111 protein-coding genes, 1 tRNA gene and 1 pseudogene are annotated in these 115,343 nt (G+C 41.8%); 74 read left to right on the top strand and 39 right to left on the bottom strand.

Going from position 1 to position 115,343, the window contains the following annotated elements; genetic code table 11:
* Positions 1-526 precede the first annotated feature (526 nt).
* A complete protein-coding gene (locus MSG36_RS16375) occupies positions 527-1,897 on the top strand; it encodes an NCS2 family permease (protein ID WP_017629496.1) in 1,371 nt (456 codons plus the stop codon).
* A 209-nt stretch (positions 1,898-2,106) separates the two neighbouring features.
* Here the strand turns inward: MSG36_RS16375 and MSG36_RS16370 are convergent, their stop codons facing one another.
* Positions 2,107-2,676 carry a porin family protein gene (locus MSG36_RS16370; protein ID WP_146491988.1) on the bottom strand — a complete coding sequence of 190 codons (570 nt, stop codon included), beginning with the start codon at positions 2,674-2,676 and terminating at the stop codon, positions 2,107-2,109.
* Positions 2,677-3,009: 333 nt separating this feature from the next.
* Between MSG36_RS16370 and MSG36_RS16365 the strand changes: the two genes are divergently transcribed.
* The 4 genes from MSG36_RS16365 (at position 3,010) to MSG36_RS16350 (ending at position 5,597) form a co-directional block, all read left to right on the top strand.
* Positions 3,010-3,810 carry a winged helix-turn-helix domain-containing protein gene (locus MSG36_RS16365; protein WP_248368833.1) on the top strand — a complete coding sequence of 267 codons (801 nt, stop codon included), beginning with the start codon at positions 3,010-3,012 and terminating at the stop codon, positions 3,808-3,810.
* The gene (locus MSG36_RS16360; protein ID WP_248368832.1) at positions 3,801-4,295 is read left to right on the top strand and encodes a hypothetical protein; all 495 of its coding nucleotides are present in this window, start codon (positions 3,801-3,803) and stop codon (positions 4,293-4,295) included. The genes MSG36_RS16365 and MSG36_RS16360 overlap by 10 nt, the downstream gene beginning before the upstream one ends.
* A 352-nt stretch (positions 4,296-4,647) precedes the next feature.
* Positions 4,648-5,073, top strand: coding sequence for a phosphate-starvation-inducible PsiE family protein (locus tag MSG36_RS16355; protein ID WP_050652097.1), 426 nt, complete (start codon positions 4,648-4,650; stop codon positions 5,071-5,073).
* A 311-nt stretch (positions 5,074-5,384) separates the two neighbouring features.
* Positions 5,385-5,597, top strand: a complete 213-nt coding sequence (locus MSG36_RS16350; protein WP_017071067.1) for a cold-shock protein — start codon at positions 5,385-5,387, stop codon at positions 5,595-5,597.
* 335 nt (positions 5,598-5,932) lie between these two features.
* Here MSG36_RS16350 and MSG36_RS16345 read toward each other — a convergent pair whose 3' ends face one another.
* A complete protein-coding gene (locus MSG36_RS16345; RefSeq protein WP_048607657.1) occupies positions 5,933-6,799 on the bottom strand; it encodes a YicC/YloC family endoribonuclease in 867 nt (288 codons plus the stop codon).
* 248 nt (positions 6,800-7,047) lie between these two features.
* On the opposite strand from MSG36_RS16345, the gene rph reads away from it, so the two are divergent.
* Together rph and pyrE are read left to right on the top strand one after the other, a co-directional pair.
* The gene (gene rph, locus MSG36_RS16340) at positions 7,048-7,764 is read left to right on the top strand and encodes a ribonuclease PH (RefSeq protein WP_019826449.1); all 717 of its coding nucleotides are present in this window, start codon (positions 7,048-7,050) and stop codon (positions 7,762-7,764) included.
* Positions 7,765-7,869: 105 nt separating this feature from the next.
* The gene (gene pyrE, locus MSG36_RS16335; protein ID WP_017059267.1) at positions 7,870-8,511 is read left to right on the top strand and encodes an orotate phosphoribosyltransferase; all 642 of its coding nucleotides are present in this window, start codon (positions 7,870-7,872) and stop codon (positions 8,509-8,511) included.
* Between the two features lie 76 nt (positions 8,512-8,587).
* Here pyrE and lpxL read toward each other — a convergent pair whose 3' ends face one another.
* The 3 genes from lpxL to coaBC form a co-directional block, all read right to left on the bottom strand.
* Positions 8,588-9,568: an LpxL/LpxP family Kdo(2)-lipid IV(A) lauroyl/palmitoleoyl acyltransferase gene (gene lpxL / locus MSG36_RS16330; RefSeq protein WP_248368831.1), complete on the bottom strand. Its 981-nt coding sequence runs from the start codon at positions 9,566-9,568 to the stop codon at positions 8,588-8,590.
* Positions 9,569-9,607: 39 nt separating this feature from the next.
* Positions 9,608-10,198 carry a nucleoid occlusion factor SlmA gene (gene slmA, locus MSG36_RS16325; protein WP_004741428.1) on the bottom strand — a complete coding sequence of 197 codons (591 nt, stop codon included), beginning with the start codon at positions 10,196-10,198 and terminating at the stop codon, positions 9,608-9,610.
* Between the two features lie 139 nt (positions 10,199-10,337).
* The gene (coaBC, locus tag MSG36_RS16320) at positions 10,338-11,579 is read right to left on the bottom strand and encodes a bifunctional phosphopantothenoylcysteine decarboxylase/phosphopantothenate--cysteine ligase CoaBC (RefSeq protein ID WP_248368830.1); all 1,242 of its coding nucleotides are present in this window, start codon (positions 11,577-11,579) and stop codon (positions 10,338-10,340) included.
* A 224-nt stretch (positions 11,580-11,803) separates the two neighbouring features.
* On the opposite strand from coaBC, the gene radC reads away from it, so the two are divergent.
* The 6 genes from radC (at position 11,804) to MSG36_RS16290 (ending at position 15,860) form a co-directional block, all read left to right on the top strand.
* Entirely contained in the window at positions 11,804-12,478 is a 675-nt protein-coding gene (radC, locus tag MSG36_RS16315; RefSeq protein ID WP_248368828.1) for a DNA repair protein RadC, read from the top strand.
* 291 nt (positions 12,479-12,769) lie between these two features.
* Positions 12,770-13,006: a 50S ribosomal protein L28 gene (rpmB, locus tag MSG36_RS16310; protein WP_004728407.1), complete on the top strand. Its 237-nt coding sequence runs from the start codon at positions 12,770-12,772 to the stop codon at positions 13,004-13,006.
* Between the two features lie 13 nt (positions 13,007-13,019).
* Positions 13,020-13,187, top strand: a complete 168-nt coding sequence (gene rpmG, locus MSG36_RS16305) for a 50S ribosomal protein L33 (protein WP_002535344.1) — start codon at positions 13,020-13,022, stop codon at positions 13,185-13,187.
* A 204-nt stretch (positions 13,188-13,391) separates the two neighbouring features.
* Positions 13,392-13,952 carry a hypothetical protein gene (locus MSG36_RS16300; RefSeq protein WP_248368826.1) on the top strand — a complete coding sequence of 187 codons (561 nt, stop codon included), beginning with the start codon at positions 13,392-13,394 and terminating at the stop codon, positions 13,950-13,952.
* Positions 13,953-13,954: 2 nt separating this feature from the next.
* Positions 13,955-14,764 (top strand): bifunctional DNA-formamidopyrimidine glycosylase/DNA-(apurinic or apyrimidinic site) lyase, encoded by an 810-nt coding sequence (mutM, locus tag MSG36_RS16295; RefSeq protein WP_248368824.1) that lies wholly within the window; start codon positions 13,955-13,957, stop codon positions 14,762-14,764.
* 91 nt (positions 14,765-14,855) lie between these two features.
* Positions 14,856-15,860, top strand: a complete 1,005-nt coding sequence (locus tag MSG36_RS16290; protein ID WP_248368822.1) for an NAD-dependent epimerase — start codon at positions 14,856-14,858, stop codon at positions 15,858-15,860.
* A 77-nt stretch (positions 15,861-15,937) separates the two neighbouring features.
* Here MSG36_RS16290 and MSG36_RS16285 read toward each other — a convergent pair whose 3' ends face one another.
* From MSG36_RS16285 to MSG36_RS16275, 3 genes are all read right to left on the bottom strand, one after another.
* Complete coding sequence (locus MSG36_RS16285) at positions 15,938-16,690, bottom strand: glycosyltransferase family 25 protein (protein WP_248368821.1); 753 nt, start codon at positions 16,688-16,690, stop codon at positions 15,938-15,940.
* 214 nt (positions 16,691-16,904) lie between these two features.
* Positions 16,905-17,387: a pantetheine-phosphate adenylyltransferase gene (gene coaD, locus MSG36_RS16280; RefSeq protein WP_248368820.1), complete on the bottom strand. Its 483-nt coding sequence runs from the start codon at positions 17,385-17,387 to the stop codon at positions 16,905-16,907.
* 1 nt (position 17,388) lies between these two features.
* A complete protein-coding gene (locus MSG36_RS16275; RefSeq protein WP_248368819.1) occupies positions 17,389-18,453 on the bottom strand; it encodes a glycosyltransferase family 9 protein in 1,065 nt (354 codons plus the stop codon).
* Positions 18,454-18,549: 96 nt separating this feature from the next.
* Between MSG36_RS16275 and MSG36_RS16270 the strand changes: the two genes are divergently transcribed.
* Positions 18,550-19,263, top strand: coding sequence for a 3-deoxy-D-manno-octulosonic acid kinase (locus tag MSG36_RS16270; RefSeq protein WP_248368818.1), 714 nt, complete (start codon positions 18,550-18,552; stop codon positions 19,261-19,263).
* A 40-nt stretch (positions 19,264-19,303) separates the two neighbouring features.
* Here the strand turns inward: MSG36_RS16270 and waaA are convergent, their stop codons facing one another.
* Positions 19,304-20,566 (bottom strand): lipid IV(A) 3-deoxy-D-manno-octulosonic acid transferase, encoded by a 1,263-nt coding sequence (gene waaA / locus MSG36_RS16265; protein WP_248368817.1) that lies wholly within the window; start codon positions 20,564-20,566, stop codon positions 19,304-19,306.
* 132 nt (positions 20,567-20,698) lie between these two features.
* On the opposite strand from waaA, the gene MSG36_RS16260 reads away from it, so the two are divergent.
* Genes MSG36_RS16260 through MSG36_RS16250 form a run of 3 tightly spaced genes read left to right on the top strand, consistent with a single transcriptional unit; the run spans position 20,699 to position 23,443 of the window.
* Positions 20,699-21,730 (top strand): UDP-N-acetylglucosamine 2-epimerase, encoded by a 1,032-nt coding sequence (locus tag MSG36_RS16260; protein ID WP_116870588.1) that lies wholly within the window; start codon positions 20,699-20,701, stop codon positions 21,728-21,730.
* Between the two features lie 9 nt (positions 21,731-21,739).
* Entirely contained in the window at positions 21,740-22,507 is a 768-nt protein-coding gene (locus MSG36_RS16255; RefSeq protein ID WP_248368816.1) for a glycosyltransferase family 2 protein, read from the top strand.
* Positions 22,508-22,510: 3 nt separating this feature from the next.
* Positions 22,511-23,443, top strand: coding sequence for a polysaccharide pyruvyl transferase family protein (locus MSG36_RS16250; RefSeq protein WP_248368815.1), 933 nt, complete (start codon positions 22,511-22,513; stop codon positions 23,441-23,443).
* A gap of 46 nt (positions 23,444-23,489) precedes the next feature.
* On the opposite strand, the gene MSG36_RS16245 is transcribed toward MSG36_RS16250, so the two are convergent.
* The 4 genes from MSG36_RS16245 to rfaD all read right to left on the bottom strand — a co-directional run bounded on the left by MSG36_RS16245 (position 23,490) and on the right by rfaD (position 27,471).
* Positions 23,490-24,569: a glycosyltransferase family 4 protein gene (locus MSG36_RS16245; protein ID WP_248368814.1), complete on the bottom strand. Its 1,080-nt coding sequence runs from the start codon at positions 24,567-24,569 to the stop codon at positions 23,490-23,492.
* Positions 24,570-24,573: 4 nt separating this feature from the next.
* On the bottom strand, positions 24,574-25,320 hold the full coding sequence (locus MSG36_RS16240; RefSeq protein WP_248368813.1) for a glycosyltransferase family 25 protein: 747 nt from the start codon (positions 25,318-25,320) through the stop codon (positions 24,574-24,576).
* A gap of 113 nt (positions 25,321-25,433) precedes the next feature.
* Positions 25,434-26,390, bottom strand: coding sequence for a lauroyl-Kdo(2)-lipid IV(A) myristoyltransferase (gene lpxM, locus MSG36_RS16235; RefSeq protein ID WP_248368812.1), 957 nt, complete (start codon positions 26,388-26,390; stop codon positions 25,434-25,436).
* 139 nt (positions 26,391-26,529) lie between these two features.
* Positions 26,530-27,471: an ADP-glyceromanno-heptose 6-epimerase gene (gene rfaD / locus MSG36_RS16230; RefSeq protein WP_248368811.1), complete on the bottom strand. Its 942-nt coding sequence runs from the start codon at positions 27,469-27,471 to the stop codon at positions 26,530-26,532.
* 152 nt (positions 27,472-27,623) lie between these two features.
* On the opposite strand from rfaD, the gene MSG36_RS16225 reads away from it, so the two are divergent.
* Both MSG36_RS16225 and MSG36_RS16220 read left to right on the top strand, forming a co-directional pair.
* Positions 27,624-28,787, top strand: a complete 1,164-nt coding sequence (locus MSG36_RS16225; RefSeq protein ID WP_248368810.1) for a nucleotide sugar dehydrogenase — start codon at positions 27,624-27,626, stop codon at positions 28,785-28,787.
* A gap of 108 nt (positions 28,788-28,895) precedes the next feature.
* Positions 28,896-29,534, top strand: coding sequence for a TetR/AcrR family transcriptional regulator (locus tag MSG36_RS16220; protein WP_248368809.1), 639 nt, complete (start codon positions 28,896-28,898; stop codon positions 29,532-29,534).
* A 316-nt stretch (positions 29,535-29,850) separates the two neighbouring features.
* On the opposite strand, the gene MSG36_RS16215 is transcribed toward MSG36_RS16220, so the two are convergent.
* From MSG36_RS16215 to MSG36_RS16195, 5 genes are all read right to left on the bottom strand, one after another.
* Positions 29,851-31,002: a peptidoglycan DD-metalloendopeptidase family protein gene (locus tag MSG36_RS16215; protein WP_248368808.1), complete on the bottom strand. Its 1,152-nt coding sequence runs from the start codon at positions 31,000-31,002 to the stop codon at positions 29,851-29,853.
* 233 nt (positions 31,003-31,235) lie between these two features.
* On the bottom strand, positions 31,236-32,057 hold the full coding sequence (gene cysE, locus MSG36_RS16210) for a serine O-acetyltransferase (RefSeq protein ID WP_009847961.1): 822 nt from the start codon (positions 32,055-32,057) through the stop codon (positions 31,236-31,238).
* Between the two features lie 374 nt (positions 32,058-32,431).
* Complete coding sequence (gene gpsA, locus MSG36_RS16205) at positions 32,432-33,496, bottom strand: NAD(P)H-dependent glycerol-3-phosphate dehydrogenase (protein WP_248368807.1); 1,065 nt, start codon at positions 33,494-33,496, stop codon at positions 32,432-32,434.
* Positions 33,497-33,677: 181 nt separating this feature from the next.
* Entirely contained in the window at positions 33,678-34,145 is a 468-nt protein-coding gene (gene secB / locus MSG36_RS16200) for a protein-export chaperone SecB (protein ID WP_009847959.1), read from the bottom strand.
* A 123-nt stretch (positions 34,146-34,268) separates the two neighbouring features.
* The gene (locus tag MSG36_RS16195) at positions 34,269-34,703 is read right to left on the bottom strand and encodes a rhodanese-like domain-containing protein (protein ID WP_048612491.1); all 435 of its coding nucleotides are present in this window, start codon (positions 34,701-34,703) and stop codon (positions 34,269-34,271) included.
* Positions 34,704-35,207: 504 nt separating this feature from the next.
* On the opposite strand from MSG36_RS16195, the gene tviB reads away from it, so the two are divergent.
* From tviB to MSG36_RS16135, 12 genes are all read left to right on the top strand, one after another.
* A complete protein-coding gene (gene tviB, locus MSG36_RS16190; RefSeq protein WP_017063109.1) occupies positions 35,208-36,488 on the top strand; it encodes a Vi polysaccharide biosynthesis UDP-N-acetylglucosamine C-6 dehydrogenase TviB in 1,281 nt (426 codons plus the stop codon).
* Between the two features lie 106 nt (positions 36,489-36,594).
* Entirely contained in the window at positions 36,595-37,635 is a 1,041-nt protein-coding gene (locus MSG36_RS16185) for an NAD-dependent epimerase/dehydratase family protein (RefSeq protein WP_017063110.1), read from the top strand.
* A gap of 438 nt (positions 37,636-38,073) precedes the next feature.
* Complete coding sequence (locus tag MSG36_RS16180) at positions 38,074-39,357, top strand: O-antigen polymerase (protein WP_248368805.1); 1,284 nt, start codon at positions 38,074-38,076, stop codon at positions 39,355-39,357.
* A complete protein-coding gene (locus tag MSG36_RS16175) occupies positions 39,332-40,537 on the top strand; it encodes a hypothetical protein (RefSeq protein ID WP_248368803.1) in 1,206 nt (401 codons plus the stop codon). Before MSG36_RS16180 ends, MSG36_RS16175 begins: the two co-directional genes overlap by 26 nt.
* Positions 40,512-41,600 (top strand): glycosyltransferase family 4 protein, encoded by a 1,089-nt coding sequence (locus MSG36_RS16170; RefSeq protein WP_017063113.1) that lies wholly within the window; start codon positions 40,512-40,514, stop codon positions 41,598-41,600. Before MSG36_RS16175 ends, MSG36_RS16170 begins: the two co-directional genes overlap by 26 nt.
* On the top strand, positions 41,593-42,756 hold the full coding sequence (locus MSG36_RS16165) for a glycosyltransferase family 4 protein (RefSeq protein ID WP_248368801.1): 1,164 nt from the start codon (positions 41,593-41,595) through the stop codon (positions 42,754-42,756). The genes MSG36_RS16170 and MSG36_RS16165 overlap by 8 nt, the downstream gene beginning before the upstream one ends.
* A gap of 7 nt (positions 42,757-42,763) precedes the next feature.
* Entirely contained in the window at positions 42,764-43,861 is a 1,098-nt protein-coding gene (gene rfbB, locus MSG36_RS16160) for a dTDP-glucose 4,6-dehydratase (protein WP_248368800.1), read from the top strand.
* Positions 43,861-44,748, top strand: coding sequence for a glucose-1-phosphate thymidylyltransferase RfbA (gene rfbA, locus MSG36_RS16155; RefSeq protein ID WP_248368798.1), 888 nt, complete (start codon positions 43,861-43,863; stop codon positions 44,746-44,748). Before rfbB (MSG36_RS16160) ends, rfbA (MSG36_RS16155) begins: the two co-directional genes overlap by 1 nt.
* On the top strand, positions 44,748-45,629 hold the full coding sequence (rfbD, locus tag MSG36_RS16150; protein WP_248368892.1) for a dTDP-4-dehydrorhamnose reductase: 882 nt from the start codon (positions 44,748-44,750) through the stop codon (positions 45,627-45,629). Before rfbA (MSG36_RS16155) ends, rfbD (MSG36_RS16150) begins: the two co-directional genes overlap by 1 nt.
* A gap of 4 nt (positions 45,630-45,633) precedes the next feature.
* Positions 45,634-46,191 (top strand): dTDP-4-dehydrorhamnose 3,5-epimerase, encoded by a 558-nt coding sequence (gene rfbC, locus MSG36_RS16145; protein ID WP_248368794.1) that lies wholly within the window; start codon positions 45,634-45,636, stop codon positions 46,189-46,191.
* A complete protein-coding gene (locus tag MSG36_RS16140; protein ID WP_248368791.1) occupies positions 46,188-47,249 on the top strand; it encodes a DUF1972 domain-containing protein in 1,062 nt (353 codons plus the stop codon). The genes rfbC (MSG36_RS16145) and MSG36_RS16140 overlap by 4 nt, the downstream gene beginning before the upstream one ends.
* Positions 47,250-47,557: 308 nt before the next feature.
* Positions 47,558-48,724 (top strand): O-antigen ligase family protein, encoded by a 1,167-nt coding sequence (locus MSG36_RS16135; protein WP_248368789.1) that lies wholly within the window; start codon positions 47,558-47,560, stop codon positions 48,722-48,724.
* A 389-nt stretch (positions 48,725-49,113) separates the two neighbouring features.
* On the opposite strand, the gene wecA is transcribed toward MSG36_RS16135, so the two are convergent.
* Both wecA and MSG36_RS16125 read right to left on the bottom strand, forming a co-directional pair.
* Entirely contained in the window at positions 49,114-50,175 is a 1,062-nt protein-coding gene (gene wecA / locus MSG36_RS16130) for a UDP-N-acetylglucosamine--undecaprenyl-phosphate N-acetylglucosaminephosphotransferase (protein ID WP_248368788.1), read from the bottom strand.
* Between the two features lie 227 nt (positions 50,176-50,402).
* Positions 50,403-51,002: pseudogene (locus tag MSG36_RS16125) on the bottom strand (MATE family efflux transporter); the annotation flags it as partial.
* Between the two features lie 145 nt (positions 51,003-51,147).
* On the opposite strand from MSG36_RS16125, the gene MSG36_RS16120 reads away from it, so the two are divergent.
* The 7 genes from MSG36_RS16120 (at position 51,148) to MSG36_RS16090 (ending at position 61,384) form a co-directional block, all read left to right on the top strand.
* Positions 51,148-52,257: a Wzz/FepE/Etk N-terminal domain-containing protein gene (locus MSG36_RS16120; RefSeq protein ID WP_248368787.1), complete on the top strand. Its 1,110-nt coding sequence runs from the start codon at positions 51,148-51,150 to the stop codon at positions 52,255-52,257.
* 775 nt (positions 52,258-53,032) lie between these two features.
* Positions 53,033-53,575: an outer membrane beta-barrel protein gene (locus tag MSG36_RS16115; protein ID WP_050652060.1), complete on the top strand. Its 543-nt coding sequence runs from the start codon at positions 53,033-53,035 to the stop codon at positions 53,573-53,575.
* A 19-nt stretch (positions 53,576-53,594) separates the two neighbouring features.
* The gene (locus MSG36_RS16110; RefSeq protein ID WP_248368786.1) at positions 53,595-54,500 is read left to right on the top strand and encodes a serine/threonine protein kinase; all 906 of its coding nucleotides are present in this window, start codon (positions 53,595-53,597) and stop codon (positions 54,498-54,500) included.
* A 181-nt stretch (positions 54,501-54,681) separates the two neighbouring features.
* Positions 54,682-56,799, top strand: coding sequence for a YjbH domain-containing protein (locus MSG36_RS16105; protein ID WP_248368785.1), 2,118 nt, complete (start codon positions 54,682-54,684; stop codon positions 56,797-56,799).
* Between the two features lie 584 nt (positions 56,800-57,383).
* Positions 57,384-58,517: a polysaccharide export protein gene (locus MSG36_RS16100; RefSeq protein ID WP_248368783.1), complete on the top strand. Its 1,134-nt coding sequence runs from the start codon at positions 57,384-57,386 to the stop codon at positions 58,515-58,517.
* Positions 58,518-58,600: 83 nt separating this feature from the next.
* Complete coding sequence (locus tag MSG36_RS16095; RefSeq protein WP_102449500.1) at positions 58,601-59,041, top strand: low molecular weight protein-tyrosine-phosphatase; 441 nt, start codon at positions 58,601-58,603, stop codon at positions 59,039-59,041.
* A 171-nt stretch (positions 59,042-59,212) separates the two neighbouring features.
* Positions 59,213-61,384, top strand: coding sequence for a polysaccharide biosynthesis tyrosine autokinase (locus MSG36_RS16090; protein ID WP_248368781.1), 2,172 nt, complete (start codon positions 59,213-59,215; stop codon positions 61,382-61,384).
* 456 nt (positions 61,385-61,840) lie between these two features.
* On the opposite strand, the gene MSG36_RS16085 is transcribed toward MSG36_RS16090, so the two are convergent.
* From MSG36_RS16085 to MSG36_RS16075, 3 genes are all read right to left on the bottom strand, one after another.
* A complete protein-coding gene (locus MSG36_RS16085; RefSeq protein WP_004733275.1) occupies positions 61,841-62,176 on the bottom strand; it encodes a hypothetical protein in 336 nt (111 codons plus the stop codon).
* Positions 62,177-62,676: 500 nt separating this feature from the next.
* A complete protein-coding gene (locus MSG36_RS16080; protein ID WP_248368779.1) occupies positions 62,677-63,282 on the bottom strand; it encodes an N-acetylmuramoyl-L-alanine amidase in 606 nt (201 codons plus the stop codon).
* On the bottom strand, positions 63,234-63,707 hold the full coding sequence (locus tag MSG36_RS16075; protein ID WP_248368777.1) for a hypothetical protein: 474 nt from the start codon (positions 63,705-63,707) through the stop codon (positions 63,234-63,236). The genes MSG36_RS16080 and MSG36_RS16075 overlap by 49 nt, the downstream gene beginning before the upstream one ends.
* A 286-nt stretch (positions 63,708-63,993) precedes the next feature.
* Between MSG36_RS16075 and MSG36_RS16070 the strand changes: the two genes are divergently transcribed.
* From MSG36_RS16070 to gpmM, 27 genes are all read left to right on the top strand, one after another.
* The gene (locus MSG36_RS16070) at positions 63,994-65,064 is read left to right on the top strand and encodes a helix-turn-helix domain-containing protein (protein ID WP_248368774.1); all 1,071 of its coding nucleotides are present in this window, start codon (positions 63,994-63,996) and stop codon (positions 65,062-65,064) included.
* A gap of 164 nt (positions 65,065-65,228) precedes the next feature.
* Entirely contained in the window at positions 65,229-65,549 is a 321-nt protein-coding gene (locus MSG36_RS16065) for a hypothetical protein (protein WP_248368772.1), read from the top strand.
* Between the two features lie 418 nt (positions 65,550-65,967).
* Positions 65,968-67,065 (top strand): dTDP-glucose 4,6-dehydratase, encoded by a 1,098-nt coding sequence (rfbB, locus tag MSG36_RS16060; RefSeq protein WP_248368769.1) that lies wholly within the window; start codon positions 65,968-65,970, stop codon positions 67,063-67,065.
* Entirely contained in the window at positions 67,065-67,952 is an 888-nt protein-coding gene (gene rfbA / locus MSG36_RS16055; protein WP_248368766.1) for a glucose-1-phosphate thymidylyltransferase RfbA, read from the top strand. Before rfbB (MSG36_RS16060) ends, rfbA (MSG36_RS16055) begins: the two co-directional genes overlap by 1 nt.
* Positions 67,952-68,833 (top strand): dTDP-4-dehydrorhamnose reductase, encoded by an 882-nt coding sequence (gene rfbD, locus MSG36_RS16050; protein ID WP_248368763.1) that lies wholly within the window; start codon positions 67,952-67,954, stop codon positions 68,831-68,833. Before rfbA (MSG36_RS16055) ends, rfbD (MSG36_RS16050) begins: the two co-directional genes overlap by 1 nt.
* A gap of 4 nt (positions 68,834-68,837) precedes the next feature.
* Entirely contained in the window at positions 68,838-69,377 is a 540-nt protein-coding gene (gene rfbC / locus MSG36_RS16045) for a dTDP-4-dehydrorhamnose 3,5-epimerase (RefSeq protein WP_248368760.1), read from the top strand.
* A 21-nt stretch (positions 69,378-69,398) separates the two neighbouring features.
* A complete protein-coding gene (locus tag MSG36_RS16040; protein WP_248368757.1) occupies positions 69,399-70,028 on the top strand; it encodes an acylneuraminate cytidylyltransferase family protein in 630 nt (209 codons plus the stop codon).
* Positions 70,028-71,047: a glycosyltransferase gene (locus tag MSG36_RS16035; RefSeq protein WP_248368756.1), complete on the top strand. Its 1,020-nt coding sequence runs from the start codon at positions 70,028-70,030 to the stop codon at positions 71,045-71,047. Before MSG36_RS16040 ends, MSG36_RS16035 begins: the two co-directional genes overlap by 1 nt.
* Complete coding sequence (locus MSG36_RS16030; RefSeq protein WP_248368754.1) at positions 71,031-71,786, top strand: 6-hydroxymethylpterin diphosphokinase MptE-like protein; 756 nt, start codon at positions 71,031-71,033, stop codon at positions 71,784-71,786. Before MSG36_RS16035 ends, MSG36_RS16030 begins: the two co-directional genes overlap by 17 nt.
* Positions 71,767-72,696, top strand: a complete 930-nt coding sequence (locus MSG36_RS16025) for a hypothetical protein (RefSeq protein WP_248368752.1) — start codon at positions 71,767-71,769, stop codon at positions 72,694-72,696. The genes MSG36_RS16030 and MSG36_RS16025 overlap by 20 nt, the downstream gene beginning before the upstream one ends.
* A gap of 31 nt (positions 72,697-72,727) precedes the next feature.
* Complete coding sequence (locus MSG36_RS16020) at positions 72,728-73,846, top strand: O-antigen ligase family protein (RefSeq protein WP_248368751.1); 1,119 nt, start codon at positions 72,728-72,730, stop codon at positions 73,844-73,846.
* On the top strand, positions 73,833-74,858 hold the full coding sequence (locus tag MSG36_RS16015; RefSeq protein ID WP_248368750.1) for an acyltransferase family protein: 1,026 nt from the start codon (positions 73,833-73,835) through the stop codon (positions 74,856-74,858). The genes MSG36_RS16020 and MSG36_RS16015 overlap by 14 nt, the downstream gene beginning before the upstream one ends.
* The gene (locus MSG36_RS16010) at positions 74,842-75,783 is read left to right on the top strand and encodes a KpsF/GutQ family sugar-phosphate isomerase (protein ID WP_248368749.1); all 942 of its coding nucleotides are present in this window, start codon (positions 74,842-74,844) and stop codon (positions 75,781-75,783) included. The genes MSG36_RS16015 and MSG36_RS16010 overlap by 17 nt, the downstream gene beginning before the upstream one ends.
* 21 nt (positions 75,784-75,804) lie before the next feature.
* A complete protein-coding gene (locus MSG36_RS16005) occupies positions 75,805-76,947 on the top strand; it encodes a polysaccharide biosynthesis C-terminal domain-containing protein (RefSeq protein WP_248368748.1) in 1,143 nt (380 codons plus the stop codon).
* Positions 76,944-78,044 carry a hypothetical protein gene (locus tag MSG36_RS16000; RefSeq protein ID WP_248368746.1) on the top strand — a complete coding sequence of 367 codons (1,101 nt, stop codon included), beginning with the start codon at positions 76,944-76,946 and terminating at the stop codon, positions 78,042-78,044. Before MSG36_RS16005 ends, MSG36_RS16000 begins: the two co-directional genes overlap by 4 nt.
* A gap of 20 nt (positions 78,045-78,064) precedes the next feature.
* Entirely contained in the window at positions 78,065-78,859 is a 795-nt protein-coding gene (gene kdsA, locus MSG36_RS15995; protein ID WP_248368744.1) for a 3-deoxy-8-phosphooctulonate synthase, read from the top strand.
* A gap of 52 nt (positions 78,860-78,911) precedes the next feature.
* On the top strand, positions 78,912-79,532 hold the full coding sequence (locus MSG36_RS15990) for a sugar transferase (protein ID WP_348983456.1): 621 nt from the start codon (positions 78,912-78,914) through the stop codon (positions 79,530-79,532).
* Positions 79,525-79,764 carry a phosphopantetheine-binding protein gene (locus MSG36_RS15985; RefSeq protein WP_248368742.1) on the top strand — a complete coding sequence of 80 codons (240 nt, stop codon included), beginning with the start codon at positions 79,525-79,527 and terminating at the stop codon, positions 79,762-79,764. Before MSG36_RS15990 ends, MSG36_RS15985 begins: the two co-directional genes overlap by 8 nt.
* Before the next feature lie 56 nt (positions 79,765-79,820).
* Positions 79,821-80,873 (top strand): acyl-protein synthetase, encoded by a 1,053-nt coding sequence (locus MSG36_RS15980; RefSeq protein WP_248368740.1) that lies wholly within the window; start codon positions 79,821-79,823, stop codon positions 80,871-80,873.
* A complete protein-coding gene (locus MSG36_RS15975; RefSeq protein ID WP_248368738.1) occupies positions 80,863-82,110 on the top strand; it encodes an acyl-CoA reductase in 1,248 nt (415 codons plus the stop codon). Before MSG36_RS15980 ends, MSG36_RS15975 begins: the two co-directional genes overlap by 11 nt.
* A gap of 12 nt (positions 82,111-82,122) precedes the next feature.
* Positions 82,123-82,770 carry an acetyltransferase gene (locus MSG36_RS15970; RefSeq protein ID WP_248368737.1) on the top strand — a complete coding sequence of 216 codons (648 nt, stop codon included), beginning with the start codon at positions 82,123-82,125 and terminating at the stop codon, positions 82,768-82,770.
* Positions 82,771-82,773: 3 nt separating this feature from the next.
* The gene (locus MSG36_RS15965; RefSeq protein ID WP_248368736.1) at positions 82,774-83,514 is read left to right on the top strand and encodes an SDR family NAD(P)-dependent oxidoreductase; all 741 of its coding nucleotides are present in this window, start codon (positions 82,774-82,776) and stop codon (positions 83,512-83,514) included.
* A gap of 16 nt (positions 83,515-83,530) precedes the next feature.
* Positions 83,531-84,907, top strand: coding sequence for an AMP-binding protein (locus tag MSG36_RS15960; protein WP_248368734.1), 1,377 nt, complete (start codon positions 83,531-83,533; stop codon positions 84,905-84,907).
* Position 84,908: 1 nt separating this feature from the next.
* Entirely contained in the window at positions 84,909-86,084 is a 1,176-nt protein-coding gene (locus MSG36_RS15955; RefSeq protein ID WP_248368732.1) for a DegT/DnrJ/EryC1/StrS aminotransferase family protein, read from the top strand.
* A 358-nt stretch (positions 86,085-86,442) separates the two neighbouring features.
* Positions 86,443-88,380 carry a nucleoside-diphosphate sugar epimerase/dehydratase gene (locus MSG36_RS15950; protein WP_248368730.1) on the top strand — a complete coding sequence of 646 codons (1,938 nt, stop codon included), beginning with the start codon at positions 86,443-86,445 and terminating at the stop codon, positions 88,378-88,380.
* Positions 88,381-88,545: 165 nt separating this feature from the next.
* The gene (locus tag MSG36_RS15945; protein WP_017063154.1) at positions 88,546-88,728 is read left to right on the top strand and encodes a hypothetical protein; all 183 of its coding nucleotides are present in this window, start codon (positions 88,546-88,548) and stop codon (positions 88,726-88,728) included.
* A 226-nt stretch (positions 88,729-88,954) separates the two neighbouring features.
* Positions 88,955-90,487 carry a 2,3-bisphosphoglycerate-independent phosphoglycerate mutase gene (gene gpmM, locus MSG36_RS15940; RefSeq protein ID WP_248368729.1) on the top strand — a complete coding sequence of 511 codons (1,533 nt, stop codon included), beginning with the start codon at positions 88,955-88,957 and terminating at the stop codon, positions 90,485-90,487.
* A gap of 143 nt (positions 90,488-90,630) precedes the next feature.
* On the opposite strand, the gene MSG36_RS15935 is transcribed toward gpmM, so the two are convergent.
* From MSG36_RS15935 to MSG36_RS15920, 4 genes are all read right to left on the bottom strand, one after another.
* Positions 90,631-90,978 carry a type II toxin-antitoxin system RelE/ParE family toxin gene (locus MSG36_RS15935; protein ID WP_123962210.1) on the bottom strand — a complete coding sequence of 116 codons (348 nt, stop codon included), beginning with the start codon at positions 90,976-90,978 and terminating at the stop codon, positions 90,631-90,633.
* Between the two features lies 1 nt (position 90,979).
* Positions 90,980-91,231: a type II toxin-antitoxin system Phd/YefM family antitoxin gene (locus MSG36_RS15930; RefSeq protein ID WP_248368728.1), complete on the bottom strand. Its 252-nt coding sequence runs from the start codon at positions 91,229-91,231 to the stop codon at positions 90,980-90,982.
* A 93-nt stretch (positions 91,232-91,324) separates the two neighbouring features.
* Positions 91,325-91,822 carry a methylated-DNA--[protein]-cysteine S-methyltransferase gene (locus MSG36_RS15925; RefSeq protein ID WP_248368727.1) on the bottom strand — a complete coding sequence of 166 codons (498 nt, stop codon included), beginning with the start codon at positions 91,820-91,822 and terminating at the stop codon, positions 91,325-91,327.
* A gap of 186 nt (positions 91,823-92,008) precedes the next feature.
* Positions 92,009-93,352, bottom strand: a complete 1,344-nt coding sequence (locus MSG36_RS15920) for an MATE family efflux transporter (protein ID WP_248368725.1) — start codon at positions 93,350-93,352, stop codon at positions 92,009-92,011.
* Positions 93,353-93,784: 432 nt separating this feature from the next.
* Between MSG36_RS15920 and MSG36_RS15915 the strand changes: the two genes are divergently transcribed.
* From MSG36_RS15915 to MSG36_RS15895, 5 genes are all read left to right on the top strand, one after another.
* Entirely contained in the window at positions 93,785-94,075 is a 291-nt protein-coding gene (locus MSG36_RS15915) for a co-chaperone GroES (RefSeq protein ID WP_004741353.1), read from the top strand.
* 51 nt (positions 94,076-94,126) lie between these two features.
* Complete coding sequence (groL, locus tag MSG36_RS15910) at positions 94,127-95,773, top strand: chaperonin GroEL (RefSeq protein ID WP_081230126.1); 1,647 nt, start codon at positions 94,127-94,129, stop codon at positions 95,771-95,773.
* A 367-nt stretch (positions 95,774-96,140) separates the two neighbouring features.
* Complete coding sequence (locus MSG36_RS15905; protein ID WP_050619811.1) at positions 96,141-96,482, top strand: four helix bundle protein; 342 nt, start codon at positions 96,141-96,143, stop codon at positions 96,480-96,482.
* 267 nt (positions 96,483-96,749) lie between these two features.
* Positions 96,750-97,307, top strand: coding sequence for a hypothetical protein (locus tag MSG36_RS15900; RefSeq protein ID WP_017068001.1), 558 nt, complete (start codon positions 96,750-96,752; stop codon positions 97,305-97,307).
* Positions 97,308-97,483: 176 nt separating this feature from the next.
* Positions 97,484-98,962, top strand: coding sequence for a sensor domain-containing diguanylate cyclase (locus tag MSG36_RS15895; protein WP_248368724.1), 1,479 nt, complete (start codon positions 97,484-97,486; stop codon positions 98,960-98,962).
* Between the two features lie 95 nt (positions 98,963-99,057).
* Here MSG36_RS15895 and MSG36_RS15890 read toward each other — a convergent pair whose 3' ends face one another.
* The 3 genes from MSG36_RS15890 to epmB form a co-directional block, all read right to left on the bottom strand.
* Positions 99,058-99,546, bottom strand: coding sequence for an MgtC/SapB family protein (locus tag MSG36_RS15890; protein WP_048607785.1), 489 nt, complete (start codon positions 99,544-99,546; stop codon positions 99,058-99,060).
* 104 nt (positions 99,547-99,650) lie between these two features.
* Positions 99,651-100,196 (bottom strand): prepilin-type N-terminal cleavage/methylation domain-containing protein, encoded by a 546-nt coding sequence (locus MSG36_RS15885; RefSeq protein ID WP_248368723.1) that lies wholly within the window; start codon positions 100,194-100,196, stop codon positions 99,651-99,653.
* Positions 100,197-100,209: 13 nt separating this feature from the next.
* Positions 100,210-101,232: an EF-P beta-lysylation protein EpmB gene (gene epmB, locus MSG36_RS15880; protein WP_248368722.1), complete on the bottom strand. Its 1,023-nt coding sequence runs from the start codon at positions 101,230-101,232 to the stop codon at positions 100,210-100,212.
* A 33-nt stretch (positions 101,233-101,265) separates the two neighbouring features.
* Between epmB and efp the strand changes: the two genes are divergently transcribed.
* The gene (efp, locus tag MSG36_RS15875) at positions 101,266-101,832 is read left to right on the top strand and encodes an elongation factor P (RefSeq protein WP_019822013.1); all 567 of its coding nucleotides are present in this window, start codon (positions 101,266-101,268) and stop codon (positions 101,830-101,832) included.
* Positions 101,833-102,207: 375 nt separating this feature from the next.
* Here efp and frdD read toward each other — a convergent pair whose 3' ends face one another.
* Genes frdD through frdA form a run of 4 tightly spaced genes read right to left on the bottom strand, consistent with a single transcriptional unit; the run spans position 102,208 to position 105,579 of the window.
* Positions 102,208-102,594: a fumarate reductase subunit FrdD gene (gene frdD / locus MSG36_RS15870; RefSeq protein ID WP_017067166.1), complete on the bottom strand. Its 387-nt coding sequence runs from the start codon at positions 102,592-102,594 to the stop codon at positions 102,208-102,210.
* 12 nt (positions 102,595-102,606) lie between these two features.
* Complete coding sequence (gene frdC / locus MSG36_RS15865) at positions 102,607-102,990, bottom strand: fumarate reductase subunit FrdC (RefSeq protein ID WP_248368721.1); 384 nt, start codon at positions 102,988-102,990, stop codon at positions 102,607-102,609.
* Position 102,991: 1 nt separating this feature from the next.
* Complete coding sequence (locus tag MSG36_RS15860; RefSeq protein ID WP_009847917.1) at positions 102,992-103,756, bottom strand: succinate dehydrogenase/fumarate reductase iron-sulfur subunit; 765 nt, start codon at positions 103,754-103,756, stop codon at positions 102,992-102,994.
* On the bottom strand, positions 103,756-105,579 hold the full coding sequence (gene frdA / locus MSG36_RS15855; RefSeq protein WP_086972014.1) for a fumarate reductase (quinol) flavoprotein subunit: 1,824 nt from the start codon (positions 105,577-105,579) through the stop codon (positions 103,756-103,758). Before frdA ends, MSG36_RS15860 begins: the two co-directional genes overlap by 1 nt.
* Positions 105,580-106,029: 450 nt before the next feature.
* Here frdA and epmA point away from each other — a divergent pair, with 450 nt between their 5' ends.
* Positions 106,030-107,001: an elongation factor P--(R)-beta-lysine ligase gene (gene epmA, locus MSG36_RS15850; protein ID WP_248368719.1), complete on the top strand. Its 972-nt coding sequence runs from the start codon at positions 106,030-106,032 to the stop codon at positions 106,999-107,001.
* Positions 107,002-107,077: 76 nt separating this feature from the next.
* Here epmA and MSG36_RS15845 read toward each other — a convergent pair whose 3' ends face one another.
* From MSG36_RS15845 to rsgA, 5 genes are all read right to left on the bottom strand, one after another.
* Positions 107,078-107,965 (bottom strand): DMT family transporter, encoded by an 888-nt coding sequence (locus MSG36_RS15845; RefSeq protein ID WP_136974795.1) that lies wholly within the window; start codon positions 107,963-107,965, stop codon positions 107,078-107,080.
* Between the two features lie 162 nt (positions 107,966-108,127).
* On the bottom strand, positions 108,128-110,008 hold the full coding sequence (locus tag MSG36_RS15840) for a methyl-accepting chemotaxis protein (RefSeq protein WP_248368717.1): 1,881 nt from the start codon (positions 110,006-110,008) through the stop codon (positions 108,128-108,130).
* A 558-nt stretch (positions 110,009-110,566) separates the two neighbouring features.
* Positions 110,567-111,982 (bottom strand): SLC13 family permease, encoded by a 1,416-nt coding sequence (locus MSG36_RS15835; RefSeq protein ID WP_017061303.1) that lies wholly within the window; start codon positions 111,980-111,982, stop codon positions 110,567-110,569.
* Between the two features lie 307 nt (positions 111,983-112,289).
* The gene (gene asd, locus MSG36_RS15830; RefSeq protein ID WP_050633683.1) at positions 112,290-113,210 is read right to left on the bottom strand and encodes an archaetidylserine decarboxylase; all 921 of its coding nucleotides are present in this window, start codon (positions 113,208-113,210) and stop codon (positions 112,290-112,292) included.
* 125 nt (positions 113,211-113,335) lie between these two features.
* Positions 113,336-114,391 carry a small ribosomal subunit biogenesis GTPase RsgA gene (rsgA, locus tag MSG36_RS15825; RefSeq protein ID WP_017061306.1) on the bottom strand — a complete coding sequence of 352 codons (1,056 nt, stop codon included), beginning with the start codon at positions 114,389-114,391 and terminating at the stop codon, positions 113,336-113,338.
* Positions 114,392-114,541: 150 nt separating this feature from the next.
* Between rsgA and orn the strand changes: the two genes are divergently transcribed.
* Both orn and MSG36_RS15815 read left to right on the top strand, forming a co-directional pair.
* Positions 114,542-115,087: an oligoribonuclease gene (gene orn / locus MSG36_RS15820; RefSeq protein ID WP_010434065.1), complete on the top strand. Its 546-nt coding sequence runs from the start codon at positions 114,542-114,544 to the stop codon at positions 115,085-115,087.
* 180 nt (positions 115,088-115,267) lie between these two features.
* A tRNA-Gly gene (locus MSG36_RS15815) sits at positions 115,268-115,343 on the top strand.

The raw sequence follows: 115,343 nt of genomic DNA, 5'->3' as shown, positions 1-115,343 counted from the left end.
GCAAATGATCTTCTCAAGGATCTTTGTATAAATGTAATGACTCATCATCGGTACTTTTTTATGTGATCTGGACAAAATTTGTTGAAGTTTTAATCTCAATCCTTACAATCCGCGCAAACGATTAAATGCTGTATATATCTAGGGTCTGTTGACCTTTCGCGATGGAGTTTTGTTCGAGAAAAAATCGTTTTAGGCGCGGCAAGGAGTTTGTAACCTAGCATTCTAAGTAAAGACTCCTTAACAAAGCATAAAACGATTTTAGCCGAACCCTTCGGGCAGCGTTTGTTGGTGATTTCTACTGCGTTATCGACTTCTTATGTAGGCTAGCTACACATCAAAGTCTCTGCCTTGTAGAAAACCCCAACAACTCGCTGCAAAAATCATCTCGAAGGGCCAGCAGACCCTACTAGACTAGATGTTTCTACTACCGAGCCTACCTTGGTGACTACAGTTTTTAGTGTAGAGACCTCTCTATTCTCACAGCATTTGAATCACCAAATTCTTAATTTATTGCATAGGTTTTGTTGTGAGTACCGATTCCACCCTGAAAGCCCAGAACACCTCTGGCTCGCTTGATTCGATGTTTAAAATCACTGAAAGAAAAACCACGATTGGCACTGAGCTGTACGCGGGTTTCATTACTTTCTTGGCGATGAGTTACATTCTGGCGGTTAACCCAGCAATTTTGGGTGATATTCCAGGCATGGACAAAGGTGCCGTGTTTACTGCAACGGCTCTGTCTGCGGCTATCGCAACCCTAATCATGGGCATTTGGGGCAACTACCCAGTGATGCTTGCGCCGGGCATGAGCATGAACGGCTTCTTCAAAGGCTTACTATTAAGTGGTTCAGTCGCAGTACTTTGGAATGAGGCGCTGTTCGGCATCTTCCTGTCAGGTATCCTGTACCTCGCGTTCTCGTTAACCAATATTCGTAAATCGATGATTGAGTCGATTCCTGAAGATTTGAAGTTGGCGATTACCGTTTCTCTCGGACTGTTCATTGCTTTCTTAGGTCTTAAGAATGCGGGCATCATCGTTTCTAATCCATTCGTACTGGTTGGTTTAGGTGATATTTCCGATCCAAAAGTGATCATCGCTTACGTGAGTATTTTCATCGCACTGGGTTGTATGGTTCGTGATATCAAACTAGCGACGTTTATCTCGTTCGTTTCGGCTATCGTGTTGACCATTCTTGCTGACGTGTTTATGGGGACATCAAACGCGCCAATCCCTGAACAGTTAGTTGCGATGCCACCAAGCATGGCTGGTAGCTTCGGCGCTATCTTTGATTTCTCAGCTTTCACGCCTGAGAAAATGTTCGACCTATTGTTCATCGTGCTTATCTTCTTGATTGTCGATTTCTTTGATGGTTTGAGTACGATTGTTGGTGTTGGACGCGATGCGGGCATCATCGATAAAGACGGTAAGGTGCCAAACGCGAAATCGGCTCTAGTGGCAGATGCGGGCGGTACTGTGATTGGCTCTATTCTTGGTACCACATCGATTACCGCGTTCTCTGAGTCTGGCATTGCTTCTTCTCAAGGTGCGAAAACGGGCTTGGCAGCAGTCATGGTGGCTGGTCTGTTCTTAATCTCGCTGTTCCTATACCCAATCTTCTCTATCTTCTCGGCTGCTATGGTTGCACCGGCGATGGTAGTAGTGGGCATCTACATGGTAGGCCGCCTTGGTCAGATTAACTGGGAAAAGAAAGAGTCACGCATTGCAGCCTTCTTTACCATCATGTTCACAGTGCTAAGCTTCTCTCCAGCGAACGGTATGGCGATGGGCTTCATTAGCTACGCATTCACAATGGTTGTGGCAGGTAAGCGCAAAGAAGTACACCCGCTTATCTACGGACTGTGTGTGGTGTTCTTAACTTACCTGATTCTGCTTTAAGGCTAATTAGCCACTAAAGGTCGCTAAGTAAAAGGCAAGCTGATGGCTCCGCAGTGAATGTGGGGCCATTTTTGTATCTGTTGTATCTTAAATTTATGCTCGTTTTTGCTGAACGTTGAGTTCAACTTACCGCTATTCTGCTGATGTTCATCTAAAAAGGGCGACGGTGGTCGCCTCTTTACGTTTACTAGCCAACGAAGTGTTCGTTATTAGAATTTGTACGTTGCGCCAGCGTAGAAGCTACCAAGTTGGACGGTCACATCATTGTATAACCAGTGGCCAGTATCAACGCTGAAGGTATCAACTTCGTAAGCCACACGGAAGTTTAGGTTCTCAAGGCTTGCTGGTGTGTATTCTACACCTGCTCCCAGACGCAATGCTGTTTCATCTTTGCTACCATAGTCATCAACATCAAATGAAAGCTGCGTTAGACCTATGGTACCAAATGGACGCCAACCGCTATCAAAGGTGTAGCCAAGGTTTGCAGCAATAGATATGCCTGCTGTCTCGATAGCATAACCTGACAAGCCTGGTGCTGTTATATTACTGTATTTGGTGAATTGTGTTTCAACGCCAACAATGCGGTTAAATTGATAGCCACCAATCAACTTAAGCGTTGAGTATTTTGTTTCTAGTGTAGAAAACGCGGCATCGTCATCGTAAGTTGTGGTACCAAAACCACCACCTAGGTAAAAGCCAGATACGTCTTTCTCAACTGCTTGCTCTTGGGCACCGGCAAAGGCAGAAAATGCCGCCAGAAGGATCACTGCTTTTTTCATTAGATTCATCTCATCGGGGATAAAAAGTGGTGTGCATTATGTGTTCAATGGCAATATAAAACTAAAGATGGAATTCATATAAACTTCATGAGTTGTCGGTTTATTGATGATTTTACTTTTATATGTTTTTATCTTTATTGCATAATTCATTGATATAGTTGATGTTGTGTTTTTTCTGTAGGAACTTTTGCTTTAGGTAGATGGATTGTACTCAATGCTTACGCAGTTGACTTGGTAATGGTAGGATCCAGTTCTTCACGCGTGTGTTTTTTTGGTTACGTGAGCCCTAATTTCGGTAATAGTGAGTGTATGCATAGAGTCTGTTTTTCCAATTTGATTCTCGATCCAACGACTCTAACTTTATCGAATGCCGATGGTGAATGTATTCAATTACGCCCGCTTCCATATGCAGTGTTGAGTTTGTTACTTGAAAACCAGGGTGCTCACGTTACTCGTGAGCGACTATTTGAAACGTGTTGGGGGGGCACATTAGTCACTGACCAAGCGATCACTAATGTCATTTCAGGTTTAAGGAAAAACTTCGAGCTGTTGCGCGCGCGCGATGTCACCTTGAAAACAGTCAGCAAAATTGGCTACGTTCTGAACATTCACAGTGGCAAAGAGCCGATTAAGAAAATAGGAAACCGAGCAATTCGGGTTAGCCAAGAGCAAGAAATCGTTTTAGAAGAGGTGAGCCTTAAGCCTGCCCCTACCTTGAAAATGAACATGTATTCTTGGCATGGGTTTGTGACGGTATTGCTGCTAGCCTGTTTGGTGTTCGTTTTTTTTACTAAGCCTTTTATTCGAAAGCCACAGTTTCTCCAGCCTAATGAGTATCAACATTTTCAGATTGGCGTGACCGATTTTTATCTTTATGACAGTGCTTATTTAATAAGTGACGGTCGACTGCTCGCATATGAGTTAGCGACTCAATCGCTTCCAACCTGTCATGCGGATATGTATCTGCGAATCGCAGAGTCTGCTTATGACGACGACGTTTATATGATTAAAACTTTTGCTTTTGCGAAACACGGCAGTAAGAACGCAAGCTACGTGAATCATTCGGTGAGTATTGATGATTTATCAGAGACGGTGGTGAAAGCAATTAGGAGGGCTCGATCAATATGCGGATAAAATCGGTCATCGTTTTCAATATTGCGCTTGCTACCTGTGTCATCGGTGTGGCGTTGTATCAGTGGAAGTTTGAGCAACAACAGTTAGCGGGTAGTCGTTGGGCATGTGTTCAGCTTGATGAGGGGTTTGTTTCGCAAGGGTATCGTCACTATCAAGAGATCGCTGATCGCTCTATTTTAGAGTTTACCTCAAATGACAGTTTGCTGATTTTTCAGAAAGGTTATGTTCAGACACTTGTCGGAGAAACCAAGCCCTACGAAGTCTATTATGAAGCAAACTACATTGCTGAGAATGGTCTCCTATCGGTTGCCTATCAACATATCGACTGGAATCTAAAGCCAACTGGCAATGAGATTTTTGTTCGTGATATGGACGCTCTGGTAAGAGCTAAAATTGAACTGATGTATAAAGTGAAAGGTGACCAGTTGTTTTTGTTCAGTAAAGGGCATGCAGAAGAGAGGAATCTTATCTGCTATTCCAAATGACGATTTTGAACCATAGTAACTCCGATATCAGCGTGTACTATTATGACACTTTCAAACCTAGGTACTTAATTTAATTGAGTTTATTTTTAGTGGTTTTGGTTTGTATAAAGAAGTGCATCCACTTATCTACGGCCTGTGTGGTGTTCTTAACTTACCTGATTCTGCTTTAAGGCTAATTAGCTACTATTAAGTAAAAGATCAATAGATGGCTCTACAGTGAATGTGGGGCCATTTTTGTATTTGCCGTCTCTAGACGTGTAACTGGTGGCGTTATCTTAAACTTGACAGTACGCGACTTATATTGATGCATGCTATTGTAGAGACTGGATTAATTATTTTTTGAAGAGTGACTATGCCTTCTAACTTACCTAGATCTTTTAGTAAGCCGTTTTTAAAAGTATTCCACATTATGGAAGCGGTATTGCTGGTGGCGATCACGCTCGCGACCTTATTTGCGATGGTCGAAGAGTTCATGCATGTCTTCGCTGAGCGTCGAGTGCAATTGACCGACATTCTGCTGATGTTTATCTATTTAGAAGTGTTGGCGATGGTTCAGCAGTTTGTGATGAACGGTAAGATCCCAGTGCGATACCCAATCTATATCGCGATGATGGCGATTGCTCGTTACATCACTTTGGGCATGAAAGAACTCGATGCGGTATTGATCGTTTGGTTATCTTTAGCAGCATTTATCTTGGCCGCGGCGACATTGTTGATTCGTGTTGGACATCATTATTGGCCGTATGTAGACCTTAGAACCAAGCAGCCAGATGAGTAACACTTTGAAGGTTAAAGTTTTATAAATGAAGCCCAACGATATCGTTGGGCTTTTAATTTAAGTCGGTTGAACAAAAAAACATCAAATTGTCCAAATAACGCTTTACAAGCAGGCTCAGATCACCAAGAATGGCGTCGCTCTGTTCTCAGGGTTATTAAATGAAACATCCAGTTGTAAAGTAGAACCCTTAGTATTGCTTCATTGTTATTCTCAGTGTTTCCCTTAGCTTCATAGATACATTAAATAATTCAAGCTTTCAGCGCATCGCACTTTTGGCGATTAATTTTTTATTTTTATATAAGGGACACATCATGTCTAACAAAGTAAACGGCGTAGTAAAATGGTTTAACGAAGAGAAAGGCTTCGGTTTCCTAACTCAAGACAACGGCGGCGCTGACGTATTCGTACACTTCCGTGCAATCGCTTCTGAAGGTTTCAAGACTCTTAAAGAAGGCCAACAAGTGTCTTTCGAAGTAGAGCAAGGCCAAAAAGGTCTTCAAGCTGCAAACGTTGTAGCTCTATAAGATTCTAAGTCGGCGCAGGTTGCAACAGCAACTTGCGTCACTTTCTCTCTCAAATCTGTTTCCCTCTCAGTTTTACCGTAACACTCTTCTCCACTTGCAATACCTCCTCTAAATATTCAAACATCCTGTTTTACGTCCGTCATCTCGTTCTAGCTATCGCTGTATCTATCTTTTGCTCTAAGTAAATCTTCCGCGTAACTACCAACTTACTGACTAGCTTTGCTTGTCATTACTGTATCCATAAAAAAAGCCCCTAAAAATAGGAGCTTATCTTTAAGTTAATCAACACTGATTAAGCTAATAATGGCTATTCACAGTGTGTTACTGACAAACTGTTATTCAATGTTCTGGATTTGCTCACGCATCTGTTCGATAAGAACCTTAAGCTCTACGCCTGATGCTGTGATGTCTGTGCTGATAGACTTAGACGCTAGCGTGTTTGACTCACGGTTGAACTCTTGCATCATGAAGTCTAGCTTACGGCCACAAGCGCCACCTTTCTTCAGTACTGCATTCGCTTCTTTCACGTGAGAGTCTAGACGGTCTAGCTCTTCTGCTACGTCTGATTTCTGTGCCAGTAGGATAAGCTCTTGCTCAACACGAGAACCTTCAAGTTCGATTTTCGCATCTTCAAATTTGGTAAGAAGACGCTCACGTTGCCACTCTAGGATTTCTGGCATGCGTGCACGAACTTTCACGACTTCTTCAGTGATTGCATCTAAGCGCTGTACGATGAGTGCCTTCATGTTCTCACCTTCACGAGCACGAGCATCAATGAACTCTGCGATAGCATCGTTGAATGCGTCTAGCAGGTCTTTGTTGATGGCATCCATGTCTTGCTCTGGCGTTTCCATCACGCCAGGCCAGTTCATGACTTGGAATGGGTTCAAACGGCTCTCTTCGCCAGTCATCGTCATTACTTGGTTCGCCGCATTGATTACTTGCTGAGCCAAACCTTCGTTAATGCTTAGCTCGCCCTTTGCAGCAGGGTTTGCTTCAAAGCGTAGGTTACATTCAACCTTACCGCGCGCTAGACGCTTACGGAAACGCTCACGCAAGATTGGCTCTAAACCACGGAACTGTTCAGGCATACGGAAGTAAGTTTCTAGGTAGCGTTGGTTTACACTACGGATTTCCCATACTGCTGTGCCCCAATCGCCTTTTACTTCTTTGCGTGCGTACGCGGTCATACTATAAATCATCGAATTTTCCTGTCTTTTATCATTCTGAAAATAACGCGCACGCATAGTATCACGATATGGTGTGCTCTCGAAGCCTGTCGCTTTTCACTATAAATAGCCTTTCGTGATAAATAGCTTTGAACGGTAAATAGATTTGCACGATAAACTGCTATATAATCTTGCCCCAATCAAAACTGTCTCACCCCTTTCTTAGGTGATGCACTCTTTCGATAGTAAATCACTTCAGACTGTTAATAAGGTAGATACCAATGCGTCCAAATGACCGCGCTGTAGATCAAATTCGTCCAATTAAAATTACTCGTAACTACACAGCTTATGCTGAAGGTTCTGTATTAGTTGAGTTCGGCAACACTAAAGTTCTATGTAATGCGACGGTAGAAGAAAACGTACCGCGTTGGTTAAAAGGCCAAGGAAAGGGTTGGGTAACGGCTGAATACGGCATGCTGCCACGTGCAACGCACACTCGTAACCGTCGTGAAGCGGCGAGCGGCAAGCAAGGTGGTCGTACGATGGAAATCCAACGTCTGATCGCTCGTAGCCTACGTGCTGTTGTTGACCTGAAAGTAATGGGTGAAATTATGATCACTGTCGATTGTGATGTTATCCAAGCAGACGGCGGTACTCGTACTGCTTCTATCTCAGGTGCAAGCGTTGCAATGGCTGATGCTATCAACAGCCTACTAGCAAGCGGCAAACTGAAAAAGAACCCAATGAAAGGCCACGTAGCGGCAGTTTCAGTGGGCATCGTTGGTGCACAAGCACTGTGTGACCTTGAGTACGTTGAAGACTCAGCAGCCGATACCGACATGAACGTTGTAATGACGGAAGACGGTAAGATGATTGAGATTCAAGGCACAGCAGAAGGCGAACCGTTCAGCCACGAAGAGTTGATGCAGCTTTTAGCCCTGGCGAATAAGGGTATTGCTGATATTGTTGAAGCGCAGAAGTCGGCGTTAGCAGAATAATTATTAGATAGCTCCTTTTAAAGGGGCTATTTTTTTGTCTGTAAAACTCGAAAGAGTAGTGCAGAGCGTAAGTTAAGTTTTATTGAATAAACGTAGAGGAAAAACATGAAAGCATATCAACGTGAATTTATTGAATTTGCACTAGAGAAAGAAGTACTTAAGTTTGGTGAGTTTACTTTAAAGTCTGGCCGTAAGAGCCCTTACTTCTTCAATGCTGGATTGTTTAATACAGGTCGTGACCTAGCGCGTTTAGGTCGCTTCTACGCAGCAGCATTGGCTGATTCTGGCATTGAGTTCGATGTACTATTTGGCCCTGCATACAAGGGTATCCCAATTGCAACGACGACAGCGGTTGCACTGGCAGATCACCACGATGTAGATACGCCTTACTGTTTTAACCGTAAAGAAGCGAAAAACCACGGTGAAGGTGGCAACCTTGTCGGTAGCGCGCTTGAAGGTCGCATCATGTTAGTGGACGACGTGATCACTGCAGGTACTGCGATTCGTGAGTCGATGGAAATCATCCAAGCAAATGGCGCTGATTTAGCGGGTGTGCTTGTTGCTATCGACCGTCAAGAGAAGGGCAAAGGCGAACTGTCTGCGATTCAAGAAGTTGAGCGTGACTTCGGTTGTGCAATCATCTCAATCGTTAGCCTGACTGACTTGGTTACTTTCCTTGAAGAGAAAGGCACCGACGCAGCACATCTTGAGTCAGTAAAAGCGTACCGCGCTCAATACGGCATCTAATACAATTTGTTATAGCATATAGAATGCACAAGGGGCTGATGAATCATCAGCCCCTTTTCTTTTGGTTCAGTATTAATTATTTATAACGAATGCCGCGCTCCACTTCTGGGTCTTCCATGGTCTTAAAGCGCTTGTGTAGCCACATCCACTGTTCTGGTGCTCTTAAGATAATCTTCTCAAGATAGCTGTTCATGTAGGCAGCGGCCGCTTTCTCATCTTTCTGTGGATAGTTATCTTCGATCGATTCATCGGCCATGATCTCATATTTGCCATCGGCATTTCTAAAACCAGAACCCGGAACAAGTGCGCATCGGCTGGTGTAAGCCAGAATACTGGTGCCTGTTGTGGTACACGCATCTTCTACAGCGAAGAAAGGCACAAACACAGACTTGTTACGACCGTAATCATGATCCGGTAGGTAGAAAAGGATCTCACCCTGACGCAGGATTCGAATCATACGTTTCACGTCTTTACGGTGAATCAGGCGATTGCCGTTCTGAGTGCGACCACGGTATTGAATGAACTCATAAGCTGGATTGTTGTGCGGTCGGTAAACACCTAAACCAGAAATTCCGAGTACTGCCATTGCTCGCGCAGTGATCTCTAGATTTAAGGCATGCACACAGCATAGAAGAACACCTTTACCGTTGCCTTTGTGCGTACGCAGTGCTTGGGTATCTTTATCTACTAGGATTCGCTTGAAACGCCACGTCGGCCAAAACCAGGTAATGCCCGTTTCGATGAGTGCCATACCGGTGTTCTTGAAGTTCTCACTGACCATTGCCGCGACTTCATCTGCTGGCTTGTCTGGGAAGGCGAGCTCCAAATTACGTGTTGTTACCGCGACGCGCTTTTTACCATAGCGAGCCCCCAAAGAGCCTAACGATCGGCCTAACAGCAGTAAGAGGCGATAAGGGAGAACGTTAACGATAAGCGCCAATAACCCAAAACCGAACCATACTCCCCAGTATTTAGGGTGGAGTAACGCCAGAGTAAAGGGTGGCTTAGTAATAACGTGTTGTGCAGTGCTGTTTGTCGGAGAAGTTTTCGTCGTCATAACCATCACTTAAGATTTGATTGCTACTTAATTTGATTGCTACTTAATCTGAGCGCTTAGCAGAGCCCAATAAGCATCAAAGTTTTCTGTTGGTTGATATTTGAAGTCTGAGCGAACAAATCGATTCAAGCTGCCTTCAACCTGACCGAGCAGCTGAGCGGCTAAGATTTTCTCATCAACCGGGAATGATTTCCCCTCACGAAGCTTTCTTTCACGCAGGATCTGGCGAAGTTGCGTCTCAATGCGTTCGAAAAGTTGGTTGATGCGATCACGCAGGCGTTCATTTTCAAACATTAGAGCATGACCAGACAAAATTCGAGTCAGGCCTGGGTTACGTTCTGAGAAAACTAAGATAAGTTGTAGCACTAGGCGTATGCGCTCTAGCGTGTCTTTCTCTTCATCCAGAATGCGGTTGATTCGAGACATCAACGCTTCTTCAATGAACTCGATCAGGCCTTCAAACATGCGGGCTTTGCTTGGGAAGTGGCGGTATAACGCAGCTTCAGAAACACCAACTTGCTTGGCCAACTTTACCGTTGTGATACGAGAAGCACCTTCGGTCGATTCCAACATTTGTGCGAGAGCTTGTAGGATTTCTTCACGACGGTTTGATTTTCGAGTACCAGCCATCTATTTACTTCCTTTCCTAAAGATGAGGATTGAGTGAAGAAGGATTATAAACACCATTCAATTCTGTTTCCTAGTTTTGTGAGCCCTAGGTCAACAGAATCGAGAGGTGTCAGCAGATTGTCAGAGCAAATTTGTGCGTTTATGCATCAATAAGCTGTTGGATCTGAGCGAGGATCTGGAAACCAAGTGTGTCTTTGCTTTCCAGTGGCAGAGATTTATCGCCGCCTTTCCAATAAAGGTGCAGCTCATTGCTACTGCTATTGAAGCCTTGACCTTCGACAGAGACGTCGTTGGCGCAGATCATATCGAGGTTCTTTCTTTCCAGTTTACCGCGTGCGTACTTCTCAACATCTTGAGTTTCTGCTGCGAAGCCGACAGTAAATGGGCGACCTTCGGTCATTGAAGCGACAGAAGCGACGATATCTGGGTTTTTAACCATTTGAATGGTCATGTCGTCTTTACCGTCGACCTTTTTAAGCTTTTGGTCTGCAATGGTCTCAGGGCGGTAATCGGCAACCGCGGCGCAGCTGATGAAAATATCGTGTTGAGAAGCGTTAGCAGTAACGGCATCAAACATCTGTTGTGCGCTGTCGACATCAATACGATTAACTTTGTTTGGTGTAGCAAGAGACACAGGACCGCTGACTAGAGTTACTGTTGCGCCTTGTTTCGCAGCCGCTTCAGCCAGTGCATAGCCCATCTTGCCTGAGCTGTGGTTGGTAATGTAACGTACAGGGTCAATCGCTTCACGAGTCGGGCCTGCAGTAATAAGCACAGAACGGCCAGTAAGTGGCTTAGGTTGGAAGAAGTCTTCACAGCGATGCACGAGCTGCATTGGTTCTAGCATACGACCCATGCCGACATCACCACACGCTTGTTCGCCTGCGGCAGGGCCCCAGATTTCACAGCCACGACGTTTTAGCGTCGCGATGTTCTCTTGAGTCGCCGGGTGGCTGTACATCTGTTGGTTCATTGCCGGAGATACCGCAACTGGCGCATCGGTTGCTAAAAGCAGCGTGGTCAGCAGGTCGTTACCCATACCAGCCGTCATGCGAGCAATAAGATCTGCGGTTGCTGGCGCTAATAACACGAGGTCAGCCCATTTTGCGAGCTCAATGTGCCCCATGGAAGCTTCAGCCGCAGGATCAAGCAAACTATCAGACACTGGCCTTCCAGAGACGGCTTGCATGGTGAGAGGAGTGATGAACTCCTTGGCTGCATTCGTCATCACGACTTGTACTTGTGCTCCACGTTCAATTAAGCGTCGAGTCAGTTCGGCACATTTATACGCAGCGATACCACCACTAATGCCAAGTAGGATTTTTTTCCCAGCTAGGCCTTGTAGGTCAGCGTTATCCAGTTGATTAACCAATGTTTGCATGATTCTGTTCCTTAATTTCTCTGGGACTTACGATATCAGAACAAAGGATTAGTGCCTAGAAGCAGAATTAGAACAGATTTGACGCTCATCAAGTTGGTGTTATCAAACTTATCAATTACACGGTTTTGCTAGTGACTCGTTTCCTTTTATCTCTATCGAAGGATCTCCGATTACGATCTCATTAAGGTGGTGGGTCGTGTTCATGACTAGTGATTAGCTTTTATATGCCAATAGATAAAATGCCTGCTGAATCGATGCCGAGAGAAAAGTTATTGAGTCGAGGGCCTGATTCTTTGAGTGATGCGGAATTGCTCGCGATATTTCTGCGAACAGGGACACAAGGAATGAACGTGTTGGAACTTGCTGACAAGTTGATTAAAGACTTTGGCTCGCTCCGTCATCTTTTTTCAGCAACGCAGGAAGAGTTTTGTGCCCATAAAGGGATGGGGCAGGCCAAGTATGTTCAATTACAGGCTGTGTTAGAGATGACACAGCGCTATCTAGCAGAGACGTTATCTCGTGGAGATGCGCTCACTAGTCCTACTCATACTAAGCTTTATCTTTCGAGCATGTTGCGTGATCGCCAGCGAGAAGCCTTCTATATATTGTTCCTCGATAACCAAAATAGGGTAATAAAGGACGAGGTGATGTTTGAAGGTACCATCGATGCCGCATCGGTTTACCCGCGGGAAGTGGTTAAACGGTCACTTCATCACAATGCGGCGGCATTAATCTTGGCTCATAACCATCCCTCGGGTGTTGCTGAGCCCAGCCAAGCGGATAGGCGGATTACACGCCGATTAACCGACGCATTAGCGCTGGTGGACATCCGAGTTCTCGACCATTTTGTCGTTGGAGATGGCGAAGTTGTCTCTTTTGCAGAGCGTGGATGGATTTGAATCACATTTTAGGTTGTTAGTTGCGTTAAATCTGCTATTATTCCGCCCACATTTTTAGACCTAAAATCAGCTCTGATTACTCAAGCAAGCTGCGCTGCACAAAAAAAGATCACGAAATCCGTAAAAAGGATCTGTTCGGGTCTTGAGCAATGCGTGTCAAGTTAGTATAATGCGCGACCTTTGATAGCCTTGTATGGATTTTCCATAACGGTTTTTACCTTCTATTTTAATTGATAGAGAGGTTCGGCCACCAAGGTTGATATCGAGCTGAAACGATTGGAGAAGACATTCATGTCCCGAGTATGCCAAGTAACTGGTAAGCGTCCAGTAACGGGTAACAACCGTTCACACGCACGCAATGCTACTAAGCGCCGTTTTCTGCCGAACCTACAAACTCATCGTTTCTGGGTAGAGAGCGAAAAACGTTTTGTTAAACTACGTCTAACTGCTAAAGGCATGCGTATCATTGATAAGAAAGGCATCGATGCTGTTCTTGTTGATATCCGTGCACGTGGCGAAAACGTTTAAGAGGAATTAAGCAATGGCTAAAGGCATTCGTGAGAAAATTCGTCTAGTATCTTCTGCAGGTACTGGTCACTTCTACACAACTGATAAGAACAAGCGTAACATGCCAGGCAAATTTGAGATCAAAAAGTTTGATCCAGTAGTTCGCCAACACGTTATGTACAAAGAAGCTAAAATCAAGTAATTGATGCTTTTTTTGCTCTTCTTCAGTAGAAGAAAGAATTGAAAAACCCAGTTTAATCGCTGGGTTTTTTTATATCTAAAATTTGAGTAACTCTATTATTCTTACTTAATATAGCGCCTGATAGATAGAAAACCGCGTAACATAGAAAGTACTGCCACTTTCACGATATACTGATTACTCAATAGGTTAGATGAGCAGAATCAGATGAGATATCGTGGACGCCGGTGGAACAACATACTCATGTTCAGTGTGATCGCTTTTATTGGCGTGTTAAACCTTCCAACATTGATCAAAGCGTACCTTATCGAACCTGAGCCTCAGGTTGATAGCCCTTATCCTTATCTCCTGAATCCAAAAGCAGAGCTTCAAGCGTTGCACTTTGCTAAGTGGTCTGTCATTCAACAAGATAATCAATGGGTTTACCAGTTCAAAGGTACAGACTTCCCTCAAGCTACCAATGCACAAGAGCTGTCACAACGTTGGAAAGAGCTTGTGGGTACGGAAGTCGACTCACAGACCTACACAGACCTTACGCCTCGGTTAAATACACCACACACCATCGAAGTATGGTATGAAGACCAAGAAGAGCCCCAGCGTATTACCTATTATCAATTGCCTGAGTTCTGGTTGTTAAAAAACTGGAATGATCAGTGGTTGGCGGTGTCTATCGAAGAGAGCTACCTGTTTCCAAGTTTTAGCTCGAAACCTTCATTTAAATCAGACAAGCTATCTATATCAGACAAACCACCTAAATCGGACGACTGACTATGCCTGAATTACCCGAAGTCGAAGTAAGCCGCATGGGGATCTCGCCTCATTTAGTCGGTGAGACCATTAAAACGCTTACCTTTCGCACGCCGAAGCTGCGTTGGGATATCCCACAAGAGCTAAAAGCATTAGAAGGGCAGGTGATTCGCTCTATCTCGCGTCGCGCTAAATACTTATTAATAGAAACGGATACTGGCACTGCCATTGTTCACCTTGGTATGTCGGGCTCACTGCGCGTATTAGACGCTGACTTCCCTGCTGCCAAACACGATCACGTGGATCTTAAGCTCACCAACGGCAAAGTACTGCGTTATAACGATCCGCGTCGCTTTGGAGCATGGTTATGGTCTGCACCTGATGAAACTCATCCTGTGTTGCTTGGTTCTGGCCCTGAGCCGCTAACTGACGATTTCAACGCCGATTACATAGCCGAGAAGGCAGAGAAACGTAAAGTCGCCGTCAAGCAGTTCATCATGGACAACAAAGTGGTGGTCGGGGTAGGGAACATCTACGCCAATGAAGCACTATTTTCTTCACGAATTCATCCTTTGCGGCCAGCAAGCAAAGTGACAAAAGAAGAGTGGGTTTTGTTAACCCAAGAGATCAAACAAGTACTCGCCACCGCCATTAAACAAGGCGGTACTACCTTAAAAGATTTCGCCCAAGCAGATGGCAAGCCGGGGTATTTCGCTCAAGAGCTACAAGTGTATGGCAAAGCAGGCGAAAAGTGCCCTACTTGTGAAGCTCTTATTCAAGAGTTAAAAATAGGGCAGAGGAACACGTTTTATTGCGAAGAGTGCCAAGTATAAAAAAACTGAACTCGTGTTCACTTTTTTACGCTAGTAGATAGGCAGGCTAATAGCTACAATTACACTAATGATATGAATTGAGAATAGTAGAATGAAATATTTAGTAACTGGCGTTGCCGGGTTTATTGGCTCTGCAGTGTCAGAGCGACTATGTGCAGCAGGACATGAGGTTGTCGGTATTGATAACTTGAATGACTACTACCAAGTCTCATTAAAACATGATCGCCTAAAGCGCATTGAGCATGAAAAGCTGACCTTTATCGAGCTGGATCTTGCAGACAGAGAGGGTATGGCAACGCTGTTTTCTGAGCAAAAGTTTGACCGTGTCATTCACTTAGCGGCGCAAGCTGGCGTTCGTTACTCAATAGATAACCCGATGGCGTATGCTGATAGCAACCTGGTTGGTCACCTAGCTATTCTTGAAGGCTGCCGCCACAACAAGGTTGAACACCTAGTGTACGCATCATCAAGCTCGGTGTATGGCTTGAACCAAAAAATGCCATTCCACACAGCAGACAGTGTTGATCACCCGATTTCACTATACGCCGCAACTAAGAAATCGAATGAGTTGATGGCGCATACCTATTCTCATCTATACGATGTGCCTACGACAGGTTTACGTTTCTTTACCGTTTACGGCCCTTGGAGCCGCCCTGATATGGCGATGTTCAAGTTTGCGAACTTAATTGTAGCGGGCAAAGAGATCGATATTTACAACAATGGCGACATGATGCGCGACTTCACTTATATCGATGATATTGTTGAAGGCATTCTTCGAGTGCAAGACCGTATTCCAGCTAAACAGCCAGATTGGACGGTTGAGCAAGGATCACCTGCAACTAGTTCTGCACCATATCGCGTATTTAACATCGGTCATGGTAGCCCGGTTAAATTAATGGACTACATCGAAGCATTAGAAGGTGCTTTAGGTGTTGAAGCGAAAAAGAACTTCATGCCAATGCAACCGGGTGATGTGTACGCGACTTATGCGGATACGGAAGATCTGTTTGAAGCGGTTGGCTACAAACCTCAAGTTAAAATCCAAGAAGGCGCGAAAGCTTTCGCGGATTGGTATAAAGCCTATTACTCGCTGTAATAATTGATGGTTTTGAATTAAAAATAGCGCTCAACGAGCGCTATTTTTCTTATTTGAAGAGCGTTAGTGCTTAGCTTCTATAGTTTTGGTCTATACCCTTTACCTAAAACTAAGAGGTGATAAAAATTAGTTGCTAAGTTGAGCGTCATGCTCTTTATTTTGTTAATAACTTTCATTAAAGCAACTGAATAGTGTTTCTTGCCTTTGCCTTTGCCTTCACGAATAATTGACGGCTGCTTACTACGCTGTAATCCCGCAGATGAAACACCAAACATGGGTTGTTTATGAACCCAAGTATTCCGTAAGAATACATCGACAGGATAATTGAAAGTGGAACTATGTTCGATGAAAGCTTGTGCAGCTTTGGGAGATATCGCGTAGCAAGCGGTTCCTTGAGGAACTTTCAAGTACTTTACAAGCTTTTGGTTTTTATATTCATCAACAGAGTAATGTAGTTTGTTTTTACTGTCTTGTAAGCGAATGAAACCACATTTATCAATATGCTGCTCTGCGATGGCTAGCGTATTGCGAAATATATTTTCGTCAATATTGACATGATCTTCGAAGACTAAAATAGGTTCATTGAGCTCAATACACTTTTGCCATATAAGGTAATGACTTGCATAGCATCCAACTTCACCGATAATATGAGGCCTACCCATATTGTACAAAAATTTTCTTTCTTTAATTCTTGTGAGTAAAGGATGTTCATCAACTCTTGCATCTACACCAATAAAAAACTCAAAATCAATTTGAATATTTTTCAGTACATTCGATGTTAACTCTTGTCTGTTATTACTACCATTTAAAGTGATACAGTATGATTTCATAAACTATATTGATGTATTTGTATGTAGGTAATTATGTTACCACTCGCATGACATTTTGTAATGGATGTTCATTTTGGATGTGATGGACGTCAAAATGTTGAGCTAGCATTACTACTGCAATACTAGCTTGGTTATATCTGTTAATAAACAGCTCTGAAATATGATTACTTAAGGTGCGTTGAAAGTACGAATTTTTCACTCTAGATAAAGATAATTACTTAGTTGTCTTCAGCTTTATCTCGGCTGCCACTTTTTGTGGTACAAACTGACTAATGTCCCCACCATGAATAGCCACTTCTCGAACTATTGTCGAAGAAAGGAAGGCATATTCTTCCGAAGGGGTTAAAAACACACTTTCAAGCCCCGGCAATAACTTCCGATACATGCTGGTGAGACCAAACTCGTACTCGAAATCCATTGTTGTTCTCAGGCCTCGCACCAACACATTGGCTTGCTGCTGTTTAGCAAAGTCGACCAGTAACCCCGAAAAGCCTTCAACAGATACGTTAGGCAAGTGAGACACCGCATCACGCAGTAACTCAACTCGTTCATCTAACTCAAACATGGTCTTTTTACTTGGGCTCGCGGCCACCCCAACGGTGATATGATCAAACATGCTTGAGGCACGGACGATAATATCGAGGTGACCATTGGTTACCGGATCGAAAGTGCCTGGGTAGATAACGTGTGTGGTCATATTAGCTGTCCTTGCTTGGTGTTTTAATAGAGTTTAAAGCTTTGTCGAGTTGCTGCTTTACCATATCGAGCGTGATGTCTTTCATTAAATCATCGCCTTTTGCTCGAGTTCCCCATGGAAGGTCTTGAACCGGTTTCCCTTGTTGCGCCTCTACGTGCTGCTGATAAACGCTGACCACAATATCAAGGTCGTTATAGGGCCCAGTTCTTCGTGGGTCACTGTGTGCGTATAACCCGATGACAGGCGTGGATTGTGTGGTTGCCAAGTGGGCTGGGCCAGTATCAGGTGCCAATACAACCGTTGCATGTTTCAGTACGGCAGTCAGTTGCTTCAAGTTCGTTTTGCCAATCAAGTTGATGACAGGAGACTGGCATAGCGCCTCGATATCTTTACCAAGGTTCACTTCTCGTGGAGCTGGAGAACCACACAGTACCACTTGCATACCTTTTTTTACTGCATAATCGGCAATAGCGGCATATCGATCAGTCAACCAGTTACGTGAATCTTTGCTTGCTGCAGGGGAGATAACTAAGGTCGGCTTGTCTGCCATGGTGCTAATTGCTAGTTGTTCATCTTCAGGTGTTAAATGGATATCCCATTGAGGCTTATCGAAGGGCACACCGATGTAGCGAGCAAATTCGGCAAAGTTATCCAACACATGAAACTTATCTGAAATCGGTAGATGGTGGTTGGTAAAGAGTGACTGCATTTCACGAGTACGGTTTTTGCCAAATCCCACTTTGCACTTCGCCTTTATCCCCCAAGATAGCACGCTGGCTCTGAGTGCGGCTTGCATATGCAGAAGTGCATCAAATTTACGATCAGATAGCTGACGCCATAATTCACGCATTCCTTTGAAGCCTTGTTTCTTATCGAAAACAATCACCTCAATACCGGGCAGATCGCCGATCAGCATGGCTTCTATTTTGCCCGTTATCCAGGTGATTTTCGTTTCAGGCCACTGCTTCTGGATGGCTTGAACCACAGAAATAGCATGACAAACATCGCCAATCGCGGAGAGGCGAAGTATGCAAAGAGATTGAGGTGCAGTTGAGAACAGTGACATAAAGTGCCCGAAAAAAGTGAATAACATCAGAATTATGCAGATACTCGCATTAGTTGTAAAATAGCAATGACGAAAAGCGACCCAAAGGCCTCATAGATGGAAACGATTAGCACCAAGAACCAAACAATTTGGTATGACCCTGTACTTCTGACTCAGGTACCAGAGGACGATATCACTCAAATCTTTGAGGCTGAATACTGGCAGCAACATGAGGCTATTTCAGGGAGTGCTCAAGGGCGCGGCACCACATGGTTTATTCAACTTGATGGAATGCAAGCTGCGTTGCGTCACTATCGCCGTGGTGGGCTATTTGGCAAACTCGTTGAAGACCAATATCGTTTCTCTGATTGGGAAAGTACGCGCTGCGCGATGGAGCTTAATGTTCTTAATGTATTAGCTAATGCAGGTGTGAATGTACCTAAGCCTATTGCCGCTCGGGCGACGAAAAGCGGACTACTTTATCGAGCGGACTTAATGTCTGAACGAATCCCCAATGCCAAAGATCTGGTTGATGTCTTGGTTTCTGATCCAATAGAGGCTGATATTTATCAAAAAATTGGCCAGGAGATACGCAAAATGCACAATGCTGGGGTCAATCACACTGATCTCAACATCCATAATATCCTGCTTGATGATACACAAAAGGTGTGGATTATTGATTTTGATAAGTGTGGCCAGCAAGCGGGTGATGACTGGAAAGAAGGTAACTTGAATCGCTTAAAGCGCTCGTTCTTAAAAGAAGTGAACAAGCGCCAGATTCAATGGCAGGAGTCGGATTGGGAACCGTTGTTAAAAGGCTATCAAGGTTAATAGCCATTAGTTAATAATAGTAATTAACTAAGAATCGTCATTAATTAAGAATGTATTCCAAGGTTTTATTCAACGCCCCTCGGTTCTGTTCCACCACTTGATAAGCTGCTAATCCTTTAGTTTTACGCAGTTCTGATTGTTTGAACAGTTGTTGGAGTTGGCCTGCGATATCTTGGCTATCTTGACAAATAACCACGGCATTGGCTTCCAGTAGCTTGTCAGTGATCTCGCCGAAGTTAAAATAGCTAGGGCCATTCAGTAAAGGTAACTGAAGGGCCGCCGGCTCTAGCAGGTTGTGGCCACCTACCTTATCGCCCACAAGACTTCCGCCCATAAAGCAGACATCAGCGCCGCCGAGTAGTACTAACATTTCTCCCATTGTATCAGCTATATAGACTTCAGCATCAGACGTTATTGGCTGCTGACTCGTTCGAGTGATCGTGTTGAAGTCGTGCTGTTGAGCTAGCTCAGACACTTGGTTAAATCGCTCTGGGTGGCGAGGCACGATCATCAGTAGCGCACTAGGGTTGTCTTTAAGAAGTTGCCTATGGGCATCTAAAACAATTTCATCTTCACCTTGGTGAGTGCTCGCAGCAATCCAGACATCACGATGAAAGCCGACTTGCTCCCTCAAAGCTTTACCTTTTTCTACTTGTTCAGAAGAGATTTCAATATCAAACTTGATTGAGCCCGTCACATGCACTGATGCTTTATCTAATCCTAGCCTTACGAAGCGTTTTGCATCACTAGGGTATTGGCAGAGTACTTGATAAAGGTTTTTCGCTAGAAGGTTAAAAACGGATTGGAATTTAGCATAGCGCTGGCACGAGCGCTCAGATAGGCGAGCGTTGAGTACTGAAATAGGAATCCCAGCTTTCGCGACGCAGTGCAGTGTGTTTGGCCATAATTCTGTTTCCATGATTAGCATCTGTTTAGGCTGAACAGTTTTCAAGAAGCCTCGTACACACCAAGAAAAATCAATCGGCATGTAGCGATGCTCGACCAAATCACCAAGCTTTTCTATTTGCTCAGCACCTGTGCTGGTCGTTGTGGTAACAATGATTGCTTGATTTGGATCTCGCTGCTTCAATTGTTTAATGACAGGCATCGCAGCAATAGATTCACCCACCGACACGGCATGAATCCAGATAGGGCTTTTACCTTGAGTTTGTGGTGTGATACCGAAATGTTCTTTCCAGCGCTTACCAAAATCTGGCTTTCCGGGTTTGCTCTTATAAAGCCCATAGAGGAGTAGTGGAGAGGCAAATGACAATATAAGAGTGTATATAAGTCGTATAAGCATAAGAACAGTGACACCAGAGGGTAAAATCAGTAATCAGAAGAGTATTTTCTTCAATCTCGAAAGTAAAGAGCGTTATAATTAAATGCTTAGTGACACTTTCAAATGGAAATGGTGAACTCTATCTCATCGCTTATTCAAACCGATCAATCCTATCGTTTCTTGCTCTATGTCGAGCAAAACTACTCATTTGCTATTCTTCGCCCATTTTATAACTACGCGAAGCAACTTGGTCATGACGTTAAATGGTTGCTGGTTGGGGAAGATGCTTCTGAACATCTTTTATTAGAGCATGAGCAGCGTGTGTCTTTGACAGAAGCTGTCGCCTATAATCCTTCGGCTGTTTTAGTGCCAGGAGATCGCGTTCCTGCTTTTATCTCGGGGTTGAAGGTGCAAGTATTTCACGGTTTGAATGAGAGTAAACGAGGGAACTTATATCCTGAGCGTGGTCTATTTGACTTGTATTGCACAGAAGGCCATGAAAGAACCAACTCATTGGAACCATTAGCTAAACAGCGCGGCTATTTTCAAGTCAAAGAGACCGGCTGGTTGAAGCTAGATAGCTTGTTTAATTACCAAACCAGTGACAAGCATTTTGAAAGACCGCAAATTCTATTCGCTTCTACCTTTTCGCCAAGCTTATCCTGTGCCGAATTGGTTTATGAAGAGCTTAAGCGCCTAAGCAAACTGAGCCAGTGGCAATGGTTAGTCACGCTGCATCCTAAAATTAAGCAAGAGACACGAGAAAAATACCAAGCGTTAGAAGGCGATAATCTTCTGTTCTTCGATAATGATCGAGTGATTGAGATGCAGCATCGTGCTGATGTAATGGTATGTGACAACTCATCGATCTTTCAGGAGTTTTTGTTGCTCAATAAGCCTGTTGTTACGGTAAACAACCGAGATCCTCAAGCGAGCTTCATCAATGTTACCCAAGCAGAGCAGTTAGAATCAGCAATTCAACAAGCTATGCGACCGGATGAAGAAAGAGACAAAGCTATTGCTAATTATGGTCCCTCAATAACGCCATATCTAGACGGTCAATCCTCAGCGAGAGTTCTGAGTGCTATTACTGATGTGCTAGAAAGCGGTTGGCAGGATAAAAAGCCAAAAAATTGGATTCGTAACTTTAAAATCCGTAAATCATTAAACTATTGGAAATTCTAGGGCTGAATAATGAGAAAACATACCCTGTCTGTCATTGTTATTACCAAGAATGAAGAAGACCGAATTGAAACTTGCCTTAAATCTGTGGTTGATATTGCCGATGAGCTAATTGTGTTAGACAGCGGATCAACGGACGCAACCGTTGAGATATGCCAAAAATACACAGACAACGTGACCATCACAGATTGGCCGGGCTTTGGTAAGCAAAAGCAACGAGCGCTAGATAAAGCGACATGTGATTGGGTGTTATCAATCGATGCGGATGAAGCTTTAGACCCAGAAATGAGCAAGGCTCTTGTTGAATTATTAAAACAAGATCAAATCAAACATACTGCGTACAAACTGCCTTGGGGAGTGACTCTTTATGGCACGACTCTAAAACATGGCCGCAGTGCTCGCGCAGTATTAAGACTGTTTAAGAGAGAAGGTTCTCGATATACGTTAGACGAGGTTCACGAGACAGTCGCTCCTGAGCAAGGCTCTACAGGAGTACTGAAGGGATTTCTTCTTCATTACACCCATCGCGATTATGGTCATGGTTTAGACAAAGCAGCGCAGTACGCTTGGCTTGGATCGCAAAAGTACCATCGCAAAGGTAAGAAATCACACGGCTTATTTTTAGCTTTATTACGTGCAATATGGACGTTCTTCCTTGTGTATATCATTCGCCGTGGCTTTATGGATGGCAGTGTCGGTTTCATTATGGCGATGACCTACGCTCAAGTAAATTTCAATAAATATGTTGGCTTGTGGCTTATCGAAAAAGAAAGGAGCTAACCAGTGGCTTTTAAATTAGAGTACTGTCTGTCAGATACTTACAATGTAGGGGATGATCTTAACCCTTGGCTGTGGCCACAACTGTTTGGTGACTTGATTGTAGAAGATAGCTCTCGTTATTTTTTAGGCATAGGGACGATTTTGACGGAGAAGCGATTAAATAAAACTCTTTCAGGTGCGGACGAAGTTATTATTTTCTCATCAGGTGCATGGGAGTGGAACGTCCCCAAGTTATCTGACAAGTGCACTGTTTATGGTGTAAGAGGGCCTAGGACGGCAAAAAAATTAGGGTTAAACCCCGAACTGGTGGTTGGAGATGGTGCTTATCTCCTTCGTGAAGTTGACTTCCCTAAAGCGGAAATACAAAAAGGGAAGATTGGATTTATACCTCATCATCGTAGTGAAGATTTTATCGATTGGGATAAAGTTTGCCAGAAGATAGGTTTAACATACATTACAGCAAAACAACCGGTCGAGACTTTTTTGTTGGCTCTTCAAGAGTGTGAGTCCGTTGTGACTGAGGCCATGCACGGTGCAATTATTGCGGACGCACTTCGCATCCCTTGGAAAGGAGTTCGTTTCTCCCCGGCATTTGACGATGAAAAGTGGTATGACTTTGCTGAATCTATGGATGTAGAGCTAATATTACACGACTTACCTTTTATGAGTGTTCATAAGATGCCCGTTGGTAAATTGTTAGAAAATACGTTTAAGAGAAATGTAGCTAAATTATTTAAATCTTCATCGAGAAAGTGGCTGTCACTCGTGACTGTGTACAAACTGGCCTCTAATGACGATATGAAAAATTTACAATTGAAGCTTAAAGTCTTAGCCAATGACAAGATCAATTACCAATTAAGCTCTTTGGAACAGCTCAATGCGATAGTCGAGATTCAAAAAGAAGTGATAAGTAAAATTATCAAAGATCAAAACTAAATCGTTAGGGCAGGTTAAATCATTTTCCTGCCCTGTTAGTATTAAATTATTTCTTAGTTAGTTTTTCAAAAAAATTAATATGCTGTTTTACTGTTTCTGATGACGAAAAGTAGCGTTGAAGTCTGATCTTTGCTTTACGTCCCATCTCCGTGCAATGTTCTTTATTCTTCGCCATATTGTTTATAGAATCACCTAATAACTGGGCGTTTTTTACGGGAACAATGTAGCCAGTTTCGTTTTCTTCAATAAGTTCTGGGGAGCCACCAGTTGTCGTTACGATGGATGGTGTCCCATTAGCCATGGCTTCAACTATCGTTCTTGGAAGGCCTTCTCCACTGATTGATGGCTGGATTTGAAAGTCAGCCATTGCCATTATAGATGGCACATCTTTTCTGTGACCAATGAAGTGTATTCTTTCCGACATAGGGCTTTCTTTGGCCATTTCGAAATAAGGTTCGTAGCCACTACCAACCAAAAGAAGATGGAAGTCGGGATTATCTACAAAGTGTGTAGCTCTGATTAGAACATCAATTCCTTTACTGGGTCTTACATGAGCAGCGCACACAGCAACGACTTTATTGGAATCTAAGCCAAATTCTTCCGGTTTATTTGCTTGAACAGTGTACCAGTCTAGTTCATGACCTTTGTAGATGGTGACTACATTGTCTTTATTGCACCAAACTCTCTTCTTGACGTCGTTAGCAACAGCTTTTGATACACAAACAACGCCGCTGACTTTTGGGTGCAGGTGAGTAAGATAGGCTGAAGGATCATGACGATACAGACCACCTGTAGTCCCGCGATATGTGATTAATTTTGTTTTTGTGCCAATACACGCAAACGCCGCGTTTGGGATTGTTTTGGAGTTAAATGCATAAAAGATGTCATAGCTTTTATTATTAAGTTCTTTTTTATAAGCTTTGATAGTCTTTAAGCAAATCTTTTTATTTGGGTAGGCATCAACCACTCTTACGCCATTTTCTTGAAACCGTTGAGCGTATTCTGCGTCGCCTTGGGTAAGAACTGTGACCTCATGACCTTGCTTTACCATTTCTATAAACATTTCGGCTTCAGGACGTACACTATTTCGAGCATGATAGTAGGAACTAGCAATAAGAATTTTCATTGGATTACCGCTTCGAGTATTTGAATTTTATATTGTGTAGGTGACGTTGGATAGTTTCGTTTAAATTGAACCATTCACGCTTACATTTCTTGAATAAACTTCTGGTGCTTGTGCGTTTTTCATACCCGATATCAGAATCAAACTTTGGGTCATTCGTTAAACAGGGTACTGCAGTGCCGTAGCACTCGACTTCGTTTTGCCAGAATCGATCCATATAAATATCGACAGCCATATACCACTCTTTTGAATGTTCGAGGAACTTTTTAGCTCCTGAAGGTCTTAAGAAATAGGCTGTTGCACTCATATGCCCTTTAGTAAACTTATGAATACTAGTAGATTTAGCGTCGAACACTTCGTAAGAATTATATTTACGGCGCTTATTTTTGAATAATCTCACACACTCTACATTCTCTGGTATGTCACAAATATCTCGAATGAAGTTAAGGAACTCATTTTTATATAGAAGAGCATCATCTTCAATTACGATTATTGGTTGGTTGAGTTCGACACACTTCTGCCATAATAAATAATGGCTTGCATAACACCCTAATTGACCAGCGCTTAGTGTTTTTGCCCTGTATGTTTGGCTCAAATCATCGTTATAACGTTTTAGTAGCGGATGAGGAGGACTAATTCGACCATCTATCGCAGAAAAGAACTCAAAAGGAAGAGATAGTTCATCTAGCTGTCGACTAATGTTGTCTTTTCTCTCAGTGGAAGATTCTAAATTTATGACAAAGATTTTAGTCATGGTAATTCTCTTACATCTTAAGCGATCGGGTAATAATAAGCATGATAGGATCTTTGTGGAGCATGAATGCTCTAGTTGTATAATTGCTTATCTATAATTTCTCAGATTTATATTTATCTATGATACGGGTTATCATCACTTTCAGGACGAGTCTTAAGCAGTCTTAAGATCCACATATATTGCTCAGGTTTTTTACTCACGTAATCTTCAATGCATTGATTCATCATTCGAGCATCCTGTTCCTCGCTTCCTGTTGGAAAGGGCTGCGCAGGGTAGAAGTCCAGAGTGTACTGCCCAGTCTTGCTGTTGTATTGAGCGAACAGTGGGACAATCTTAGCCTTGCTCAGTTTAGACAGTCGACCAAGGCCAGAAATGGTTGCTTTTTGAGTAGCAAAGAAGTCAACGAAGACACTGTGCTCACGGCCAAGATCTTCATCAGGGAGGTAGTAACCAAGGTACCCATCACGTACTGACTTGATGAAAGGTTTGATACCACCACTGCGATCATAAACACGACCGCCGTATTGCACGCGCTGTCGGTGCATTAGCCAGTCACTGAGTTTGTTTTTTTGTGCTTTCGCCATCGCAGACACAGGTAAATTGCGTGATGCTAATAATACCGCTGGGATATCGATAGCCCATGTATGTGGTACCAACAAGATCACATTCTCGCCACTGTCTGTAATATCGGTTAGGTTGCTCAGGCCGTTTATCGAAGTGTTATTTTCTAGCCAAGTTTTACTCTTTAGTGTTAAAGAAGCAAATCCCATCAAAAATGAGATGGAAGTAACGTATGACTGATAGAGAGTTTCTTCGCGCTGTTCTACAGATTGCTCAGGGAAACACATTTCAAGATTCACACGAGCTCGACGGTTAGCCTTATTCTTGATTTTTACAGCTTGCTTAGCCATAAACTTAGCGAGTGCTAAACGAATGCTATTAGGTAAGAAGCAGACTAAAGACGATAACAGAACAGCAATCCAAGTGCCCCAGTATTTAGGTGCAAGAAACCCCCATTCAAACTTAGGATTATAAGCTTTTGGATCAAAATCATTGCGTTGTGTGGTCATTCGTTCACTACATTATTTAAATCAGAGAGTTAACTTTATATCGGTCACTCAGGGAATGATTATGTTTACTAGATTGCCCAACAATGCTCCCCAAAAGAAGGGGCACTATTAGTCTTAATCTGAAATATAAAGCTTACAGCTATGCGTTTACGAGCTTCATGTACTCAGCGACGCCATCTGCCACTGTTTTAAACTCGACGTCGCAACCTGTATTGCGAAGCTTAGTTAAGTCAGCTTGTGTGAATTCTTGGTAAGCACCTTTCAGATGCTCAGGGAAAGGAATCGTTTCGATTTCGCCTTTACCATGGTGCTTGATTACAGCTTTTGCGACTTCTTCAAAAGACTCTGCGTTGCCTGTACCTAGGTTGAAAATACCTGAAACACCGTTTTCTAAGAACCACAGGTTTACCGCTGCGACATCACCCACATAGACAAAATCACGCTTGAAGGTTTCGCTACCTGCGAACAACTTCGGGTTTTCACCAGCATTCATTTGGTTGTTTAGGTGGAAGGCAACAGAGGCCATGCTGCCTTTGTGTTGCTCGCGTGGACCATAAACATTGAAATAACGGAAGCCAACGATTTGTGGAAGCGTTTCGTTATGCGCTGCTGCATCCGCGGTTAGGCGGCGAACGTAGTTATCAAATTGTTGTTTTGAATAGCCGTAGACATTCAAGGCACCTTCGTATTCTCGCTCTTCAATGAAAGTATCAGTTTCACCGTATGTTGCAGCGGAAGAGGCATATAGGAAGGGAATTTCACGCTCGACACAGTAATGAAGTAGCTCTTTTGAGTATTCATAGTTGTTGAGCATCATGTATTTGCCATCCCACTCAGTGGTAGCAGAGCATGCACCTTCATGGAAAACAGCTTCAATATGACCAAAATCATCACCAGCCATTACTTGAGTTAGAAAATCATCACGATCCATGTAATCAGTGATGTCTAGGTCTACAAGGTTCTTAAATTTCTTACCATCTTTTAAGTTGTCGACGACTAGAATATCGTTGTGGCCCGCTTCATTAAGCGCCTTAACAATATTGCTGCCAATCATGCCAGCACCACCAGTTACGATAATCATAATTTTCTAACTCTTTTGAATACAAAACTATCACGAGTATAGCAAGGAATGGATAAGGCGGGCTAGTGGAATAATTCCCCAACCAGAGTATGATACGGCAAGCTAAGTTATAAATTATGTTGAGTTAATTACTCAAAACTATAGGTATTATCATGAAGATTGCAGTAGCCGGTACTGGGTATGTGGGTCTATCAAACGCAATGCTTTTAGCACAACATCATGAAGTAGTCGCGGTAGATATCATCGATGAAAAAGTGACAATGCTGAATAATAAGCAGTCGCCGATTGTAGATAATGAGATTGAGCACTTTCTATCAAATAAGGCGCTGAATTTCAGGGCGACAACAGATAAAGCGGCTTACAAAGATGCTGAGTTTGTCATCATTGCTACTCCAACCGATTATGATCCAAAAAATAATTATTTTGATACCAGCTCTGTAGAATCGGTCATTAAAGACGTCATGGGCATCAATCCCAATGCCGTCATGGTGATCAAATCAACGGTACCAGTTGGTTACACTGAGCGCGTTAAGCAAGAGCTTAACTGCGAAAACGTTATGTTCTCACCAGAGTTTTTACGCGAAGGCAAAGCCCTGTACGATAACCTTCACCCATCACGTATTATCGTTGGTGAGTGCTCTGAACGCGCTAAAGTGTTTGCTAATCTTCTTGTGGAAGGTGCGGAAAAAGAGAATATCGACGTATTATTTACTAACTCAACAGAAGCAGAAGCGGTAAAGCTATTCTCAAATACCTACCTAGCGATGCGTGTTTCTTATTTTAATGAGTTAGATTCTTACGCAGAAGCTCACGGTTTGGATTCTCGTCAGATTATCGAAGGTGTGGGTTTAGATCCTCGCATTGGTAATCACTATAACAACCCTTCATTTGGTTACGGTGGTTACTGTTTACCTAAAGACACCAAACAGCTGTTAGCTAACTATCAAGATGTACCAAACAACATTGTCGGTGCCATTGTTGATGCTAACCGTACCCGCAAAGATTTTATTGCGGATTCAATCATCAAGCGCTCTCCTAAAGTGGTGGGGATCTATCGCTTGATCATGAAGTCTGGTTCAGACAACTTCCGCGCTTCTTCAATTCAAGGCATTATGAAGCGCTTAAAAGCCAAAGGTATTGAAGTGGTCGTATTCGAACCTGTGTTAGAGGAAGAGCATTTCTTTAACTCAAAGGTTTATTCTGACCTAGAAGAGTTCAAAGCTGTATCGGATGTGATTGTATCTAACAGAATGGTAGAAGAGATCGCAGACGTTGCAGATAAGGTTTACACACGAGACCTCTTTGGCAGTGATTGATTAGGCTCTATTTTAGCTAATGCTAATTAGACCAGATGTTAACAGCTCGATCTATCCGTTTAGTGGCGATATACTGACCCCCTAAACGGATAGGGATACTAATAACTAATGAAAACACGTGACAAGATTGTTTACGCTGCTCTAGAGCTTTTTAATGAGCACGGCGAGCGTAGTATTACGACCAATCATATTGCTGAACATATTGAGATTAGCCCTGGCAACCTCTACTACCACTTCCGCAACAAACAAGAAATTGTCCGTGACATCTTTACTCTCTATTCAACAGAGTTACTTGAAAGATTCACACCTATTCAAGGGCAGCAAGAAAGCCTGACGCTACTAAAGATCTACTTAGATTCTATCTTCACTCTGATGTGGAAGTACCGATTCTTCTATGCAAATCTACCTGAAATATTGTCACGTGATGAAAAACTCCACCTTGATTACATGGCTGTACAAGAAAAGCTGCAAGCCAACCTTGTGGATATCATGAGAGCCTTTGTTGAGTTGGATTTGCTCAAAGCAACGGACACGGAAATGAAATCGATGGTCACTTCTCTTCACTTGATCGCATCGGGTTGGTTAGCGTATCAGTCTGCTATGTCTCCAAAAGCCCAAATTACCGAGCAAGTGGTCCATCAAGGAATGTTGCAGATGATCGCGACCGTTAAACCGATTGCGACAGCTCAAGGCTTTGAACAGCTGACATTGTTGGAAGATGGTGTAAGGGCGTTGAACTCTAAGTAGAAAGAGACGAGTAAACGAGATACGGGATTCGAAGAGCTACAAGAGCAGATGCGAGTAACCGAGATTCGAGATACGAAGAACGGGGAAGAGCAGATTTGAGTGGTGGGATATGAGCCGCAACGTCATTCCCTACAGCGAGGTACGAGCGCGATAGGGAATCTCTCTTTATCCTCGATGCTAACAATGTAGTAGCGTGATTCCAGATATTTCGTACCTCAATTCTGGAATGACGAAGCCTGATAAATACAAGTTCAGAGATTTTCCGCTCTTTGTGCTTGCTCTTCGCATCTCGTTTACCCGCATCCCGTATCTACTCTTACTTAACTAACCAACTCTTCGGGTTCTGAGCTTGGCTGTTTCTACGAATTTCAAAGTACAGCGATGGCCGTGTTTGACCACCAGTGTCACCTGCAAGCGCGATTGCTTCACCCGCTTTAACTTTGTCACCTTCTTTCTTTAAAAGCGCTTGGTTAAAGCCATAGAGCGTCATGTCGCCTTTACCATGGTCAAGCAGTACTACTAAGCCATAACCACGTAGATACTCGGCGAATACAACCGTTCCAGAATAAACTGATTTTACTTGCTGACCGTACTTGGCGTTGATCACCATGCCTTTCCAGTTAATTTGACCCGTTTGGCGTGAACCATAGTTATGTAGAACTTTATCTTTGATCGGCCAAGGTAGCTTACCTTTACGTTTTGCTAGACCATCCATCGGGACTGCATTACGTCTTTCTCGAGCCGCTTTTTCTGCTTTCGCAATTTCAGCTTTAAGGCGGGTTTCATTTCGCTGAAGCTCTGCCAGATAATTTTTGTCACCTGAGATGTTTTTCTTGATGCTGCCAACTGTTTTCTTACGTTGTGTTTGGGTTTTGGCTAGCGTATCGCGCTTGGTAGTTTGTTGTTTTAACAGTGTTGCTATCTGTTCTTGCTCTAGTTGACGTTGCTTGTGGCTTTCTTCTAATTCAAGTTGCGTCTGTTCAATCGTGTTGATTGTTGCAGAGCGAGCTTTAGCAAGGTGCTGGTAATAATGACTGATACGGTCTTCTTCAACGCCGGTATTGAGAATGTGAGAAGAAGCCTTAGCTCGACTAGTCATGTAGTAAGTCTGAATGAGCTGCTCTAATTTGTCGGTATGGATTTTTTTCTGAGCAGTAAGCGCTTTAATCTTGGTGTCTAAGTTGGCAATATTTGCATTGGCCGTATTGAGCTGCTTTTTACTGTCTAGAATCGCTCTTTCAAGCGAAGCGATGGATAGCTCTTGTTTCTTGAGGCTTGCTTGTAGGCTATCGAGTTTTTTCTGCTGTGAGGATAGGTTTTTTTGTTGGCGAGATATTTCACTCGACACGCCTTTAAGCTCACCTTGAGATGCTGCAAATGACGATATAGATAACAGAGCAGCGCAAAGGCTGGCAGATATCAGAAGAGTCCGGCTAATAGCTCGAATTTGTTTCATCATTATCGTCATTTAGTTGTATTCATCTGCTCTTAATTTTTAGAATTTTGCTGAATCGAATTCCGAACCTGCTTTTAAGCTTTTCGTATCTCGGTTACTCGTATCCCGAACCTGCTCTTAGTCTTTTCGTATTAGGTTACTCGAACCCCGAACCTGCTTTTAGTCTTTTCGTATCTCGGTTACTCGAATCCCGCATCTGCTTTTAAGCTCTTCGCATCTCGGTTACTCGCATCCCGAATCTGCTCTTAAATCCCATCACCATGGATGAAGTTCTGAGAGCGACCATTAAACCCTTGATCCATATCTAAAGATGGCTTGTCTGTTTTCGGTTTTCCGACAATTTTTGCAGGAACGCCAGCGACTGTTGTATGAGGCGGTACGGCTTGTAGAACTACAGAACAAGAACCAATCTTCGCGCCTTCACCCACCTCAATGTTACCTAGTATTTTAGCGCCGGCGCCAATCATCACGCCTTCACGGATTTTAGGGTGACGATCGCCACCTTCTTTACCCGTACCACCCAAGGTCACGTCTTGAAGAATCGATACATCATTTTCAACGACGGCTGTTTCACCAATCACGATACCGGTGGCGTGGTCGAGCATGATCGCTTTACCGATACGTGCTGCTGGGTGAATATCCACTTGGCAAGCAACCGAAATCTGATTCTGTAGGTAAGTGGCAAGCGCAATACGACCTTGTTTCCACAACCAGTTAGCCACTCGGTAACCTTGCAGAGCGTGGTAGCCTTTTAGATAAAGCAGAGGCATCGAGTACATCTCGACAGCAGGATCTCGATTTACTGTCGCGCAAATATCACAAGCGGCAGCATCAATAATCGATTGGTCCTGCTTGAATGCTTGTTCAACCACTTCACGCACAGCCATTGCTGGCATTGAAGCTGTCTTTAGCTTGTTTGCAAGAATGTAGCTAAGAGCTGCGCCTAAACTTTCATGGTTGATGATCGTGGCATGATAAAAACTCGCAAGCATAGGTTCTTGCTCCGACTGCTGTCGAGCTTCCTTCACAATGCATTGCCAAACTTTTTGTTGTTCACAGTGTTTCATTTTACCATCCATTATTTTTAAGGGGCAGATGCTAGATTCGAAGAGCTCTAAGAGCAGATGCGAGAAACCGAGATTCGAGGTACGAAGAACTACGAGATTCCAGACACTTCGTTCCTCAGTTCTGGAATGACGGAATTAAAATTCACGTCATCTTTAAGAGTGAAGAACGAGATGTAAAGAACAGATTAGAGTAGCGAGATGCGAGTAACGAAAAGCAGCCTTCTTTAAGCGCTCAATCTGCTTTTACTCTCTTCGCATCTCGATTACCCGAATCTCGTATCCGCTTTTACTCTTTTCGCATCTCGTTTACCCGAATCTCGTATCTGCTTTTACTCTTTTCGCATCTCGTTTACTCGAATCCCGTATCTGCTCTTCTATCTTTCTGACTTCTTGTCTCGTGCAAGTAGATCTTGTGCTGCTAGGTGTGCATCTTTCCCTTGATACAGCACTTGATAAATTTGTTCAACAATTGGCATCTCAACGCCCATGCGTTCTGATAATAACCAAACTTCTTTGGTGTTGCGATAACCTTCAACTACTTGGCCGATTTCTTCTTGTGCAGTGTCGACGTCTTTACCTGAGCCTAAAGCTAATCCAAAGCGACGGTTACGTGATTGGTTATCAGTACACGTTAGTACTAGGTCGCCTAATCCAGCCATACCCATGAAGGTTTCTGGTTGCGCGCCAAGAGCAGCACCTAATCGGCTCATTTCAGCCAAGCCGCGAGTGATGAGTGCGGTACGTGCATTAGCGCCAAAGCCAATACCATCCGACATGCCTGCGCCAATTGCGATAACATTCTTCACTGCGCCGCCAAGCTGCATACCAATGAAATCTGAGTTTGCGTACACGCGGAATGTTTTACCGCAGTGAATCTTCTCTTGTAGCTCTTCTAGGAAGTTTTCGTCTGGTGAAGCCACCGAAATTGCAGTCGGCATGCCCATCGCTAACTCTTTAGCAAAAGTAGGACCAGATAAAACAGCCAGTGAGTAGCCCTCACCAAGCACATCATGCGCGACATCTTTAAGTAAACGACCGGTTTCGGGCTCTAAGCCTTTGGTTGCCCAGCAGATACGAGAGTTTGTCGTTAAGAGTGGTTTCAGGCTATTTAGAACGATACCAAACACGTGGCTAGGAACAACAACGAGAAGATCGCGACTTGCAGTTACTGCTTTCTCAAGGTCTGATTCGATAATCAGACTTTCTGGAAAGTCGATATTTGGCAGAAATTCATTATTCGCACGCTCAGATTCAAGGCGATTCATATGAACAGGATCATGTCCCCAAAGCACAACATTGGCACCGTTACGCGCTAGAGATATCGCTAAAGAGGTTCCGTAAGAACCTGCACCAATGACAGTCATGGCGATCTCTTTGCCGTAAGCGCTGTCTTTACCGTAAGCGTCTGTCGTGTTAGTCGGGCGAGTTGTTTCTGTCATGCTTCCACCTAAAAATAATGAGGGAAATCGAAGAGTTCTGGAAAAGCTATCTACTAAAAGAAGAAGAAGAGCTTTCAATCTTAGTACAGTGTAAAGAAAAAATGCACATCGCAGAAGTTGCGATGTGCATTTAAAAGCTAATTAGCGCTTGAATCGTTAGAGTTAAGTTCTACTGTGAGACTTAAGCCTGTTCGCCTTCAGCTTGCTGAGCTTGGTTCTGTAGGTAGTTCATGAACAAAGCATCGAAGTTTACTGGAGCTAGGTTCAGTTGTGGGAATGTACCTTTAACCACTAGGCTAGAAATTGTTTCACGAGCGTATGGGAATAGGATGTTCGGGCAGAATGCACCTAGGCAATGAGCTAGTTGACCAGCTTCCATTTCGCTTGCAGAGAAGATGCCGCCTTGTTGAACTTCACAAAGGAATGCAGTGTCTTCTGCGTTCTTAACTGTAACAGTTAGACGTAGGATTACTTCGTAAACGCCTTCGCCAAGTTCACGGCTTTGAGTGTCTAGGTCCAGTTTCACATCTGGGTTCCACTCTTTCTGAAACATGTCTGGAGAGTTTGGCGCTTCGAAAGATACGTCTTTTAGGAAGATACGTTGGATTGCGAAGTTTTGTTGTGCGTCTTGTTGTGCTGCTTCAGCCATTTTCTTGTCCTTAAAAATTTATAATTAGGTTTTGTTCGTCATATCAGCCAAACAAAACCTTAAAGTCATATTCGTGTAATCAGGTCAGTCTGCTTCTTGTCGTTAACGGTTTATTGCCTTTAACTACTTCTTACCTTTAACCAAAGGTAGGTTAGCTTCACTCCAAGCCACTAAGCCACTTTTCAGTACGCTTACGTTTTCGAAACCTGCTTTAACCAGTAGGTTCGCGCTTTCTTGAGCGGTTTGACCTGTCTTGCATACTACGATGATTGGGTCTGCTTTGCGGCTTTCAAGGCTACCAAAGCTATTTGCTTTGATGTCTGACGGCAAAATGTGAACTGCGTCCGTAATATGGCCCTTTTTGAACTCATCCTTAGTACGAATATCAACCACAACACCATTTTCACGGTTAATCATGTGTGTGGTTTGCGCTGCCGTGATCTCTTTGTAGGCTGCGTTTGATGTCTTGATAACGTTCGCAATGATGGCAACAACCAAGCCGATCCATACGATGGCTAAAATCATATTCTCTTGAACAAATGGAACTAACTCTTGCATGTCTTGAACTCTTATTCGTTATTGGGCGAAAAACTATAGGCAAAGAGTATAGCGAGAAAGGATAGGAGAATACAGAGGAAGGGTGTTGTTGGGCAAATACTATTGAGGTGAACCTGCTAATGTTAGTCGTTGATATTCTGGGTGTCTGCTTGTGTCTCGTTATGCTGTTATTTTTGTTTCGAATCTCATATTTTTTAAGATACAAAGTTTTGCGGTATATAAAATGTTCTTTTAGGTCATCTGCAATGGCGACGTTTAGTAAGGGATATCAATATAAACGTAGAGTATGCACATGCTATTTGCTACAATCCTGCCTATTTAAAATGACTGTGCTTACCTCGGTAAGCCTTTATCTACTGACCGCCTTTGGGAGCTAAACCTAAGGGCGGTAGCGTTCCCAAATGTAAGTCTATGCAACAAGGTGTTAACAAGTGAGTTCGCAGAGTTAGTAGGGAAGGAATGACTGAGGTGGATAAATTTTTTATATCTATCAGGTGAAATTATATGAACTTTTCGTTAGAGAAAGCGAACATTGGTATTATTGGATTAGGTTATGTTGGGCTACCTCTAGCCGTTGAATTCGGTAAAAAGCAAGCAACCATCGGTTTTGATATTAACCAAAGTCGTATTGATGAATTAGCTAAAGGTATTGATAGTACCTTAGAATGTGGGAGTGATGAGTTAGCAGAAGCTATTCATCTTACTTATACAGCTTCGCTTGAAGAGCTAAAAGAGTGTAACGTTTATATTGTTACCGTTCCTACCCCTATTGATGAGTATAAACAACCGGACTTGACACCGTTGATTAAAGCGTCGGAAGCACTAGGTTCTGTTATTTCTAAAGGTGATGTTATCATCTATGAGTCAACAGTTTACCCTGGCGCGACTGAAGAGGTATGTATTCCTGTTGTTGAGAATGTAGCGAGTTTAACATTTAATAAAGATTTTTTTGCTGGATACTCACCTGAGCGTATAAACCCTGGCGATAAAGAGCACCGTGTAACTAATATTTTGAAAGTGACTAGTGGTTCTACTGATGAAGTGGCTGAATTTGTAGACCAATTGTATAAAACGATAATAACCGCAGGTACACACAAAGCATCAAGCATTAAGGTAGCAGAAGCGGCAAAAGTCATTGAAAATACTCAGCGAGATGTGAATATTGCATTAATCAATGAGCTTTCAATTATATTTAATAAGTTGAATATTGATACTCTTGAAGTATTAGAAGCGGCAGGTACTAAATGGAACTTCTTACCATTTCGTCCTGGTCTTGTTGGCGGTCACTGTATTGGTGTGGACCCATACTACTTAACACATAAAGCTCAAACAGTAGGGTATCACCCGGAGATGATTCTAGCCGGTCGTCGTTTGAATGATGGTATGGGGGGGTATGTAGTTTCTACGTTGGTTAAAAGTATGCTTAAAAAGCGTATTCATGTTGAAGGCGCTAATGTACTTGTTATGGGCTTAACGTTTAAAGAAAACTGCCCAGATCTTAGGAATACTAAAGTGATCGATATTGTTTCTGAACTTAAAGAATACAACATTAACGTTGATGTTCTTGACCCTTGGTGTTCAAACGAGGAAGCACAGCACGAGTATGGTTTATCGGTCATCAAAGAAGCACAGTTGAATCATTATGATGGTATTGTTTTAGCGGTATCACATGATGAATTCAAGCAGTTAGGTGCAGAAAAAATTAGAGAGTTCGGTAAAGAAACACATGTCTTGTATGACTTAAAATATGTCTTAGAAAAAAGCGATGTAGACATGCGTCTCTAATGCTAATGCTCTCAAACCTAAAATAACGTGCTGCGAAAATTAGCACGTTATCTCAAAATAGTACTTTTATTTCCCCTTAATCATTAAGCTTAAACAAGTGGCCGATATGACTCAATATGATCAAATAAAAAAGCAATTAACGGAATCTCCCCAAAAGTGGTTAATTACAGGAGTAGCAGGTTTTATCGGTTCCAACCTACTCGAGACGCTATTGAAATTAAATCAAAAAGTGGTTGGACTAGATAACTTTGCTACAGGGCATCAGCACAATTTGGATGAAGTGCGTTCGCTTGTAACTGAGGAGCAATGGAAGCGTTTTTCTTTTATTGAAGGTGATATTCGAAATTACGCCGATTGTGAGAAAGCTATTGGTCTAGGTGAAGTTGCGGTCGACTATGTGCTCCATCAAGCAGCTCTGGGCAGTGTGCCAAGGTCAATTGCAGATCCTGTCACAACCAATGCTGCAAACATTACTGGTTTCGTAAATATGTTGACGGCAGCAAAAGAAGCTCAAGTGAGTAGTTTTACTTACGCTGCGAGCAGCTCAACCTATGGTGACCATCCAGCGTTACCAAAAGTAGAAGAAAATATTGGCAGTCCACTATCGCCTTACGCTGTTACTAAATATGTAAATGAGCTTTATGCTGGAGTCTATGCACGTACTTACGGCTTTAAAACTATTGGCCTACGTTATTTCAATGTGTTTGGGCCTAGACAGGATCCCAATGGTGCTTATGCGGCTGTTATACCAAAGTGGACAGCATCAATGATTAAGAAAGAAGAAGTGTTTATTAATGGTGATGGTGAAACGAGTAGAGATTTTTGCTTTATTGATAATACAATACAGATGAACATTCTAGCTGCTTTAGCTCCTGATGAAGCTAAAGATGAAGTATACAATGTTGCTCTTGGCGATAGGACTAGTTTAAATGAGCTTTATAGCTCGATACAGAATTCACTAAATGAATTGAACTTCAATTTGTCTACATTACCATCCTATAGAGACTTCCGTGTGGGTGATGTTAGACACTCCCAAGCTAGTATACAAAAAGCTAAATTGAAATTAGGTTATGAGCCAACCCATAGAATAGACAAAGCCATTAAGCATGCCGTATCCTGGTATGTGAAGAAATATGATTCTAAATAGTGCGATGGATATTTTCTTTGAAGTATAAGCTACCAGTATAAAGAATAAGTGAATATTTTTCATAGAAAAGCTAATTGAAATTTTCACTTGAAGAGTTGTCGATATTTTCTAGAGTAGCAGGTAATATTTTAACCCATAATAAGGTTAGGTTATTTATTAATGGATATTATCTTGCTAGCAAGACTCTGTGTAACTCTTCACTTTCTCGAATAGAGTTTTTTAGCTGGAGTAGTTTGATATTGGAGTTAATCAGAGTTATGAACCTCTATAATTTATATTATTTTAAGATAGCTTGTCGGAATTCTGATTAAGTGACTTATGTGATCTTTGATAGAGATATGTTCATTTCTACATTGAGATTAAATGTTATAAAAGCTTAGTGACCATATAGTTTTTAAATGATGTTACTCTGATTATTTAGGTTGAAATGATTATTTTATGTTTATAATGTTTTTGTTCTTAATGATTTTTGCGGTCATTGCTTTAAAAGCTAGGTTAAATAATGGGGGGCTTAGTCTTTATCTTGTTTTTAATATGACTTGGCTGTTTGCAATTTTTCTAGCTCAACTCGATCTATCTTCCTTTGGAGAGCTTAGTGTTGAGGTTCGGCTATATTTGCTATGTTATTTGTTAGCTTTTAATTTATCGTATGTTATTTTTTACTTATCTTTTGAAGGTGACTCCAGTCTAGATTATCATGAGAACTATGATTTTGAAAACTTAAAAAATATAGCAGCACTAACAAAGTTATCCTGGCTAATATGGTTTTCTCTTTTTTTAGTTTTTATAGTAACTATTGAAAAAGAAATTGGTCTTTTAAACTTTCTGTTTAGTGGTCAAGCAAGAGCAAATATTAATAAAATTAATAACGATACGGGAGTTCTGATTTATTATTATATATTTGGTTCTTTAAGTTGTTGCCTTGCTGTCTATAAGTCATGTTTTACCAAATTGTATAAGGTCGAATATATTGGAATTGCTTTGGTATTACTTAGCCTGCTTTTTACTGGGGCTAAAATTAACTTCATCACATGTATAATAATGATGTTCGGTGTGAAGTATCGACGGACAAACACTAATGATATAAGATTGATTTATTTTAGTATTATCGCAGTTGTATTATTTTACTTGTTCATTATCTTATTTTCTGTTTTTACCGGGAAAGCTATAGACAATGATGTGGGAAGTTTGAATAGTTTGAATGATCTATCTAGTTTGACTACAAATGTTCTTCTTTACCCCTACGACTATGCAATAGGCGCACTTTATGCTTTAGACGGAAAATTATTTACATACAACAATGTAATATTTGAACCTTATCTACCAACAATACTGAATAAGTTTTATTTAATTGTTAATAAGGTCTTAGGCTTTGAGTATATTTCAGTTAATTCCTCTGTGCTAGATTTTATCGAGGTAGGAGGGGTTGTTACAAATGTCTATACTATGCATCTTGCTATTATAAATGAGTTATCTCTATGGGGTGCTTTTCTATCATCTATTGTTTTAGGTTTTGTATTGTCAGCTGTAGACTATTTTTCTAAAATAAAGAGAAACTTCACAATAACCTTTTTGTATGCATCATTTTTACCTGTTTGTGTTTTGTCATTAGTTGCTTATAAGTTTAATGACACTATCCTTTACTTATCTTTTTTGCTGTTAGTATGCGCATTATTTAAGAGGGTTGCTTTGCTCTATGTTAAACAAATCAATATGGAATAGCGTAGGAAGATTCTCTTTTCGAGCTGCTAACTCAGGCCTATACATAGGCTTGATGTTTATCTCTAGTATTGTGATGGATGAATATAATTACTCAAAGGTTGTTATTTTAATTCCTATTTGTGTAATATTTTTGACTCTAGTCGATATATTCCCACTAAAGTACATGTTATCGAAGCTATCTTCTAAAAGTGATAGCTTTACTGGGGGGGTAACCAAAATTTTATACTATAAAATTTTGGTGGCCATTCCTTTTTCTACGCTCATTTCAGCTATATTATATTTTTTCTTTGATATGGAAATAAATATAATATTATCGATGCAATTTATTTGTTTGCTTTCTTCGATTAATGTTTCATATAGTTCATTTTACTTTGTTAATAAAGAGTATAGTTATATACTTTCTTTCCCTGTGTTTTTGTTTTCTATTTTTCCTATACTAATATTTTTCCCTTATTATAGTTGGGTTCTATATTTAGTTCTTGCATATAGGCTTATTGAATGCGTTGTTTATTATTCAAGTTGGCGAGTTAATGTCTCCCGTAAAGACAATGCTTCACATGGTTTTTCGTGTGATCTAAATATACTCGACGGTAAATATTTCTACATGCAAAATTGTCTATCAATATTGGGAGGAAGAGTTTACGCACTATTGATGCCAATACTACTCTTAGATAAAGATATAGTGATAATAGGTAACTATATGTTGATGGTTTCTATTTTTATTTTTGTCACAACGTATATTTCAAGCAGTTACTATGTTGATAAAATAGCTAAATCATCAATCAATAATGCAGTATCATTCTTTCATGTGATGAAGGAATATTTGTTTTATAGTTCTCGATTTGTTTATTTATCTGTTGTATTTGTTTGTATGCTTGCTTATTATTTGTATGATATGAAGCCAATATTCTTTATGTTCTTTTTTATATCAGCTACACTTTCAATGTTCACTTCAATTCAGTCTTTTTTGCTATTTAAGTTTAACCTTGTTTCCCATGTTTTTAAAATTAGCCTTATATCATTATGTGTTAATTTCATTTTAATAATAACATTGGCCGGGATTTTTAATGAATACTCGATCTTAATTGCAAGTGTTATTATGGAAATTGTTTCTATCATGTATTGTTTCTATCATATTCGAGAGAAAATTAACAATGAAAAAGATATTTTATCTAACTAAGCATCAAAGTTTAGGTGCTAGCAGTAGATATCGCAGTCTACAATATTTTCCTTTTCTTATTGGGAAAGGATATAAGGTTGTTCACGCCCCCCTTTTTTGTGATGATTATTTGATTCTTAAATATTCAGGTAATAAGTTGTATTACTTTCTTGCAATATGGGCAATATTAAAAAGACTGGCGGTTTCTTTATATTTGTTATTGGACAATAAATCTATTTTAATAATTGAAAAAGAGGTGGTTCCGTACTTTCCTCCGATCTTTGAATGGATGTTCAAAGTGACTGGGCGTAATTATATTTTAGATTATGACGATGCTGTTTGGCATAATTATGATAAGTTTAAAGAAAGTTACTTCTTTTCTTTTCTGTATAACAAGCATCGTCGAATTATCCAATGGGCAAGCGGAGTTAATGCTGGAAGTGAATATATACTAAGATTTGCTAAGTCAGTGGGAGCTCGAAGAGTGGTAAAAATACCAACTGTGATTGACTACCAAAGGTATAATAAGGAAAAATGTAAACGCTCCAGAAGTGACAATAAAATTGTTATTGGTTGGATTGGTTCCCCAACTTCATCCCAATATCTGCTAAGTGTGGAGAGCGCGATTAGTCGCTTGCAGGAGAACTTAGACGTCGAAGTTCACTTGATTGGTGCAGATAAAGAGTTTTGTGAAAATTTGCGTTTTAGAAATAAAGTAATTCAATGGTCGGAAGAGCATGAAATATTGGAACTAAGTTATATTGATATAGGTATTATGCCTTTGAATGATTCTCGATTTGAAAAAGGTAAGTGTGCTTTTAAATTGATTCAATATATGGCAATGTCTAAACCCGTGGTTTGCAGTCCTGTGGGCGAGAATAGTGTTTTAGTTAAGAATGGTGAGTCGGGGTTATACGCTCACGATGATGATGAATGGTATGAAATGCTTTTTAAACTTATCAATGATGAAAAACTCAGATTGAAAATAGGACTTGAAGGTAATCGTGTGGTAAGAGAAGGGTATACCCTTGAGTCACAATGCGATAAATACTTAGATTTTATTGAAGGTGATTTTAATGGCTAAATGTCTATTAATCTGCAACTCTGATGGCGCTTTATACAAATTTCGTTATCCAATTATCAAGGCCTTAATTGAGCAAGGACATGAAGTGCATAGTATTTCTACTGCATCTAGTCCGGAAGGAAGCTTTATTGGTGACTTGAAACGTATGGGTGTTGTAACGCATACTGCAGACTTTTCTGGAAGGTCTATTGGGTTAGTATCGATTATAAAGTTGTTTGTTTTTATATTAAATAAAATATTAGAAGTTAAACCAGATATTATTCATTGTTTTACACATAAAGCTAATGTTGTTGGTGGGCTTGCTAGTTTACTCTCTAATAATAAAAATAGATTATACCTATCAGTAACGGGGATGGGACTCCTCTATTCCTATGATAAAGTTAGTTATTGGTTTGGCCGATTATTAGTTAATTGGATTTATCGTATTTTGGGTAAGAGATCTAATAATATATTCTTTCAGAACCATGATGATGCAAACTACTTTCTATCTAAGGGACTACTGAAGTCAGATAAGGTTTTAGTAACTAATGGTTCAGGATTTGATCCAAGCATGATTCCAAGCAATAAGGTTAAACCTATAAATAAGGTGGAATTTTTAAAGCAGCATGGATTTTTGGGACATGAGTTACTCGTTTTATATCCTAGCAGAGCATTGTTTGAAAAAGGTATCAACGAGTATATAGAGGCCATTGAGCGCATCAATCTGGTAAGAGATGATTTCGTTTTTCTACATATAGGTTCTCCATCATTAGATGAAGCGTCAGGTATGACAAAAACAAAAATTTCCAACACGAAATTAAGAAATGCGATTTTTTTTGAACACAAACCTAATATCTTTCAATATATCCAATTGAGTGATGTAGTAGTACTCCCTTCTTATAGAGAAGGGACTCCCCGCGCGATAATCGAGGCTCTATATTACGACAAATATATCGTGACTACAGATGCTCCTGGTTGTAATGAAACTGTTGTTGACCGTTGGAATGGCGATCTTATTAAGCCTAAATCGTCTATTTCATTAGCCTCAGCTATTATTAATATAAACAGCGCTCTGATTGATAGAAATAAAGGGCGTTCGAAGCTTATTTTTGATAGAAAGTATCATTCTAAACATATTGTAAAGCAAACATTGGGTTGCTATTTTGACTGTGAGTAATTGATTAATGAAAATATTAGTAACAGGCGGTGCTGGATTTATAGGAAGTGCTGTTATTAGACATATAATAGAGAACACTCATGATGAAGTTGTTAATGTTGATTGCCTAACCTACGCTGGTAACTTAGAGTCTCTTGTTGAAGTCGATTCGAACGAACGTTATGGATTCGAGAAAGTGGACATCTGTAATCGTTCAGAGCTTGCCCGTGTTTTTGAGCAATATAAACCTGATGCGGTAATGCACCTTGCAGCTGAATCGCATGTTGATCGCTCTATCACTGGCCCTGCTGCGTTTATTGAAACGAATGTCGTTGGCACATACACCTTGTTAGAAGCTACTCGAGAGTACTGGAATACGCTGTCAGACAAAGCAAAAACAGAGTTCCGTTTTCATCATATCTCGACGGATGAAGTATATGGTGACCTTCCACATCCTGATGAGGTTCCAGAAGGTACAGACCTGCCGATGTTCTTAGAGACGACACCTTATGAACCATCTAGCCCCTACTCTGCTTCAAAAGCATCAAGTGATCATTTAGTTCGTGCATGGTTACGTACTTACGGCCTGCCAACTATCGTTACTAACTGCTCAAATAACTACGGCCCATATCACTTTCCTGAAAAACTGATCCCACTTGTCATCTTAAATGCTCTGGAAGGAAAAGATCTTCCTATCTACGGAAAAGGCGATCAAATTCGTGATTGGCTGTTTGTGGAAGACCATGCTCGTGCACTATACAAAGTAGTGACTGAAGGTAAAGTAGGCGAGACTTACAACATCGGTGGTCACAACGAGAAGAAAAACCTTGAGGTCGTGAATACGATTTGCAACATCCTAGATACGCTAGTACCGAAAGAGTCAGCGTATGCAGAGCAGATCACGTACGTTCAAGATCGTCCTGGTCATGACCGCCGTTACGCCATTGACTCATCTAAAATGCAACGTGAACTAGATTGGATGCCAGAAGAGACGTTTGAAACAGGTCTTCGTAAAACAGTGCAATGGTACCTAGACAACTCAACATGGTGTCAAAACGTGCAAGATGGTAGCTACCAACGTGAGCGTTTGGGTGTAGAAACCGTTGAATCAAAGGAAGGTAACTAATGAAAGGTATTGTATTAGCGGGTGGTTCCGGCACACGTTTATACCCATTGACTCGCGGCGTATCAAAGCAGCTATTGCCTATCTACGATAAGCCGATGGTATTTTACCCAGTTTCGACTTTAATGCTCGCTGGTATTAAAGATATTTTAATAATCACGACACCAGAAGATAATGCCGGTTTTAAGCGCCTGTTGGGTGATGGCTCTGATTTTGGTATCAACCTTGAGTACGCTATTCAACCAAGCCCAGATGGCTTAGCACAAGCGTTTATTATTGGTGAAGAGTTCATTGGTGATGACAGCGTTTGTTTAGTACTTGGCGATAACATCTTCTATGGTCAATCTTTTTCTAAAATGCTACAAAGTGCCGCTTCAAGAGAATCGGGTGCAACCGTGTTTGGTTACCAAGTGAAAGATCCTGAGCGTTTCGGTGTGGTCGAATTTGATGAAGAGATGAAGGCTGTTTCAATTGAAGAAAAGCCGGAAACACCAAAGTCCAACTATGCCGTAACAGGTTTGTATTTCTACGATAATCGTGTGGTGGAAATGGCCAAGCAGGTTAAGCCATCACACCGTGGCGAGTTAGAAATTACGACACTCAATGAAATGTATTTAAATGACGGATCATTAAACGTAGAACTACTTGGTCGTGGCTTTGCGTGGTTAGATACAGGCACGCATGAAAGCCTTCATGAAGCCTCGTCTTTCGTGCAGACGATAGAGAATGTTCAAGGTTTAAAAGTCGCGTGTCTAGAAGAAATCTCATGGCGTAACGGTTGGCTGAGTGATGAGCAAGTATTGATGCTGGCTAAGCCGATGATGAAAAATGAATATGGCCAATATTTAACGCGACTAGTGAGCGAAACTCAGAACAAGGCGGTAAAATGATGCGAGTACTCATTACTGGTTGCTTTGGTCAAGTGGGCTCTTGCTTAACTCAGCAGTTGGCCAATAACGAAAATATCACAGTATGCGGTTTAGATAGAGAGCATCTTGATATTACTGATCAAGAAGCGGTCTATTCTGCTGTTACCGAATTTCAACCAACCATTATTATCAATGCGGCTGCACATACAGCGGTTGACAAGGCTGAAGAGGAAGTCGACCTTTCTTACGCGATAAACCGTGATGGTCCAAAATACCTCGCACAAGCAGCGCAGAGCATTGGTGCTGCGATACTGCATATCTCGACCGATTATGTGTTTGAAGGCAATAAAGTGGGCGAGTATGTGGAAACGGATGCTACAAATCCTCAAGGCGTTTACGGTAAAAGTAAGCTCGCTGGTGAAATTGCCGTGGCACAAGCGTGTAATAAACATATTATCCTTCGTACTGCATGGGTATTTGGTGAGAACGGTAATAATTTCGTGAAAACTATGCTTCGCTTAGGAGCAAGTCGAGACGCATTAAGTATTGTGGGTGATCAGTTTGGTGGACCTACTTATGCGGGCGATATAGCGGGTACATTGATTCAAATCGCGAAGTGCATTACTCAGGGGGACACTGTGGATTACGGTGTTTACCATTACTCGGGTTTGCCACATGTGAGTTGGTTTGACTTTGCCGATGCCATTTTTGATGTTGCGGTTGAGCAAGGGGTGCTTGTGAAAAAGCCGAACTTAACGAGTATTGCCACCGACCAATACCCGACACCAGCAAAGCGTCCAAGTAACTCTCGCTTAAGTACCGAGAAAATCACTTTAGGTTTCTCTGTTGAAGCGAGTGATTGGAAGACTGCGTTAAACAATATTCAAGCGTATACGGAATAACAAAATGAAAGTAATCGATACTCGTATTCCTGATGTAAAAATCATAGAACCAAGTGTGTTTGGTGATGAGCGTGGTTTCTTTATGGAAACCTGGAATCAAAAGAAATTTGAAGAACTAGTAACGGGAAAGCCGACGCACTTTGTACAAGATAACCATTCCAAATCTAAACAAGGGATTTTGCGTGGTTTGCATTACCAGACCGAAAACACACAAGGTAAGCTTGTTCGTGTAGTGTCAGGTGAGGTATTTGATGTAGCAGTCGATATTCGAAAGGGTTCTCCAACGTTTGGTCAATGGGTTGGTGAGTATTTATCTGCAGAGAACAAGCGCCAACTTTGGGTTCCGGAAGGTTTTGCACATGGCTTTTACGTGACGAGTGACGAGGCTGAGTTTGTCTATAAATGTACCGACTTTTATAACCCTAGCGCTGAGCAATCATTAGCATGGGACGATCAACGAGTTAATATATCGTGGCCTTTAATACCGTCTAATAGCACGCCACTACTTTCTAATAAGGACATGAATGGACTCTCATTGAGTGAGGTTACCAAACTAAAATGAAGCGAGTAATAGTTGTTGGCACTGTTGGAATCCCTGCATGTTATGGCGGCTTTGAGTCGCTTGTTGAGAACTTGACTTTAAATAAAGACAGTGGAACTCAGTATATTGTTTTTTGTTCGTCAAAAAGCTATCAGACACGTATGCAAGAGTATAACCAGGCCCAATTGCATTATTTACCATTAAGGGCTAACGGTGCTCAAAGCATCTTCTATGATATATTATCGCTGATAAAATCTTGGAAAATAGAACCCGATGTAGTTCTTATTTTGGGCGTTTCTGGTTGCATTTTCCTTCCAATTTTTAAGTTATTCTCCAAAGCGAAAATAGTGACAAATATTGATGGCTTAGAGTGGAAGCGAGAGAAATGGGGAGGGCTCGCGAAACGTTTCTTGAAGTTCTCTGAATCAATGGCTGTCAGGTATTCTGATGTTGTTGTTACTGATAACCAGGCTATTACGGATTACGTCTATAAAGAATATGGATTAAATTCGGAAACAATAGCTTACGGTGGTGATCACGCAAAACCAGAAACCCCAACTCAGTCTATTAATTCTCAAAGTTATGCTTTAGGGTTGTGTCGTATAGAGCCAGAAAATAACGTTGAGATGATCCTTGAGGCCTATTCAAAAACTTCATTTCCAATAAAATTTGTGGGTAATTGGGATGCAAGCGAATACGGACGTAAAATTAGGCTTGAGTACGCCAAATTTCCCAATATTGAACTACTGGATCCTATTTATGATATTGATGAACTATACAAGCTTCGTCAAGGTTGTTCTTTGTATCTTCATGGTCACTCAGCCGGTGGCACTAATCCTTCGTTAGTTGAGATGATGCATTTTGGTGTTCCTGTTTTCGCATTTGACTGTAGCTTTAATCGTTACAGCACGGAAGATAGTGCATTGTATTTCAGTAGTAGTGATAGTCTACTTAACCTTATTTTGAACACTAACGGATTGGGTGGCTTAGAGGGGAATGGTAAAGCAATGAAGGACATAGCGCTTAAGCGTTATACTTGGGATAAAGTCTCACGGCAATATGAAAGTACTTTCATTTAGTCGGCCGAGGGCTTAGAAGTAATATATAGCCAAATAAAGCCTTTCGTCTTATGTATCACTTACGATAAGTTTGATGAGAGGTTTGTATTAAATAGCCAGAAGAGTTGCCTGTTTTCTCTTCGATACGTCACTCATACTAGCCATTTTGAGATGAAAATAATGATTACAACAATTTTTAGAAGTGACCAGGAAGTGAAAGTAAATTATCCGTACCCTGTGTGTATTTTTTTTGGTTAACAATAACGATTGGTTGTTGGTATCGAATATCAAATTGGTACAGTCCTAGGTTTTTCTTTCAAGGTTTAGTTATGCTTAAGAAGCAGGTTTTAAATATATTCATTTATCTACCCTTTATTTGGATTTTTAGTGGCTTATTTATATTTGAGAATGGTGATAAAGTTCTTTCAGTAATTATACTTGTCGCTATAGTTGCTTCTTTTTTTGTTTATCGAACTACTATAATTCGATCTAACTTGAGTAATAATTGGTGGTTATATTTAATTGTACTATATTTGTTGTTTATTGGTGTAAGTTATATATATAAGGGAGACTTTAGTGGGCGAGAGTCTCGTGCTGCGATTGGGGCTTTTTTTATCATGCTTTTTTTGCCTTATGATAAATTAAAGGTTCTACACTTGCAGGTTTTAGTGATTTTAGGTTCTGTTTGTATACTGGGTGTTTCAGTTTACTATCAAGTTTACTTGGGTAAATCTCGAATGTCACTGCCTGTTAACCCTATACCTTATGCGACACTCGGAGCCTCACTTGCTATAACAGCTTTTATATTAGCTATATATGAGCAGAGTAAAAATCAAGCACTACTCCTTTTTAGTGGATTTGCCCTTGCAACTTCAAGTGTTTTGTTGACTGAGAGTCGTGGTGTATGGCTTGCTCTGGCCTTTGCTGTAATGGTAGTTTCTACAAAGAATATAAAGAGAATAAAGCTCAGTAAAACTATTGTATTAATGGTTGTTGTTGTTGTTTCTGTTATAGCATTGTTTAGTAAGAATTTTGTATATGAACGATATCAAAGAACCATGTCAGAATTCTCTGCAATCGAACAAGGTAATCTCAGTACGTCTATTGGTGTTCGGCTACAATTATGGAAAACAGCTATAACGATAGCAGATGGTAGCCCTATCTTAGGTGTTAAAGATTATAAGTCTGAATTAAAAGAGTTATACGATAAAGGTGAGTTGACAAAAAATGTAATTACGGCTCCTCATCCACACAATGAAATATTAAACAAGCTTGTTCAGCACGGGGTAGGAGGAGTTTTGATATATCTGAGTTTTATGCTGTTCCCTGTGTTTTTTTTCAAAGATGTATCTTTGTTAGGTAAAGACTTACTGATTGGTATACCGATTATATATATTGTGTCAGGATTGACAGATATCCCAATGTATCATGGTCAAACTCTTATTCTATATTTGGTTGTAATTGGTTTACTTTACCGATGTAGATGTTTCAAATAGTTCAAGTTGGCCTATTTTTAAAATAATTTCTTCTAGGTTAATATTTAATTTCTATTCTTCTAGAAAGTAAATTGGTTAAAGTACGATTTTTATTTAATTGCTTGTTGGAGCAATGTAGACGAGACTTGTTTTATTTGTATTTTTCAGTTCTTTGTTCGATTTAGATGTTTATTGCGTTGGTATCTAAATCTTGTTGTTCGTTAAAAATTTAATTACTTGCTTAGTTATGAATCATCTTGGTTGAAGTGAATCTTTTTATAATATACTTTTGTCCAAGAGGGAGCTATATACATACTAATTTAGTATTAATATTAATATTAATATTAATATTAATATGTATATGGCATATGCCCAACTTGTTGTCTTAGGTGAGTGTCTAGGATTAATAGTTATTTGGGATATTTCTTTCTAAAATAGGCTAGAATCTTCCATATATTGCTTAGAAGCGCAAGATAGATTGTAAAGCAAATTACAAAAGCGTAGAGCATGATATATTCTGGTATACTGAGCATTTCAGCTGATATCCCCACGGTTGCATATAGGATTGCAGTGCTACAAATAATGATAAGTGTTTGTGTTGAGCTAAACCCCAAACGCTGAAATATGTGATGTAAATGTTCACGGTCAGGTTTAAAAGGAGAGTCCCCTCTTCGTATTCGGCGAATCATAATCGCAGCCATATCCATCAAAGGCACAGCAATTAACCACAGCGCAGTCACAGGACGTAACGGTGGCTTACTCCCATTTTGGCTTGAGAGTAGTAAAAGCCAGATTACTGTAAAGCCAATCAACATGCTTCCAGCATCCCCCATGAATACTTTCCTTTTTCGGCCAAATGCACCTAGGTTTAATAGGATATACGGAATAATCACAACGACCAATACTAAACAAATATAAGCTAAATTCGATTGCCCGTCATGGTTAAGCATGATACCGAGCCCACCAAAGGTTACTATAGATAACCCGCCTAGTAGGCCATCAATTCCGTCGACCATGTTGAATGCATTTATAGCCCCAACAACAGCTAATATTGTAACAAAGTAACCAAACCAACCTAATGTAATTACATCTCCACTACCAAAGACATCTCCTATCGTATTGAGTTCAATACCACCAACCACCATCATCATGATGGATAGCCCGGCTTGAACAGCAAACCTTAGTTTAAAGCTTATGTCGTATTTGTCATCCAAAACTCCAACGCTAACAAGTATGAAGATACACGCGGCGTATAGCTCGGTATACGGTAGAATAGTTGGATTATTGAATAAGAAATAAAGTATAGATATACAAATGGATAGCCCACCAACTAAGGGGACAGCACCATTGTGCAACTTACGAGCATTTGGCTTGTCAACTAACCCTATTTTTTTTGCAAATTTACGCATTGTAAAAGTTGTTGCAAGGGAAAAGAAAAACAGGAAAGAGAGGTCAATAAATGATATGAGCACGATTCAGCCTAATAATGTATTTGGAACTATTTTAGTGTATTTGGCTGTTAGATAAAAGAAGGGGTAATGATCTACGTGATCTTTCTCTATCGTAATTAAGCTCTAAAGGGAACTCCCCGTAACTGGTAAGTTTTCTAGTGAAGTGAATGTAAACCACATTTTTTACACTAGTCCTGTCGATCGAATCTTGTTTACTCTCATCCCGCATCTGATCTCGTTCTAACACGAAGCGCAGCACCTTGAATCTCCAATTCCGGGAAAGGGCCATAACCAAAGATGAGAAGCGGGTCGAGAATGCCGTTAATTAGGCCTGCCAGCATTATAATCTTGGCGGATGCTTTGGTATTGCCACTCGCTCGAATTGCACTGCTACTTGCCATAGACATAACAAGCAGCGGTATCGCTAAATACCAGACAGACATGTACTCCGATATTAGCGGCAGTAACTCAGGTTCTTCCTCCCCCACAAGGTAAACATAGACTCAAGCGTTACAAGCACTAGTGTTGATGCAAAACCAACAAGCATCACTGCAAGCAGTGGCAACTAAAGCGAGCGGCATTTTGTGCTCAGATCTAGCCGAGTAACCGCCCAATAAATGTGGAAAGCTCCACACCAATGCTCATGCTCATGGTGATGCTGTTGACGGTGAAGGTGACCGGGAAAGTAAAGCTGACACCCGTAAGCGCTTGCGTGCCGAGCAGTGAAATAAAGAAGGTATCGACCAAGTTAAATATCAAGATTGCGACCATACGAAGATAGTCGGGATGGTCATAGTGCGCAATGTAATTGCAACTGGGGTGGTTAATAGCCCGTGCTTATCTTGCATGTAAAATGCCAATTGAACTAGAATACACTGAATTGTGAGTATCCTGAAGATCGTTTTCATAACGTTTACAAATCACACAATACTAAAAACATACGGCGTGATAGCATTCTGCCGTTATTAATTCAAATGTTTTGAGAGATTTACAGTGAAACAGCAGACACAACCGTACTCCCCGCAAAATCCACCAATGTACACTACGAACGATGAGATTAACTTGAGGGAGCTGTTTAGAGCTTTGTGGGGTGGTAAGTTAATTGTGATATTGGTTACTGCTTTATTTTTTGTTAGTAGTATTGGTTTGGCTTTTCTGTCTCAAGAATGGTGGTCTTCTAATGCAAAGATCACTGAGGCTCAACCTCAAAATTTGGCTGCGTATCAGCGCCAAGTGAAGCAGTTTCAACCTGTTTTTGATATCTATCAAGAAGATGGCACAGTCCTTGTTAGCAAAGAACTTAATCGTTTGGTGAGTTCAGAAGTGTTATTCCAACGCTTTGTAAATGCATTTAACTCCACTAATAATAAGAAAGCTTTTTTAGATAACAGTGCCGAGTTTAAAGATTCTGTATTTAACAGTAGTGCTGAGAGTAGTATCGATGAAACTAGATTGTTGTATAGTAAATGGTTCGATAGAGTTTCCGCCTCTAAAGTTGATAGAAAGGACTCTAGGTCACCATATATCATTACTTTTCAAACAACAGCCAAAGAGAGCAGTTTCAATTTATTAACAGATTACATTTTGGCTACAGAATCAAAAGTGCATCAAGATGCGTTTAATAATTTACATGCCGTAGTTAGTGGCAAAAAAAATGAATTAATTCAGCAAAAGCAAATTCTTGAAAATCAAGCTAAAAATCAATTATTAGTGGAAACTGAACGAACGAAGTATGCCGCTGATATAGCTCGATCTGCAGGAGTGGAGAGTCCAATTCAGACTGGCAATGATAATGAACTATTTGGTATCGATCTGGGGCTAAAAGGTTTGGAGGCAAAAGTCCACGCTTTGGAATCAGTAAAAAATCTCAGTGTCATTGAGCCTCGCCTACAGCAGATAAATGCAAAGTTAGATATGTTGAATAGCCTTGAAGTTGACCGGACTGTTGATTTTCAAACGTTCCGTTACCTAGAAAATGTTGAACAGCCGATAACTCGAGATAAACCTAAGCGTGCTTTGATTGTTGTTCTTGGTACATTATTCGGTGGTATGTTGGGTTTTGCAGTAGTTCTGATTCGATTTTTATTTAGAAAAAAAGATTAATTCGCTTTAATGGCTAGTGTCTCACACTAGCCATTTTTTATTCCTCTTACATACTATCCCCTGAGCCAAGACCGCATAAAGGATGGCTATCGTAACTCCAACCAAATACTGATACCTAACGTTTGGCGGGTTAGGGTTGCTTCTCCTTAACACATAGAATGAGATACCAACCTCCGTACATCACTAAACCAGCATTAAGCGAAAGTGCGGGCGACCGCGTTCAAATTTTCTCCATTCATCTTTTTACCCCTTTCTGACGCAATCCTGACTTTTTTTTGAATCGTTGTGGTGCGTTTACTAATTATACATTTACTTGATAGCGGTTATTACCTATCATGTTGTTCAATTAGTTGTTTAATCAGAGTAATTCCTTTTTAGGCTATCTATCATTGATTAGATGGTTTTGGGTGGATATTGAAAGTAACGCAGTAATCTTTTTGTGTTGGTTCCTTGTGAGTACCATTTTTGTAGTGTCATACGAAAAGATTATGCTAACTGCTCGCTTGTAATAGCTTAAGCAAGCTACTCTCAAGTTCTTTGTGCTTGTTAAACAACATTGATAAATCTGGCGAAATTCAAAAGTACAGTATTGAGTTGCTTCTAGCTTCTAGCTTCAGCATGCAATATTGTTCAATTGTGTCAGTAGCTTTGGTACGGAATGGCGTGTATGAGTGTCTGCTTTTTGGGCTTTCATACAAAAACTGATTAGACTATCGCTTAGATTTGCTAGGAAAATCAGCCTCAGTTCAGTTTGAAATATGGAAGATATAATTATATGAAAATGCAGTGGTTAGCTAGGGTTTCTCCTTTGTTGTTGCTATCAGCAACAGCTGTTGGAGCTGAAAATTTATACGTGGGCGCTAAAGTTGGTAATGTAACTGCCGATAACTTTGCACCATTAGTTGAGAGCCGTACGGCGATTGACGACTCAGACACATCTTACGGTTTGTTTGTTGGTTATCATATCGTAGATACACTAGCCATCGAAGGTGGTTATAACTACCTTGGTGAGTATGATCTTAAAGACATTGCAGGTGGCAGCTACGAAGCAAGCAGCTTTGATGTGGTTCTTAAAGCCTCTGGAAATGTAACAGACAGCTTAGCGCTATACGCAAAAGGTGGCATCGCCATTTATGACTGGAAAGCAAACGGTCCAGGTGTTGAGTCTGACGATTCTGGTGTGACTCCAACGATTGCTTTTGGTACTGAATACTCGATTACTTCAGCAATGAAAGTCGGTATTGAATACCAGTTGTATCAAGATATTGGTGGCGTCGATATCGACTCATTTAATGTTGCTTTGTCACACAGCTTTTAATCATTTGTAGGGATAAATTGTGAAATATAAAATTTTAGCGTTATCAGTCGTTGGTGCAATCCTTGGCGGTTGTGGTAGCGATAATGACAACAGCGTGCCACCTGAGCAAGCATATCGTAACATTATGGCATTCGACCCTGCAGTTATGGGTATGAAAGGCACATTCAGCTGTGATGATGGAACAACGGGCACTTTAGAGGCAACTAACTTTTATGGTGTTTCTGAAGTCACAGAGCTTACCGTTTTTAACAAGCCTGAAACTTGTGCGTTTACATATAACGCAACACCAGGTGCCCAAGATGTTTCTAACGGCAAAGACATGAGCAAGGTGAGCTACAAGTTCCCTAAAGGCTTAGCAAATCTCGATGACCTCGTGACGTCTTCTCCAATCTCTACGCTAATTGAGAAAGAGCTAGATGGCGCACCTTATGACGAAGCAACGGGTATTCAAGTTCTAACGGCTCTTGGCCTTGGTGACTTGTTGAACAATGGTAGCATCAGTAGTGTAGCTGACTTCTTGCGTCGTACCGACGAAGTTATTGCAGACCTTCCTGCATCTGAAGCGAGCCTTGTATCTGCTACAAATGCAGTACTATCAGATGTGCTTGTAGTAAGCCCTGATGCATCAGTAAGTGAAGTATCTGATGCGACTGTTGCGATAGCAGACAAAGTCATTGATGAGAATCCTGCTTACCCTGAAAACCCGGATGGCGACACAATTTACTTGGATCTAACTGAAGACCCAACGCTAATTGAAGATGTTGTGGCTGATCCAAATACTCCTGTAGATCTTCCTCCTGCAAAAGACGCGGAACCTGTTCCAAACCCAGATGATGGTACTAACCCACCAACTGGCGGCACTGGCGGCACTGGTGGTACTGGCGGTACTGGCGGTGGCGGTAACGGCGGTGGTACTGGCGGTTAATTTAAGCATCAATAATAAAAGGCACCACTCGGTGCCTTTTTTACATGCTATTACTATCGAGCATGTCACCATTAAACTCTGTCGCCATTAAACGTAGTCACTTTCAAGCACTGTTACTAATAAACACGGCCACTATCTAACATAGTCACTGTCAAATACGGTTAAAACCTATTGTATCCCAATGAAAATATTCAGTTATTCTAAAAGCGCATCTCTCATAGCATCTCTTAGCGCATTAGCTATCGCTTCTAATGCCTACGCCGTCGATAACTTGATGTCGTCCCAGAGTTATACCGGTGCAATCATTGTGCCCAATGCTCAAGTGATGGACACTGGCGACATTTCTTACCTCTACGGTCAAGGCGTGCCATACAAGGGGAAAACCAGTGAGTTAGATAACATACTATTTAGCGTTGGTTTATTTGATGGCTTTGAGGCGGCGGGGCGAATTGTCACAAAAACTTATGACTGTCACCTTTACACAAATGTACCCAACTACAATCCTAATTGTGGTAACGGTATTCGTGACTTATCGGCATCGTTTAAATACCAACTTCCTTTCGTTAAAGATTGGACAGGGTTCGATTTTGCCATAGGTGTTCAAGATTTTGGTGGCGCAGCCAGCAACTTTGAAACCTACTATGCGGTAGCTGATTTTGAGCCTGACTTTGTTCCGGCAAGGTTTAGTGCCGGTTACGGTAAATCAGAAGTAAGCCATGGTGTTCTAAACGGGCCTTTTGCCAGCTTAGAGTATCAGCCGTTGGATTTTGTTCAGCTTATTGCAGAACACGACTCTCACCAATTCAACGCTGGCCTTAAGGTGTTTACTCCAGAAAATTACCTGCCACTGGATACACAGCTATCTTTTCAATACCAGTTTTATACCAGTGGTAATGCCGATATAGATATTTGGTCTGTGGCAGCATCGACTCCTTTAATGGGTTTCTCTGAATCTCGCCGAGTGAATGAGTTAACCCTAGAAGACAAGATCGCAGTAGAACAAGCGCATCATAAATTTGCTGGTATGGTTCAACTTAAAAAGGCACTGGTTGATGAAGGCTTTCTTAACGTTAGAATTTCGGCTGATGATATTGGTTTAAACGTAGCACTGGAAAACAGACGTTATAATCGTAACCAAGTGGACGGTGTGGGTGTTGCGTTGGGTATTATCTCTTCCTACGTGGGAGAAGGTATGCTTCAAGACCTCGGGGTTAAAAATTACCAACAACAAAACATTCGCCTGTTTAACTTGGTGAATGACATGCCGATGATGGAAGTGATCACCAGTGCCCCATGTTACCGAGAATTTGTAAAAACGGGCGAACCTTGCAAAAACCTTCTTGTGCGTACTTCTGATGTGAAAAAGAGCTATGCAAAAGCGAACTTTGATAAAGAGGTGGCTCGTTCTGGATTTGGTCGCACACAGGTGATTGTGTCTCCTGCTTTGTATCACAATACTGCCACAGAATACGGTGTATTTGATTACTCTTTAGCGCTGGCTACTAACCTTTACACACCTTTGTGGAAAGGCGCTGCGTTGGATGTTCGACATGTAATGCCACTGGCAGAGAGTGATGATTTTGAAGAGGGCGAAATTTGGGGTGATAATGCCTTTGAAAATGAAGTCGATAGGGTTCTTTTCCACCAAGCATTCCAATTGCCTTACAACCTCACCACTCAATTCTCATTCGGACAAGTTTACGGAAACTTTTTGGGCTTTTTGAATGAAACGCAGTATGCGAGCAATAGCGGTCGTCACATTCTAGGAGCTGAATATGCGAACTTTTCTGCTCAAGATAAGTACGACTCAAGAGGGAAAGCCATCTTAGATGCGACCCCTATGATTGGCCACTACACCTACTCAAGACCGGACTGGAACTGGCAAGGTAAAGTGCAAGCCGGTCAATTCTGGAAAGGCGATGAAGGGGTACGTGTAACTACCAGTCATTGGTTAGGTGACGTAAGAGTTGATGCGTCATACCAAACCACAAAAGCAGTAGGCAGCAGTGAAGCCGAAGATTTTGTGACGCTTTCTATCGCAATCCCTCTAACGTTGTGGCGTGATATGAGCCCTGACTACGTTCAATTACGTGGTATCGACCAGTTTGTATACGCGCTTCAAACTCGCGTTGGTGATAGTCACAATAATTTAGGCACAGGTTTAGGTGTTGATACTGGCTTACAACACAATATTGAAAGGCAGTACTTCAACCGCAACCGCATCGGTGCAAGCTACTACCATGAAAACCGACAGCGCTTACGCAATGCTTATCTGAAATACTTAGAAGCAGTAAAATAATTCAGCGTAAAGTCTAAAATAAAGAGCCAACACTTCATGTGTTGGCTCTTTTGCTTTTGCTTTTGCTCTTCGTTTACTCGTATCTCGCTACTCTCATCTGCTCTTGAGCTCTTCGATACTCGCTTACCTGCATCTCGATACTGCTCTTTAGAATCCCGCCACTGCTCTTATCTTTTCGAATCTCGTTCACTCGCATCTCTCATCTGCTCTTTAGAATCCCGCACCTGCTTTTATCTCTTCGCATCTCGTTCACTCGCATCCCGTATCTGGTCTTAAGCTCTTCCCCCTTAAAACCATTCAACTAGGTTGATAATAAACACAAATTGTGGATAATGTTTACGGATTAAAATGACCGGATGCAGGCATCGTTTTTGCTGCGTTTGGTATCAACTACGCAGTGTGGTGTCGCGGACGATCAAAGGGCGGTAGCGTCTTGATTTTTCGATGCCAAATGAGAGCTAGATCTTATTATTTCTCTACTTCAGCTCTATTTAAAACTGCATAGCTGATAAAATTACGCGCTTAACTTCCTTGGGTGTCCTTTGGGGTATCACAACACATTCCATCTCTATTACTTGGTTAACATGAAGATCAATAAAAATCGTCTCCTTTTCGCGCTTATACCTGCATTGCTTGTAGGGTGTACGACTCCAGGTACTCACCTGTCTACCGGTGGTAAGAATGTGATTCAGCCCTCTGAGGAACAGCAAGAGTCTGATATTTCTGAAGTGGTGAATGTTTATCCGCTGACTGCACAGTTAGTATCAACTTACCAAACAAGTACATTGTCGGTGTCACAAGCGAACCCTGAACTTGATGTAGACATCGCAAAGTATGAATACAAAGTCGGAGTGGGCGATATCTTAAATATCACGATCTGGGATCACCCAGAACTGACGATTCCTGCCGGTTCTTACCGTAGCAGCACAGAAGCGGGTAACTGGGTTCATGCCGATGGCACCATCTTTTACCCTTACATTGGTACCGTCGAAGTGGCTGGCAAAACCGTTCGCGAAGTGCGTGCTGATATTGCAAATCGCTTAGCTAAATACATCGAAAGCCCTCAAGTTGATGTGAACGTAGCGGCTTTCCGATCTAAGAAAACCTACATTACTGGCGAAGTGTCTAACCCTGGCCAACAGCCAATCACCAATATCCCACTAACATTACTGGATGCCGTGAACCGTTCGGGCGGTTTATCTGAAGATGCGGATTGGCGTAATGTTTCATTAACGCGTAATGGCGTGGAAGAGAACCTTTCGCTTTATGGCTTAATGCAACGTGGTGATCTAACCCAAAACCGCTTACTGCAAGCGGGTGATATTGTTCACGTACCTCGTAACGACAATCAGAAAGTGTTCGTGATGGGTGAGGTGAACGATCCTCAACTACTCAAAATTGATCGCGTAGGGATGAGCCTAACCGAAGCACTCAGCAATGTCGGTGGTATCAACCAGCTGACTGCCGATGCAACGGGTGTGTTTGTCATCCGAACTTCAGATGATAAATCAGAACGCATGGCAGACATCTACCAACTGAATATGGAAGATGCATCAGCTTTAGTGATTGGTACCGAGTTTGATTTAAGACCTTACGACATTGTTTACGTAACGGCAGCACCAATCAGTCGCTGGAACCGTGTAATCGGTCAGCTTGTACCAACCATTTCAGGCTTCAACGACCTAACCGAAGGTATGTTACGCGTTCGTAATTGGTAATAAATGAAGATTAATCATCAGGTTGCATTGTACGTGTAACCTGATTTTTTATGCTTGTAGGCCCAATACAATTAGAGACAATTATGTTTAATAAAATTTTAGTGGTCTGCGTGGGTAACATTTGTCGTTCCCCGACCGGAGAGCGCGTTCTTCAACAGTTGCTTCCGAACAAAGAGGTAGCCTCTGCCGGTATCGCTGCTGAAAAAAGCCGTTTAATTGGCAAGCCCGCAGACGACACGGCGATTTTGATCGCTGCAGAAAACGGGGTCGATGTTGAAAACCATCAGTCTCAACAAGTGACGCCACAGCTTTGTGCTCAGTATGACTTGATTTTGGTGATGGAGAAGGGCCATTTAGAAGCGCTCACTCAAATATCGCCAGAGGCACGCGGTAAAACTATGTTGTTTGGTCAGTGGATAGGCCAAAAAGACATCCCCGATCCACACCGTCAAAGCCGTGAAGCCTTTGAATACGCTTATAAGCTGATTGACGAAGCCGCACAAGCTTGGGCAAAAAAACTGTAGGTTTAAAAATACAGTAGGTTTAAATACTGTAGGTTTCAAATAGACAGCTTTTAAAATGTCATGCTCTACACGTAGGCGTGGCTAAGCCACCAACAGAATCATATAGAAGAGAAGTACGCGGAGCGTATATATCGTCTCTTAAATAGCAATAATTTAGGAAGTAGCAAACAAATGACAACACAACCCTCTCAGCAATCGCATACAGATAACTCTGATGAGATAGATTTAGGAAAACTGCTTGGCATTCTGCTGGACGCTAAATGGCTAATCATGCTGACCACATTTGCTTTTGCTGTGTTTGGTATTGCGTTTGCTCTGCTTTCAACGCCGATATACAAAGCGGATGCCCTGATCCAAATTGAAGAGAAGAGCTCTGGCGGCATTTCCTCCATGGTCGGTGACATGGGGGAGTTGTTCTCTCAAGAATCTTCTGCGACAACAGAAGTGGAGATCATCAAATCTCGTATGATCTTGGGTGAAACGGTGGATAAGTTTAACCTCACCACGGTGACATCTCCTAACTATGCCCCTATCGTAGGTAAGGGTTTTGCTCGCTTAACCGGTGACATCAACCACATCTCAGTAAGCCGTTTTACATTGCCAAGCTACGCGAATGGTTACGCACACACCATTCAAATTCTCGATGCCGAGCAGGGCACTTACCAACTGGTTCGTGACGATGAGCGCGTTATCTTGCAAGGCAAAGTGGGTGAGCTAGCAACAGCCGACGACTACAGTTTGTTTGTGGCAGGTTTTGAATCACACAACGATTTTGAATTCTCTATTAGTCAACGTAGCCGACTAGAAGCGATCGAATGGTTGAAGAAGTCTTTATCATTGTCTGAGCAAGGTAAGCAAACCGGCATTTTGAAGCTGAGCTTTGAAGGTGAAAACAAGCAACAGATCTCTGAAATCCTCAATCACATTAGTCAGATCTACTTCTTACAAAATGTGAAGCGTAATTCAGCAGAAGCAGAGAAGAGTCTCTCTTTTCTAGAAAGTCACCTTCCGGGCATTAAATCTGAGCTAACTGGTTATGAAGACGTACTAAATAATTACCGCCAAAAGAACGAATCGATCGACTTGGGTTTAGAAGCACAATCAACCCTGAAGGTAATGGTAGAGCTTGAAGCGCAATTGAATGAATTGACGTTTAAAGAGAGTGAAATCAGCCAACGCTTTACTAAAGATCACCCGGCATACAAAGCTCTGCTTGATAAGCGTAAAACGCTGATGGGTGAGAAAGAGCGCCTAAACAAACAAGTACAAAAGCTACCGAAAACACAGCGTGAAGTACTGCGTATGACACGTGATGTTGAAGTAAACCAACAGATCTACATCCAGTTACTAAACAAGGTTCAAGAACTCAGCATTATTAAAGCCGGTACGGTCGGTAACGTTCGTATCTTAGATGACGCTCAAGCGTATGCTCGCGCCGTCAAACCTAAGAAGCCGCTGATTGTTGTGTTAGCAACGCTACTGGGTGGCATGTTAAGTGTCGCATTTGTATTAGTGAAAGCCGCGTTCCACCGTGGTGTTGAAAGCCCTGACCAAATTGAACAAATCGGCCTTCCGGTTTACGCAGCGGTACCAAAATCAGATTTACAGATTGAGCTAACCAACCGCTTTAAATCGAAGAAAGTACAAACAAAAGGCGTTCAGGCACTGCTTGCCGAATCGAACCCTGCTGATCTTTCGGTTGAAGCACTGCGTGGCCTTCGTACCAGCTTGCACTTTGCGATGCTAGAAGCGAAAAACAACGTCTTGATGATCTCTGGCCCTGCGCCGGGTATTGGTAAATCATTCATCTCGACCAACTTTGCCGCAGTAGCCGCAAAAACAGGCCAAAAGGTATTGTTGATTGATGCCGACATGCGTAAAGGTTACCTACAACAAAGCTTTGGTGTGAACTGGGATAACGGCCTTTCTGATGTATTAAGTGGTAAGCAAGAGTTTGCTCAATCCATTAAAACCACACCAGTAGAAAACCTACATATTCTTACTCGCGGCCAAGTGCCACCTAACCCATCAGAGTTGCTGATGCACCCACGCTTTGCGGAACTAATGGAATGGGCATCAAAAGAGTATGACCTGGTGATTGTCGATACTCCACCAGTACTCGCAGTAACCGACCCAAGCATTGTCGGCGCCTTCGCTGGCACCACATTAATGGTCGCGCGTTACGGTCAAAACACCATTAAAGAGATTGATGTTGCTCGCAACCGTTTCGAACAATCGGGCATTGAAGTGAAAGGCGTTATCTTCAACGCCATCGAGAAGAAAGCATCAAGCTCATACGGCTACGGTTACTACAACTACGCATATTCGAGCGACAAGAAATAACTAAGAGCAGTAACGAGATGCGAGTAATCGGGTAAACGAAGATCTAAAGACAGTAACGGGATGAGAGTGGCGAGATACGAAAAGCGCCACTCGAATCCGCTCTTCATCTCTTCATCTCTTTATCTCTTCGTTACTCGTTTACCCGCTACCCGCATCTATTCTTTTAAGCTCTTCGCACCCCGTTTACTTGTATTTTATCTCTTCACCTAATAGTAAAAAATAACAGCGTCATTCCCTACAGCGAGGCACGAGCGTGATAGGGAATCTCTTTTCGTCGTGGGTACCAAACATGTAAATTGGACGTGACATTGAGATTCCAGATATTTCGTCCCTCAATTCTGGAATGACGGAATCTAATAGGTGGCGAGTTCAGACGTTATCCAATATCCATCTCTGCTTTTCCGCTCTTCGAATCTCGTTACCCGTCACCCGTATCTATGTTTTATCCACTCGCATCTACTTCTTCACCACGCCACCCGTTAAATACAATCCAATAGCCGCTAACACCGGATAACCAAACGCCTCATTGGTCATTTCCCCCAATGGCTTCCAATCGTAGCCGTGCATGCAGCCCAGAATTACCATCACATGCAGTGCCACATAAGGTATGGTGAACAACAACACAATGTAGCGTTGTACCAACTTAAAAGGTTCATACGCTTTAAGCAGTGCCAGCTTGTGCTTCGCTTTTTCTTCATCAGTAAAAAACATCGCATCTCCTGTGTTGGTGAGTGCATCTAACCCCTTGCTAATAGAAGACTGGCTCCCGAATATTCTTCCGAACAATGTCATACTGCTCCTTGGTTGATTGATTGGCTTTAACCGCATGTATAACCTTATGGTTCGACAATCTTAGCGAGACCTCTCCTCCGCCATTTATCCGTTGAATTAGATTCCCTATCACGTTCGTCCCTCACTGTAGGGAATGACGACTACTTTTATTAAGTTAATAATCCCACGACTCCGTCATTCCGCCATTCTGTTGCTTTAGAGGCGAGGAACGAAGTATCTGGAATCTGCTTTTAGTCTCTTCGCTACTCCTTCTCGCGCCACCCTCATCTGCTCCTCTAGCTTTTCGCATCCCGTTTACCCGCCACTCGCATCCGCTCTTAAGCCTTTCGCATCTCGTTTACCCGAATCCCGCTACTGCTCTTCCTGCTTTTCGCATCCCGTTTACCCGTCACTCGCATCTGCTCCTCAAGCCTTTCGCATCTCGCTTACCCGAATCCCGCTACTGCTCTTTAAGCTTTTCGCATCTCGTTTACTCGCATCCCGCATCTGCTTTCAAGCTCTTAAGCTTTTATCTTCAAAACAGGACACGCTTTATTCACGCCCCAATCTTTATGCCCTTTAACATTCTCATCTGAAATCAAGAACTGCTCTTGCAGTGCAGCCATCAAACCAAACAGTGCCTTGCGCTGCGCAAGTGTGAAGTTATCTTCTGGTTGCAGCTCGGCATTACAACCGCCAACCAAACAAACCCCAATATTGCCCTTGTTGTGTCGTTTCACATGCGCGCCGGTTTGCGACAGCGGCCTGCCCAATTGGACATCCCCATTGCGACGAATAACAAAGTGATACCCCACATCGCGCCAGCCTCTCTTTTTATGCCATTGGCGAATCTCGGCTACGCCTACATCTTGCTGTGGCGGCGTGGCGCTGCAATGCACTGTAATAAAGGAATAGGGCGGGCAATGAGGTAAACGGAGTAGAACCGAAACGAGACTGAAAGAATAGGATGCTGAAGGTAAACAAGGCTCTAACGAGGGGATAAGCTCCACCTTGCTAGCCTGCTCTTCCGAATCAATTCGTTCTTTGGTGTAAGCCCGCTCTTGTAAAACAGGCGCTGCTAACGGCTGGTGTGGAACTCGATCAGTTGCTGGTGGAGTGTTTGACAAAATAAATCCTCGTGTTGTTGTAAATAGGCGGTTAAATACGTTGATAACGATTCTTTTAAATCAGGGTGCAATGCGATGTGTTTCCGCAAACTCGCTGCTACGGTTTTGGCATAACCAGAGTGGTGGTTTACATAATGTAAATACATCACGTAATAACCCAGTGGCTGCCTGCGCCGTGCTCGGCTGATCATCCAACAAATATCCTCATAGCTGGGGGCGTCACCGCATTCATCCTCATCAAAATAACAACCTTCCATTTGGCTTTCTTTATAACCGCCGGCTTCATAGCTCAGTACTTGGCCAGACCCATCACTATCACTAAAAAGTAACGGCTGGCGTGACTGAATGAGGGAGTTAGCGTGGCACTCGATGCTCGCCATACCGGGTTGATACGCTGAAATAAAAAGAGAAACTATCGCCTTCATTAAGCACCTTATTGCTGCATGGGGAGGGCAATGTACTTCAACATTCTTGATTGGGGTTGGCGGGAATAGCGCGAAAACAGAGGAACGCAGAAAAGTGAGAGGTGCTTCGAAAAGTCATTGATTAATAAGGTTGATGTTGCATATCTATCCGAGTCGATTAACCAAACATCTTTTCTTACAACTTATCTCATAAGCCTTTCGCCCCTAAAGCGCCAAAAAGTGTTGTTAATGCCCTTTAAATCAATGGATTTCAGTACGAATGGTCATTTAACAAGGAGCGTTAACCATGTGTGTTTCTCTTATTCTTTCTTTTATCCCCTTAAAAACCGGCTCGCCAATAAGCAAGTTAGTGTTATTGAAATTAGCCGATAACGCAGACGCGCGCGGCGTGTGTTTTCCTTCCCTCAATTACTTGGCGCAATATTGTGAAGTGTCGGTAAGAACCGTGAAACGACACGTTAACGAGCTCGAAAAGCAAGGTTTTGTGAAGCGGATAAAGCGGTTTGATGATTCAGGACGCCAGCGCAGCAACATATATCAGCTGCGCCTTCCCAGCGACAGCCACATTCAGCAGACCGATCTAGGCCAAGCGAATCAAGAGAATGCCAATGCAGAACAAGCAGGTTTACCATCAGCTTCGTCGGAATATCCCCAGAAGACAGAACAGGCGCAGAAAACCGACCATTCAGACACTCCCCTGGGTGACTCAAGATCCAACACGGAGAGTGATCACCTGGCACACATAATCTTTCATAAAGAACATAAAACAGAGTTGAGCTTGAAAAACGGCAGCTTGGATGACACCGCTGTGCTTGAACCCCCAAGCGGTTCTGAACAACATGAGATCTCGACACCTAAAACCAACGTCACAAACCCCATAAGCCAACAGAATGAAGCCGTGATTCACCTGCTCACCAAAGAGGGCAGCGCGCCGATTTATCATGAGTTCACCACCATATTAGAACGCATCTACCCCAAGTTAGATGTGCTGCAAGAACTGCATGCCATGCAAGCCTGGCTGTACATCAACCCCGATAAGCGCAAACCCTTTGAGCATATTGGCCACTTTGTGAATGGCTGGCTAAGAAGAAGCGCCCAAGCTAAAGCGAAGCGAGACTCATCGCCAGTCTTTAAGCAAGCTAGAGCGGCTAAGCAAACAAGAACGGCTAAATCAGCAAGGGCTTCTGCTTCTACATCGACCAAGGAAGCGGCAACCAAGCCCATGGATCCCAAACAACCCACACCTGTCTCTCAGGCCCTAGCGGATTACAAAGCCAAAAGCACCACCAATCCGTTCGAAGCTCGTATCAAGGCCCTAGTTCAATCCAAATCGCCCTGCACGGATTCTAAAAAGTGACCATTCAATTTTTCACAGATGAAGCGCTTGTTCACACAGCCAAAGCTATTAAAAAAAATAGCTTAGAAAACCAAGATCTTAGGAAACCAAAAGGCTAGGGCAGACCAAGCGCGAATACAGACAAAAAACGTCAAGAAACAAAAGTAGAATTAGGGAGAGGGCAAATGGACGATATCAGCCTAAAAAAACTGACAACGGAAGAAAAAGTCACCATTTTAGAAAAAGAGATAGCGCGAGTGGAAGGGCGCATTGGCGAGTTCTTGAAACTGCTGGTTAACCATTACCCACAAGGGCTAACACGCACCGAGATTAAAGCGTTATTGACGGTAAACAATAACCCGAGCTTCGTCTCGCTGTACCGCAACGGCAACATTTTCATTGATATAGAAAAGCGCTACTGCGACGCAGCACAAGAAAACCGCTACCACATAGGCACTCAGTACCTGCAAGACGTACAATGCTTCCGGTGGCTGAATGCGTGGTGAGTTGTTTGTCATGCCAGAGTCAATTTCAAACTGGTTAATATGCACTTACTTTGCTAGAATGCTCCGCATATTTAAAACCGTATGAAAACCGCATAAAGCGAACAAATTGTGACTATTGCTTTTAGGAGCCAAACCTAAGGGCGGTAGCGTACCCAAATGTGGGTGGCTAGCAAGTTAAAAAGTTGCGGCAAGCCGAAAGGTTGAAAGCGGCTTTGGCGGCCTATTGGGGCGGTTTTTAAAAAGTAAGCAAAACCTAGGTTTTATAAGGGATAGGCGAGAATCGACTGTCTCAAAATGAATAAAAAGTGTCTCAGTGCCTTTAATATTACTGAGATGTTTGTGTGATTAAATTCCTCATATACAAACAGCATCTTCACGTTCGTGAGGTGTTCTAAGCATGATACTACAAGAGAATATTATGAAAATCCTCGTCACTGGTGGTGCTGGTTTTATCGGCTCAGCTGTTATTCGTCATATCATCAATAATACTTCTGACAGCGTGATCAACGTTGATAAGCTCACTTACGCAGGCAATTTAGAGTCTCTTTTAGAAGTAGATTCGTCTGAACGCTATGCCTTTGAGCAAGTCGATATCTGTAATCGTACCGAATTAGATCGAGTGTTTAAAGCGCACCAACCGGATGCGGTCATGCACTTGGCAGCAGAGTCACACGTTGACCGCTCAATCACAGGCCCAGCGGCATTCATCGAAACCAATATTGTTGGCACCTATACTCTGTTAGAAGCGACACGCGAGTATTGGAATACGCTTGAAGAAGGCGCAAAAGCAGAGTTCCGTTTTCACCATATCTCTACTGATGAAGTGTATGGCGACCTTCCACACCCTGATGAAGTTCCAGAAGGCACAGCGCTGCCAATGTTCTTAGAGACAACCTCGTATGAGCCATCAAGCCCATACTCGGCATCAAAAGCATCAAGTGATCACTTAGTGCGTGCATGGTTGCGTACTTACGGCCTGCCAACCATAGTAACCAACTGCTCAAACAATTACGGTCCTTATCACTTCCCTGAAAAATTGATCCCGTTAGTGATTCTTAATGCTCTAGAGGGCAAAGACCTTCCTATCTACGGAAAAGGCGATCAAATCCGTGACTGGCTGTTTGTTGAAGACCATGCGCGAGCGCTCTACAAAGTCGTGACCGAAGGTGAAGTGGGCGAGACCTACAATATTGGTGGTCACAACGAGAAGAAAAACCTCGAAGTTGTGAACACGATTTGTGAAATCTTAGACTCGTTAGTACCGAAAGACTCGAAGTATGCAGAGCAGATCACCAATGTGCAAGATCGCCCAGGGCATGACCGCCGTTACGCGATTGATTCAAGCAAAATGCAACGTGAGCTCGGTTGGACGCCTGAGGAAACCTTTGAAACAGGTCTTAGTAAAACGGTGCAATGGTATCTAGACAATTCTACTTGGTGTCAAAACGTGCAAGATGGCAGCTACCAGCGTGAGCGTCTAGGTGTAGAAGCAACTGAATCAAAGGGAAGTAAATAATGAAAGGGATTGTTTTAGCGGGTGGTTCCGGTACGCGTTTATACCCATTAACGCGCGGCGTTTCAAAACAACTATTGCCAATCTACGATAAGCCGATGGTGTTTTACCCGATCTCGACATTAATGCTGGCGGGCATTAAAGATATTTTGATTATCACAACACCAGAAGACAATGCTGGTTTTAAGCGTCTACTGGGTGACGGCTCTGATTTCGGTATTAATCTTGAGTATGCGATTCAGCCAAGCCCAGATGGTCTAGCGCAAGCGTTTATCATTGGTGAAGAGTTCATTGGTGAAGACGATGTCTGTTTAGTATTAGGCGATAACATCTTCTACGGCCAATCTTTTTCAAAAACGCTACAAAGCGCTGCTTCTCGTGAGTCTGGCTCAACCGTCTTTGGCTATCAAGTAAAAGACCCGGAACGTTTTGGTGTGGTTGAATTTGATGAAAACATGAAAGCGGTATCTATCGACGAGAAGCCAGATACACCAAAGTCGAATTATGCAGTAACAGGCTTGTATTTCTACGATAACCGCGTGGTGGAAATGGCCAAGCAAGTGAAGCCATCTCATCGTGGTGAGCTAGAAATTACCACACTCAATGAAATGTACCTCAATGATGGTTCACTTAACGTTGAATTATTGGGACGTGGTTTTGCGTGGTTAGATACAGGTACACACGAAAGTCTCCATGAAGCCTCGTCTTTCGTACAAACGATTGAGAATGTTCAAGGCTTAAAAGTGGCGTGTTTAGAAGAAATCGCATGGCGCAACGGCTGGCTGAGTGATGAGCAAGTATTGACGCTCGCTAAGCCGATGATGAAAAACGAATACGGTCAGTATTTGACACGTCTAGTGACTGAAACTCAGAAAAAGGCAGTAAGTTAATGCGTATCTTAATTACGGGTTGCCATGGCCAAGTGGGTTCAAGTTTAACTGAGCAGTTAGCGAGCCATGAGAATACGGAAGTGTTAGCGCTTGATAGAGAGCATCTTGATATCACCAATCAAGATGCAGTCAATGCAGCGGTTGCTGAGTTTAAGCCGAGCATCATTATTAACGCGGCGGCACATACCGCGGTTGATAAGGCAGAAGAGGAAGTCGACCTTTCTTACGCGATAAACCGTGATGGTCCCAAATACCTTGCCCAAGCCGCACAAAGTGTTGGTGCGGCCATTTTGCATATCTCTACCGATTATGTGTTTGAAGGCAATAAAGCCGGTGATTATGTGGAAACGGATGCGACAAACCCTCAAGGCGTTTACGGTGAAAGTAAGCTCGCCGGTGAAATCGCCGTGGCACAAGCGTGTGATAAACACATTATCCTGCGTACTGCATGGGTATTTGGTGAGAGCGGCAATAACTTCGTGAAAACAATGCTGCGTTTAGGAGCAAATAGAGATGCACTAAGTATTGTTGGTGATCAGTTTGGTGGACCCACTTATGCGGGTGATATTGCCAATGCATTGATCCAAATAGCTAAGCGCATTAATCAAGGTGATGCTGTTGAGTACGGTGTTTACCATTACTCGGGTTTGCCACATGTGAGTTGGTTTGACTTTGCAGATGCTATTTTTGATGTTGCAGTTGAGCAAGGAGTTCTTGATAAAAAGCCGATCTTAACGAGTATCACTACCGACCAATACCCAACACCAGCTAAGCGACCAAGTAATTCTCGATTAAGTACTGAAAAGGTAACTCTAGGTTACTCGGTTAAAGCGAGTGATTGGAAGGCCGCGTTAAACAATATTCAAGCGTATACGGAATAATAAAATGAAAATAATCGACACTCGTATTCCTGATGTAAAAATCATAGAACCAAGTGTGTTTGGTGATGAGCGCGGTTTCTTTATGGAAACTTGGAATCAAAAGCAATTCGAAGAACTAGTGACGGGAAAGCCGACTCAATTTGTGCAAGATAATCACTCTAAGTCTAAGAAAGGAATTTTACGCGGTTTGCATTATCAAACAGAAAACACCCAAGGAAAGTTGGTAAGAGTCGTTTCAGGTGAAGTGTTTGATGTTGCCGTCGATCTTAGAAAAGACTCACCAATGTTTGGTCAATGGGTGGGGGAATATTTATCAGCAGAGAACAAGCGACAGTTATGGGTACCAGAAGGCTTTGCACACGGATTCTATGTAATAAGTGAAGAAGCTGAATTTGTTTATAAATGTACAGATTATTATAACCCTCAAGCTGAATTATCAATGGCTTGGAATGACCCTGAATTAGAAATATCTTGGCCAATAGAAACAGCACCCATTTTATCTGAAAAGGATAAAATAGGCATAGCATTTAGAAGTTTTAAATAATTTTATATATGGAGGTTGCAGTTGAAAGTTGTAGCGTTTATTCCTTTAAGAAATAATAGCAAGCGTGTAAAAGATAAAAATAATCAAGTAATAGGGGAGAAGAATTTAGTACAGCATATCACTGACCGATTAGTCGATGTTGATGGAATAGATGATATATATTTATATACGTCTGACGAGACTTATATTGAAGGCATAAATAAAAATGTATTACTCAAACGACGTTGTAAGAGTTTAGATAGTGATGAAACTAAAGGACTGGAAATATATAGTAGCTTTGTTAGTGAAATATATGCTGATATATATATATTAGTGCATGCGACGTCTCCATTTATAAAGCCTGAAACCTTCGAGATTGGAATTAGTGCTATTAGAAATGGAGAATACGATTCAGCATTTACAGTTGAAGAAATCAAAACGTTTTGTTGGTATGACGGTAAACCAATAAACTATGATCTAGATAATGTTGTACAAACTCAAAAGTTACAGCCCATTTTGGTTGAAACTAGTGGTTACTACATGTTTAGACGGAATGTTATTGAAAGTGAAAGAAGAATAGGTGAAAAACCTAAAATGGTAACTGTTACTCATGCCGAAGCTATTGATATTGATGAATATCAAGATCTAGAATTAGCTAGGCGGCTTGTTTGATGAATATTCTACATATAGTTCCCGGAATTTGTTATGGTGGAATAGAACAAGTAATCTTAAGGTACACTCAATTAACGAATCTAAGTCACCATGTTCTAACATTATCATCTGAAAAATCAAGTCAAGTAGACATTTTCAAGGAAAGATTCTCAAGTGTAACTTTAAACGAGAACTCTAATGCAATAGCTAAATACATATTTATTTATAACTTTATAAGAAACAAAAAATTTGATGTCATTCACTTGCATTTAAATGAGATGTCTGGAGTGGTATTTACACTGATTAAGTTAATTGATAGAAAAGTAAAAATTGTTCTTCACAGTCATAACTTTTACAGAAAAAATCAAGAGACAGCCTATATTGGAATTAACAAAAATATTACTAAATTTGTTAGCCAGAAATCAAACTGTCTAAAATTTGCTTGTACTCATGAAGCTGGAAATTGGCTTTTTGGTTCTAATTATAAACTGATAAGAAATGCATTTTATCTGTCTGATTTCTCGCCTGATTCTGAAAAATTTAGAAACAGAGTGAGCTTTATAGCAAGGCTTGAGAAACAAAAACAACCTCTTCTAGCATTAGATATATTTAATAAATATTTTAAAAAACATTACCAGATGCAATTTGTAGGCAATGGTAGTTTGAAAGATATAGTTAAAGAAAAAATTCAATTTGAATCTGATGTAACTATTTCTGAACCTAGTAATAATGTGAACGTACTGTTATCTAAAACAGATGTTCTCTTGGCTCCTTCTGCGTATGAAGGGTTGGGCATTATAGTTTTAGAAGCATATTGTTCAGGTTGTATTATTATTATTAGTCGGGGTTATCCCAAAGATGTTACAAATTTACCCGGAGTTATTGTTCTTGACACGGAAAATAACATCGGTGACGATGACATAACTATGATAAAAGCGATGCGCGGTGAAAGTAGAATATTAAGGTCGCAGAAGAATCAACAGTACTTAAGATCTATTGGGTATGATCTTAAAGGAGAGAGCTTTGATCACTATTATTAAAAGAGCATTTTTGAATTTATTAGCAAGAATAGGCTTGGACTATTTTGGAAGTTCAAAATCGCTGTCAAAAATTCACAAAGCATCGGGCAAGAAAAAATTACTCATCCTTGGGACTGGGCCTAGTTTGAGCTGCATAAATAAGGATATATTCAAGCATGTAGATACGTTGTCAGTAAACGGGTATGCGAAATTGATAAAAGAAAGTCAGTGGCCGTCACCAACTTATTATATGTTACAAGACTTACAGGTCTCAGAAAAAATAGAGCCTTATTTAGATAGTGTTAATTCTAAAATAATATCAAGTTCATATCTTTATCTTAAAAATAAGAAAGTAAGGAAATATGTTAACTATGTATTCAATCACTATTTTATGGATCATGTTTTTTGTGATAATTATCTGCCATATACTTATAAAAAGACTAAAGATGCGGCTCGATATATAACAGATGGTTATACTGTGGTGTATTCTGCTATTGAGTTGGCAGAATATCTTGGTTATGAAGAGGTTTATTTATTAGGAGTTGATGCATCATACTCTAAGGAGCTTAATAATAGAAATATTGTCAATATTAACAAAATTGACAGTACTTATGAAAGCGCAGGAGATCGAATAATTTTCGGTATTGAAAATTTTGTGAATTCCAAGACTAAATTAAAACTATACAATTGTTCTATTCAAGGGCGTCTCAATTTTTTACAGTTCTCATCGGAGATAGATGGTGTCAAAATATGTTTGTGATGCGTCTTTTTGCAGAAGTCAAGGGACATTGTTATATGCAAGAAAATTTATTACTCATTTTTTCTTTGATATAAATATATTGGTAAATAGAAAGAAAGATATAGAAGCAAGCATTGACACAAAAGGTCATAAAGTGTTCCGAAATTATATCGGTGTTATTTTTTATGCATTGTTTCATCCAAAAATTAAATGGATTTCGATAAATAACATACCAATAGCATCGTTCAATAAAAATAATATATTGCTTTTGCATAATATATTTTATACATATTCTTTCCATGAGTTGATTTCAAACAAAAGTTGCATATCAGTTTCATTTTTTTTCAAGTGGTTTTATTTCAGAACTGTACTAATGATATTCCCCCCAAGTGCTGTCTATGTTCAAACCAAATTTATGAAGAAAAGACTCAGCAGGTTTTGTTCGTCGTTAATAAAGTTGGCCCCCAACTTTTATAATGATATTCCTACAACAAACAATGCTCAATTTAATATAAACCTTGATTTGAGTTACATTGATGATTATATATTCTTTTTGGGAGGAAGAGAACCACATAAAATGGTGGTTGATACTCTTAATGGCTTTTTAAAATCAAATTTGAAGCATAATTATAGAATTTTAGTTGTTGGCTGCTTTACTATTTCAGATTTTGTTAGAAATGAAAGAGTAAAGATAATGATCAAGAGTAATACAAGTCATATTGAATATTTGAAGTTAATACATAATTCATCTCTCTGTGTCGTTACTTCAAAGCATGAATCTTTATGTATGCCATTATTGGAATGTGCTTCAATGAGAAAAAAGTGTTTTGTGGCTAGTGCTGAATACTCGTTAGAATTAGCTAAAAAATCAGATGTTTTTGATAGTCACCGTGATTTAGTTGATAAGGTCGAAGCATATTACAATGAGTAATTTTTTCAAGGTAAAGAGCACGATCCCATTTGTGTTTGCATTTCTAGCGCTAATCCCTAATTTAAATGTTAGCTTACTCGCTTGTTTTTTTGCTGTAACTATTTCTTGTGTATTGTTACAAGCTATTTACAGTGGGTTTAAAGTACATAGTGTAATAATAATTATTTTTTTAGTGTATTTGACGTCAACATGGGTTATTGGTTTCTCAAATTCTTCTTATGGTAGACTTTTTAATTTTCTGATATTTTTCTTTTCTTTCATACTCTGCTTAGAATTTAAATTTTCAGAGAAATACATAGTCATCTTAAGCAGGTTCGTTCTTTACTTATCAGTTATCATGTTAGCAACGCAAATATACATATTAATTGACAATCCTTTAATATTATACCAAGCCAACTTTTTAGATGAATCAGATAGGCCACAATTATTAGGTAATACTATATATGTAATGTTCTTATGCTTTATTTCATATATCCTTGTTTTTTTCTGCAAAATAAGAAAATTTGAAAAGATCACGGTTATCAGTCTGACGCTTATTTATGTGATATTGAGTGGGAAAACTACTTCGTTACTATTATTTTCTTTTTTGTTAGCCCTTACATTCATTGTTCGAGGTGGGGCTTTGTTGAAAATATTTAACGTTCTAGCCTTTGTGGTTGGTTTATATTTTGTACATAAATTTGATATTCTACCCGAATTTGTATCAGACCGAATTGTTGCACTGAATGATTTATTTTTTAAAGAAGGACAAGACAGTAGCAACTCCGAATACCTAGGTAGATTCGATTTGATCCGATTGAGTGCGGAGACATTTTTAAATAACATATTTTTGGGGGTTGGTGGTAATTACGTCGACTTTAAAGGCGATTTTACTTTGGTTTACAATTCCGGAATTGGGCATCATTCTGAGTTTATTGACTTTTTGTCGAGGTTTGGTCTTATAGGTGCTTTCTTTCTTGTCTTTTCGATATTATCGGTTTTCGGTAGGTTTTTGTTGAACCACATTGATTTCTTGTTTTTTAGTATAGTGGTTTTTATTTGGTTTATTATGAATAATGCTATATCGATAGAGTTTGCATTTTTAAATCTATTTACATTTTTAGTTATATCAAATAGAACTTCAATCAAAGGAAAAAATGGAGTTTCCTAATAAGGATATTATGAGAGATTGTACTATAGATATTTATCGAGGCTTGTGTTTATCACTTGTTGTGCTTGGTCACTCTCCTTATTTGCCTGTAGATATCAGACAAGTTATATATTCATTCCACATGCCAGCATTTTTCATTTTGTCTGGATATCTTTTTAAAAATAACGGAAGGAAAACACAAAATTATATTTATTCAAGGTTTAGACGGCTTGTTATACCTGCATGGACCTTTGGTATTATATGTTCAGTGCCTTTTATAGCCGCATCTCTTACCGGTTTTTATTCGATAACTACCCAAGTGCTACTCGACAAGCTTTATGGAACTCTGACTGGATATCCACTGCTTGTTGGTAATTTCTATACCACACCATTATGGTTTTTGTTCTGTTTGTTTATTGTTGAATGCATATCGTTCACTGTTAATAATATATTACCCAGATATTTCTATATCACGTTATTATTTATAGGTGTGATCGGGATTATTCTGACTAAAGTAGACATCCCCATCACCCCATTTAATGTTCCTATAGCATTAGTCGCCATTAATTATTACTTATTGGGTATCATTATAAAAAAACTAGATTTGTCCTTTACTATAAAGAGAGCCGCCATTTTTATATTGCCTTTGTTAATGTGTTATGGGTATTTTTACGAATTTTCAACAAAGACCATAGACATTTCTCAGAGAGAGCTAGGTGATCCTGTCTTTATTGGTTTAGTTCTTTCTTGTCTTGGTTCTTTTATTGTTCTTGCAATATCAAAGTTACTATCTTATTGGTCAGGCTTATATGTTATTTATTGGGTTAAATGGTTTGGTATCAACTCTATAGTGGTAATTGGCTTTGATTACCTCACAAATTTAGTTCTCCTAACTGCCTTTAATATAGTGGGTTTTGAGGTTGGATATACTATTATTTTTGTATCGCGACTATTACTGCTTTCACTTTTGATATATATGATCTCTAAGATTAAAATTCTAGACTATTTAATTAATAATGGAAAAATGGGATAAAAAAATGTTAAATTTCGCTAAGAAAGTGATTTCAATTCAGATTTCTGGTCTAAAAGATATATCAGATAGTCTTGATGCTAATTTCTCTCAAGCTGTTGATATTATTAGCTTTTCCTCCGGAAGAGTGATCGTATGTGGAATGGGGAAGTCAGGGCTAATTGGTAAAAAAATTGCTGCAACTTTTGCTAGTACAGGTACGCCAAGTTTTTTTATGCATCCAGCTGAGGCATTTCATGGTGATTTAGGTATGGTCAAAAGTGAAGATGTTTTTTTGGCATTATCAAACTCTGGAGAAACAGACGAGATTTTGCAATTATTACCTTTTTTACAATCCAATAATAATAAAATAATATCTTTAACTGGTAATGAAAACTCCAGTTTAGCGTTAAATTCAAATGTACATATATCTACACATGTTCGTAAAGAAGCTTGCCCATTACAGCTTGCCCCTACGGCATCTACAACAGCTACGTTGGTAATGGGGGACGCTTTGGCTATGTGTTTGATGGAAAAAAATAAGTTTACACCAACAAATTTCGCTCGTTTTCATCCTGGAGGGAGCTTGGGAAGAAAACTATTGTACAAAACAGCTGATGTGATGGATAGAAACGTACCGATTGTTGATATAGAGTCTGACTTTAAGGGCGTGGTTTCTGTTCTCGCAAGCTCTAGGAGTGGTTTCGTTTTATCTACATTAAATGAAAGTGTTCTTATTATAACGGATGGAGACCTAAAACGAGCTATGGATAAATTTGGAAGTGAAATCTTCGATGTAAGTATTGTAGATTATGCATCGGTCGACCCTCTTTCAATTGCACATAATGTATCTGTAGATAAGGCATATCAATATATGGATGAGTGTGGTGTTAATATACTTCTAATCAAAGATGAAGAACTCAATATCGTTGGGTATCTGAAGAAATAATACCTAGTGTTTGAGGGCAAGATGCGTTTCAATATATTTGTAAATACATTGATAATAGGTTTGGAAAAAATACTCCAGTTTTTAGTTATCTATATGATATCCAACAACTATACGGAGAGAGAGTTTTCCATTTATGTCGAATATATTTCATTGGTTTTGGTGTTGAGCATTTTTTACAGCATCGGTTCTGGTGTTTATTTAAAGGAGCTATATTCTAAATATGGTGACGAATATCGAGATTGTTTCTTTGATATTTCAAAGTTATTGTTTATCTCATCTTTACCTATATCTTTAATTGCGTGTATCATTTTTAGTATGGAGGTTTTTTCTTTACCCTCTGGCTATTATCACATACTATTTATTCAGTCGATAGTTACAGCATTTAGTGCTACATGGAATATTAATAATATTATTAATTCTTTTCTTGTTAAAAGAGCTGTTTACTTAATATTAGTTCCAAAAATGTTACTTATATCTTTGCTTTTCTTCGATCTGGAAATTATTGACATAATATATGTGCAACTTATTTTTTCAGTTATATCTTTGATTTTTATATTCCCAAGATTTAGAATTAAATATAGCGGAAAAGTTATTTTCACTGAAGCTGTTAAATATCTACCTCACAGCTTGGGGATGTATATCATAATAAACTCAGATAGGCTGATGGTTTCAGCTTTATCTTCGGATTATGAGTTGATTAAATATACGCTAGCTACTCAGTTTACTAATTTACTAAATTTGGTATCGATACTATTTGAAGTGGTTTTCATTAAGTTTATATTAACCAAAGATAAAGCGCATGAACGCAAAATATCTACAATTAAATTGTTATCTGTTCCATCTTTTATATTTTTTGCATATTGCTTAACATATATATTCGAAATTGTCTATCCAAAATATTCTGGAGATGTTAAATATATTTTATACATAAATTCAATTGCGATGTCATTTATGTTTATATATATGTTAAACGTTAACAAAAAAATATCTAGCGGGAATGGTGGTAGCGTGGTTTTATTTTCTTCATCTTTTGCTATTTTGAATTTGTTGCTAAATTACTACTTCATTCCAGAGTTTGGAGCGTTAGCCGCTTCGTTGTCTACTTTATTAGTTTATGGACTTATGGCTATATTTACCACAAGTCGTAAAAGGAATAGAAATTGAATGTATTGATAGTAGCGCCTTTTTTTGATCTTGAGGCAAAAACCAATAGACCTGCTATGATTAGAGATGTCCTTTCGTCTTCGGGATGTAATGTTTTTACACTAACTAGCGACTTTTCGCATGCTATGAAAAAACAGGTGGTGTATTCTGAATTAGATATAAGAGCAATAAAGACGATGAGGTATTATAGTAACACTGGTATTTCTCGTTTTTTCTCTCATATTTTATTATCTATAAGCTTTATGATTTGGTATTTTAATAATCGAAGTAAATTTGATTCAGTGTATGTAACATCTCCTTTTGTTATTTTTGCTCTTTTTGTTGGAATCGTGAATAGAAGCAAACTAATTATAGATGTTGTTGATTTCTGGCCTGACTCTCTTCCTTTTCCAAAAGGGAGGGTATTTAGATTAGGTACCTTTATTTGGCATAAAATTAATGCCTTTTCTTATAGGTATGCGGATTGTGTTATATCATTGTCTAGCACATTTCTTGAATTAGTCCCAGAACGAGGATTAAAAAGACAAATTAGCCTTGGTACTCATTCTGACTTTGCTAAATTAGATTTTGAATCGAATGTGATTAATATATTATATGTAGGTAATATTGGACAGTTATACGATTTTTATACGCTAGTTGATTCTATTGCTATTTCTCAACGGAAAGTTAAGTTACATCTTGTTGGGGGGGGGGATGTTTTAGATGATCTTATCTTTCAACTTAATTCTAAAAACGTGGATTATGTTTATTACGGTTTAGTCTATGACGACCAAAAACTAAAGAATATTGCATCTAAATGCCAACTGGGTTTCAATGGTTTCAAAGATGAAACCAATGCATCATTTTCCTACAAGGCGCTTACATATCTTATGTATGGCCTACCAATTTTAAATTCAATGCAGGGGGACCTCTACGACATTGTTATCAAAAATGATTTGGGTTTGAATTATAAACCAGGAGATGTCGAATCATTGCTTGGGATAATCGATGGTATTGATCAATTGGAACAAAAAAACCAAAATGTCATGAAATATTTCAGTAAAAATTTAGAGTATGATGTCGTAGCTAAAGATATTTTGAATGTGTTTGATATTTAGATATTTAATTGGAGTAAGTTATGTTTTTAATCGCTGGACCGTGTGTTATTGAATCTGAAAGTTTGGTTATGGATACCTTTGGTTATTTGCAAGATGTCTGTAGTAAGTATGGTATAGAATATATAGCAAAGTCTTCATTTATAAAAGCGAACCGTTCATCTAATAGATCATTCACCGGACCTGGCATGGAAAGTGGACTAAAAATACTACAAAAAGCTAAAAAGGAGCTTGGTGTTAGAGTGCTAACAGATGTCCATGAGCGTGAAGGCCTCGATGAAGTCGCGTCTGTCGTCGACGTATTACAGACTCCTGCTTTTTTGGTTCGCCAAACTGATTTTATTGAAACTGTAGCTTCTCTTGGTAAGCCTGTGAATATTAAGAAAGGTCAGTGGATGCATCCTTCCGATATGTTCCCTGTTGTTGAAAAATGTAAAGCCGTAGGAAATGATGATATTTGGTTGTGTGATAGAGGAACGAGCTTCGGATTTGGCCAACTTATAAACTACATGCCAGGGTTGACAATAATGAAAGAATCAGGTTGTAAAGTCATCATGGATGCAACCCACAGCGTTCAAATGCCAGGAGTGTTAAAAGGCTCTACGGGCGGGAACAGATATCACGTCCCTGCGATAGCTAGAGCAGCTGTCGCTGTCGGTATTGACGGCCTATTCATGGAAACCCATCCTGACCCTGATAATGCTTTATGCGATGGCCCTAACATGTTGAAGTTAGAGCATATGGAAGAATTACTAGAAACATTGTTAGAAATTGATAATATAGTAAACCGTAAACCTCCAGTTGAGAAAAGTTTTTGATGAAATTGTATTTAACAGGTTTAATCTTTTTTCTAGCAAGAGGTAATAAATCGTGAAACGAATTTTTGATGTCATAATATCTTTTTTAGCATTAGTGTTCTTTAGTCCTATTATTATCGTGATATATCTTTTTGTTAAAAAAGAGTTTGGTTCTCCGGTCTTATTCAAACAAAAGAGGCCTGGACTTAACGGTAAGCCTTTTGAATTGATCAAATTTCGAACAATGAAGGGTTCGATGGATGCGAATGGTTGTTTGTTACCAGACTCCGAAAGGATGACGTTATTTGGTGAGAAACTTCGCAGTTCTAGCTTAGATGAATTACCAGGCCTTTGGAATGTATTAAAAGGTGACATGAGTTTAGTTGGACCAAGGCCACTTTTAATGCAATATTTGCCGCTATATAATGTTCGTCAAGCCACACGACATAATGTACGTCCTGGCATTACTGGTTGGGCACAGGTCAATGGACGTAACGCTATTAGTTGGGAACAAAAGTTTGATTATGATATTTGGTATGTTGAAAATAAATCCACATGGTTAGATATTAAGATATTGATTTTAACAGTAAAAAAAGTTTTTATAAAAGAAGGTATCTCTGCTGTCGGGGAGGCTACAATGTCTGAGTTTAAAGGTAGCTCAGGTGTTATTAATCAAGGAAAAAAACATGAATAATAATTTAAAGTTGCAAGAAGCGTTTATGACTGCGTTAGGTGTTTCAAAAAACGTGATTAATGATGATTTAAAATACAATAGCATCGAAGAGTGGGATTCGATAGCTCATATGACTTTAGTTGCTGAGTTGGAAGGTGTTTTTGATGTTATGTTAGATACTGATCAAATAATTGATATGAGTTCTGTTGGTAAAGCCCGAGAAATTCTTACTACTCATGACGTAGAGTTTTAAATTACATAGTGGTAGTTGAATTAACTATCACTTGTATTTAATTTAGGTTTATAAACATGTACAATATTAATGACTTACTTGAACTTGATGGCCCTTATACACTTAATAAAGAGGACAAGCACTGTGTTTTAGCTGAAGCATTATCTGAGCTTGATAATTATCACTTTGAAAATTGTTCAGAGTATAACAATATAATTCAAGCATCTGGTATTTCAAATTATTTGCTTCCAGTTCGTCTATTTAAGCTTCTTGATTTGAAAAGTGTACCTAAAGATGAATTGTTTAAAGTGCTTACTTCATCGGGTACAACTTCTCAGGTGGTATCCAGAATCAATTTGGATAAATCAACAGCACAGCTGCAGACTAAAGTTTTAGTCCATATTATGCAGTCTTTTATAGGTAAACAACGCTTACCAATGTTGATTATAGATCATCCGAGTGTGGTGAAAGATCGCGCTAACTTTTCAGCAAGGGGAGCTGGAATTCTTGGCTTATCAAATTTCGGGCGTTTTCATACTTATGCATTAAATAATGATATGAGTATTAACTTTGATGCTATTGAGTCATTTATTTCGAAATATCAAGATCAAGAGATTTTAATATTTGGCTTCACATTTATGATTTGGCAGTATTTTTTACAGAGACTGAAAGAAAAAAATCGAACGTTAGATTTAGCAAATGCTGTCATAGTTCATAGTGGTGGTTGGAAAAAATTACAGGATCAAGCAGTCGATAATAAGACATATAAAGCTGAACTATTAAAATATTGCGGTATTAAGCGAGTTCACAACTTTTACGGTATGGTCGAACAAGTGGGTTCGATTTATGTTGAGTGTGAGAAAGGGCATCTCCATTGTCCAAACTTTGCTGATATTAAGTTTTTAGATCGCCGTACGCTTGAGCCAGTCGGAATAAAAGAGACAGGTGTTATTGTCGTTGAATCTATTATCCCACGAAGTTACCCGGGCCATCGCTTATTAACTGAAGATTTAGGTTATTTGATTGGTGAAGATAATTGTGATTGTGGGCGCAAGGGTAAGTATTTCGCGGTTACGGGGCGATTACCAAAAGCCGAAATAAGAGGATGTAGTGATACCCATGACAGTTAAAAATAAATATTTATCTGATGAAGAAAATATCAGTATACTGACACCACCTGATGAAAATATATCCAATTTTTTTATTTTTAATAATAATCTCCCTATTTTCTCTACGCTAATTAAGCAATTTGTGGATGAATTTTCCAAAGAGCTTCTAAGTAATACCAAACTAAAAATATACCCAGACATAGTGTCTTTAGCATTCTGGATGCGAAAATCAAATATCGTAAGGCTGGAAAAAAACTTTATTCGAAAGTGCGGTGGAGTTGTAAAGGTACCAGTTGGTAACGTAATACATTTTGCGCCTTCTAACGTTGATACTATATTTATTTATTCCTTGTTCATATCATTACTATTGGGTAATAAAAATGTCGTACGTGTATCCTCTAAGCAGTCTGTACAACGGGATATTTTAGTTGATATGCTTTCTAGCCAGTTATCAAAGGATAAGTTTTCTTCTTTAAAAAACTATTTGTGCATTGTCAGTTATCCGCACTCTGATAAAATTACTAAAGATCTATGTAGTGATATAGATCTTCGAGTAGTTTGGGGAGGAGATGATACGGTTAATAAGATTTCTTCCTTCTCTATGAAACCTACCGCTACTGAAATTAAGTTCGCCAATAAATATTCAGTGTGCTTAATTGATGCTGAAAGTTTATCCTCATTTACAGATGAGGTATTCAACAAAAACGTAATTGACTTTGTAAATGATAGCTATTGGTTTGGGCAGCAAGGCTGTTCGTCACCACGTACTGTTGCTTGGATCAATAGTAATGGACAGCAAGAGACAATAGACCGATTTTGGACTGCAGTTTCAGATAGAGCTAGTTTATTGTTTGCAAAGGATATTGAGCCTGCCGATATTGCGAATAAAGTAGTAGCGTCATGTCATATTTCAGCCCTAGTTTCACAATGTGATTTTATACATCAAAATGAGATGCTTACGCGAATATCTTTACCGAAGATAAGTGTTCATAACTCTGTTCGAGAGTTGCATTGTGGTTCAGGATTATTTATCGAAGTAAGCTTGAACCATATTTCAGAACTGACATCACTAGTTGATAGAAAAGTACAAACAATTAGTTATATTGGTTTTTGTATCGATGACTTGAAATGTGATTTTATTAATCATGGTATATACCCTGATAGAGTTGTACCTGCTGGAAAGGCGCTCGATTTTAGTACATTATGGGATGGGTATGATCTGCTCCAAAGTATGACTCGATCAATTGACTTTGTGTAATAAGGATAACGATTGAAAAATTTAGTTTTTGTTGGTGGTGGTGGTTATTTCATTGAGCTGCTTGACTATATAAAAAAAGATATAGTATCAGGCGTTATTCCTTGTATCCAAATTAAAGGTGTTATTGATGATAAAGATCTAGGTGATTATTGTCCTATCGACTACCTTGGAACTTTAGATAAGTACATTGTAAGCTCTTGTGATGTTTTTATAATTGCCATTGGTAGCGTGAATTATCGGCAATCCATTTATTTATCTTTAAAAGAACGCGGTGCTGATTTTTTTACATATATCCATCCAACAGCGATAGTAGCAAAGTCGGCGTCTGTTGGTGAAGGTACCATAGTATGTCCATTCTCCATCATTAATGCGACAGCTAATGTAGGGGCTAATGTCTCTATCAATGTCCATGCCAGTGTGGGTCATGAGGCTCAAGTAGGTGAACATTGTGTTATATCTCCATATGCTGCACTCAATGGAAATGCAAAGGTTGGCGCTCAAACATTCTTAGGTACTCGTTCAACCATTTTCCCAGGAGTCTCTATTGGTAATCAAAATATAATTGACTCACACACGGCTGTGAGAAAGTCAGCCGGGGATAAGTTAATAATCTCTGAACGCGCTAAATATTCTGTGGTTGAAAATAGATTTATAAGGTAAGTCATGATTTTAAAAGATAAAGTAGCACTAGTAACTGGTGCTACTCGTGGCATCGGTACAGCGACGGTTAAACGTTTTTGTGAGGAAGGCGCTAAAGTATTTATTAATGGTCGTGATATTTCGAAGGTTAATAAATTGTGCGATGACTTAATGTCGAAAGGCTACGATGTTGAAGCACTTTGTTTTGATGTCGCAAATGCTAACGAGGTAAAAATAGCATTTCGTGCGCTAATAAAAAAAACGAAACGACTGGACATATTGGTTAATAATGCTGGTATTTTAGATGATGCTTTAATAGGCATGGTTACAGAACAGCAGATTCAGAGTACTTTTGCAATTAATACGTTTTCAAACTTGTATACAGCGCAATATGCTTCCCGGTTAATGACTCGGAACAAAGCTGGTAGCATTATTAACTTAGCTTCTATCATCGGTACTAATGGTAATGTTGGGCAAGCTGTTTATGGTGGTTCTAAAGCCGCAGTTATTGGGATAACAAAATCCTTGGCTAAGGAATTGGCAAATAACAACATAAGGGTCAATGCTATTGCCCCTGGCTTTATTAAAACGGATATGGCCTGTTCATTAACCGAAGATAAATTTAATGAGCGCGTCGAGTCTATTGCTATGCAACGCATAGGTCAGGCAGAAGAAATTGCTAATGTTGCTGTGTTCTTAGCATCTGACTTATCTAGCTATGTAACGGGACAAGTTATAGGTGTTGATGGTGGAATGCTAATCTAGGGCTGGAGATGATAATATGACTTCTAATTTCTGGAATCTTGATGATTCTGTCAGCAATAATACAGCGGTGATTACTGAAAGTGACTGTAAGATAACGTATGAACAATTACAGAAAGACATTCAGGACTTTTCTAAAAAGTTGCCAAAAACCAGATCTTTTGTTTTTTTATTGGTAGATAATACATATGTAAGTTTAGTTTCATATTTATCTTGTTTGTATGCAAAACAACCCTTTTTGTTAATAGACTTAAAAATTGAACAAGGCTTATTAGATACACTTCTAATGCAATACAATCCTAACATTCTTGTTAAATTCGGTAATATACAAGTTCTACATAGTGAGGTTTTTGAACTCTACCCTGATCTTGCTATGATGATCTCAACTTCTGGCACTACTGGTTCACCTAAATTAGTAAGGCTGTCTTACAATAATTTGGCATCTAATGCTCGTTCAATTGTAGATTATTTAGGTATTAGTGATTCTGAGGTGGCTATTACCACACTTCCAATGAGTTACTCCTATGGGCTGTCGATTATCAACTCTCATTTATTAGCCCGAGCTACAATTGTGCTTAATGACTTCGGCGTTATAACCAGAGATTTTTGGGCTAAAATTCAAAATTATTCTGTTACATCGTTTGCAGGAGTACCTTATGTATTTCAAATGCTAAAAAGGCTTAAATACACAAGGTTTGATACATCTAGTATTCGTTATATTACTCAAGCAGGCGGAAAGCTTGATAGTGAAACAATAGAGTACTTCTTAGCAGAGTGTTCAGCTCTTAAACAGAGGTTTGTGGTTATGTATGGGCAAACAGAGGCATCTCCACGGATTAGTTATGTTCCACCTCAAGAGCTCGCCTCTAAAGTTGGCTCAATAGGTATAGCCATACCAGAAGGAGAGTTGTATTTGATCGACTCTACTGGAAAGAGAGTATATTCACCGCATGTAGAAGGTGAAATTGTTTATCGTGGTGCAAACGTCATGTTGGGGTATGCTGAAACTACTAAAGATCTAGCTTTAGCTGATGAGCAGAAAGGACTGTTAAAAACTGGTGATTTAGGGTATTTCGATGAAGATGGTTATTTTTTTGTTACAGGGCGGGCAAAAAGATTTATTAAACTATTTGGACTTCGTATTGGCTTAGACTCGATAGATTATTGGTTATCAGTAAACTCAATTAATGCTGTCAGTACAGGAAGTGATGATAAGTTATTTATTTGCTTCGAAGGTGAAAATCATGATTTTGACGAGGTGAAGCGCAATCTTGCTAAAAAGTTTAAATTAAATATTAATGTTATTCAGTCAATTAACATTAAAAACATTCCACGCAAAAATGGTGGAAAGGTTGACTTTAAAATACTCAATAATATGATTTTGGAGTTGAATTAAGATGCTAAATACTAACTTATCCCCATGGCCTTCATTCACTCAAGAAGAAGCGGATGCCGTAAGTAAGGTTGTACTTTCAAATAAAGTAAACTATTGGACGGGTCAAGAAGGGCGTGAATTCGAAAAAGAGTTTGGGGCTTGGGTTGGCTGTGAATATGCAGTAGCTCTGGGTAACGGTACGCTAGCGTTAGATGTTGCACTGAAAGCATTTGGGGTTGGTCAAGGTGATGAAGTGATCACCACATCTCGTACTTTCTTAGCATCGGCTTCGTCAATTGTAACGGCTGGTGCGACACCTGTATTTGCCGATGTTGATCTAAACAGTCAAAACATTACTGCTGAATCGATACAAGCGGTACTTACGCCAAAAACCAAAGTCGTGATTGTTGTTCACCTAGCGGGTATGCCTGCCGAGATGGATGCAATTATGGCGCTCTCTGAACAGCACGGCTTTAAGGTTATTGAAGATTGTGCTCAGGCGCACGGTGCGAAATACAAAGGTCGCAGTGTCGGTACGATTGGTCATATTGGTGCTTGGTCTTTCTGCCAAGACAAGATCATGACCACGGGCGGCGAAGGCGGCATGGTAACCACCAACGATAAAGATCTATGGTCGTTTATGTGGTCTTATAAGGATCATGGTAAAAGCTTTGATGCCATTTACAACCGCGAGCACGCACCGGGTTTCCGTTGGCTTCATGAAAGCTTTGGTACCAACTGGCGCATGACAGAAATGCAAGCCGTTATTGGTCGTATCCAAATTCAACGCATGGCTGATTGGACGCAAAAGCGTCAAGCAAACGCAGCTGTGATTGAAGCGGCGATGGCTGATCTTCCAATTGTTCGCAGTGTGGATATTCCTGAATACATTGAACATGCCGAATATAAGCATTATATGTTTATTCGCCCTGAGCATCTAAAACCAGGTTGGACTCGCGATAAAATTGTTGATGCGATTGTTGAGCAAGGTGTGCCTGTATATCAAGGCAGTTGTTCTGAGGTTTATTTAGAAAAAGCATTTGATGGCACAAGCTTCAGGCCAGAAACACCATTAAAGAACGCAGTTCAGTTAGGTGAAACCAGCTTAATGTTTCTAGTGCACCCAACCTTAACGCAGAGCGAGGTTGAGAAAACGGCGGAAGTGCTGCGTGCTGTTTTACTTGAAGCACAAGCTTAATCATCCTCACAAGTAAAAAAGAGCTTTTTCTTTCAGCATCTTTGGTCTCAATATTACTGGCTTACTGGCTTACTGGCTTACTGGCTTACTGGCTTACTGGCTTACTGGCTTACTGGCTTAAGTTTCCAATATATGAGATGTCAGTTAGTTTAAGCTCTTTTCTTAAGCTGTCACAAATACCCTAATAGCTGAAAGTTGTCGAACTGTTGGGGCTTTTATATCAATAACAAATTAATGCGCGAATTAAATGTTCGGGTTATCTTTTGCAAGTTCTCTTTGCGAATTTAAATAATGTTCAACACATCCCACTCATGCAGTCTTTGTGGTTTATTAAATACTCATAAATAAGAATAACTTTATGCAACGTCTAAACTTCATATGGCACCTTTCTCGTTTTAAAAAGCGGGTTATCAGTGTTTCTATTGATGCTTTACTCATTATATTTGCTCTGCACATTGCGCTGTGGACAAGGCTAGGCGATTTCCAATTTTTGAATGATGGCGACAACTTATTACTGACAGGCTTAACAGTAATAATGACGGTGCTTATTTTTACTAAATTAGGGCTTTATCGCGCAGTACTTAGGTATCTCACCTTTCAAGCGCTGTTTGTGGTAACGGCAGGCGCAATATTGTCGGCAATCTCTTTGGCTCTTTTTGCGTATTATTTGCAAGAACCAGTCCCTCGTACTGTGCCTATTATTTACGGTGCTTATTTAGCTTTGTTGTGTGGTGGCTCTCGTTTAGTGGTTCGCAATCTTGTCGCGACGACATCGAAAGATTCACGTCAAGAAGTACTGATTTACGGTGCGGGCTCAGGCGGCCGACAATTGGCTGTTGCGTTAAGAGCGTCTGAAAACTATCGAGTACGCGCGTTCATTGATGAAGACAAAACGCTCACCAATACGATGATTTTGGGTTTGCCCGTTATTGCATTAGGCAAAGCGGAAAGGTTGATTGAGAAGCACGATGTTTCTAAAATCTTGCTCGCGATCCCTAGTGCTTCTCGTGCTCGCCGTAAGCAAGTATTGGATTTGCTGGCGCAGCTGCCCGTTGAGATTCAAACCGTTCCTGAAATGGCGGATATTGTGTCAGGTAAAGCGAAAATTGATGAGCTTACCGATGTACCTATTGAAGATTTGCTCGGTCGTGATGCGGTTGCGCCTCAGCAGGTTCTGATGGAAGCCAACATCAAGGGCAAAGTGGTGATGGTGACCGGTGCTGGCGGCTCAATTGGTTCTGAACTTTGTCGTCAAATTCTTAAACAACAACCTAAAACATTAGTGTTGTTTGAAGTGTCTGAGTTTGGCTTGTACCAAATTGATCGCGAGCTTTCCCTCGTCAAAGAAACTAAAGGTTACGATGTTGAAATCGTTCCACTATTAGGCTCGGTACAGCGCTCACATCGCTTATTGACCTCAATGCAGTCTTTTGGTGTGCAGACGGTTTATCATGCCGCGGCTTATAAACATGTTCCTCTTGTCGAGTATAACGTTGTCGAAGGTGTGCGTAATAATGTTTACGGCACTTACTATACGGCTAAAGCGGCGATTGAAGCGGGTGTTGAATCCTTTGTGCTTATCTCGACAGATAAAGCGGTACGCCCAACTAACGTGATGGGCACCACCAAGCGTATGGCGGAATTAGGCTTGCAAGCTTTGGCTGAGCAAGAGAACCTAAAAGATCACGGCACACGTTTCTGTATGGTTCGCTTTGGCAATGTGCTTGGCTCGTCTGGTTCGGTGATTCCTCTGTTTAAAAGGCAGATTAAAGCCGGTGGCCCACTCACTGTTACCCACCGCGATATTACCCGTTTCTTTATGACCATCCCTGAAGCGGCGCAATTGGTGATTCAGGCGGGCGCTATGGGTAAAGGCGGTGATGTTTTCGTTCTTGATATGGGTGAATCGGTCAAAATCACAGACCTTGCAGCAAACTTGATTAATCTTTCAGGGCTTTCTGTTAAGAATGAAGAGAACCCTCATGGTGATATTGAGATCCAATTCTCTGGCCTGCGTCCTGGTGAGAAGCTCTATGAAGAGTTATTGATTGGCGATAACGTATCCCCAACAGCTCATGAGCGAATCATGACCGCGCAAGAAGTATTCTTACCGATTAATGAATATGACACGCTACTTGAATCTTTGGATTTTGCTTGTCACAACTTACAACATGATGCGATTCGCCAGCTACTTCTTGATGCGCCAACCGGGTTTAAGCCGACAGATGGGGTAGGGGATTTGGTTTGGAATGCTGCTCAGAACAAAGAAGAGCTCCTTCTAGAACCTAGAACCTAGAACCTAGAACCTAGAACCTAGAACCTAGAACCTAGAACCGATATTGAGTTCGGTGATGTGAATTATGACCTTCCGTTAGCGTGTTTTTTACACAATTCTTTCGAAGATGTTCTGTTTATTGTCCATAATTACTATGAGCTTTAATAGCGATATGAGGCAGTAATCATGATAATAGATATTTCATCTAATCAAGAAATTGAAGAAAGTTTGGATCAAATATTGTGGGATGATTTTAGCTTTCAATATGTTACCAACAAAACCACAGTGATAGAGCAACCAGCGGTGCATGATCTAAAGTCACAGGACGATGATGAAGAGCATGACACTGAAATTAATCTTCTAAACTGAAGAGCCGTGAGGCTACCGTTGTTCCGCTTTTTCAATATGGATGGTGGGGATATAAGTGTTCATATCCCTACTTTACTCCCTCCTAAAATGACGCTTTTTTTCATATTCGATCATCCTACCTGCGCCCTTTCTTGATCTTCCACTACAGTTTTGACTGTAAACTGTAGTAAAATTACGCTAATTTGTTTTTATACCGATTTATTTTGAATTGAACGAGGTCAGTCCTATGTCAGCTAAGAAGCCAATGGCTCTAGTGATCCTTGACGGTTACGGTTACCGTGAAGACAACCAAGACAACGCTATCGCGAACGCTAAAACACCAGTATTAGACGGTCTTATTGCTAACCAACCTAACACGCTAATCTCTGCTTCTGGCTTAGATGTAGGCCTACCAGATGGTCAAATGGGTAACTCTGAAGTGGGTCACACCAACATCGGTGCGGGTCGCGTGGTATACCAAGATCTTACTCGTATTACTAAGTCAATTTCAGACGGCGAGTTCGGCCAAACTGAAACGCTGGTTAACGCTATCGACAAAGCGGTGAAAGCAGACAAAGCGGTTCACATCATGGGCCTTATGTCTCCAGGTGGCGTTCACTCTCATGAAGACCACATCTACGCAGCCGTTGAAATGGCAGCAGAGCGTGGTGCAGAGAAAATCTACCTACATGCTTTCCTAGACGGTCGTGATACACCGCCACGTAGCGCAGAAAACACACTTGCACGTTTCCAAGCACTATTTGCTAAATTGGGTAAAGGCCGTGTTGCTTCGCTTATTGGTCGTTACTACGCCATGGACCGTGATAACAACTGGGATCGCGTTCAAGAATCTTACGACCTGCTTACTCAAGCAAAAGCAGAATTCACATTCGACACAGCCGTTGCTGGCCTAGAAGCGGCTTACGCTCGTGACGAAAACGATGAGTTCGTTAAAGCAACTGAAATCAAAGCAGAAGGCGAAGAGTCTGCCGCTATCGTTGATGGCGATGCGGTTATCTTCATGAACTACCGTGCTGACCGTGCGCGTGAAATCACACGTGCATTCGTGCCTGATTTCGACGGCTTTGCTCGTAACGTATTCCCAGCGATCGATTTCGTGATGCTGACTCAATACGCAGCAGACATTCCACTTCTATGTGCATTCCCACCGGCTTCTCTAGAGAACACCTACGGTGAATGGCTATCGAAAGAAGGCAAAACACAGTTACGTATCTCTGAAACAGAGAAATACGCGCACGTGACTTTCTTCTTCAACGGCGGTAAAGAAGACGAGTTCGAAGGCGAAGAGCGTCAACTTGTTGCTTCTCCAAAAGTAGCAACTTACGATCTACAGCCAGAAATGAGCGCACCAGAGCTAACTGAAAAGCTTGTTGCAGCAATCAAAGGCGGCAAATACGACGCTATCGTTTGTAACTTCCCTAACTGTGACATGGTTGGCCATACGGGCGTTTACGATGCAGCGGTTAAAGCGGTAGAGTCGCTAGACGAATGTTTGGGCAAAGTGGTTGAAGCAATCAAAGAGGCTGACGGCCAACTGCTAATCACAGCGGACCACGGTAACGCGGAAATGATGGTAAACCCAGAAACGGGCGGCATCCACACGGCGCACACGAACCTACCAGTGCCACTTATCTACGTTGGCAACAAAGACGTTGAGTTCAAAGAAGGCGGTAAGCTGTCTGACCTTGCACCAACGATGCTTTCTCTATCTGGTATTGATATCCCAGCTGAAATGTCAGGTGATGTGATCGTTAAATAGTTGTTTGGCTCAGCGGTTCACGTTGAGCTTTAACGATTTTGAAAGCCCGCACTTCAAAGTGCGGGCTTTTTTATAGATGCGAGATACGAGTAAACGAGATGCGAAGAGCTTAAGAGCAGATGCGAGATACGCAGAGCTAAACGTTATTTGTAGAGTATGCAGTGTTGAATGAGCAGTTGTTCTAAGTTTTGTTTTTGCAATGCGATAACATCTACAATTACTCTCGTTTCTTTCGGATGAGCTGACGGTAACGTTCGGTAGATAATACGAAAACTATCGAGATGAAATTCGCGAAAGTTTTTCACGCCAAGCTCTAGTAAAGAAGGGGCAATGTTTGCAGCATGAGGGTTATCAGAGACCAAGGCTTCAAATCGGTCGAGAAGAGCTTCTATGCGTTCAATAACAGCCACTTCACTCGAATAATCACTTAAGTAATTAATTAAAGCATCAAGTAATTGTTCAAAGGTGTCTGTGTACTCGATGGTGGTCATATTATTGAACCGATTGTTTACGCTTTGCCAGTTTATCTCGAACCTGAGAGCTGGAGTTTACTCGGCCATGTTTTTCATCATCAATAGAAAACGACAATAGTTTCATTAGCGCTATAGCTTCATCTCTACGCTTTCGATCTTCATAAGATTCAATCGTATAAGCGGGCTTACCATTTTGAGTAATGGTCATAGGCTCAGATAAATCGAGGTTAGCCGCGTGCTTTTTTAAGTAACTTATCGTTTCAGTGGACATTATCATCATCTCTTAATGTAGAGGTTTAAATGTAGACTATATTTAGTCTGATGACAACGGCGCTTCTTGATGGTGAAACTTTATATTATTGATCTAGCGAGATAAGGTTTGCTTCTTTTTATTTAAAACCGAACGCTCAAAATCCAACAACCACTCTTTGCGGTTCATGCCGCCGGTGTAGCCAGTTAATGTTCCATTTGCGCCGATGACTCTATGGCAGGGTACAACAATACTAAATGGGTTCTTGCCGTTCGCACCACCCACCGCTCTTACGGCTTTTGGGTTTTCCATTCTCTTTGCTTGTTCGCCGTAGCTGATGGTTTCGCCATAAGGAATGGTTGTTAAAGCCGTCCATGCTTTGAGCTGAAAATCAGTACCTTGTGGCTTTAAAGGCAAATCAAAGCTTGTACGTTTGCCTGCGAAGTATTCATCTAACTGTTTCGTCGCCAGTTGGCAAAGCTCATCTGGATTGCTAGTCATTAGCTCTTCATGATTTACATGGTCAATTTCAATAAGCGACACACCATTACTCACAATGATCATCTTGCCAATCGGTGCGTCATAGAACATTTTGTAAGTACTGTCTTCCATGTCATCTTCCTTCTTTCTAGTCTTTAGTATCTCGTACCTGCTTTTCAAGCTCTTCGCATCTCGATACCCGAATCTCGCATCTGCTCTTAAAGCTCTTCGAATCTCGATATCCGCATCTCTCATCTGCTCTTATATCTTTTCGCATCTCGCATCCCGCCTCTGCTTTTTTAGGCTCTTCGCATCCCGCTACTCGTATTTCTCATCTGCTTTAGCCCTTACACGAAGTGCAAAGCAATACCCCGAAATACCACCCATTATGTTTCCTAGTGCTAGGCCTATAAACAGCCCTTCGACGCCATCAAGTTGGCTGCCCACCCAAGCAAATGGCAGGGTAAATACAAACAGGCGCATGAAGCTCCATTGAAAGGCTTTGAGTGGTTGATGCATCGCATTCATCGCGCTGATCAACATCATCACAATGCCTTGAAATCCGTAGCTAAAGGGGACGACTAGCAAGTAATGCCACAAAATGCCTCGCACGGATTCTTCTTGAGAGAACAGGGCGGCCAAAGGAATGCTCAGTGGCACCATCATTAAGAAAATCAAACCTTGGAACATCACCGCAAAACGCATACTGAGAAACAGTGCCTTAAAGCTGCGTTGTGGGTTGTTTGCGCCAAAGTTCTGCGCCATGAAAGGCGTAAGGGCAGAGGTCAGAGACATCAACACAATGATAAGAATCGATTCAATACGCTGGGCAGCTCCGTAAGCCGCCACGGCTTCGGTTCCTTGTTTGGCAAGCATCATCATTATAATGGCGCCAGCAAGTGGATTGAGGGCATTGGAAAGGGCTGCGGGTGTGCCAATGGTTAAGATCTGTTTCCAGTCATCGATGAGGTTTTTTAGCTTAGGCGGAGCAAGTAGCTTTTCTCGTATGGTTAATACATACAGTGAGCCACACAATGCACCAAACCAACTGAAGCCACTAGCAATCGCGGCTCCCTGAATCCCTAATTCAGGGAAGGGGCCGTAACCAAAGATTAATAGGGGATCGAGAATGCCGTTAATCAGGCCGGCCAACATCATAATCTTGGCGGGTGTTTTAGTATCACCACTGGCTCGTATTGCACTATTACCTGCCATTGGAATAACAAGCAGTGGAATGGCTAAATACCAGACTGTCATGTATTCAGATATTAGTGGCAGTAACTCAGGTTCAGCACCTAACAGAGTAAACATAGGCTCTAGCGTTATAAGCCCCAGTGTTGATGCAAAACCAACAAGCAGCACAGCAAGCAGTAAACCGTGGCAAGTAAAACGAGCGGCATTTTGCGCGCAACCTTGGCCCAGCAATCTTCCAATACACGTCGATAAGCCAATGCCTATGCCCATGGTAATGCAGTTGATGGCGAAGGTGACAGGGAAAGTAAAACTCACCGCTGCAAGGGCTTGTGTGCCCAGTAATGAGATAAAGAAGGTATCGACGAGGTTAAACATCAAGATCGCCACCATACCGAATATGGTCGGTATGGTCATGGTACGTAATGTACTCTCAATAGGGGCGGTTAATAGCCCGTGCTTATCTTGCATGTAAAACGCCGATAGAAACCAAAAGCGTAGGATAAACAGATGTGGGCGGGAAGGGAATAGCTTAAAGAGCAGATACGAGATGCGAGTAATCGGGATACGAAGAGCTTAAAAGCAGAAGCGGGATTCGAGTAAACGAGATACGAAGAGCGAGAGGGGCAGTTACGAGATGCGGGTAAACGAGTATCGAGAGCTAAAAGCGGAGAAAAGATATGCAGCCTTCTTTTGTTTTATCCCTGACAGTTACACAGGATTACTCGCAGGGGCGTTTTTGCTTTTCGTATCTCGCATCCCGTTTACTCGTATCTGCTCTTTGGATCACAATTTTTCCCTTTCACCCCTTGGGATCTTTCACATCGCCCCAACATACTCTTTAACCCCATGCCAATCGTGGCAACTATCAAATTAAATGGAAATTATCAGGAGATCTGACCGATGAATATCCGTCCTCTACACGACCGAGTTATCGTTGAGCGCCAAGAAGTTGAATCTAAATCTGCTGGTGGCATCGTTCTAACTGGTTCTGCCGCTGAAAAATCAACTCGCGGTGTAATTCTAGCTGTTGGCAAAGGCCGCATTCTAGAAAACGGTTCAGTACAACCATTGGACGTTAAAGTTGGCGACACTGTTATCTTCGCTGAAGGCTACGGCACTAAGTCTGAAAAAATCGACGGCAAAGAAGTTCTGATCATGTCTGAAAACGACATCATGGCGATCGTTGAGTAATCCGACCCATAAACCTGAACTGACTGAATAAAGAATTTAAAGGAAATAAAGATGGCTGCTAAAGACGTTAAATTTGGTAACGACGCACGTATTAAAATGCTAGAAGGTGTAAACGTTCTGGCTGACGCGGTAAAAGTAACGCTAGGTCCTAAAGGCCGTAACGTTGTTCTAGACAAATCATTTGGCGCACCAACGATCACTAAAGATGGTGTTTCTGTTGCACGTGAAATCGAACTTGAAGACAAGTTCCAAAACATGGGCGCACAAATGGTTAAAGAAGTGGCCTCGCAAGCGAATGACGCTGCGGGCGACGGTACAACGACAGCAACAGTTCTTGCTCAAGCAATTATCACTGAAGGCCTAAAAGCCGTTGCTGCTGGTATGAACCCAATGGATCTTAAGCGTGGCATCGACAAAGCGGTTATCGCAGCAGTTGAAGAGCTAAAAGGCCTTTCTGTTCCATGTGCAGATACTAAAGCTATCGCGCAAGTAGGTACTATCTCTGCAAACTCTGACGCGACAGTCGGTAACATCATTGCTGAAGCGATGGAAAAAGTAGGCCGTGATGGCGTTATCACAGTTGAAGAAGGTCAGGCTCTGCAAGACGAGCTAGACGTAGTAGAAGGTATGCAGTTCGACCGCGGTTATCTATCTCCTTACTTCATCAACAACCAAGAAGCAGGTTCTGTTGATCTAGAAAGCCCATTCATCCTTCTTATCGACAAGAAAGTATCAAACATCCGTGAACTTCTTCCGACTCTAGAAGCGGTTGCTAAAGCATCTCGTCCACTTCTAATCATCGCTGAAGATGTAGAAGGCGAAGCGCTAGCGACTCTAGTTGTGAACAACATGCGCGGCATCGTGAAAGTGGCGGCTGTTAAAGCCCCTGGTTTCGGTGACCGTCGTAAAGCAATGCTTCAAGATATCGCTATCCTAACGGGCGGTACGGTTATCTCTGAAGAGATCGGTCTAGACCTTGAGAAAGTAACGCTAGAAGATCTAGGTCAAGCTAAGCGCATTACTATTACTAAAGAAAACTCAACCATCATCGATGGTGCGGGTGAAGAAATGATGATCCAAGGTCGTGTTTCTCAAATTCGTCAACAAATCGAAGATGCAACGTCTGACTACGACAAAGAGAAACTTCAAGAGCGCGTAGCTAAGCTAGCTGGCGGTGTTGCAGTAATCAAAGTGGGCGCTGCGACTGAAGTTGAGATGAAAGAGAAGAAAGACCGTGTTGAAGATGCACTTCACGCAACTCGCGCTGCAGTTGAAGAAGGTGTGGTTGCTGGTGGTGGTGTTGCACTTATCCGCGCTGCATCTAAAGTTGCTGGCCTTGAAGGCGACAACGAAGAGCAAAACGTAGGTATCCGTGTTGCACTACGTGCAATGGAAGCGCCTATCCGTCAAATCACTAAGAACGCAGGTGATGAAGAATCAGTGGTTGCTAACAACGTTCGTGCTGGCGAAGGTAACTACGGTTACAACGCGGCTACTGGCGAATACGGCGACATGATTGCGATGGGTATCCTAGATCCAACTAAGGTAACTCGTTCTGCACTTCAGTTCGCAGCATCAGTTGCTGGTCTTATGATCACAACAGAAGCGATGATCACTGATAAGCCACAAGATTCTGGCCCTGCAATGCCTGATATGGGTGGCATGGGCGGTATGGGTGGCATGGGCGGTATGATGTAATCATCCCCCTTTCTCGTAACAGAGAAAGCCATACATAAGCTTTAAAAACGGAGACCTTGGTCTCCGTTTTTGTTTTTTAAAGAGCAGATACGAGATTCGAGTAATCGGGATGCGAAGAGCTTGAAGGCAGATACGAGATTCGAGTAATCGGGATGCGAAGAGCTTGAAGGCAGATACGGGATTCGGGTAAACGGGATGCGAAGAGCTTGAAAGGCAGATTTGGGTTATCGGGTTACGAAAAGAATTTAGAGTAGGTATGAGATTAGAAAAGATGAAAGGATAGAAGTCCTGAACTTTGGTTCTTTTTTGGTTCTTTTCAATGGGGTACTTTTGAGATGATTAGGTTTTCGGTCTTTAGGTAGAAATTGTGCTTTATAGAAAACTTGATGTTTGGCAGCGCAGTCGTCTGTTGTCGATCTCTGTTTACCGGGAGATGGTTTCTTGTCGTGATTATGGTTTCAAAGATCAGATTACTCGCAGTGCTTTATCTGTACCTAGCAATATTGCTGAAGGCTGTGAGCGAAAGTCTCTTAAAGAGCGTAAGCATTTCTTTGCAATCGCCAAAGGATCCATTGGTGAGTTTGCAACTCAAGCAGACATAGGCTCTGAAGTTGGATTCATTTCCAATGAGGCAGGGGAGCAATGGCAATCTGAAGCACTTCAAATCTCACGAATGCTTGGAGCCTTAATCAAATCACTAGAACAGTAGACTTCTTTGCTCTTTGCTCTTTGCTCTTTGCTCTTTGCTCTTTGCTCTTTGCTCTTTGCTCTTTGCTCTTTGCTCTTTGCTCTTCGCATCTCGTCACTCGAATCCCGCATCTGCTCTTAACCATTGCTCTTTATGATTTAGCGGCTTATATTCAACAGTACAGTTATGACATTGATCTAATATGGATAGCTGTTGAATAAAGGATAATAAATACTTGATTGAAAATGGATTAATCAAGTCAACAATAAGTCAGTGGAGACTCCCCCAATGAAAAAACTACTTTCAGTATTAGCTGTGTCGGCAGCGGTAATGGCACCAGCGGCATTTGCTTCATCGCCAGTTATGTTTTCAACGATCAACGGCTTCAACGCACCTGATTCAGATGCGGTTGGCGGTGTACGTTTAGCTCTGCTTCACGGACAAGTAAACGACCTTAAAGGTGTCGATCTTGCGGTTGTTGGTATGTCTGAGACGCAAACAACAACAGGTGTGAACCTGGGTATCTTCGGTGCATCAAAAGTGAACCAAGAAATGACCGGCGCATCTCTAGGTTTCTTCAACTGGAACACAGGTAAAACAACGGGTGTTAACCTTGGTGCAGTGAACATTACCAATGATGTAAAAGGCGCGAACGTGAGTTTCGTCAACTACTCAGAAGGTAACACTATGGTTGATGTTGGCGCTGCGAACCTTTCAGAAGTGTCGACGGTTCAGGTTGGTATCTTCAACAAAACCAACAAAATCGAAGGTGTACAAGTTGGCCTGATCAACTGTGCTGATAACGGTTTCTTCCCGTGCTTCCCGATTGTAAACTTTGCTAAATAACGCTGTCGTTTAGCCTATCAACGCCTAAACTCTTTGTTTAGGCGTCATTACGTTCAATTCTATTTCTGACCACACTCCTCAAATTGCTGATAAGCATGTTGTTTTATATTTGTTGTTGCGATGTTCTGATTTATAAGTACAATGTGCGATAAATTCCCAATGATGATTTATATGCTTTGATTAACCACCATACCGTCGATTTTAAAAAGGCTTTTTTAGGTCTGACCGCCAGTTTTTTAGTAGTTTTGAGCTTGTTGCTCGTTGATTCAGCGGAAGAATCAGATAAACAGTATGGAATGGAAAACCAAGGCGTGACACGCTCTTTAGCGGAGCTCACACAGATCATAAATGCGCTTGAGTACAACATCACAGCGCTTTATCCACTGCATGGGGATACCTATGTATTTTCGCATGACAAAAAGATCGAAGGTGAGACGTGCTACTTCACCAGTGAGGAGCAACATGCCCCTCGTTTTGATTTTATGTTCTCTGGCCCTCGCGAGATGTGCAACCCGAAATCGGACCTTTATGCCGAAGCGGGTAAGCGCTTGTTCATCGCGCCGACCATGGCTTATTTTGCCAATACCATTGATACCATCTCTGCGATTTACTTCATTTCAAAAGAGAAGTTCATCATATCTTCGCCTTCTGACTTTGCCAGTTACATCAAGGGCGACACCTTTGATTCGGTTGTGAATAGCAGGCCTTATTGGGTGAACACGATTCGTTTTGGCTTAGCTCAAGGTCAAGACCAAGTGGTGTATACCGGCCAATACGATGACTACCTAACAGGTCAGAAAGTGGTGACTTTAACCAAAGGAATCTACGTTAATGGCGAATTCAAAGGAGTATTGGGTGTCGATGGCTATGTCTCTAACCTAGTTTCGAATCCTACCCATGGTTATAAAGTCACTAGTACGCGAGGCGCAAACAAATACGGGTTTATGGATTTTACCTATTCCAAGCCTCTGTATGTTGATGACATTAACACCCAGCTATATCTGAGTATTGAAGAAGATAAGAGCGAGCACTTTCTGCATGTATTGGAGATGGAGAAGATTCAGCTTTCGATACTGTTGGTTTTGTATCTGCTCTCGGTTTTATGGTTATGGCGCTTCTATACGAGACAAGAACACCAGCGTTTAAATGACCTCGCAATGCGCGACCCATTAACTGGCTTGCTGAATCGACGTGGTTTTGAAGCTCGATTACTGGCTCAGGATGAAGAGCCGATTATTGGTGTTGGTGTGTTTGATATCGATGATTTCAAAGTCGTTAATGATCAATATGGCCATAAAGTGGGGGACGAGGTGATTTGTCATGTTGCTCAGTTGATGCTGAACAGCGTTAGACAGCAAGATATCGTGGCTCGATTTGGTGGTGAAGAGTTTGTTGTTGCGATTACGGGTGAATCATCAGAGTTGCTTTCGTCGATCTTTGAGCGAATTCAAAACGACATTAGCCTACAGAGTTATCGATGCCCTATGGGTGACAAGATTAGTATTTCTGTGTCTGGCGGCGCGACGCTTTACTCTTTGTATAAGTTCGATAGTGTTGGGCACTTGTGGGAAAACCAGAGTATTCGTTCGTCTGATGAGCAGCTCTATAAGGCAAAGGCTGCGGGTAAGAACCGGGTGTGTATTCAGGTGTATTAAGCGCTTTCGTAAAAACTCAAAGCCTAGTCGTTTGACTAGGCTTCTTTTTTGTCTCTAAGGAATTGTGTCTAGTAGATCTCATTCAGGGTGAGAGGCTACTTCTTCACGCGACCTTTGCGCATCCACTTTTGGTGAACGCCACGACGCAGGCTTTGGAAGCTGTTTTCCACCTTGTCGACACCAAGCAGAATCACTAGCGCCATTAGCGTGATAATGACTGATTGCGAAAGGTGACCAAGTGCGATCATCATACCTAATGCAGCGAGCACCCAGATAATCGCGGCTGAAGTGACACCATGAATCTTGCCATCCAGTGTCATCATTACCCCAGCGCCAAGGAAACCTACCCCAGTAATGATCTGACCAAGCACACGAGCTTGATCGAGCGTGTTAGGGGAAAGGCTAATCGCCATCGTAAGGAAGAAATAGGTACCGCTGATGATCAGAATCGATGTCCTGATACCTACCGGTTTACCGCGTGTTTGTCGCTCGATACCGATTAACGAACCACACAGCATGCATACTGCAAGGCCTGCCCAGCTAAAGGGGGCAAGGTTGAGAGTTTGTTCTATAAACTGTGTCATATCACCCCTCCTAAAAATTTAGAATAGAGCCGAGTATGCTAATAATAGACCGGACGATCGAACAAAAACTTTTTGTCTTAACGATTGGTAAAGATGCTTAAAGTCTAGCAGCCGTCTGTTGTTAAGGTGAAGACTGGTGTCGTGGTCTCCGTCGCTTCTTGGTACTCAAGGTAGCAGTTATCAGCCTGATTTTTTCGGCTCGAAGGCGCATAAAGAATAATGCCATCGTTCGCGTCAGTGTTGGTAAAGAACCAGTCAGCTCTGCCCGTATCCCAAACCGCATCCAAGAACGTGGATTCGATAAGCATTGACCAAGTTTGATCGTTCATCGCTGCTGGGTAACCGTAAGCGACCAATATATCGTCACCCTCAACGTTAATCGATGCGCTGACAGCCTTATCTAAGCCTAGTGCTGATGTCTTACCATAAAGCATAGCACTTGCGCCCTCCATTCCGCCTTTCAGGCCACTGAGCGTCGAGATGCGAGCATCGGTTTGAAGGTTAAGGAACTTAGAAGCTGCAGTGACTGACACAATACCTAGAATCACGATCACTACGACCAGCTCGATGATAGTGAAGCCTTTCGAACTGAACTTAAGCGCTTGTCGGGACGTGATTGCTGGTGGAGTAACTGAGGCATTGCGTTTCATTGATACAACTTCTCTATTCAATGTGTAGGTCGAGTGGTGTCTTGCTGCTGCGTCCGCCAATCTCACGAGTTAACTTCGGTACTAGGTAGCCAGAAACCTCAGAGATTAATCCCTTAAAGTGATGTTTCGCTTCTTCATCTGAAATATAGAAATGAGCGGCGCCCTGAACCTTATCAAGTACATGCATATAGTAAGGTAAAACCCCGGCGTCGAATAGCTTTTCGCTTAAATCTTTCAATGAGTTAGCACAGTTGTTCACACCTTTAAGCATCACGCCTTGGTTGAGCAGAGTCACACCACTTTGTTTTAATTTATAGAAAGCTTGTTTGAGCTCTAAGTTGATTTCATTGGCATGGTTAATATGGCTCACCATCACCACATTGAGATGAGTTTGCGCTAACAATTGGCATAGTTCATCCGTTACTCGAGCGGGAATCACAACCGGTAATCGGCTATGAATTCGAACGGTTTTTACATGTGGGATCTGTTCGATAGCATTGATAAGCCACTCTAGTTCGCTGTCTTTTGCCATCAGTGGATCGCCACCCGACAAGATAACCTCGTTGATCTCTGGGTGAGCAGCCACATAGTCGAGGCTGGTTTGCCAAACTGATTTTGAGCCCTTGTTATCTTGATACGGAAAATGACGACGGAAGCAGTAGCGACAGTTAATCGCACAGCCGCCTTTCACAATCATCAATGCACGGTTCTTGTATTTGTGCAGTAGTCCGGGAATGGCGTTGTCTTGTTCTTCCAATGGATCGGCAGAATAGCCCTGATGAACCTCAAACTCTTCACTTAGCGGCAAAACCTGTCGCAGCAAAGGGTCGTGTGGGTTGCCTTTTTCCATTCGTTCGACAAAGCTAAGAGGAACCCGAAGCGCAAATAACTCACGAGCAGCAAAGCCTGCTTGCCACGGTGTTGGGTCTATTTCCAATGCCTCAAGCAGTTTTGTCGGGTCAGAGATCGCATTCGATAGTTGTTTGAGCCAGTTTTGCTCAACAGATTCGACTTTTCGGGTTATGATATGCGGCATTGAAATTAACTCAAAGATGTGGAAGAGAAAATCATGGCGTCAGTAAGCACCAATGAATTCAAAGGCGGTTTAAAATTCATGTTAGATAACGAGCCTTGCTCAATTATCGACAATGAATACGTTAAGCCAGGTAAAGGCCAAGCGTTTAACCGTGTAAAACTTCGTAAACTGCTGTCAGGCAAAGTGTTAGAGAAAACATTCAAATCAGGCGAAAGCTTTGAGCTTGCCGATGTTGTTGACGTTGAACTAGGTTACCTATACAACGATGGCGAATTCTACCACTTCATGAACAACGAAACATTTGAGCAAATCGCAGCAGACGTAAAAGCAGTCGCTGACTCTGCAAAATGGTTAGTTGAAAATGACGTTTGTACTCTAACGTTGTGGAATGATAACCCTATCACAGTAACTCCACCAAACTTTGTTGAGATCGAAGTAACTGAAACCGATCCTGGCCTTAAAGGCGACACACAAGGTACTGGCGGTAAGCCTGCAACTCTAGCAACAGGCGCGGTAGTTCGTGTACCTCTATTCATCGCAATCGGTGAAGTTGTTAAAGTTGATACTCGTACTGGCGAATACGTTGGTCGTGTGAAGTAATTTACTTCAAGTATCTGAAAAAGGTCGCTTAGGCGGCCTTTTTTGTATCCCAAGATCGGGGAAGAGCAGATACGAGTAAACGGGATGCGAGATATTCGACAAACAATAAAAAAGCAGAGCTGGATAACCTAGCTCTGCTTTCTATTTTCTGCTCTTAAGCTCTTCGAATCTCGATTACTCGAATCCCGCATCTGCTTTTAAGCTCTTCGACACTCGATTACTCGAATCCCGCATCTGCTTTTAAGCTCTTCGACACTCGATTACTCGAATCCCGCATCTGCTTTTAGCTCTTCGGCACTCGATTACTCGAATCCCGCATCTGCTCTTAAGCTCTTCGATACTCGTTTACCCGAATCTCGAACCTGCTCTTAACTGTTAAATCATAAAAATGAAGATAACAGACAGTGCGCTGATTAGGCCTGCAACGAAGTAGCAGCCCACTTTACCTGCAACGCCGACGTGGAACTTAAGGTCGTGCATGCCGTGGTGAAGACGGTGCATTGCGTGCCACATTGGCAGTGCTAGCGTACCGATGATGAATAGCGCACCGATAATGCTGGTGGCAAATTCAGACACACGTTCGTAGCTCATTGCATCAGCATCGATGATGCCCATTGGCACTAAGATACCTAACACTAGAATCGTGATTGGTGTGATCATCGCGAACCAAGTACCGCCAGCGCCGAATAGGCCCCACCAGATTGGCTCATCAGAGCGTTGTGGGTTGTGGTTAACAGGTTTTACTTTGTAATTTGTGTTCATAACGAAAGCTCCTTACACCACAACAAGAACGATTAAAGAAATAAAGGCCACCGCTGCCCACTGGGTCAGTACGATGATTCTTTTATCAACCAATTTGCCTTTAAGACGGATTGGCATTACTTGAGGCATCATGCTGAAGAAGGTTTGAGCGTGCAGCAAGCTGCCTAGCAGTGCCACGATGTTGATACCAACAACGACAGGGTTAGCCATAAAGCTCAACCAACCTTCCCACGCTTCAGGGCCTTTCACTAGCGAACCCAAACCGAAGGTTAGGAACAGAGTGAATAGAATCAAAGGCAGTACAGTCGCTTCACGTAGCATGTAGAAGCGGTAGAACGGATGGTTGCTCCACCACGTTCTCTTCATCTCACGAACATAAGGCTTACGATTGCTCATATTATGCCTCCTCTGCTGTTTTTACTTGCGATCCGTCTGGCTTGAACATCGAGATAACGAAGTCCATTGAAGACTCAACTTTACCTTGGTTTACAGCTGCTGCTGGGTCTACTTTCTTCGGACAAACGTCAGAACAGTAACCTACAAACGTACAGCCCCAAGCGCCGTTGTCGCCATTGATAAGCTTCATGCGCTCAGCTTTACCATTGTCACGGCTATCTAGGTTGTAGCGGTGAGCAAGAGCAAGTGCCGCAGGGCCAATGAACTCAGGGTTTAGACCAAACTGAGGACATGCTGCGTAACACAAACCACAGTTGATGCAGCCAGCGAACTGTTTGTACTTCGCCATTTGCTCTGGAGTTTGGATGTTCGTGCCGTCTTCTGGCTTACGGTCGTTACCAATGATGTAAGGCTTGATTGCTTCAAGGCGTTCGATGAACGGTGTCATGTCGACAATCAAATCTTTTTCGATTGGGAAGTTAGCCAAAGGCTCAATCTTGAAGCCATTCGGGTAGTCACGTAAGAAGCTCTTACACGCCAGTTTTGGCACGCCATCAACCATGATGCCGCAAGAACCACAAATCGCCATACGACAAGACCAACGGTAAGACAGGTCTTTATCTAGGTTGTCTTTGATGTAACCGATCGCATCAAGTACTGACATGGTTTCATCAAATGGCACTTCAAAGGTTTGAAAGTGAGGTTCTGCATCGTGCTCAGGATCATAACGCAGGATTTCAATTTTCTGGATTCGATTCGCTGACATTATGCTTGCTCCTCTTCGCTCTTCTTAGCATTCTCTTCTGCTGCTTTTTCAGCGGCAGCGGCTTTCTCTGCAGCTTCACCGTACAGACGAGCTTTAGGTTGAGATTTAGTAATCTTAACGCCGCTGTAGTCGATAGTTGGTGCTGCATCTTCGTTGTAGAACGATAGAGAGTGTTTCAGGAAGTTCACGTCATCACGTTCTGTGCAGTTGTCGTCTAGACGTTGGTGCGCACCGCGAGACTCTTTACGAAGGATCGCTGAGTGAACCATCGCTTCAGCAACTTCAAGACCGTAGCCGACTTCGATAGCGTAAAGTAGGTCCGTGTTGAACACTTGGCCTTTGTCTTTAATGCTGATCTTTTTGTAACGTGCTTTTAGCTCAGTGATTTTGTCGATGGTTTCTTGCATCAAGTCTTCTTGACGGTAGATACCACAACCCGCTTCCATGGTGTGACCCATTTCAGTACGGATATCAGCCCAGTTCTCATCGCCTTCTTGGCTTAGTAGACCTGCGATGCGATCTTCAACCGCTTTCACTTGCTTAGCGATAGACTCTTCGTTCCAGCCTTTGAATTCAGCAGCGCGTTTCACTGCTTCTTCACCGGCTACGCGGCCAAATACCACGAACTCAGCCAGAGAGTTAGAACCTAGGCGGTTTGCACCGTGTAGGCCAACTGAAGCACATTCACCAACGGCGAATAGGCCTTTAATACGAGTTTCACAGGTACCGTTAGTTTCAATACCACCCATGGTGTAGTGAACGGTTGGGCGAATTGGGATTGGCTCTTTTGCTGGGTCTACGTTTACGTACGCTTTTGCCAGCTCACAGATGAACGGTAGGCGCTCTTGCAGGTATTCTTCACCAAGGTGGCGAAGGTCAAGGTGTACGACATCACCAAGTGGGTGCTTGATGGTGTTGCCTTTCTGCTGTTCGTGCCAGAATGCTTGAGAAACTTTGTCACGAGGACCCAGTTCCATGTATTTGTTTTTCGGCTCGCCCACTGGAGTTTCAGGGCCCATGCCGTAATCTTGTAGGTAACGGTAGCCGTTCTTGTTGACGATGATACCGCCTTCACCACGACAACCTTCGGTCATCAAGATGCCAGTGCCCGGTAGGCCTGTTGGGTGGTATTGAACGAACTCCATGTCACGCAGTGGTACACCGTGGCGATAAGCCATTGCCATACCGTCGCCAGTTACGATGCCGCCGTTGGTATTACAGTGGTAAACACGACCTGCGCCACCGGTTGCTAGAACAACAGATTTTGCTTTGATGGTAACAAGCTCACCTTCAGACATGTGAATCGCGATTAGGCCTTGTACTTCGCCATCTTCAACGAGCAAATCCACCACAAAGTACTCATCAAATCGTTTGATTGTGTCGTACTTCATCGAAGTCTGGAACAGAGTATGAAGCATGTGGAAGCCGGTTTTATCCGCTGCGAACCACGTTCTCTCCACCTTCATACCGCCGAATCGGCGTACGTTTACTTCACCGTTTTCTTTACGACTCCATGGGCAGCCCCATTGTTCCATTTGGATCATTTCGCGAGTCGAGTTTTCAACAAAGTATTCAACAACATCCTGTTCACATAGCCAGTCGCCACCACCAACAGTATCGTTGAAGTGGTTATCTAGGCTATCTTCGTCTTTAATTACCGCTGCTGAACCGCCTTCTGCCGCTACCGTGTGCGAACGCATTGGGTAAACTTTAGAAATCAGTGCTACTTCCAGTTCAGGATTAGCTTCAGCCGCAGCAATAGCTGTACGAAGACCAGCGCCGCCTGCGCCGATGACTGCGATATCTGTGGTAATTGTCTTCACAGTTATTCTCCAGTGTGATGCGGAGTATTCCGCTTGTAATTATAAAAGCCTATTTAGGAGGTTCTAAATCGTAGGAACCATTTAGCGCCCCTAAGCCTTAAGTGGTAGGTTCAGTGTAAGAGAGGAAGGTATTCGAAAAGTTGATGCATTTGGGTTTTTAGGTCGGTAATGCATATGGAGGCATAGAAATTATAGGTTATGTGACTGCAATCACGGCAATGAATTGTTGATAACGATTAACCCACAGGACGGGTGTTAACGGCTTGTTGAGTATGATTTTTGTTATCAATGTTGATGTGAAATCTGTATTGATAATTGTATTGTAGAACGTAATTTTCTGGCTTCATTAAAACAACATTTTGCTTTCACGAATAGAAAGATAGAAGCTTACAAAAGCGATGAAAGGTGGTAATTTTCGTCGCCTAGAATTCAGTAATATGGAACTCAATAATGCACTCTACATGGCAACCGGCCGCAACCATTAAACAGTTAAAGCAACGTGCTGATATCCTTAATCAAATTCGTCAGTTCTTTGCTGAGCGAAACGTGATGGAAGTGGATACGCCTGCGATGAGCCACGCCACGGTGACGGACGTGCATTTACATACTTTCAAAACTGAATTCGTAGGGCCGGGTTATGCGCACGGTCAGCCACTGTTCTTTATGACTAGCCCTGAGTTTCATATGAAACGCCTATTAGCGGCGGGCAGTGGCTGTATTTATCAAATTTGTAAATCTTTCCGTAACGAAGAAAATGGCCGTTATCACAACCCTGAGTTCACCATGTTGGAGTGGTATCGAGTTGGCTTTGATCATCATGACCTGATGGATGAAATGGATTTGCTGTTACAGCAGGTACTTAAATCGGGCTCAGCACAGCGAATGACTTACCAACAAGCCTTTATTGATGTGTTAGGTGTGTGTCCACTGGAAGATTCGATGGATACCCTAAAACAAGCGGCAGCGAAGCTTGGGTTGAGTGATATTGCCGACCCAGAAGAGGACCGCGATACCTTACTACAACTGCTGTTTAGTATTGGGGTGGAAGCAAAGATAGGGCAACAAGTGTCTGCGTTTGTTTATGACTTCCCAGCATCACAAGCGGCGTTAGCCAAGATTAACCCGAATGATCCACGAGTAGCCGATCGCTTTGAGGTGTATTTCAAAGGCATCGAGTTAGCCAACGGCTTCCATGAATTAGATAAGCCACAAGAGCAGCTCAAGCGCTTTGAAGATGACAACGCCAAGCGTATTGAGATGGGCTTATCGCCTCAGCCGATTGACCATCACTTGATTGAGGCATTAAAAGCGGGTTTACCAGATTGTGCGGGTGTTGCTTTGGGTATCGATAGGCTGATTATGCTGGCTTTGGGTTACGACCACATCGATGATGTGACCGCTTTCCCGTTCCCACGTTCTTAGCTTTTTGTTTTTTTACTGAGAGCTAATAGCTCTCAGTTTCCATCAGCTTGGCTAGCTGACCAGAATACCTGTGCCACTAGCTAACCAGAATACCAGTACCCACTACGGCAACAATGGCACCTATCCAAGCGTAGGCATTTGGCCTCTGCTTGGTGTAAAGCCAGAGTATTGGTAACAACATAATCGGTGTGGTTGAAGATAACAAAGCAACCATGCCGACATTGCCTTCCTGTAACGCATACAAGATCAGCGTCATTCCCACCGCCATCGCTAAAAATCCGTTCACTGCGGTAATCGCAAATATTTGACCATTCATCGGGTTGATTGCGCGTGAGAGCTTGGCGCCCGTTAAGCGAAATGCAGAGTGAGCAACAAAAGCGGTAATCATACGAATCGCTGAAGCGGCAATAGGGTCTATGCTGGTTTGCATCACGGGCTTGGCAATAATCCCACCTAATGCTTGGCAGATAGCCGCTGTGATTCCGAGAGCAACGCCAATCCACACAGTGCCTTTGATGGTTTCGAGTTGGTTGTTGGCTTGTCCTCGACGACCAAAGAATATCGCTGTTAAAACGCCACTGAACACCAAAGCCGAGCCAATCAGCTCAACAGAAGTCATGCTTTCGCTAAATAGGAAGTAACCAAGAATCGCCGAGAACACGGCGTGACAAGAGAACAGCAAACCTGCTTGGCGCGGTCCCATTCTGTTCAAACAAGCAAATAGGGCGGTATCACCAATGAAGATGCCAATTAGCCCAGACAGCATCATCGGCGTGACTAGGTCTGCTTCGACCGTTGACCAACCGCCAGTAAACCAAGCCATGCTCGATAAGATGATAGCAGTGCAACCCATGCGCCATCGGCTATAGGCGAAAGAACCTAAGTGTTGAGCAGGCTTTACTGACATCAGGCTCGCGATGGCCCAAAGAAAAGCGGCAGCAAGAGCCAACCATTCGAATCCCATCTGAATAACATCCTTGTGTCTGGGATAAATTAGCTCATCAATATGCATTAAACCGGACTGAGAACAAAGTGATTCTTATGAAAAGAACCACTTTGTTTCAGTTATCGGTTTACGTCACCCGCCGCTCGATGGTGAGGTTTAACTTATGTTGCTTGAGATGAGTTATACCTTAAAGCGCTCCACATCTCGGCGCATCGACTCAGCAGCGCTACTCATTTCATTTGAGCTATTGCGGCTGCTTTCAGCTTGTTGTGCAAGATCGTCGGAGGCATCTTTGATCCCTTGCGTATTACGGCTGATATCTTCGCTTACTGCGCGTTGCTCTTCGGCAGCACTCGCTATTTGTAGCGCCATGTCGTTGATTTCAGTGATCGCTTGGGTGATTTTAGAGAGGCTGCCATGAGCTTGCTCTGCGAAGCCAACGCTGTTTTCTGCCAGTTTAGTGCTGGTGGTCATGCTTTCAACGGCATGTTCGGTATTCTTCTGCAGCGTATCAATCATCACGCGGATTTCTTCGGTCGAGCCATGAGTTCTTTGGCTCAGTACTCGAACCTCGTCTGCAACAACCGCAAATCCACGACCTTGCTCACCCGCACGCGCTGCTTCAATCGCGGCATTCAATGCCAACAGGTTGGTTTGTTCGGCAATGCCTTGAATGGTGGATAGGATCTGGTTGATGCTTTGCGCGTTGTTTTCCAGCTCTCGGATGACATTGGCAGCGTCTTCCACTTGGCTCGCAAGGCTAGTGATAGCGTCGCGGTTCTGTTGAATAACCTCTTGGCCATCATTACACGCGGTCGCCGAAGCTTGAGAAGCGGATGCGGTTAATTCTGCATGACTCGCCACCTCTGCGGCAGTCGCTGACATCTCATGAATCGCGGTCGCTATCTGGTTGATATCGTTTTGTTGATTCTCCACTCGAATGGAGGATTGAGTGGCCAATTGGTTGGCTTTTTCTGCGTGATTATTTAAATCATGGCTGTGCTCGATAACGCCTTTCAGCATGCTTTGCATCTGACTTAAGAATTGGTTTACGAGCTCGGCAAGTTTACCAATCTCATCCATACGTGTGATATCAATGCGTTGAGTGAGGTCTCCTCTGCCTTGAGCAAGCTGAGTCAGTGCTTCTGATAAGGTTTGTAGTGGGGAAAGTAGGCGGTTGATCACCATTGTGCTCGCAATCGAAATCACGATGTACAAAATCAAAGAAGTCAGGGAGATGAACTGAATCGCGTCAGATACCGCAGAGAACGCCATTTCTTTATCGATAACAATACCCAGTGACCAATCGGTATTCGGGACATTGGCAATGTAGACCATTTTATCCCCTTGGCCAGGCCAAGTTAGCGTGGTGATCATTTGGCCTTGGAGCAGTTGTGACACCTTGTTGGCCGTTAGTTCCGGATTCAAACTGGTCAGTGGTTTTTGACTTAGCTCTTCATCACTGTAGGCAACGATGTTGTTGTTACCATCGACTAAAAACGCAAAGCCATCGTTATCGAGTTTCACGTTGAGCACGGTGTCGATAATGCTGGTTACGGTTAAGTCTGCCGCGAGGACACCTTGTCTTTCACCGTTGAATGCTTTGGCAAAGCTGATGACAATGCTGCCGTCAAAGTCTTGATAAGGTTCAGTAATGATGAGGTCTGATGTTGCGTTGGCATCTTTATACCAAGGGCGGGTGCGCGGGTCGTAGCCTGCTGGCCAATCTTCACCTTTGTCGCCATAAGCGATAGTGCCGTCGCTGAATCCGGCATAAACAGACAAGAATTGTCCGGCTTGTTTGGTGATCAATAATTCGCGGTCAGAATTACTATTGCTAGAAATAGTCGGCTCATTAGCAAGCATCATATCGCTGCGAGTAGAGAGCCAATCGGCAATGTAATTCGTGGTGCCAGCACTGACATTTTTCATTTCTTGGTTGATCGCGACTTCAGTTTCTTGAGTCAGTTGATTAACCGATATCCAGGCTTGAGCGCCACTCACGACGGCAATAATGACCGCAATTGCGATCTGAATTTTAAATTTAATAGTATGTCTCAAGGTCTATTCCTCTCTATTAGACAAAAAACTAGGGCGTGTTGACCTTTCGCGGTTCAATTTTGTTCGAGATAAAAGCGTTTTAATCGCGGCGAGGGGGAAGTAGCCTAGCCATTCTAAGCAAATCCCCCTCAACAAAGAGTAAAACGCTTTTAGCCGAACCCTTCGGGCAGCGTTTGCTGGTCATTTCTACTGCGTTATCGGCTTCTCATGTAGGCTAGCTACACATCAAAACCTCTGCCTTGTAGACATACCCAGCAATTCGCTGCAAAAATCAGCTCGAAAGGTCAATACGCCCTAATGACAGTGACGTACTTGATGGTGAATTGATGTGTCTCTGATGCGTGTATAGTGCCGCTGTCTTAGGCTGAATGACTGTGTTTGAAATCATAAATTCTTAATATATTTGCTCTGCTTTTTGTAAAACAGTGAAGTAAAATCACAGTTACCTGTTGATTGAAATGTTAGTTAATTGCTTGGGGTGGAGTGGTATAGATCGAAAAAAGCGCCAAATTTACATTCAGCGCTTTAGTTAGGATTAAAGGGGAGCGTTAACGCTTACTAGGTGATGATAAACAGGGCGAGGTAAACCATCAGCAAGCCAACAATACCTAAGATGATGCCCATCTTCGCCATGTCTTTGCTTTCGATAAGCCCGGTCGAGTAGGCCAGTGAGTTTGGTGGTGTCGATACTGGCAGAATCATACCAAGTGACGCAGAGAAGGCGACCACAACCAGCAAGCCTTGCAGGCCACCAATCGCAACTAGGCTTTCCATGGAAGCACCAATTGCAGCGGCTATCGGCATCAGCAAGTTGGCAGTTGCGGTGTTTGACATGAAATTCGCCATTAACCAACACACGATAGATAACGTTAGTACCACAGCCGCCGGTGACAGCGATTCATAGTCAATTGCGTGTGCGAGTGCCGCAGCTAAACCTGTCTTATCAAGGCCGATACCAATCGCAATACCTCCTGCAACCAACCACAACACATCCCAGTTAATCAGCTTGAGTTCTTCTTTGCCCATGATGCCAGTCAGCGTAAACACAGCCAGTGGAATAATAGACACGACATAAGTGTTCATGCCATGCAGTTTGGTGGTCATCCACAATAAGATTGTCGCAGCGAAGGTGATGTAAACCACAATCGCTCGCCAGCTCTTTCTAAATTGCCCATCAAGCTTGAGCACCATATTTCTCTCTTTAGAAGGGAAGAGTTTTTGTAGAAGAAACCAAGCGATGGTGAGTTGGATGATCACAAAGGGTAAACCCATCATCATCCAGCTGAGGAAGTCGATGGTGTTTTCACCCGTTAGGTACTGCAGCGCGATGGCATTGGGCGGTGTACCTATGGGTGTCGCGATACCCCCGGTGTTGGCAGCAATTGGAATACACAATACGAGTGCCTTAATCCCCATATCGCCTTTTGGTGCAGAAGCTACGATCGGACCGAGCAGCGCAAGCATCATTACCGTTGTTGCTGTATTTGACATGAACATTGAGAACACGGCGGTGATCAGCATTAAGCCGAGCATAATGAAGCGCGGCTCTGTACCAAATGGTTTGAGAAGCACTCGAGCTAGGTTGTTATCGAGTTCGTACTTGGATGCAGAGATCGCAAGCGCGAAACCACCCATGAATAGAATGATGATTGGTGATGAAAATGCCCCAAATATGTCGGTATATTTGATTAACTCACCGAGATCGTGTCCTGCTGGTGGATTTCTAAATAGGTGTAAACCTTTGTCAGATATCATCACCAGTTCAAGCGCAATGATCAAAATGGAAGTGGCGAATACCGGAACAGGTTCAAGGACCCACAGTAGAGCGGCCAACAAGAATATTGCCAACAAGCGATGTTGAATCAGCGTGAGATCATCGATTGGTATTGAATCTATCGGCATGAATAACACGCCTAAGGGAATCGCAAAACAAATCAACAGCTTGACCAGAACGCCAACATTGAGTTTAGGCATGTACAAAGACCCTATAAATAAAATATCTTCAAATAGAGTAAGTTATCTGGATTTCTGGTACTTGGAGACGGGTTGGAAAATCAAAAAGTTGTTTAAGGTTTCGGCAACTGTTTTGTTTTTGGTCAATCTTTTTCTGGGCAGTTAGAAGCAAGAGTGAGAAGCAACAGGTGTCTGGGCAAGGTTTTGGAAATTTGAGTTGTTAGAGCTTGAGTAGCAAACGAATCGGTGGAGCTAAGAAAAAGGCGCGTTCTTCTCTGAAATAGAAAAAGTAACGCGCCTTGAAAGCTTAATGAATTAACTCTGAGAGTTACGCTTGGTCTGTGTTCTCAGTAGAATCGGCAGCAGCATTATCAGTTGCTTGTGCTTCTTTGCCTGCAATGTGCGCGAAAGGTGTACCAAGAACCGTTTTCTCACCATTTTTCATCGTGTCGTCAAACTTGATCGCATCTTTAGCGAACAGGTTGATAACCGTTGAACCAAGCTTAAAGCGGCCCATCTCTTCGCCTTTCTTCAAGATGATTGCTTTGTCACCTTGTGCAGGGTAATCCCATTTGTAAACTGAGTTACCACGAGGTGGAGTAATGGTACCAGCCCATACTTGCTCGATGCTGCCAACGATAGTTGCGCCAACCAGCACTTGTGCCATTGGGCCAAACTCAGTATCAAAGATACAAACCACACGCTCGTTACGTGCGAATAGGTTTGGAACGTTTTCTGCCGTTAACGGGTTAACTGAGAAAAGGTCACCTGGAACGTAGATCATCTGGCGCAGTGTGCCGTCGCATGGCATGTGCACGCGGTGGTAATCACTTGGAGACAGGTAAAGCGTTGCGAATTCACCGTCTGTAAACTCATCTGCTAGCGCAGCATCACCACCCAATAGCTCGCGAGCTGAGTAGTTATGGCCTTTCGCTTGAATCAGTTGACCGTCAGTAATTGGGCCAAATTGGCTTACACGTGCATCTGCAGGGTGAACAATAACAGACTCACCTTCAGCGATAGGGCGCATGCCTTCTTTCAATTCACGCACAAAGAATTCATTGAATGTTTTAAAGTGTTTTGGATCGCTATGCAGAGCTTCATCCATGTTCACTTTGTATTGCTTGATGAACCAGTTGATGATCGCTGTCGTTAAGCCGCCCGCTTTAGCAGACGCAAGTTTGCCGACTAGGCGAGTTAATCCATGTTGTGGAATCCAGTACTGCAATCCAACTTTAATCTTATCCATTGTATTAATTTTCCAATGCTAATTGTTTTTCAATTAAATCTGTCGATGACGGTTTAGGGCGCGAGATGTTACTTAAATTCGCGCCAATTGTCAGTAAATGCACACATTTGTTCACAAAAACGCGATTAGAGATCGGCTTTTTTGTTGCGTGAATACTGACGGTTATCTTTGTTACTCGCCATGCTTTCAATGATGCGGTGGTAGTTGTCGAAACGTAATCGACTGATCTTTCCGTTTTCTACGGCTTCGCGCAGGATACAGCCTGGGTCATCAATGTGTTTACAGTCACGGAACTTACAACCGCCAAGGTAAGGCTTAAACTCGATAAAGGCTTCAGTGATTTCGTCAGCTTCTAAATGCCATAGGCCGAATTCACGTACTCCTGGTGAATCAATCAGATCACCACCAGAAGGGAAGTGGTATAAACGAGCTGCCGTGGTTGTGTGCTGACCAAGACCTGAGTTCTCAGAGACTTCGCCTTCTTCAATGTCTAGCGTAGGCATTAATGCATTCACTAGGCTTGATTTACCCACACCCGATTGACCAACAAAGATGTTGATACGGTCTTTGAGTTCAGCTTCCAGCTCTTTGATGCCGTAGCCAGACTCTTTACTCACGAACATCACTTTATAGCCGATCTTCTCGTACTCTTTAAGTGTTTCACGGTATTCAGCAATCTGCTCATCAGTCAGTAGATCGACCTTGTTCAGTACAACAAGCGGCGCGATGTTCACTGTTTCTGAAGCAATTAGGTAACGGTCGATAATATTAAGTGATAGCTCTGGTAGCACAGCCGATACGATAACCATTTGGTCGACGTTCGCAGCAACTGGCTTTAGGCCATCGTAGTAATCAGGGCGAGTCAGCATTGAAGTTCTCGGTTCAACCGCTTCCACAACGCCAGAAATACCGGCCATTGATTCTAAGCCTGCGCGCCAAGTCACTCGGTCACCAGAAACTAAAGTCTCGATACTACGGCGTAAGTTACAACGATGAACTTCGTTAGTTTCAAGATCTTCGATATCAGCATGTTGGCCAAAGCGCGTAATCACGAGTCCGCTTTTGGTTCCGCCAAGCATGTTCTCATCCCATTGGATAGAATCTTCTTTCTTGAGTCGCTTGTTCTGGTTGCTACGTACACGACGTACTTGACCTTTGGTTAACTTCTTTTTTTTAGCCACAATTTTTCACTTAACACATCTAACTTGATGATTGGGGACTCAAACAGGATGTTGCTGGTACCACGTGATTTCGATGGTCCTAAAGCTAGTTTGAGTATAGTTATTTGGGTATAGTACCTCTTTTACACATAAACAAATAGGCGACGCCTTATGTCCTTTAGCGATCAGAACCTTATTTGGGTTGATCTAGAGATGACAGGACTTGATCCTGAAACTCATAAAATCATTGAAATTGCTACTATCGTTACTGATAGTGAGCTTAACATCCTGGCTGAAGGACCTGTTTTGGCTATTCACCAACCTCAGAGTGAATTGGACAAGATGGACGAGTGGTGCACAACGACGCACACTGGCAGCGGCCTTGTGAAACGAATTCAAGAAAGCACGGTTTCAGAGCAAGATGCCATCCAACAAACCATTGAGTTTCTTGAAAAATGGGTACCAAAAGGTAAGTCACCAATTTGTGGCAACAGCATTGGTCAAGACCGCCGTTTCCTATACAAGCACATGCCAGAGTTAGAAGAGTACTTCCACTACCGCTATGTTGACGTAAGCACTCTGAAAGAGCTGACTCGTCGTTGGAAGCCTGAAGTGTTAGACGGTTTTTCAAAGTCAGGAAGTCACCTAGCATTGGATGATATTCGAGAGTCTATCGCCGAGCTGCAGTACTACCGAAAAACGATTATTAACATCTAGTCGAATAAAATGATCACGTTTATCTAACTTTTCAGGGACATAAGAGCCGTTTTTTTTGCAAATCTGTGTGCTTTTACAGCAGTTGAGTAAAAAGTTTCGTAATTTTGCATTAAGGACTTGCATCACAAAAAAATGCTCTTATAATTCGCAGCCCTGAACGGCGAAAGACGTTTTCAGATTGCGATACTAGCTCAGTTGGTAGAGCGCAACCTTGCCAAGGTTGAGGTCATCGGTTCGAACCCGATGTATCGCTCCA

The sequence above is a fragment of the Vibrio sp. 1CM8B genome, assembly GCF_023161685.1.
GTDB classification, from domain to species: domain Bacteria; phylum Pseudomonadota; class Gammaproteobacteria; order Enterobacterales; family Vibrionaceae; genus Vibrio; species Vibrio coralliirubri.
The sequence above is the reverse complement of the archived record's forward strand: the minus strand, read 5'-3'. Positions and strand labels throughout refer to the sequence as shown.

Excerpts from the sequence above, each read along its gene's own strand:
- MSG36_RS16370 (WP_146491988.1), bottom strand. The coding sequence starts at position 2,676 with ATGAAAAAAGCAGTGATCCTTCTGGCGGCATTTTCTGCCTTTGCCGGT.
- MSG36_RS16360 (WP_248368832.1), top strand. The coding sequence starts at position 3,801 with ATGCGGATAAAATCGGTCATCGTTTTCAATATTGCGCTTGCTACCTGT.
- MSG36_RS16355 (WP_050652097.1), top strand. The coding sequence starts at position 4,648 with ATGCCTTCTAACTTACCTAGATCTTTTAGTAAGCCGTTTTTAAAAGTA.
- MSG36_RS16350 (WP_017071067.1), top strand. The coding sequence starts at position 5,385 with ATGTCTAACAAAGTAAACGGCGTAGTAAAATGGTTTAACGAAGAGAAA.
- MSG36_RS16345 (WP_048607657.1), bottom strand. The coding sequence starts at position 6,799 with ATGATTTATAGTATGACCGCGTACGCACGCAAAGAAGTAAAAGGCGAT.
- rph (WP_019826449.1), top strand. The coding sequence starts at position 7,048 with ATGCGTCCAAATGACCGCGCTGTAGATCAAATTCGTCCAATTAAAATT.
- pyrE (WP_017059267.1), top strand. The coding sequence starts at position 7,870 with ATGAAAGCATATCAACGTGAATTTATTGAATTTGCACTAGAGAAAGAA.
- lpxL (WP_248368831.1), bottom strand. The coding sequence starts at position 9,568 with ATGACGACGAAAACTTCTCCGACAAACAGCACTGCACAACACGTTATT.
- slmA (WP_004741428.1), bottom strand. The coding sequence starts at position 10,198 with ATGGCTGGTACTCGAAAATCAAACCGTCGTGAAGAAATCCTACAAGCT.
- coaBC (WP_248368830.1), bottom strand. The coding sequence starts at position 11,579 with ATGCAAACATTGGTTAATCAACTGGATAACGCTGACCTACAAGGCCTA.
- radC (WP_248368828.1), top strand. The coding sequence starts at position 11,804 with ATGCCAATAGATAAAATGCCTGCTGAATCGATGCCGAGAGAAAAGTTA.
- rpmB (WP_004728407.1), top strand. The coding sequence starts at position 12,770 with ATGTCCCGAGTATGCCAAGTAACTGGTAAGCGTCCAGTAACGGGTAAC.
- rpmG (WP_002535344.1), top strand. The coding sequence starts at position 13,020 with ATGGCTAAAGGCATTCGTGAGAAAATTCGTCTAGTATCTTCTGCAGGT.
- MSG36_RS16300 (WP_248368826.1), top strand. The coding sequence starts at position 13,392 with ATGAGATATCGTGGACGCCGGTGGAACAACATACTCATGTTCAGTGTG.
- mutM (WP_248368824.1), top strand. The coding sequence starts at position 13,955 with ATGCCTGAATTACCCGAAGTCGAAGTAAGCCGCATGGGGATCTCGCCT.
- MSG36_RS16290 (WP_248368822.1), top strand. The coding sequence starts at position 14,856 with ATGAAATATTTAGTAACTGGCGTTGCCGGGTTTATTGGCTCTGCAGTG.
- MSG36_RS16285 (WP_248368821.1), bottom strand. The coding sequence starts at position 16,690 with ATGAAATCATACTGTATCACTTTAAATGGTAGTAATAACAGACAAGAG.
- coaD (WP_248368820.1), bottom strand. The coding sequence starts at position 17,387 with ATGACCACACACGTTATCTACCCAGGCACTTTCGATCCGGTAACCAAT.
- MSG36_RS16275 (WP_248368819.1), bottom strand. The coding sequence starts at position 18,453 with ATGTCACTGTTCTCAACTGCACCTCAATCTCTTTGCATACTTCGCCTC.
- MSG36_RS16270 (WP_248368818.1), top strand. The coding sequence starts at position 18,550 with ATGGAAACGATTAGCACCAAGAACCAAACAATTTGGTATGACCCTGTA.
- waaA (WP_248368817.1), bottom strand. The coding sequence starts at position 20,566 with ATGCTTATACGACTTATATACACTCTTATATTGTCATTTGCCTCTCCA.
- MSG36_RS16255 (WP_248368816.1), top strand. The coding sequence starts at position 21,740 with ATGAGAAAACATACCCTGTCTGTCATTGTTATTACCAAGAATGAAGAA.
- MSG36_RS16245 (WP_248368814.1), bottom strand. The coding sequence starts at position 24,569 with ATGAAAATTCTTATTGCTAGTTCCTACTATCATGCTCGAAATAGTGTA.
- MSG36_RS16240 (WP_248368813.1), bottom strand. The coding sequence starts at position 25,320 with ATGACTAAAATCTTTGTCATAAATTTAGAATCTTCCACTGAGAGAAAA.
- lpxM (WP_248368812.1), bottom strand. The coding sequence starts at position 26,390 with ATGACCACACAACGCAATGATTTTGATCCAAAAGCTTATAATCCTAAG.
- rfaD (WP_248368811.1), bottom strand. The coding sequence starts at position 27,471 with ATGATTATCGTAACTGGTGGTGCTGGCATGATTGGCAGCAATATTGTT.
- MSG36_RS16225 (WP_248368810.1), top strand. The coding sequence starts at position 27,624 with ATGAAGATTGCAGTAGCCGGTACTGGGTATGTGGGTCTATCAAACGCA.
- MSG36_RS16220 (WP_248368809.1), top strand. The coding sequence starts at position 28,896 with ATGAAAACACGTGACAAGATTGTTTACGCTGCTCTAGAGCTTTTTAAT.
- MSG36_RS16215 (WP_248368808.1), bottom strand. The coding sequence starts at position 31,002 with ATGACGATAATGATGAAACAAATTCGAGCTATTAGCCGGACTCTTCTG.
- cysE (WP_009847961.1), bottom strand. The coding sequence starts at position 32,057 with ATGAAACACTGTGAACAACAAAAAGTTTGGCAATGCATTGTGAAGGAA.
- gpsA (WP_248368807.1), bottom strand. The coding sequence starts at position 33,496 with ATGACAGAAACAACTCGCCCGACTAACACGACAGACGCTTACGGTAAA.
- secB (WP_009847959.1), bottom strand. The coding sequence starts at position 34,145 with ATGGCTGAAGCAGCACAACAAGACGCACAACAAAACTTCGCAATCCAA.
- MSG36_RS16195 (WP_048612491.1), bottom strand. The coding sequence starts at position 34,703 with ATGCAAGAGTTAGTTCCATTTGTTCAAGAGAATATGATTTTAGCCATC.
- tviB (WP_017063109.1), top strand. The coding sequence starts at position 35,208 with ATGAACTTTTCGTTAGAGAAAGCGAACATTGGTATTATTGGATTAGGT.
- MSG36_RS16185 (WP_017063110.1), top strand. The coding sequence starts at position 36,595 with ATGACTCAATATGATCAAATAAAAAAGCAATTAACGGAATCTCCCCAA.
- MSG36_RS16180 (WP_248368805.1), top strand. The coding sequence starts at position 38,074 with ATGTTTATAATGTTTTTGTTCTTAATGATTTTTGCGGTCATTGCTTTA.
- MSG36_RS16175 (WP_248368803.1), top strand. The coding sequence starts at position 39,332 with ATGTTAAACAAATCAATATGGAATAGCGTAGGAAGATTCTCTTTTCGA.
- MSG36_RS16170 (WP_017063113.1), top strand. The coding sequence starts at position 40,512 with ATGAAAAAGATATTTTATCTAACTAAGCATCAAAGTTTAGGTGCTAGC.
- MSG36_RS16165 (WP_248368801.1), top strand. The coding sequence starts at position 41,593 with ATGGCTAAATGTCTATTAATCTGCAACTCTGATGGCGCTTTATACAAA.
- rfbB (WP_248368800.1), top strand. The coding sequence starts at position 42,764 with ATGAAAATATTAGTAACAGGCGGTGCTGGATTTATAGGAAGTGCTGTT.
- rfbA (WP_248368798.1), top strand. The coding sequence starts at position 43,861 with ATGAAAGGTATTGTATTAGCGGGTGGTTCCGGCACACGTTTATACCCA.
- rfbD (WP_248368892.1), top strand. The coding sequence starts at position 44,748 with ATGCGAGTACTCATTACTGGTTGCTTTGGTCAAGTGGGCTCTTGCTTA.
- rfbC (WP_248368794.1), top strand. The coding sequence starts at position 45,634 with ATGAAAGTAATCGATACTCGTATTCCTGATGTAAAAATCATAGAACCA.
- MSG36_RS16140 (WP_248368791.1), top strand. The coding sequence starts at position 46,188 with ATGAAGCGAGTAATAGTTGTTGGCACTGTTGGAATCCCTGCATGTTAT.
- MSG36_RS16135 (WP_248368789.1), top strand. The coding sequence starts at position 47,558 with ATGCTTAAGAAGCAGGTTTTAAATATATTCATTTATCTACCCTTTATT.
- MSG36_RS16115 (WP_050652060.1), top strand. The coding sequence starts at position 53,033 with ATGAAAATGCAGTGGTTAGCTAGGGTTTCTCCTTTGTTGTTGCTATCA.
- MSG36_RS16105 (WP_248368785.1), top strand. The coding sequence starts at position 54,682 with ATGAAAATATTCAGTTATTCTAAAAGCGCATCTCTCATAGCATCTCTT.
- MSG36_RS16100 (WP_248368783.1), top strand. The coding sequence starts at position 57,384 with ATGAAGATCAATAAAAATCGTCTCCTTTTCGCGCTTATACCTGCATTG.
- MSG36_RS16095 (WP_102449500.1), top strand. The coding sequence starts at position 58,601 with ATGTTTAATAAAATTTTAGTGGTCTGCGTGGGTAACATTTGTCGTTCC.
- MSG36_RS16090 (WP_248368781.1), top strand. The coding sequence starts at position 59,213 with ATGACAACACAACCCTCTCAGCAATCGCATACAGATAACTCTGATGAG.
- MSG36_RS16085 (WP_004733275.1), bottom strand. The coding sequence starts at position 62,176 with ATGACATTGTTCGGAAGAATATTCGGGAGCCAGTCTTCTATTAGCAAG.
- MSG36_RS16075 (WP_248368777.1), bottom strand. The coding sequence starts at position 63,707 with ATGAAGGCGATAGTTTCTCTTTTTATTTCAGCGTATCAACCCGGTATG.
- MSG36_RS16070 (WP_248368774.1), top strand. The coding sequence starts at position 63,994 with ATGTGTGTTTCTCTTATTCTTTCTTTTATCCCCTTAAAAACCGGCTCG.
- MSG36_RS16065 (WP_248368772.1), top strand. The coding sequence starts at position 65,229 with ATGGACGATATCAGCCTAAAAAAACTGACAACGGAAGAAAAAGTCACC.
- rfbB (WP_248368769.1), top strand. The coding sequence starts at position 65,968 with ATGAAAATCCTCGTCACTGGTGGTGCTGGTTTTATCGGCTCAGCTGTT.
- rfbA (WP_248368766.1), top strand. The coding sequence starts at position 67,065 with ATGAAAGGGATTGTTTTAGCGGGTGGTTCCGGTACGCGTTTATACCCA.
- rfbD (WP_248368763.1), top strand. The coding sequence starts at position 67,952 with ATGCGTATCTTAATTACGGGTTGCCATGGCCAAGTGGGTTCAAGTTTA.
- rfbC (WP_248368760.1), top strand. The coding sequence starts at position 68,838 with ATGAAAATAATCGACACTCGTATTCCTGATGTAAAAATCATAGAACCA.
- MSG36_RS16035 (WP_248368756.1), top strand. The coding sequence starts at position 70,028 with ATGAATATTCTACATATAGTTCCCGGAATTTGTTATGGTGGAATAGAA.
- MSG36_RS16015 (WP_248368750.1), top strand. The coding sequence starts at position 73,833 with ATGGAGTTTCCTAATAAGGATATTATGAGAGATTGTACTATAGATATT.
- MSG36_RS16010 (WP_248368749.1), top strand. The coding sequence starts at position 74,842 with ATGGAAAAATGGGATAAAAAAATGTTAAATTTCGCTAAGAAAGTGATT.
- MSG36_RS16005 (WP_248368748.1), top strand. The coding sequence starts at position 75,805 with ATGCGTTTCAATATATTTGTAAATACATTGATAATAGGTTTGGAAAAA.
- kdsA (WP_248368744.1), top strand. The coding sequence starts at position 78,065 with ATGTTTTTAATCGCTGGACCGTGTGTTATTGAATCTGAAAGTTTGGTT.
- MSG36_RS15985 (WP_248368742.1), top strand. The coding sequence starts at position 79,525 with ATGAATAATAATTTAAAGTTGCAAGAAGCGTTTATGACTGCGTTAGGT.
- MSG36_RS15980 (WP_248368740.1), top strand. The coding sequence starts at position 79,821 with ATGTACAATATTAATGACTTACTTGAACTTGATGGCCCTTATACACTT.
- MSG36_RS15975 (WP_248368738.1), top strand. The coding sequence starts at position 80,863 with ATGACAGTTAAAAATAAATATTTATCTGATGAAGAAAATATCAGTATA.
- MSG36_RS15965 (WP_248368736.1), top strand. The coding sequence starts at position 82,774 with ATGATTTTAAAAGATAAAGTAGCACTAGTAACTGGTGCTACTCGTGGC.
- MSG36_RS15960 (WP_248368734.1), top strand. The coding sequence starts at position 83,531 with ATGACTTCTAATTTCTGGAATCTTGATGATTCTGTCAGCAATAATACA.
- MSG36_RS15955 (WP_248368732.1), top strand. The coding sequence starts at position 84,909 with ATGCTAAATACTAACTTATCCCCATGGCCTTCATTCACTCAAGAAGAA.
- MSG36_RS15950 (WP_248368730.1), top strand. The coding sequence starts at position 86,443 with ATGCAACGTCTAAACTTCATATGGCACCTTTCTCGTTTTAAAAAGCGG.
- MSG36_RS15945 (WP_017063154.1), top strand. The coding sequence starts at position 88,546 with ATGATAATAGATATTTCATCTAATCAAGAAATTGAAGAAAGTTTGGAT.
- gpmM (WP_248368729.1), top strand. The coding sequence starts at position 88,955 with ATGTCAGCTAAGAAGCCAATGGCTCTAGTGATCCTTGACGGTTACGGT.
- MSG36_RS15935 (WP_123962210.1), bottom strand. The coding sequence starts at position 90,978 with ATGACCACCATCGAGTACACAGACACCTTTGAACAATTACTTGATGCT.
- MSG36_RS15930 (WP_248368728.1), bottom strand. The coding sequence starts at position 91,231 with ATGTCCACTGAAACGATAAGTTACTTAAAAAAGCACGCGGCTAACCTC.
- MSG36_RS15925 (WP_248368727.1), bottom strand. The coding sequence starts at position 91,822 with ATGGAAGACAGTACTTACAAAATGTTCTATGACGCACCGATTGGCAAG.
- MSG36_RS15920 (WP_248368725.1), bottom strand. The coding sequence starts at position 93,352 with ATGCAAGATAAGCACGGGCTATTAACCGCCCCTATTGAGAGTACATTA.
- MSG36_RS15915 (WP_004741353.1), top strand. The coding sequence starts at position 93,785 with ATGAATATCCGTCCTCTACACGACCGAGTTATCGTTGAGCGCCAAGAA.
- groL (WP_081230126.1), top strand. The coding sequence starts at position 94,127 with ATGGCTGCTAAAGACGTTAAATTTGGTAACGACGCACGTATTAAAATG.
- MSG36_RS15900 (WP_017068001.1), top strand. The coding sequence starts at position 96,750 with ATGAAAAAACTACTTTCAGTATTAGCTGTGTCGGCAGCGGTAATGGCA.
- MSG36_RS15890 (WP_048607785.1), bottom strand. The coding sequence starts at position 99,546 with ATGACACAGTTTATAGAACAAACTCTCAACCTTGCCCCCTTTAGCTGG.
- MSG36_RS15885 (WP_248368723.1), bottom strand. The coding sequence starts at position 100,196 with ATGAAACGCAATGCCTCAGTTACTCCACCAGCAATCACGTCCCGACAA.
- epmB (WP_248368722.1), bottom strand. The coding sequence starts at position 101,232 with ATGCCGCATATCATAACCCGAAAAGTCGAATCTGTTGAGCAAAACTGG.
- efp (WP_019822013.1), top strand. The coding sequence starts at position 101,266 with ATGGCGTCAGTAAGCACCAATGAATTCAAAGGCGGTTTAAAATTCATG.
- frdD (WP_017067166.1), bottom strand. The coding sequence starts at position 102,594 with ATGAACACAAATTACAAAGTAAAACCTGTTAACCACAACCCACAACGC.
- frdC (WP_248368721.1), bottom strand. The coding sequence starts at position 102,990 with ATGAGCAATCGTAAGCCTTATGTTCGTGAGATGAAGAGAACGTGGTGG.
- MSG36_RS15860 (WP_009847917.1), bottom strand. The coding sequence starts at position 103,756 with ATGTCAGCGAATCGAATCCAGAAAATTGAAATCCTGCGTTATGATCCT.
- epmA (WP_248368719.1), top strand. The coding sequence starts at position 106,030 with ATGCACTCTACATGGCAACCGGCCGCAACCATTAAACAGTTAAAGCAA.
- MSG36_RS15845 (WP_136974795.1), bottom strand. The coding sequence starts at position 107,965 with ATGGGATTCGAATGGTTGGCTCTTGCTGCCGCTTTTCTTTGGGCCATC.
- MSG36_RS15835 (WP_017061303.1), bottom strand. The coding sequence starts at position 111,982 with ATGCCTAAACTCAATGTTGGCGTTCTGGTCAAGCTGTTGATTTGTTTT.
- asd (WP_050633683.1), bottom strand. The coding sequence starts at position 113,210 with ATGGATAAGATTAAAGTTGGATTGCAGTACTGGATTCCACAACATGGA.
- orn (WP_010434065.1), top strand. The coding sequence starts at position 114,542 with ATGTCCTTTAGCGATCAGAACCTTATTTGGGTTGATCTAGAGATGACA.